91 protein-coding genes, 4 tRNA genes and 1 pseudogene (2 of these 96 only partly in view) are annotated in these 115,343 nt (G+C 39.2%); 34 read left to right on the forward strand and 62 right to left on the reverse strand.

Going from position 1 to position 115,343, the window contains the following annotated elements; genetic code table 11:
• Nucleotides 1-1,060, forward strand: partial view of an LPS export ABC transporter permease LptG gene (lptG, locus tag J9318_RS12065; protein WP_244731675.1) — the 3' portion only. 17 nt of this gene lie to the left of the window's left edge; the window shows 1,060 of its 1,077 coding nt (coding positions 18-1,077); its start codon lies beyond the left edge, outside the window; the stop codon is at nt 1,058-1,060.
• Between the two features lie 17 nt (nt 1,061-1,077).
• Here lptG and J9318_RS12070 read toward each other — a convergent pair whose 3' ends face one another.
• Nucleotides 1,078-1,626 (reverse strand): RDD family protein, encoded by a 549-nt coding sequence (locus tag J9318_RS12070; protein WP_210560146.1) that lies wholly within the window; start codon nt 1,624-1,626, stop codon nt 1,078-1,080.
• 177 nt (nt 1,627-1,803) lie between these two features.
• Between J9318_RS12070 and J9318_RS12075 the strand changes: the two genes are divergently transcribed.
• Together J9318_RS12075 and J9318_RS12080 are read left to right on the forward strand one after the other, a co-directional pair.
• A tRNA-Leu gene (locus tag J9318_RS12075) sits at nt 1,804-1,888 on the forward strand.
• A gap of 86 nt (nt 1,889-1,974) precedes the next feature.
• On the forward strand, nt 1,975-2,178 hold the full coding sequence (locus J9318_RS12080; RefSeq protein WP_210560147.1) for a hypothetical protein: 204 nt from the start codon (nt 1,975-1,977) through the stop codon (nt 2,176-2,178).
• A gap of 172 nt (nt 2,179-2,350) precedes the next feature.
• Here J9318_RS12080 and J9318_RS12085 read toward each other — a convergent pair whose 3' ends face one another.
• Together J9318_RS12085 and J9318_RS12090 are read right to left on the reverse strand one after the other, a co-directional pair.
• Nucleotides 2,351-3,226, reverse strand: coding sequence for a hypothetical protein (locus J9318_RS12085; RefSeq protein WP_210560148.1), 876 nt, complete (start codon nt 3,224-3,226; stop codon nt 2,351-2,353).
• A gap of 28 nt (nt 3,227-3,254) precedes the next feature.
• Nucleotides 3,255-3,604, reverse strand: a pseudogene (locus tag J9318_RS12090) (transposase); the annotation flags it as partial.
• A 253-nt stretch (nt 3,605-3,857) separates the two neighbouring features.
• Here J9318_RS12090 and J9318_RS12095 point away from each other — a divergent pair.
• The gene (locus J9318_RS12095) at nt 3,858-6,215 is read left to right on the forward strand and encodes a TonB-dependent receptor (RefSeq protein ID WP_210560149.1); all 2,358 of its coding nucleotides are present in this window, start codon (nt 3,858-3,860) and stop codon (nt 6,213-6,215) included.
• 13 nt (nt 6,216-6,228) lie between these two features.
• Here J9318_RS12095 and J9318_RS12100 read toward each other — a convergent pair whose 3' ends face one another.
• Entirely contained in the window at nt 6,229-7,143 is a 915-nt protein-coding gene (locus J9318_RS12100) for a LysR family transcriptional regulator (RefSeq protein WP_210560150.1), read from the reverse strand.
• Nucleotides 7,144-7,233: 90 nt separating this feature from the next.
• On the opposite strand from J9318_RS12100, the gene J9318_RS12105 reads away from it, so the two are divergent.
• From J9318_RS12105 to J9318_RS12115, 3 genes are all read left to right on the forward strand, one after another.
• Nucleotides 7,234-8,043, forward strand: a complete 810-nt coding sequence (locus J9318_RS12105; RefSeq protein ID WP_210560151.1) for a class II aldolase/adducin family protein — start codon at nt 7,234-7,236, stop codon at nt 8,041-8,043.
• 198 nt (nt 8,044-8,241) lie between these two features.
• Nucleotides 8,242-10,242 carry an AMP-binding protein gene (locus J9318_RS12110; RefSeq protein WP_244731679.1) on the forward strand — a complete coding sequence of 667 codons (2,001 nt, stop codon included), beginning with the start codon at nt 8,242-8,244 and terminating at the stop codon, nt 10,240-10,242.
• A 1-nt stretch (nt 10,243) separates the two neighbouring features.
• Nucleotides 10,244-11,128, forward strand: coding sequence for a bile acid:sodium symporter family protein (locus tag J9318_RS12115; protein WP_210560152.1), 885 nt, complete (start codon nt 10,244-10,246; stop codon nt 11,126-11,128).
• Here J9318_RS12115 and J9318_RS12120 read toward each other — a convergent pair.
• Nucleotides 11,125-12,036 (reverse strand): LysR family transcriptional regulator, encoded by a 912-nt coding sequence (locus J9318_RS12120; protein ID WP_210560153.1) that lies wholly within the window; start codon nt 12,034-12,036, stop codon nt 11,125-11,127. The genes J9318_RS12115 and J9318_RS12120 overlap by 4 nt on opposite strands.
• Nucleotides 12,037-12,157: 121 nt before the next feature.
• Here J9318_RS12120 and J9318_RS12125 point away from each other — a divergent pair, with 121 nt between their 5' ends.
• From J9318_RS12125 to J9318_RS12145, 5 genes are read left to right on the forward strand one after another with little or no spacing between them, the layout of a single operon-like run.
• Nucleotides 12,158-13,378 (forward strand): acyl-CoA dehydrogenase family protein, encoded by a 1,221-nt coding sequence (locus tag J9318_RS12125; protein WP_210560154.1) that lies wholly within the window; start codon nt 12,158-12,160, stop codon nt 13,376-13,378.
• Nucleotides 13,379-13,387: 9 nt separating this feature from the next.
• A complete protein-coding gene (locus J9318_RS12130; RefSeq protein ID WP_210560155.1) occupies nt 13,388-14,227 on the forward strand; it encodes an SDR family oxidoreductase in 840 nt (279 codons plus the stop codon).
• Between the two features lies 1 nt (nt 14,228).
• On the forward strand, nt 14,229-15,302 hold the full coding sequence (locus J9318_RS12135; protein ID WP_210560156.1) for a phosphotransferase family protein: 1,074 nt from the start codon (nt 14,229-14,231) through the stop codon (nt 15,300-15,302).
• Nucleotides 15,302-16,000: a histidine phosphatase family protein gene (locus tag J9318_RS12140; protein ID WP_210560157.1), complete on the forward strand. Its 699-nt coding sequence runs from the start codon at nt 15,302-15,304 to the stop codon at nt 15,998-16,000. The genes J9318_RS12135 and J9318_RS12140 overlap by 1 nt, the downstream gene beginning before the upstream one ends.
• Before the next feature lie 32 nt (nt 16,001-16,032).
• Entirely contained in the window at nt 16,033-16,782 is a 750-nt protein-coding gene (locus J9318_RS12145; protein ID WP_210560158.1) for an SDR family oxidoreductase, read from the forward strand.
• Nucleotides 16,783-17,198: 416 nt separating this feature from the next.
• On the opposite strand, the gene J9318_RS12150 is transcribed toward J9318_RS12145, so the two are convergent.
• A complete protein-coding gene (locus J9318_RS12150; RefSeq protein WP_210560159.1) occupies nt 17,199-17,576 on the reverse strand; it encodes a phage integrase SAM-like domain-containing protein in 378 nt (125 codons plus the stop codon).
• Nucleotides 17,577-17,971: 395 nt separating this feature from the next.
• Between J9318_RS12150 and J9318_RS12155 the strand changes: the two genes are divergently transcribed.
• Together J9318_RS12155 and J9318_RS12160 are read left to right on the forward strand one after the other, a co-directional pair.
• Entirely contained in the window at nt 17,972-18,898 is a 927-nt protein-coding gene (locus tag J9318_RS12155) for an endonuclease/exonuclease/phosphatase family protein (protein ID WP_210560160.1), read from the forward strand.
• Nucleotides 18,899-19,246: 348 nt separating this feature from the next.
• On the forward strand, nt 19,247-20,782 hold the full coding sequence (locus J9318_RS12160; protein WP_210560161.1) for a PAS domain-containing methyl-accepting chemotaxis protein: 1,536 nt from the start codon (nt 19,247-19,249) through the stop codon (nt 20,780-20,782).
• A gap of 88 nt (nt 20,783-20,870) precedes the next feature.
• Here the strand turns inward: J9318_RS12160 and J9318_RS12165 are convergent, their stop codons facing one another.
• Nucleotides 20,871-21,434, reverse strand: a complete 564-nt coding sequence (locus J9318_RS12165) for a CBS domain-containing protein (RefSeq protein WP_210560162.1) — start codon at nt 21,432-21,434, stop codon at nt 20,871-20,873.
• 57 nt (nt 21,435-21,491) lie between these two features.
• The gene (locus J9318_RS12170; RefSeq protein WP_210560163.1) at nt 21,492-21,800 is read right to left on the reverse strand and encodes a hypothetical protein; all 309 of its coding nucleotides are present in this window, start codon (nt 21,798-21,800) and stop codon (nt 21,492-21,494) included.
• 111 nt (nt 21,801-21,911) lie between these two features.
• Between J9318_RS12170 and J9318_RS12175 the strand changes: the two genes are divergently transcribed.
• Nucleotides 21,912-22,616 carry a ZIP family metal transporter gene (locus J9318_RS12175; RefSeq protein WP_210560164.1) on the forward strand — a complete coding sequence of 235 codons (705 nt, stop codon included), beginning with the start codon at nt 21,912-21,914 and terminating at the stop codon, nt 22,614-22,616.
• A gap of 64 nt (nt 22,617-22,680) precedes the next feature.
• Nucleotides 22,681-22,890 carry a DUF2986 domain-containing protein gene (locus J9318_RS14145; protein ID WP_210560165.1) on the forward strand — a complete coding sequence of 70 codons (210 nt, stop codon included), beginning with the start codon at nt 22,681-22,683 and terminating at the stop codon, nt 22,888-22,890.
• A 50-nt stretch (nt 22,891-22,940) separates the two neighbouring features.
• On the opposite strand, the gene J9318_RS12185 is transcribed toward J9318_RS14145, so the two are convergent.
• From J9318_RS12185 to J9318_RS12235, 11 genes are all read right to left on the reverse strand, one after another.
• Nucleotides 22,941-24,746: a fasciclin domain-containing protein gene (locus J9318_RS12185; RefSeq protein ID WP_244731682.1), complete on the reverse strand. Its 1,806-nt coding sequence runs from the start codon at nt 24,744-24,746 to the stop codon at nt 22,941-22,943.
• A gap of 129 nt (nt 24,747-24,875) precedes the next feature.
• Nucleotides 24,876-26,768 (reverse strand): sensor domain-containing protein, encoded by a 1,893-nt coding sequence (locus J9318_RS12190; RefSeq protein WP_210560166.1) that lies wholly within the window; start codon nt 26,766-26,768, stop codon nt 24,876-24,878.
• 2 nt (nt 26,769-26,770) lie between these two features.
• On the reverse strand, nt 26,771-27,904 hold the full coding sequence (locus J9318_RS12195; RefSeq protein WP_210560167.1) for an FIST signal transduction protein: 1,134 nt from the start codon (nt 27,902-27,904) through the stop codon (nt 26,771-26,773).
• Nucleotides 27,905-28,012: 108 nt separating this feature from the next.
• Nucleotides 28,013-28,846, reverse strand: coding sequence for an S-formylglutathione hydrolase (gene fghA / locus J9318_RS12200; protein WP_210560168.1), 834 nt, complete (start codon nt 28,844-28,846; stop codon nt 28,013-28,015).
• Between the two features lie 7 nt (nt 28,847-28,853).
• Nucleotides 28,854-29,984, reverse strand: a complete 1,131-nt coding sequence (locus tag J9318_RS12205) for an S-(hydroxymethyl)glutathione dehydrogenase/class III alcohol dehydrogenase (RefSeq protein ID WP_210560169.1) — start codon at nt 29,982-29,984, stop codon at nt 28,854-28,856.
• Between the two features lie 236 nt (nt 29,985-30,220).
• The gene (locus tag J9318_RS12210; protein ID WP_210560170.1) at nt 30,221-32,395 is read right to left on the reverse strand and encodes a bifunctional diguanylate cyclase/phosphodiesterase; all 2,175 of its coding nucleotides are present in this window, start codon (nt 32,393-32,395) and stop codon (nt 30,221-30,223) included.
• A gap of 118 nt (nt 32,396-32,513) precedes the next feature.
• Complete coding sequence (locus tag J9318_RS12215) at nt 32,514-32,903, reverse strand: hypothetical protein (RefSeq protein ID WP_210560171.1); 390 nt, start codon at nt 32,901-32,903, stop codon at nt 32,514-32,516.
• 302 nt (nt 32,904-33,205) lie between these two features.
• Entirely contained in the window at nt 33,206-33,859 is a 654-nt protein-coding gene (locus J9318_RS12220; RefSeq protein WP_210560172.1) for a response regulator, read from the reverse strand.
• The gene (locus tag J9318_RS12225; protein WP_210560173.1) at nt 33,856-35,877 is read right to left on the reverse strand and encodes a PAS domain-containing sensor histidine kinase; all 2,022 of its coding nucleotides are present in this window, start codon (nt 35,875-35,877) and stop codon (nt 33,856-33,858) included. The genes J9318_RS12220 and J9318_RS12225 overlap by 4 nt, the downstream gene beginning before the upstream one ends.
• An 18-nt stretch (nt 35,878-35,895) precedes the next feature.
• On the reverse strand, nt 35,896-36,822 hold the full coding sequence (locus J9318_RS12230) for a GGDEF domain-containing response regulator (protein WP_210560174.1): 927 nt from the start codon (nt 36,820-36,822) through the stop codon (nt 35,896-35,898).
• Complete coding sequence (locus tag J9318_RS12235; protein ID WP_210560175.1) at nt 36,823-40,734, reverse strand: response regulator; 3,912 nt, start codon at nt 40,732-40,734, stop codon at nt 36,823-36,825. It abuts the gene before it with no gap.
• Between the two features lie 254 nt (nt 40,735-40,988).
• Here J9318_RS12235 and J9318_RS12240 point away from each other — a divergent pair, with 254 nt between their 5' ends.
• Genes J9318_RS12240 through J9318_RS12250 form a run of 3 tightly spaced genes read left to right on the forward strand, consistent with a single transcriptional unit; the run spans nt 40,989 to nt 45,065 of the window.
• On the forward strand, nt 40,989-43,676 hold the full coding sequence (locus tag J9318_RS12240; RefSeq protein ID WP_210560176.1) for a PAS domain-containing sensor histidine kinase: 2,688 nt from the start codon (nt 40,989-40,991) through the stop codon (nt 43,674-43,676).
• A gap of 10 nt (nt 43,677-43,686) precedes the next feature.
• Nucleotides 43,687-44,109, forward strand: coding sequence for a response regulator (locus J9318_RS12245; RefSeq protein ID WP_210560177.1), 423 nt, complete (start codon nt 43,687-43,689; stop codon nt 44,107-44,109).
• Between the two features lie 2 nt (nt 44,110-44,111).
• A complete protein-coding gene (locus J9318_RS12250) occupies nt 44,112-45,065 on the forward strand; it encodes a GGDEF domain-containing protein (protein ID WP_210560178.1) in 954 nt (317 codons plus the stop codon).
• A gap of 28 nt (nt 45,066-45,093) precedes the next feature.
• Here the strand turns inward: J9318_RS12250 and J9318_RS12255 are convergent, their stop codons facing one another.
• The 9 genes from J9318_RS12255 to J9318_RS12295 form a co-directional block, all read right to left on the reverse strand.
• Complete coding sequence (locus J9318_RS12255; RefSeq protein WP_210560179.1) at nt 45,094-46,359, reverse strand: ammonium transporter; 1,266 nt, start codon at nt 46,357-46,359, stop codon at nt 45,094-45,096.
• A gap of 8 nt (nt 46,360-46,367) precedes the next feature.
• Nucleotides 46,368-46,706 (reverse strand): P-II family nitrogen regulator, encoded by a 339-nt coding sequence (glnK, locus tag J9318_RS12260; protein ID WP_210560180.1) that lies wholly within the window; start codon nt 46,704-46,706, stop codon nt 46,368-46,370.
• A 168-nt stretch (nt 46,707-46,874) separates the two neighbouring features.
• Nucleotides 46,875-47,921: an ABC transporter ATP-binding protein gene (locus J9318_RS12265; protein ID WP_210560181.1), complete on the reverse strand. Its 1,047-nt coding sequence runs from the start codon at nt 47,919-47,921 to the stop codon at nt 46,875-46,877.
• A gap of 9 nt (nt 47,922-47,930) precedes the next feature.
• The gene (locus tag J9318_RS12270) at nt 47,931-49,562 is read right to left on the reverse strand and encodes an ABC transporter permease (RefSeq protein WP_210560182.1); all 1,632 of its coding nucleotides are present in this window, start codon (nt 49,560-49,562) and stop codon (nt 47,931-47,933) included.
• 15 nt (nt 49,563-49,577) lie between these two features.
• Nucleotides 49,578-50,591: an extracellular solute-binding protein gene (locus J9318_RS12275; protein ID WP_210560183.1), complete on the reverse strand. Its 1,014-nt coding sequence runs from the start codon at nt 50,589-50,591 to the stop codon at nt 49,578-49,580.
• A 156-nt stretch (nt 50,592-50,747) separates the two neighbouring features.
• Nucleotides 50,748-51,023 carry an HU family DNA-binding protein gene (locus J9318_RS12280; protein ID WP_155696186.1) on the reverse strand — a complete coding sequence of 92 codons (276 nt, stop codon included), beginning with the start codon at nt 51,021-51,023 and terminating at the stop codon, nt 50,748-50,750.
• A 132-nt stretch (nt 51,024-51,155) separates the two neighbouring features.
• Entirely contained in the window at nt 51,156-52,502 is a 1,347-nt protein-coding gene (gdhA, locus tag J9318_RS12285) for an NADP-specific glutamate dehydrogenase (protein ID WP_210560184.1), read from the reverse strand.
• A gap of 12 nt (nt 52,503-52,514) precedes the next feature.
• The gene (gene nhaA / locus J9318_RS12290) at nt 52,515-53,873 is read right to left on the reverse strand and encodes a Na+/H+ antiporter NhaA (RefSeq protein ID WP_210560185.1); all 1,359 of its coding nucleotides are present in this window, start codon (nt 53,871-53,873) and stop codon (nt 52,515-52,517) included.
• Nucleotides 53,866-54,306 carry a hypothetical protein gene (locus J9318_RS12295; RefSeq protein ID WP_210560186.1) on the reverse strand — a complete coding sequence of 147 codons (441 nt, stop codon included), beginning with the start codon at nt 54,304-54,306 and terminating at the stop codon, nt 53,866-53,868. Before J9318_RS12295 ends, nhaA begins: the two co-directional genes overlap by 8 nt.
• A gap of 331 nt (nt 54,307-54,637) precedes the next feature.
• Between J9318_RS12295 and J9318_RS12300 the strand changes: the two genes are divergently transcribed.
• Both J9318_RS12300 and J9318_RS12305 read left to right on the forward strand, forming a co-directional pair.
• The gene (locus J9318_RS12300; RefSeq protein ID WP_210560187.1) at nt 54,638-56,302 is read left to right on the forward strand and encodes a diacylglycerol kinase family protein; all 1,665 of its coding nucleotides are present in this window, start codon (nt 54,638-54,640) and stop codon (nt 56,300-56,302) included.
• Nucleotides 56,299-57,051 (forward strand): PRC-barrel domain-containing protein, encoded by a 753-nt coding sequence (locus J9318_RS12305; RefSeq protein ID WP_210560188.1) that lies wholly within the window; start codon nt 56,299-56,301, stop codon nt 57,049-57,051. Before J9318_RS12300 ends, J9318_RS12305 begins: the two co-directional genes overlap by 4 nt.
• Nucleotides 57,052-57,095: 44 nt before the next feature.
• On the opposite strand, the gene J9318_RS12310 is transcribed toward J9318_RS12305, so the two are convergent.
• From J9318_RS12310 to J9318_RS12330, 5 genes are all read right to left on the reverse strand, one after another.
• A complete protein-coding gene (locus tag J9318_RS12310; protein WP_210560189.1) occupies nt 57,096-58,436 on the reverse strand; it encodes a sigma-54 interaction domain-containing protein in 1,341 nt (446 codons plus the stop codon).
• 19 nt (nt 58,437-58,455) lie between these two features.
• Nucleotides 58,456-60,747, reverse strand: coding sequence for an ABC transporter substrate-binding protein (locus J9318_RS12315; RefSeq protein WP_210560190.1), 2,292 nt, complete (start codon nt 60,745-60,747; stop codon nt 58,456-58,458).
• A gap of 80 nt (nt 60,748-60,827) precedes the next feature.
• Nucleotides 60,828-62,969: a GumC family protein gene (locus J9318_RS12320; protein WP_210560191.1), complete on the reverse strand. Its 2,142-nt coding sequence runs from the start codon at nt 62,967-62,969 to the stop codon at nt 60,828-60,830.
• 1 nt (nt 62,970) lies between these two features.
• The gene (locus tag J9318_RS12325) at nt 62,971-63,513 is read right to left on the reverse strand and encodes a polysaccharide biosynthesis/export family protein (protein WP_210560192.1); all 543 of its coding nucleotides are present in this window, start codon (nt 63,511-63,513) and stop codon (nt 62,971-62,973) included.
• Nucleotides 63,513-64,667, reverse strand: a complete 1,155-nt coding sequence (locus J9318_RS12330) for a hypothetical protein (protein WP_210560193.1) — start codon at nt 64,665-64,667, stop codon at nt 63,513-63,515. The genes J9318_RS12325 and J9318_RS12330 overlap by 1 nt, the downstream gene beginning before the upstream one ends.
• Nucleotides 64,668-64,846: 179 nt before the next feature.
• Here J9318_RS12330 and J9318_RS12335 point away from each other — a divergent pair, with 179 nt between their 5' ends.
• Nucleotides 64,847-65,812 (forward strand): serine/threonine-protein kinase, encoded by a 966-nt coding sequence (locus J9318_RS12335; protein WP_210560194.1) that lies wholly within the window; start codon nt 64,847-64,849, stop codon nt 65,810-65,812.
• A gap of 39 nt (nt 65,813-65,851) precedes the next feature.
• Here J9318_RS12335 and J9318_RS12340 read toward each other — a convergent pair whose 3' ends face one another.
• The 5 genes from J9318_RS12340 to J9318_RS12360 all read right to left on the reverse strand — a co-directional run bounded on the left by J9318_RS12340 (nt 65,852) and on the right by J9318_RS12360 (nt 69,135).
• On the reverse strand, nt 65,852-67,177 hold the full coding sequence (locus J9318_RS12340; protein WP_210560195.1) for a Na+/H+ antiporter family protein: 1,326 nt from the start codon (nt 67,175-67,177) through the stop codon (nt 65,852-65,854).
• 349 nt (nt 67,178-67,526) lie between these two features.
• Nucleotides 67,527-67,602: transfer RNA gene (locus J9318_RS12345), tRNA-Phe, on the reverse strand.
• Between the two features lie 26 nt (nt 67,603-67,628).
• A tRNA-Thr gene (locus tag J9318_RS12350) sits at nt 67,629-67,704 on the reverse strand.
• A 50-nt stretch (nt 67,705-67,754) separates the two neighbouring features.
• Nucleotides 67,755-67,830: transfer RNA gene (locus J9318_RS12355), tRNA-Phe, on the reverse strand.
• A 150-nt stretch (nt 67,831-67,980) separates the two neighbouring features.
• Entirely contained in the window at nt 67,981-69,135 is a 1,155-nt protein-coding gene (locus J9318_RS12360) for an EAL domain-containing response regulator (RefSeq protein WP_210560196.1), read from the reverse strand.
• Between the two features lie 141 nt (nt 69,136-69,276).
• Between J9318_RS12360 and J9318_RS12365 the strand changes: the two genes are divergently transcribed.
• On the forward strand, nt 69,277-72,081 hold the full coding sequence (locus J9318_RS12365; protein ID WP_210560197.1) for a hybrid sensor histidine kinase/response regulator: 2,805 nt from the start codon (nt 69,277-69,279) through the stop codon (nt 72,079-72,081).
• A 72-nt stretch (nt 72,082-72,153) separates the two neighbouring features.
• On the opposite strand, the gene J9318_RS12370 is transcribed toward J9318_RS12365, so the two are convergent.
• Together J9318_RS12370 and mutY are read right to left on the reverse strand one after the other, a co-directional pair.
• Nucleotides 72,154-72,423, reverse strand: coding sequence for an oxidative damage protection protein (locus J9318_RS12370; RefSeq protein WP_210560198.1), 270 nt, complete (start codon nt 72,421-72,423; stop codon nt 72,154-72,156).
• A gap of 76 nt (nt 72,424-72,499) precedes the next feature.
• Nucleotides 72,500-73,591: an A/G-specific adenine glycosylase gene (gene mutY, locus J9318_RS12375; RefSeq protein ID WP_244731685.1), complete on the reverse strand. Its 1,092-nt coding sequence runs from the start codon at nt 73,589-73,591 to the stop codon at nt 72,500-72,502.
• A 132-nt stretch (nt 73,592-73,723) separates the two neighbouring features.
• Between mutY and trmB the strand changes: the two genes are divergently transcribed.
• From trmB to J9318_RS12395, 4 genes are all read left to right on the forward strand, one after another.
• The gene (trmB, locus tag J9318_RS12380) at nt 73,724-74,473 is read left to right on the forward strand and encodes a tRNA (guanosine(46)-N7)-methyltransferase TrmB (RefSeq protein ID WP_210560199.1); all 750 of its coding nucleotides are present in this window, start codon (nt 73,724-73,726) and stop codon (nt 74,471-74,473) included.
• Between the two features lies 1 nt (nt 74,474).
• On the forward strand, nt 74,475-75,554 hold the full coding sequence (locus J9318_RS12385) for a methyltransferase (protein ID WP_210560200.1): 1,080 nt from the start codon (nt 74,475-74,477) through the stop codon (nt 75,552-75,554).
• A 219-nt stretch (nt 75,555-75,773) separates the two neighbouring features.
• Entirely contained in the window at nt 75,774-77,411 is a 1,638-nt protein-coding gene (locus J9318_RS12390) for a sensor histidine kinase (RefSeq protein ID WP_210560201.1), read from the forward strand.
• Nucleotides 77,404-77,928, forward strand: a complete 525-nt coding sequence (locus J9318_RS12395) for a YfiR/HmsC family protein (protein WP_210560202.1) — start codon at nt 77,404-77,406, stop codon at nt 77,926-77,928. The genes J9318_RS12390 and J9318_RS12395 overlap by 8 nt, the downstream gene beginning before the upstream one ends.
• Before the next feature lie 2 nt (nt 77,929-77,930).
• Here the strand turns inward: J9318_RS12395 and J9318_RS12400 are convergent, their stop codons facing one another.
• Nucleotides 77,931-79,670 (reverse strand): type 1 glutamine amidotransferase family protein, encoded by a 1,740-nt coding sequence (locus J9318_RS12400; RefSeq protein ID WP_210560203.1) that lies wholly within the window; start codon nt 79,668-79,670, stop codon nt 77,931-77,933.
• 225 nt (nt 79,671-79,895) lie between these two features.
• Here J9318_RS12400 and folE2 point away from each other — a divergent pair, with 225 nt between their 5' ends.
• The 3 genes from folE2 to J9318_RS12415 all read left to right on the forward strand — a co-directional run bounded on the left by folE2 (nt 79,896) and on the right by J9318_RS12415 (nt 87,079).
• On the forward strand, nt 79,896-80,822 hold the full coding sequence (folE2, locus tag J9318_RS12405; RefSeq protein WP_210560204.1) for a GTP cyclohydrolase FolE2: 927 nt from the start codon (nt 79,896-79,898) through the stop codon (nt 80,820-80,822).
• 362 nt (nt 80,823-81,184) lie between these two features.
• Entirely contained in the window at nt 81,185-85,663 is a 4,479-nt protein-coding gene (gltB, locus tag J9318_RS12410; protein WP_244731689.1) for a glutamate synthase large subunit, read from the forward strand.
• 9 nt (nt 85,664-85,672) lie between these two features.
• Complete coding sequence (locus J9318_RS12415; RefSeq protein WP_210560205.1) at nt 85,673-87,079, forward strand: FAD-dependent oxidoreductase; 1,407 nt, start codon at nt 85,673-85,675, stop codon at nt 87,077-87,079.
• A 73-nt stretch (nt 87,080-87,152) separates the two neighbouring features.
• Here the strand turns inward: J9318_RS12415 and J9318_RS12420 are convergent, their stop codons facing one another.
• The 6 genes from J9318_RS12420 to ndk all read right to left on the reverse strand — a co-directional run bounded on the left by J9318_RS12420 (nt 87,153) and on the right by ndk (nt 93,936).
• Nucleotides 87,153-87,842, reverse strand: coding sequence for a peroxiredoxin-like family protein (locus tag J9318_RS12420; protein WP_210560206.1), 690 nt, complete (start codon nt 87,840-87,842; stop codon nt 87,153-87,155).
• A gap of 100 nt (nt 87,843-87,942) precedes the next feature.
• Nucleotides 87,943-89,046 carry a flavodoxin-dependent (E)-4-hydroxy-3-methylbut-2-enyl-diphosphate synthase gene (gene ispG / locus J9318_RS12425; protein ID WP_210560207.1) on the reverse strand — a complete coding sequence of 368 codons (1,104 nt, stop codon included), beginning with the start codon at nt 89,044-89,046 and terminating at the stop codon, nt 87,943-87,945.
• Between the two features lie 17 nt (nt 89,047-89,063).
• Entirely contained in the window at nt 89,064-90,182 is a 1,119-nt protein-coding gene (locus J9318_RS12430) for a RodZ domain-containing protein (protein WP_210560208.1), read from the reverse strand.
• A complete protein-coding gene (gene pilW / locus J9318_RS12435) occupies nt 90,182-92,098 on the reverse strand; it encodes a type IV pilus biogenesis/stability protein PilW (RefSeq protein ID WP_210560209.1) in 1,917 nt (638 codons plus the stop codon). The genes J9318_RS12430 and pilW overlap by 1 nt, the downstream gene beginning before the upstream one ends.
• A 35-nt stretch (nt 92,099-92,133) precedes the next feature.
• Nucleotides 92,134-93,294: a dual-specificity RNA methyltransferase RlmN gene (gene rlmN / locus J9318_RS12440; protein ID WP_210560210.1), complete on the reverse strand. Its 1,161-nt coding sequence runs from the start codon at nt 93,292-93,294 to the stop codon at nt 92,134-92,136.
• A gap of 210 nt (nt 93,295-93,504) precedes the next feature.
• Entirely contained in the window at nt 93,505-93,936 is a 432-nt protein-coding gene (gene ndk, locus J9318_RS12445; protein ID WP_155696217.1) for a nucleoside-diphosphate kinase, read from the reverse strand.
• 205 nt (nt 93,937-94,141) lie between these two features.
• On the opposite strand from ndk, the gene J9318_RS12450 reads away from it, so the two are divergent.
• Nucleotides 94,142-95,566 carry a hypothetical protein gene (locus J9318_RS12450; protein ID WP_210560211.1) on the forward strand — a complete coding sequence of 475 codons (1,425 nt, stop codon included), beginning with the start codon at nt 94,142-94,144 and terminating at the stop codon, nt 95,564-95,566.
• Between the two features lie 46 nt (nt 95,567-95,612).
• Here the strand turns inward: J9318_RS12450 and arfB are convergent, their stop codons facing one another.
• The 11 genes from arfB to srmB all read right to left on the reverse strand — a co-directional run bounded on the left by arfB (nt 95,613) and on the right by srmB (nt 105,553).
• Nucleotides 95,613-96,026, reverse strand: a complete 414-nt coding sequence (gene arfB / locus J9318_RS12455) for an alternative ribosome rescue aminoacyl-tRNA hydrolase ArfB (RefSeq protein WP_210560212.1) — start codon at nt 96,024-96,026, stop codon at nt 95,613-95,615.
• 1 nt (nt 96,027) lies between these two features.
• Nucleotides 96,028-96,258, reverse strand: coding sequence for a DNA gyrase inhibitor YacG (gene yacG, locus J9318_RS12460; protein WP_210560213.1), 231 nt, complete (start codon nt 96,256-96,258; stop codon nt 96,028-96,030).
• Nucleotides 96,259-96,269: 11 nt separating this feature from the next.
• Nucleotides 96,270-97,019 carry a cell division protein ZapD gene (locus tag J9318_RS12465; protein ID WP_210560214.1) on the reverse strand — a complete coding sequence of 250 codons (750 nt, stop codon included), beginning with the start codon at nt 97,017-97,019 and terminating at the stop codon, nt 96,270-96,272.
• Between the two features lie 60 nt (nt 97,020-97,079).
• Nucleotides 97,080-97,736 (reverse strand): dephospho-CoA kinase, encoded by a 657-nt coding sequence (gene coaE / locus J9318_RS12470; RefSeq protein ID WP_210560215.1) that lies wholly within the window; start codon nt 97,734-97,736, stop codon nt 97,080-97,082.
• 16 nt (nt 97,737-97,752) lie between these two features.
• A complete protein-coding gene (locus J9318_RS12475) occupies nt 97,753-98,649 on the reverse strand; it encodes a prepilin peptidase (protein WP_210560216.1) in 897 nt (298 codons plus the stop codon).
• Between the two features lie 74 nt (nt 98,650-98,723).
• Nucleotides 98,724-99,959 carry a type II secretion system F family protein gene (locus J9318_RS12480; RefSeq protein WP_210560217.1) on the reverse strand — a complete coding sequence of 412 codons (1,236 nt, stop codon included), beginning with the start codon at nt 99,957-99,959 and terminating at the stop codon, nt 98,724-98,726.
• A gap of 22 nt (nt 99,960-99,981) precedes the next feature.
• The gene (gene pilB / locus J9318_RS12485) at nt 99,982-101,685 is read right to left on the reverse strand and encodes a type IV-A pilus assembly ATPase PilB (protein ID WP_210560218.1); all 1,704 of its coding nucleotides are present in this window, start codon (nt 101,683-101,685) and stop codon (nt 99,982-99,984) included.
• 306 nt (nt 101,686-101,991) lie between these two features.
• Nucleotides 101,992-102,480 carry a pilin gene (locus J9318_RS12490; RefSeq protein WP_210560219.1) on the reverse strand — a complete coding sequence of 163 codons (489 nt, stop codon included), beginning with the start codon at nt 102,478-102,480 and terminating at the stop codon, nt 101,992-101,994.
• Between the two features lie 272 nt (nt 102,481-102,752).
• Nucleotides 102,753-103,598, reverse strand: a complete 846-nt coding sequence (nadC, locus tag J9318_RS12495) for a carboxylating nicotinate-nucleotide diphosphorylase (RefSeq protein ID WP_210560220.1) — start codon at nt 103,596-103,598, stop codon at nt 102,753-102,755.
• A gap of 138 nt (nt 103,599-103,736) precedes the next feature.
• On the reverse strand, nt 103,737-104,255 hold the full coding sequence (locus J9318_RS12500; protein WP_210560221.1) for a retropepsin-like aspartic protease family protein: 519 nt from the start codon (nt 104,253-104,255) through the stop codon (nt 103,737-103,739).
• Between the two features lie 74 nt (nt 104,256-104,329).
• Nucleotides 104,330-105,553: an ATP-dependent RNA helicase SrmB gene (srmB, locus tag J9318_RS12505; RefSeq protein WP_210560222.1), complete on the reverse strand. Its 1,224-nt coding sequence runs from the start codon at nt 105,551-105,553 to the stop codon at nt 104,330-104,332.
• A 96-nt stretch (nt 105,554-105,649) separates the two neighbouring features.
• On the opposite strand from srmB, the gene J9318_RS12510 reads away from it, so the two are divergent.
• From J9318_RS12510 to J9318_RS12520, 3 genes are all read left to right on the forward strand, one after another.
• Entirely contained in the window at nt 105,650-106,501 is an 852-nt protein-coding gene (locus J9318_RS12510; protein WP_210560223.1) for a tRNA1(Val) (adenine(37)-N6)-methyltransferase, read from the forward strand.
• Nucleotides 106,502-107,198: 697 nt separating this feature from the next.
• Nucleotides 107,199-109,403, forward strand: a complete 2,205-nt coding sequence (locus tag J9318_RS12515; protein WP_210560224.1) for a S9 family peptidase — start codon at nt 107,199-107,201, stop codon at nt 109,401-109,403.
• Between the two features lie 198 nt (nt 109,404-109,601).
• Nucleotides 109,602-110,471 (forward strand): DNA ligase, encoded by an 870-nt coding sequence (locus J9318_RS12520; protein WP_210560225.1) that lies wholly within the window; start codon nt 109,602-109,604, stop codon nt 110,469-110,471.
• Nucleotides 110,472-110,588: 117 nt separating this feature from the next.
• Here the strand turns inward: J9318_RS12520 and J9318_RS12525 are convergent, their stop codons facing one another.
• The 4 genes from J9318_RS12525 to lpdA form a co-directional block, all read right to left on the reverse strand.
• The gene (locus J9318_RS12525) at nt 110,589-112,667 is read right to left on the reverse strand and encodes a M13 family metallopeptidase (RefSeq protein ID WP_210560226.1); all 2,079 of its coding nucleotides are present in this window, start codon (nt 112,665-112,667) and stop codon (nt 110,589-110,591) included.
• Between the two features lie 125 nt (nt 112,668-112,792).
• On the reverse strand, nt 112,793-113,296 hold the full coding sequence (locus J9318_RS12530; protein ID WP_210560227.1) for a DUF1543 domain-containing protein: 504 nt from the start codon (nt 113,294-113,296) through the stop codon (nt 112,793-112,795).
• Nucleotides 113,297-113,313: 17 nt separating this feature from the next.
• Nucleotides 113,314-113,985, reverse strand: a complete 672-nt coding sequence (locus J9318_RS12535; RefSeq protein ID WP_210560228.1) for a tRNA-uridine aminocarboxypropyltransferase — start codon at nt 113,983-113,985, stop codon at nt 113,314-113,316.
• Between the two features lie 181 nt (nt 113,986-114,166).
• Nucleotides 114,167-115,343, reverse strand: the 3' portion of a protein-coding gene (gene lpdA / locus J9318_RS12540) for a dihydrolipoyl dehydrogenase (protein ID WP_210560229.1). 245 nt of this gene lie beyond the right edge of the window; 1,177 of the gene's 1,422 nt are visible here — the last part of the coding sequence; the start codon falls outside the window, past its right edge; its stop codon occupies nt 114,167-114,169.

The following is a 115,343-nucleotide window of genomic DNA, read 5'->3' on the forward strand; positions in this document are numbered from 1 at the left end:
TATTGAAAAATATGTGGGCCGAACGGTGATGAGCTCAATCGTAGTGACCTTAGGAATTTTAGTTGGTATCAGCACCTTATTCAGATTCATCGAGCAGCTTAAGTACATTGGCCGAGCCGACTTTACTGCGGTTACCGCTGCCCTTTACGCGTTGTTCTTAATTCCTCAGGATCTCGAAGCCTTTTTCCCTATGGCTGCTATGATTGGCGGTTTAGTTGGTCTTGGGGCGCTTGCATCAAGCTCAGAACTTGTTGTTATGCAAGCTGTTGGTTTGTCTAAAGCGAACGTTGTAGGAGCCGTTTTAAAAACCAGTACCGTGCTTATTTTAGCAATGATGATTTTTTCAGAATGGGGAGTGCCAGCCTCAGTAAAAAAAGCGAACGAATTAAAAACGCAAGCAATTAGCGGTGGTGATATTTATGCTGCTGATGAGGGAATTTGGGCAAAAGAAGCTGACACTTTCGTTAATATAAAAGAAGTGACCGAAACAGGTGAGTTGTTGGGTGTGTCAGTCTTTAATTTCGATAATGAATTAAAGTTAACTCGACAGCTAAAAGCAGATGTTGGCACTTTCGAAAATGGTCAGTGGTTGCTTACCAACGTCATAATTAAAGAGTGGAAAGAACGTAATGTTGTTTCATCTCGCCAGGCTGAGTTCCCTTGGCCAACTGATTTAGCGCCAGATAAGCTTGGCATTGTGTCGGTTAAACCTGAGAGAATGGCATTATCTGAGTTAACCGATTACTTAAATTACCTAAATAAAAACGGACAGAACGCTAGTCGCTATGAGTTAGCTTTTTGGCGTAAAGTAATCCAGCCTTTTAACGTCGCCGTCATGTTATTACTTGCACTATCATTCATCTTTGGTCCCCTTCGATCTGTAACGATGGGCGCGAGAATTATTTTAGGCATACTTACCGGGTTTTCATTTTTCTTAGTGGATAGAGTCTTCGGCTCGTTAGCATTAGTGTATGAACTTCCTACTGCAATCGGTGCTTTTGCGCCAACCTTAGTATTCTTTTTAATCTCGATTCACTTATTAACGAAGAAGCAGAAGTAAGTGCCAATATATCAAGATTAAGGTTCGTTCGGATCTTCAATACCACGAAGATAAATCTGCTTATTTTGCTCTTTTGTTAACACTATCATTTCTGTTTGAGTAAGCTTATCTTGTAGGGATAACTTTTTCTTTGGGTTAAATATCAAAAAAACATTTCCAAGACCTAACAAAGAGAGAGCGGCTCTTTTAAACGCTCTCGATAACTCTACAGGTTTACCGTCAATGCGCTGTAATTTCAGACGCCAGGCTCTCATCCCAATAGTTTGCCCACCATCATGCCAAAACCATGCATAAAATAACCAAATCCAGAAAACCAGTTCTATTTGAAACCAAACTTGATCATTTAAATATGAAGAGGGATCGGAGTAATTAGTTAGATCGAACAATCCGAAGTCCGCGCCGTAAGAGACTGCAATTAAATTAACGATAGTTACTAGCATTGACAGTGCAATAACCGCTAACCAGTCATAAACCATGGCTGCGATCCTTTTAAAAAAACCGGCTCGGTTATTTGAAGTTGCTTTTTTTGAGTCAGTTTGAGAAGCGCTCGTTGAAGAGTCGGTCATAACACTTTCTTTTTCTTTATTAGTTTTAAATAGAGTTTAACAACAAAGCGCTTAACTCAAAATAGTTTTGTATTTATTGAGCAATATATCAACACTTGATGCATTTAGTTCATAAATAGCTTGCAGTTATAGTACTCACCGTTATAATTCTCATCGCTTTATAGCAAGCCAATCTGTGCCGGTGTGATGGAATTGGTAGACATGACGGATTCAAAATCCGTTGCCTTCGGGCGTGGCGGTTCAAGTCCGCCCACCGGTACCACTTCTCTTATTTAAAAAGAGAAAAATAAACCGACTACTCTGAAAAAGAGCGTCGGTTTTTTTATGCCTGAAATTTGGATAATAATCATGACGGACAGAATTACAGACAAACAAGTTCAAGAACTTACTAATCATATCGCTGACAAATGCGAAGCAATGGGCTTAGAGCCAGAACAGATAGTTGACGGTATTGCTAGAGCATTAATCGCGGCAGCTGACACCTTTGACTTTGCAGATCTAAACGTTGGTATTGATAACATTGGTACGTGTAAAGTCGAGCTGGTGGACTAATACCAGCTCGCTTTTGGACTGGAATGAATTATTTGAGTTTTGGCAGACTTATTTACTTTTTTGTGAAAAACTGGTCCACCGCGAATATTCATAGGGTTTACAAATTAGTAAAAATTTTGAATTATTCTGTCCAGTTATACACCACCGCTAATGTCTGTTTACTAGCAGCCCATTAACAGTAGTAACTTCTTAAACTATTAATCTTAGTCCAATAAGTTACCAAGATTAAATTTATGCTCACTATGGAACCTAGTGAACAAGTCCGCAGATATTTCTTGTTATTATTTATTAATTTATTTAATGCGTTTCCAATGAGCTTCTTGTCTTGGTCAGTAAAATCGTGCCTTTTTTCTCTTAATATAACTAACTTCAAAAACAAAGTATTTCTAGTTAATTTATCAGTACAGTTTAGCAGTGCCTTTATGTTGTTCGATAGGTCACTTCGATCTATTTCTAGTAACAAAAACCTTAATAGCATTTGCTCCGCGTCAGTTACGTCATCATCCAGTTTGTGAATTAAAAAACTCTTGAATCTGGGCTTCTTAGTCGCTAGGTCGTTGGACATCATTTCTTCAGCTACATTTGGTATTGAGGCCCTAATTACGGAAAACAAAACTCTAACGCTATTCAATATCTTTATTTTATCTCGCTCATCAATTCCTTCTTCTTTAAACTTTTTCTCAATAGTTGGAATTATATGAGGTAGCAAAATGTTTTCGTCTAATCTAGTAATATCAACTTTCATTGAAAACAAATATGACTTTAAGATCCGATCGAAAGTTGATACTACCCTCTCTCTATCCATCAATAGTTCTGTATTTCTAAATACCCGTGCAAAAAGGGATATTTCTTTTTTAAAGCGCGGATATTTGTTAGTAAAATCTTTATCCAAATTAGAAATGTTGGTAGGTTGAGATTTTTTTGTATTTAGAGGGTTACTAATATCTTGCTCACTATCATGCTCTTCTCTTGTAACCTTTCTATTTTCTATCTCCCTAGCAAGATCGTCACTAGTTGATGCTATATCCAGTAACGATATACTGGTCATGTCACTTAAGTCCGTTTCCTCAAGGTTTACACCATGTTTTAATCGGATATCTGGCTTTATGGCTCTGATTGAGTTTTTCGATTAATTCAAATTGTTCAGTGAGTCCGACATCAACAGAGCCGTAGCCTTTTCTAATTCAATGCGTTCTATTTTCTTTTCAAGCTCACGTATCTTAAGCTGCTCTGGTGTCATTGGTGTGGCTTTAGGCGCTTTGCCTTGCCGCTCTTCTTTTAATTGTTTAACCCATTTACCGATCGTTGAAAAACCAACGTTCATCGCCTTAGCTGCCTCTTCATGGGTGTAACCATGATCGACCACCAATTGTGCCGTCTCTAATCTAAATTCAGGACTGAAATTTTTACGTGACTTCTTAGGCATTATCTTCACCTAATACTGCTATGAACGAATCATAACATCCTCTAATTAGGTGGCCAAAATCACTATGCCACTACACTTGCATGAAGTGAATTTATTTAAGAGTTAAGAGAATTATTAATAATTTTTATAGTAGACAATTATAAGCATTCATTTTTATTTCCTTTGCCACCCCGACAAGATGATTGTTGCGCAGAAAATGCGCAATAAAAATACAAAAATAATAAAAGTACGTAATCATCTAGGGGAGAGGTACATGTATAAGAACTCAATTTTATTTAGAGCTATTCAGCTGGCTATTTTTACCACGTCGGCCACCGCTTTTGCCGAAGAAGAACAAACAAAGGGAAAAGAACAACAAACTGGGTTGGAGAGGATCACTGTTACTTCCAACAAAAAAGTACAGTCCATTCAGCAAATACCAACTTCCATCCAAGCTTATTCCGGAGAGCACTTGACTAAGAACAATATATCTAATTTATTAGATATGTCTGAAAGTTTGCCAAATGTACACATCACTGAATCTTCAAGTAGTAAACGAATTGTAGTTCGAGGTATAGGATCGGGCACTAACTCGGGTTTTGAGCAATCGGTTGCCATGTACAAAGACGGCATTTACTTGGGCCGGGGCCATCAAGCCAAATTTCCATTTTTGGATATGCAAAGGATAGAGTTAGTAAAAGGACCTCAAGCTATTATGTTTGGTAAAAATGCCACGGCTGGGGCTTTGAGTATGATCACAAACTCTCCTACAGATGAGTTTGAAGGGGAAGTGAGTGCAACTATTGGTTCAAACAAACAACGAGAGTTCAGTGCAGTATTGAATTTACCTGTGACTGATGATTTTGCTTTGAGGTTAGCTGCATTTAACAATTCGGAAGATGGATATATTTACAATCAAGCACGTGATCAAGACGAAGTAGATACGTCTTCTAGTGGTTTTAGGCTATCTGCATTGTGGCAACCAAGTGCTAGTTCAGAATTTAATTTTAATATTGAGCAAGGGCAGTTTGACTCAAACGGCTCTCGTTATCAGTACATCATTGATGAAGAAAGTAGAGGGCTACAAATTGCAGCCGATCCAACAAATCCGGCGAATGTGGGTTATCGAACGCTGTTATTAGCAGATGACTCAGGTTTAGATTATACCAGTTCGATTTCAGGTGCTTTCCACCCTGGTGGGTTAGACGAAGGCAGTGACACCGATTTGCTCAATTCAAGTCTTCAATATGTATATTCTGGTAATGACTATGAGTTTACCTCTGTCACCACTTATAGTGAGTACGATTGGGATTCTGTATTTGACGCCGACTACTCAGAAGTTTCTTTGATCAAACAAACCTACATAGAAAACTACGAGCAATTTACTCAGGAGTTCCGAGTAAGCGGAGCCTTGGCAGAAAACTTAGATTACGTAACAGGCGTTTACTTTCTCCACAGTGAGATAGAACACCCTAATGATGTGTTGTTAGGGGCTTCTGTGCTTATTCCAGATCTACCTGGAGTCTCCATTGGTACAACGGCTCAGTTTGAACAAGAGCAAACCAGCTATTCCGCATTTGCTGCGTTAAACTGGACTTTGTCTGATCAATGGAAATTAAATTTAGGCCTTAGGTACCAAAGTGAAGATAAAGAAGTCACCAGTGAGCAAGGTGTTTACACCTTATTTTCTGAGCAAACTCCAGCGCCAATACAAGCTTATGCAAACTCTATAGCGCCAGTATTAGCGACGAGTTTATCAGGAGCCGGGCAACACAAGTTTTCAGCTGAACGTTCGGAAAATCATTTATTGCCAAGTGTCAGCTTAGAATTTCACGGCTTTGAAGATACTTTAGTCTTTGTCAGTGCTGGTAAGGGGGCAAAAGCTGGTGGTTTCGATGGTTCAGGTTTGAATGCTTCAATGGGGTCTGCTCCAGATCCTGATTCTGGTTTTGAGTTTGAAGACGAAGAAGCGACGAACTTGGAGTTTGGCTTTAAGTCTGAGTTGATAGATCAAGTGTTAGAGTTAAACGCTACCGCCTTTTATACCAACTATGAAAACCTGCAAGTCTCTGAGTTCAACGGTAAGGCCTTTGTTGTAAACAATGCCGCAGAAGCAAAAGTTAAAGGGGTTGAGTTGGATGCGCGTTGGTACATCAACGACAACTTCGACTTAACCTCTAGTTTCGCTTTATTAGACTTTGAATATGACAAGTTTACAGGTGCATCACCTACGGTTTATCAAGCTGAACTATTAGGCATGGCAACTCAGGATCTCTCTGGCGAAACAGGGGCATTTGCACCTAAATATTCTGGCAACGTAAATTTGAACTATCACTTAGATATGGCTGGTGGTTACCTACTCGATACCACTTTATCAGTGCAGTTTACAGACGATTTTTATCTTGAGCAGGATTTAGACCCTATTGCTCATCAAGATGCTTATCAGAAATTGAATCTTCGAATTGAGTTAACAAGCCCAGAGGGTGACTTTTCGATAGCGTTACTGGGAAAAAACTTAACCGACAAAACGACATTTTCACAAGCAAATGATGTTCCTGTCTTGAGCTATGCTCATCGTTTTCTAGTTGAAGCACCTAGAAGTGTCCATTTACAAATGAACTATAGATTTTAGTTTTTAGTCGATGTTATTTGGGCAATTTGAGCTGTTCGCCAATGTCGAACAGCTTCTCTCTCATCCAAGTATTAACTGGGTCTTGTTCTGCTTGTTTGTGCCAGTACATATGGACAGGTAACACAGGTACTTCGAATGGAAGGGGGATAACTCGAACCGGCATTTCTTGCTGTAGAATATTGGCATAAGCATTAGGCATAGTCAGTAACATATCGCACTGGCTGATCACACGGGTGGCTGCAAAGTAGTGCTCACAGCGCAGTGCAAACTGTCTTTTTTTTCCCAGTTTAGCCAAGGTCATATCGACTAAATCTACTTTTGAATCTTTTAACGTGACGAGTACGTGTTGCGCTTTTACGTAATTTTCCATTGTTGGCTCAGCCAAAATGGGATGGTCATGACGACAAATCAACGAAAAACTCTCATTACAAACGAGTTGATGTTTAATGTTATCTGAGGTTGGTGTTAGTACGTCAATAACGATATCTAACTCTTGCTGTTCTAAGGCAGCTTCCATTTCTAAGCGTGTTGTTTGACGGCTATTTATCGTGATGTTTGGCGTGTTGGTCAGTAAATCTGTGACTAAGGTTGGAAAGAAAATCGATTCTAAAATATCTCGGAAACCAAACTTTATTTCCCTAGGGTATTGACGAATATCAAAGTCACTTTGCGGTATTAACGTTTCGTTGAGTATTGCTAAAGCTTTCTCTACTTTTGGTATGATCTTTTGGCAATAAGTTGACGGCACCATTTTTCGGCCATGGCGAATAAACAATGGATCGTTAAAACTATCTCGCAGTCTTGCCAGAGCATGACTCACAGCAGGTTGAGTAAGATGTAGCTTATTTGATGCGGCGGTTATTGAGCCTTCCTGATAGACGGTTTTCAACACTAAAAACAAATTTAAATCTATCTTACTATGCAGCATATTTATATTAGGCCATTAAATTACATCACTTTTATTAGTCTTGTTGATATTTAGACTGAAGTCAATCTTATTAAAATAGAGACAACGATCATGCAACAAGACTCAATCGAGCAACAAGTACTAAAAATGACGGTGGGGAGTGACAAGTTCAATGTGCCGATGCCGCCAAAGTTTACCGACTTAGAACAACAGCGTGAATATGAGAAACAGCGCTTAGCCGCAGGCTTTAGAGTTTTCGCTAATCACGGCTTTGACGAAGGCTTAGCTGGCCATATCACAGTGCGCGATTGCATTGAACCTGAAACATTTTGGGTTAATCCGGTTGGCGTACATTTTTCACAAATTAAGACGTCAGACTTAGTGCGTGTTACACACGATGGCAAGATCATCGAAGGCAATATGCCAATCAATAATGCAGCGTTTGCTATTCATTCACGAATTCATGCAGCAAGACCTGATGTGAATGCGGTAGCTCATGCGCACACCACTTATGGTCGTGCTTTTTCTGCATTAGGTCAGTTGCTGCAACCTATTTCTCAAGATGCATGTCTGTTCTACGAAAATCACGGTTTGTTTAATACCTTTACTGGTGTGGTTGCTGATTTAGAAGAAGGTGACTTAATTGCCGAATCATTGGCTGACCACACAGCTGTAATCTTACAAAACCATGGTTTGTTAACCGTAGGTAAGTCGCTTGATGCTGCGGTCGCAAATTTCTGTATGATGGAAAGTTGCTGCCAGAGTCAGTTATTAGCTCAATCGGCTGGCGACTTACAACTGATCGATCACGATACGGCGATCAAAACCAAGCGAGCCAATGGTTCAGAGCTAGTAACATGGGGCAACTTCCAACCTCTTTACCAAGTTGTATTGAGACAAGACGACAGCTTTTTGAAATAAAATAATAAAAACAAAACCTTAACATAAGTCTGCTTGAGGCTAGTCTGAATAAAAAACATAACAATGCACTCCGAGGTAGATAACGCATTTAGCTCGGAGTCAAACAGCCTAGTAATACCTCAGCACAGATAACGATTAAAACAACTTATGTAGAGCGGTAGATGAAAGAGAACAAAGTGATTTTACTGAGGAGAGGGTATGAATCAAATCGACATTACAGGTGTGCGCACATCAGATGACATTGGATTGTTAGACACGTCATCAATTACGGAGCAGAAACTGCCAAACTCTCTGTATCGAGCTATTAAAGAGTCGGCACAATATTGTCCCAATCAAATCGCAATAAAGTACATCCTCGATGGTGATGTTATCAGCCAAGACAAGATCCCATTTGCTAAAAAGGTCTTGCATAAAGCCATTAAATTATTAAAAGGGCAGGAATATGCTGCCCCTTATCGAGAGGTAACTTATTCGCAATTAGCCAACAAGGTGACTCAAACTGCAAATGCCTTGAGAAAATTAGGTATTAACCGAAAGGATGTAACTTCGATAATTATGCCTAACTTTCCAGAGACTTATTACACTCTTTGGGGGGCTTCGACAGCGGGTATAGCCAACCCGATAAACCCATTATTAGATGCCAGCATCATAAAGGAGATAATGTTGTCATCGAATACCAAGGTACTAATCGCATTAGGGCCTCTACCTGGCAGCGACATTTGGCAAAAAGTATTAGCCATTAAAGATGAGATCCCTAATTTAAAAGCAGTGATCAGTGTATTTGGCAAATCAATTCCTGCTGATAAGCAAAACAAGGTTCCAGTGCTGAGCTTCAGTGATTTATTAAAGCAAGAACAAGCCGAAGAGTTAGAATTTGAAGAGCCTAACCAAAGAGATATTTGCGCTTACTTCCACACTGGAGGTACAACAGGTCTACCTAAGTTGGCCCAGCACACGCACTTAAACCAGTTAACTAATGCCGGTCAGGTGAACTTGATCTCTCCTGTATCACCGGGTGATACCATTTTTGTTGGATTACCTATATTCCACGTTAATGCTGCGGTGGCGACGGGAATTGGTCCAATAATGAATACCTCGACTATTTTGTTAGCGGGACCTGCGGGGTATCGCGGCAAGAATGTCATGGCTAACCTGTTAACACTGATAAAGAATTACAAAGTTAGCCTAATAATGGCGGTACCTACTGTTTACGCAGGGATACTTACTGAGCTTGAAAAGCGCAATGAAGAGAATTTTAGCTTACCGGATCTTAAACTGGCAATTAGCGGCGCGGCTCCACTTTCTAGTGAGTTACAAAATAAGTTTATCCGTGAAACGGGTATTAATTTGATTGAGGGTTATGGCTCAACAGAAAGCTCTTCTGTTTGCAGTTTGATGCCGGTAAGAAGCATAAATGAAGAAGCTTCTGTTGGTCTGATTATTCCAGGTATGAAAGTAGCAACCGTTGAGATAGGTAGTGACGACCAATTAATTAAGCAATGTGGCGTTGGCGAGGTTGGAGAAATTGTTATTGCTGGCAATAACGTATTCCCCGGATACTTAGATGAAGCTCACAATAAAAACTTATGGGTCACACTGGAAGATAACATTAGCTACGTGCGAACTGGAGATTTGGGACGTTTTGATAAACACGGTTATCTGTCTTTAGCTGGACGTAAAAAAGAACTGATCATTCGAGGCGGCCATAATATTGACCCTAAGATGATTGAAGACACAGCGATGAAGCACCCAGAGGTTCAGTTGGCGGCGGCAGTACCTCGTCCTGATACATACTCTGGTGAATTGCCTGTTCTTTACGTCACAAAAACACCAAACAGCACAATAACCAGCGAAGAGTTAATGGTGTTTATGCAAAAGCAGACACCAGAACGTGCAGCTACTCCTAAATTGGTTAACATTATCGAAGAAATGCCTTTAACCGCGGTAGGAAAGATTTATAAACCTGAGTTGGTGTGTGCACAAATTACCAGTGTGGTAACCCAAGAGGTTGCAAAGATACTCGATAAAGAAGATTTTAAGGTTTTGGTCACTATAGACAAAAAACTTGGTATCAAAACGATTATTGAATTATCAGATGAAAAACAAGAGGAAACAGAGAGACAAGTTAAACAGCAATTGGTTGGGTATGCTTTCAAATACCAATTGCATTTTATGTCCACAACAACACAGGCGGTTTAGCATGAGTAATTCAGTCATTATGGATATATTTTTACCTATTGCTCTGGCCTTGATCATGTTTGGTATGGGGCTTGGACTAACGAAACAGGACTTCACTCGGTTGTGGCTTACGCCTAAGCCTGTATTAGTAGGTCTGTTTGGCCAGTTGATCCTGTTACCAATTATTGCTTTTGGTATTTGTGTTTGGTTTGAGTTACCGCCTGCTTTAGCAATTGGAATGATGATCTTAGCTGGAAGTCCAGGCGGCACTATGTCTAATGTGTTGAGTCAGTTGGCAAAAGCTAATCTAGCCTTATCGGTTACCTTAACTTCCATCTGTACTTTAGTTTGTGTTTTTACCACACCTTGGTTGATTCACTTTTCTATTCAACATTTTGCTGAGCAGAACGCGCCGGAATACTCTTTGTTAGGTACTTCTATTGGACTTATTGCGATTACCCTTATACCTGTTTTACTAGGCATACTTGTTAGGCAGTTGAAAGCAGAATCAGCAATTAAATACGAAGTGCACTTTCGACGCTTTTCCTTATTTTTTATGATCTTAATGATAGTTGCATTGATGATAAAAGAGCGTCACTTACTGGTTAGTTCATTCGAACAAGTGTTTGCAGCCAGTATGACTCTCAATCTGTTGTCTGTGGTTGTTGGAGCCTTGTTAGCAAAGTCATTTTTATTAACGGATAAAGACGCACTGACTTTAGGTATTGAAGTTGGGATCCAAAACGCAACTATGGCGATACTTATCGCGGTCAGCTTTTTACATGAACCTTCATATGCCATAACGGCAGGGGTTTACGGTTTGACCATGTATTTGGGGCCATTGCCGTTAATTTACTGGAAAAAGTTTAAACAAAAACGCCAAGCGCCTCAGGTTGTGGCTGACTAACCTGAGGCAAAAGCCGCTTTTATTCTTTCTCTAAACCAAGTTAGTGCTTCATCATTGGAACTGCTTTGATGCCAATATAAGTGAGTAATTACTTTCGGTAGTTCAATTGGCATTTCTAATACCGCTAGATCTGAGTCTTGGATCTGTTTGGCGATCATGCTGGGCAACGTCAGCAGATAGGGACTTTGTTTTAGCATGAGTTTCGCGGTCTGATAACTTTGACAGCGTATATCTATCTGCCGGTTTTCTCCCTGTTCTAACAAAGCATAATCCTCAAGCACTCTGCCTGTCGCTCGACTGGAAACGGCAATGTGCTTTTGGGCTAAATAATCTTTAGCTGAGAGTCTGTTGGCACAACTGTGTCGTTTGTCCATAACGACACAATATTCATCACTAGATAATATTAGGTGTTCAATAGGCAGTTTGATTGGTAAAGCAATGTTTATTGCCGCATCGATTTTTTTGGCGGCAAGCTGACGTGTAATATCTTCTCTAGGTGTTCTGACACTGGTGAGTTTTATTTTAGGCGCTTGTGCTAACAAGGTTTTCTGCAGTTTAGGGAGAACTATTGGCTCCATAGGTTCAGGTTGAGCCAATCTAAATGTCTGTTGTGATTCTGCTAAATCAAATTCGCCACAACTTTGTAACACCTGTCTAAGTTGGACAAGTGTTTCGATTAATTTAGGTGCGAGCCTCTCACACGCTGGAGTTGGAATCATCTGACTGCCTTGTCTAATGAATAATTCATCGCCAAGTGTCTGACGCAATCGCTTCATCGCGTGGCTAACGGCTGAAGGGCTGATAAACAAACTCTTAGCTACCGTAGTCATATTGCGTTCTCGATACAAAAACTCAAACACTTTTAACAAGTTTAAATCGAGTTGTTGGATTTTATTTGGGTCAATCATTTAGCTAAAACCAACTCTTTAATGTGATGAATTATATTCACAATAGACTATCAATATACTTCACTTCATTCACTTTGTTTTTTGCTTTAGTCTGGTTTTATTCACTTAAAGGAAATCGATTATGAACTTTGAACCAAGTGCGAAGAGCCAAGAGTACTTAGCTAGACTAAAAGCCTTTATGGCGGAACATGTATATCCAGCCGAACAGGAAATTTTAGCCACCAATCGAGCGCTAAATGAAACCGCTGATTGGACTAAATGGCAGTTACCACCTCAAATAAATGAGTTAAAACAAAAAGCAAAAGCCGCAGGTCTTTGGAATTTGTTTTTGCCTGATGCTGAACTCGCCGAAGGTTTAACTTGTTTAGAGTATGCCCCGTTAGCCGAAGAAACTGGCAGAGTCTTTTTTGCTCCGGAAATATTTAACTGCAACGCACCTGACACAGGAAATATGGAAGTCCTTTATCACTTTGGTAACGACCAACAGAAACAAGAATGGCTAACACCATTATTGGCTGGGGAAATACGATCGGTATTTGCTATGACAGAGCCAGATGTTGCCTCATCAGACGCGACAAATATGCAAGCAACCATCCAAGAAGATGGTGATGAGCTGATATTAAATGGTCAAAAGTGGTGGAGTACAGGTTTAGGTCACCCAAATGCAAAGGTTGCTATCTTCATGGGGTTGTCTAATCCAGAAAACGACAAGCATTCACAACACTCTATGGTACTGGTGCCGCTGGATTCCGAAGGTGTTGAAATCAAACGTATGCTGACAGCTTATGGCGACTATGATGCACCTTATGGCCACGGCGAAGTGTCGTTTACTAATGTAAGAGTGCCAAAAAAGAATTTGATCATGGGGTTAGGTAAGGGCTTTGCAATTGCTCAAGGCCGTTTAGGTCCAGGCCGAATTCATCATTGCATGCGAGCTATTGGTGCAGCGGAAAGAAGTTTAGAGTTGATGATAAAACGCGGCATGGAACGCGTGGCGTTTGGTAAACCTATTATCAAATTAGGTGGCAATCTAGAACGAGTAGCACAGGCTCGTATGGCAATAGATCAAGCGAGGTTATTAACCTTACACGCCGCTTGGAAAATCGATACATTAGGGGTTAAACAAGCAATGACTGAAATATCGAGTATTAAGGTTGTGGTGCCTAATATGTTACAACAAGTAAGTGACATGGCGGTGCAAATATTTGGCGGAGCTGGAGTTTGTTCAGACCATCCTGTAGCCAGCTTTAACCAGATGGGACGTATCCTTAGGTTAGCCGATGGTCCTGATGAGGTTCATATGGGCATGGTTTCTCGCTTAGAGTTAGCAAAGTACAAATAGGTAATCGTGATGAAAAAGACCCGTTACTTGATCACAGGTGGCGCTTCCGGGCTAGGTAAATCCTTAGCTTTAGCACTGGCCAAACAAAATCAAGCTGAATTGAAAATATGTATTGCCGATGTAAACGATGAGCGTGGTGAAGCGGCTGTTAAAGAGTTAACTAACCTTGGTGCAGAAGCTTTTTATCAACGTTGTGATATCACCGATATGCAAGATGTTTCTGAATTGTATAATGCTGTTAATACTAAGTGGCAAGGCGTTGATGTAGTTTATAACAATGCTGGAGTTGCGACAGGAGGTTCGCTGCAAAGCGAATCTATTGAGCAATGGCAGTGGATTTTGGATGTCAATTTACTTGGTATGGTGCGGGTTAGTCAGGTGTTCCTTGAGGGCTTTAAAGCCCAGGGACACGGACATTTCGTAAACATAGCGTCACAAGCAGGGTTAACTCCCATACCTCTAATGAGTAGTTACAACTCCGTAAAGTCGGCTGTAATTGCTTTGTCTGAAACAATGAAATTAGAGCTTGCTCAGTACAATGTCGATGTGAGTGTGGTTTGTCCGAGTTTCTTCAAAACCAACCTAGATGAGTCGTTGCGCACGTCTGAAGCATCGGTCGGTAATTTGATGAATAAACTGTTTGAGAGAGCGAAGCTTTCCTCAGATCAGGTTGCACAAACCATCGTGAACAAAGTTAACCAAGGTCAGTTTTTGATCTTAACTCACAAAGAAGGCATTAAAGCTTATCGATTGAAAAAGTTGATGCCTATCAATTGGTATCTATCCATGATGTTAAAACAAACTAAGGCTTTGTTAAAAAAGGGCCAGTCGTTAAGCAGGGAACAATAACATGAATCAAGCTATTTTAGACCAAGCCAAAGCCGTGCGTACAGGTGAAGAGCTTCCTACAGATAAAATAGACAACTGGTTGAAGCGAACTTTACCTCACTTATCAGGGGTGCCAGAGGTAACTCAATATTCCGGAGGCGCGTCAAATTGGACCTATTGTTTAGATTATGACGATACTTCCCTTATTTTACGCCGGGGTCCAGAAGGAACAAAAGCAAAAGGCGCACACGATATGGGACGAGAGTATCGTCTGCAAGAAGCGCTTCAGCCGGTTTATCAATACGTGCCAAATATGCTGGCCTTTTGTGATGATAACGATGTCGTTGGTGCCGATTTTTATGTAATGGAAAAGTTAACGGGCATTATTCCTCGAAAGAACTTACCTAGAGGGCTAACTACTACGCCTGAAAAAACCGAACAACTGTGTAAAAACGTTTTGGATTGCTTGGTTGAACTGCACAAGGTTGATTACAAAAAGGCTGGATTGGATCACTTAGGTAAAGGCGTAGGATATACCCAACGTCAAATAGAGGGCTGGTCAGAGCGTTATACTAAAGCGAAAACATGGAATGTGCCTTCCGGAAAGTTTGTTATTAATTGGCTAAAGAACAACATGCCTGAAAATGAAACCATTTGTTTAACCCATAATGATTTCCGTTTTGACAATGTCGTTTTAGACCCAAATGATTATACCAAGGTGTTGGGGGTACTTGATTGGGAGTTAGCTACGTTAGGTGATCCTTTGATGGACTTAGGTAATACGCTAGCGTATTGGGTTGAGTCGGATGATGACTTCTTGGCACAGGGAAGTCGACGCCAGCCAACTCATTTAAAAGGCATGTTAACTCGCAAGCAAGTCGTAGAGTATTACTGTGACAAGATGGGAATAGAGGTAAACGACTTCACCTTTTATGAGGTTTATGGTTTATTCAGATTAGCTGGAATCGTCCAGCAAATTTACTATCGTTATCACCATGGGCAAACGAATAACCCTGCATTTAAACACTTCTGGGTATTTGTTCATTATCTATTACACCGCTGCAAAAAAGCGATCAAGGCACAAGGGCGTAAATAATGGCTGCGATCTATTTAATAAGGCATGGCCAAGCTAATACCAAGTCGGCTGACTACGATATGTTGTCTGACTTAGGTAAAGAGCAAGCTAAACTAATAGCTCAACCCTTGGCTGATAAATGTATCTCCCCCGATTCTTTAACTATAGGTGGCATGAAGCGGCACCAACAAACCGCTGACTTAGCCTTGTCATCTTGCCAAGTTGATGCCGATAAAGCGTTGAAAGATATAGGTTGGAATGAGTACGACCATCAAGCCATTTTGGCGGGGTTAGACGAGAGATTGAGAACACCTGAAGGTATTCGGCAGTACTTCATTGAAAACAATCTGCAAAAACATCAATTTCGCACTGTGTTTATTGAGGCCATGCACAAGTGGATGAAATCTAACAATTGCGAAATTTATCCTGAGTCTTGGCAAGAGTTTTCCAATAGGGTTGAGAAAGCTTTCGACTCTGTTTTAGACAAGGTAGAGCAAAACCACTTTGTCTTCACCTCTGGTGGCCCAATTAGCTTAGTTGTTGCTAGATTATTAGGACTTGATAAAGAACAGTTTATGACGATTAACTGGAATTTGGTCAATGCTGGCATAACTAAAATATTAGTGAATAAACAGACAGGGCAATTGAGTTTGTCCTGTTTGAATGAACATACAATCTTTGACAAAGAAGAGCACAGAAACAAGCTCTCATACACTTAACTTCAGCTGTAAATACTAAAAAGAGAAATCACATGTTGAGAAAGAATATTTTAATAACGGGTGCAAGCTCAGGGCTAGGCAAAGGCATGGCAATTGAATTTGCCAAACAGGGAGCTAATTTGGCTTTGTGTGCCAGACGAGTCGAAAGGCTTGAAGATCTTAAAAAAGAGTTGGAGCAGGTTAACCCTAATATCAAGGTTTATATCGACAGTTTGGATGTAAACGATCACGAAGCCGTATTTACTGTCTTTGAAAAGTTTAAGCAGAAAATGGGGTCATTAGATAGAGTGATCGTAAATGCAGGTATGGGAAAAGGAGCTTCTATCGGTACAGGTTATTTCCATGCAAATAAACAAACCGCAGAAACTAATTTTGTCGCTGCCATTGCGCAAGCAGAAGCGGCAATGACTATTTTTAGAGAGCAAAATGCTGGCCATTTGGTGACGATTTCTTCCATTAGTGCGGTAAGGGGATTCCGCCGAGCAATGACTGTTTACGCAGCAACAAAAGCGGCCATTACGTCATTGTCTGAGGGAATAAGAATTGACGTGATGAATACGCCAATAAAAGTGAGTTGTGTTCATCCTGGATTTATCCGAAGTGAGATTAACGAAACGGTGGAAAAAGTCCCATTTATTGTAGATACAGAAACGGGGTGTAAAGCCTTGGTTAAAGCTATCAATAAAGAAAAAGCCAACAGTTATGTACCATCGTGGCCGTGGGCAATTTTGCAGTGGGTACTACGAATTGCACCACTTTTTGTGATCCGGAAAATGAGCTGATTTTAACGTTCTCATTTATATCCCATTCTAACCGTTCTTGCACTTAGCTTGAATAAATCCTATGGAGCTCTTTTGAATAATTCTCTGCTAGCTGAAGTTAACGGGCGTGATTCATAATTCTATTTTCAGGTTTGAACCCAATCAACCAAAAATCGGATGTTATTAAACGTTTTGCCAAACTCTATACTTCTAAGCTCTCCGTTTCATGTGAATGGTTTGCGAGGTGAAATTTTGACTTTATCAATTCGGTAACCTCTTAGTTTTGAAGAATACTTATCGGCCGATAATTCTTCTTCAAACATGGCTGGCACGACATGGCTGTAATGCTGTTCTATCATGGCGGTACTGGTATCACATTGTTTTGCCTTTACGCACTTTGATTTTAAAACGAACGTTATGGTCTTGCCGTGTCATTTCTATATCGCCCCAGTAAAAGCCGCCCTTCTCGTTCCAACCTCACCACCTTTAGATGTTAAAACTGGAACTTGTGCAACAATCATCCACTTGCGATCAATAGCTTCCTTGAACACCATTTGCAGTGCAACATTGTGAGTCATTAAGGTGGACTTTGATAATTGCCTGCCATTTTGCTCAAAGCGCCATTTGTCAAACAATCGTATTTTGTCTTGGTCGATCGAAGTAACAAATAGTTTGCCAAAATACGGGATGTGATATTTATCTAACGCCTGAATGTAATCTTTATAACTTACCTTGCCAGCTTTCAAGTCGAGTTGATTTTGAAGGTAGACGTAGAAGCCGTCTACTATGTCATGTCGTTGAATTTGTGTTGTCATAAATTCCAATATGACAGCGAGATGTTGATTTGCAAAGTGTTTAAAATTGCTCTGTAAGCGTTGATTTTATTGACATCAATTTAGACACTTTGTATTCAAAATCCGTTGCCTTCGGGCGTGGCGGTTCAAGTCCGCCCACCGGTACCACTTACTTATATTTTTACTATGAGTAAAAGCAACCGACTTAATCAGCAATGAAAGTCGGTTTTTTTGTATCTATTTTTTATATCCCACCCGCAATTCAGCCATAAAAATAGGCTATTCACGGTTTTTTCAGTCTTGTTTATATTTAGTTGTTATAGGATTACTTTCTCAATTTTTACAATACGAAATTTGTTTAGAAATAGTCTTTTATGATTTGCTAATTTTATTTTACTGCCTGGAAATTAATTAAAATGAAAAACTTTGGTCGTTGTATCTTTGCTACTTTGCTATTGTCGACAGTCTTATCCACTAGTGTTTTAGCTAACAAAGAAACTAATGTCGCTTCTCTAAAACAATTCGAAGTAGCGACATGGAATGTTGAACATTTAGCTTTTCCGATAAATCAAGGCTGTCGCCCAAGAGACGCGCGAGAGTTCAATGAACTAAAAGGCTATGCCAATTCATTAACAGCCGACATTATTGCATTTCAAGAAGTTAGCTCTTATGAAGCAGTCGAGAATTTATTCCCTAGCTCCGATTGGCAAATATTTGTATCACAGCGAGCTGATACCAAATCATACGACTGTAGAAAGTCTGGCTTTAAATCAACACAACAAAAAGTGGCTTTTGCGGTCCGAAAAGCACTCAATGTAAAACAAATCACCACTCTTGATGAATTTGGTATTGATAACCCAGGATTACGTCATGGGTTAGAACTAACGGTAGAATCATCACTTGGTGACATTACGATACTAAATGTACATATGAAAAGCGGTTGCTTTGTTGATGACTTTACAAAAAAAGACTCCCGAGCATGTAAAACGTTAGCAAAGCAAGTGCCTGTGCTCGATGGATGGATTGAGAAAAAAGAGAAACAAGGAACACCCTATATTGTTTTAGGTGATTTTAATCATCGCTTGTCAGCAAAAAATAATTACCTTGCGGATATATTGAAAAACAATTCAGACAACTCTGCTTCGACAATGCAATTAACAACTCAAGACTCAGTTGGTTGCCACCCTCGTTATCCGGCTCCTATCGACCATATCATCTTGGGTAATGTAGACCCATCTAGCGTCAATAAAAAAGTCGTTGTCTACCCATATAAAAATATGGATCCTAAAGCTATGTTGAGCGATCACTGTGCCGTTTCGTTGTCGATAACGCCTGTCAAATAAGCACCTCTCTTAAAATAACATGCAGATCGGCCAATGGCTGGTCTGTGTGTGTTTTGGCTTCACAATATATTTAGAGTCTTATAACCAACAGACAAGATGTATAAAGTGAGTTCGACCTATCGAACAGTGCCATTATTAACCACTTATCATTAAAGTTAGTCTTTTGAGGCATTCTTCTATTATTTTTATCAGAATAACAGACCATGCCAATTCTCAATTTTTGATATAAAACACGGTCGCTAAGGTATTTTCTTACGCGGTTTATTTTTAAGAATTTCAAGCAAGTTAAAAAATCTACGTCTACACTTTCATGGTCTAATTCAAATCAAACACACATTAAATAGGCTTATGAATAAACGAAACACCCAAATCATTAATGAAGAAGTCACTTTTTCTGACAGCGAAGAATTAGTCTCTACCACCGACTTACGCGGTGTTATAACCTACGCAAATGATGCGTTTTGTCGAGTTTCAGGCTTTAGTTACGATGAGTTGGTGGGTAAAAACCATAACCTAGTCAGACACCCAGATATGCCAAAAGAGGCCTTTGCTGACTTATGGAGCAATGTACAACAAGGTCGCTCATGGCGTGGCGCCGTAAAAAACCGTTGTAAAGATGGCCGCTATTATTGGGTTGATGCGTTTGTTACCCCTATTTACGAAGGTGGGAAAGTTATAGGTTTTCAATCGGTTAGAACCAACCTAAACAAAGATTTAAGAATATCTGCTGAATCTGCATATTCAAAAATGAAAGCTGGAAAATCTGTTACTAATCCACTTGATTTATTTAACACTCGACTTACGATTTATGCAGTGCTTGCTTTGGCGTTGATCTACGTAACAACCATAGTGCCTCTTGCGGCTATTGGTTTTCTAATTTTACCTTTTATCACTTTTAAGCATGAATTAATCGAGTTCCCACAGCTTAGCGAATCAATAAAAAAACAGTCGGATAGTATTTCTCGCCTTATTTACAGTGGTAATTCAACACTTAGTAGCTTTGACTTCCAACAAAAAATATTAAAAGGTAAGGTTAATACAATTTTAGGCAGAGTTTTAGACAATAGCTCAGAGCTAAATCAGCGAACTCATGAGCTTGAAAAAGCTTCGCACTTATCAAAACAAGGTGTTGAGCGCGAAACTGAAGAGTTGCATTTGGTATCTACTGCAGTAGAAGAAATGGTAGCGACTATTGATGAAGTCGCTAAAAATACCACTAGTACTAACGAAAAAGTTCGATTCGCCCATACAAACTGTGAAAAAGCGAGTTCAGTCATGGGCGAGACCATGGTTCAAGTTAATGCGCTTGCCGTAGAAGTTTCTAAATCAGCCAATTCCGCGACTGAATTAGCCAGTGAAGCAGAAAAGATTGGTGGGATTATGCAAGAAATTCAGGGCATTGCTGACCAAACAAACTTGCTAGCATTAAATGCTGCAATCGAGGCGGCTCGTGCTGGTGAACATGGACGTGGTTTTTCAGTAGTCGCTGATGAAGTAAGAGCGCTTTCAAGTCGGACCCATGGCGCAACAGAGCAAATCCAAAAATCAATTTCTGAAATTCAATCTGTTTTACTCTCATGGTCAGACATGATGGATAAAGGTAAGGACTCTGCTGAAGTCTGTGTTTTAAAAGCCGAGCAGTCTCAAACAATGGTACAAGAAGTATATCAGTCGATTGCTGATATCTCGGATCTTGCTATTCAAATATCTACAGCTGCAGAAGAACAAAGCTTAGTGTCACAGGAAATAAGTCAAAACATCATTAACATTAGTGACGCATCTCAAAATAATCTAACACAAGCCGAATCAGTCTTATCATCAAGTTCAGAGATAAGTATCCGAACGGAAAAATTAGCGTCTATGGCACTGACTTTTAAAGAGTGATCATAAAAAGCGAGAGCCTCCCTACAGTGACTCATAATCATGGTAGGTCTCGCTTTTGCGCATTAAACTAATTGATTTAAAACTAGTCTTATAAACTATTAATCACATCATAAAGTTGAACAAATGAAGTCCTTGCCGCTAAATTAATCGGTAGGTGTAACTTCCTCGCGATGTCACTTGACGATATTACACCTCTAATTTGATGAAGACTTCTATCAACAACCAAGCAATGCCTTAACCCATAGCTTTGCAGGGCTATAACAACATCGTTTACCTTCGCTGTTTGTAGCTCATCAAAATCAAACGCATGCAAGTTATATTTAGACTGCATCAAGTCTCTTACCAGTATCTCGTCTCGACGATTGCCATTGGCTACCTCAGAAACAATTCGCTGTTCATTTAGTTCGTTTGTGCTGATCAAGCCTAAAAAATCCTCTTGAGACGAAACCACAATTTTCATTTGTACATGCGCTTTTTTCATTAATGCAAGTGCATCAATAGCCTTTGTATCACCACTAATGACCAGAGGCTCATGTTCACTAAAGTCCGTAAAAATATCTGTTGCGGGTGATGCTAATGTGGTTTTCTCGTAGATGTCTGGGGTGACAATATTGTCAAAATGTTCAATATTATATAAATGTAAGTTTTTCATATGTACCTCTAAGGCACTCGATGAGTGCTTAAAATTAATTAACGTAAAAATAATTTATTAATTTAGAGGTGAAACTGGTGGTGCTCTTACCTTTTGGAGATGATAGTTGCGTTTATTCGACTTCGGAAAAATAGTCGGCAATAAAGTATGAGGTACGGTACTTTTGTTGAACGATGAATCATCACTTATAAATTCATCTGGCTCGCCGTCATTTAACTCTAACTCTTCACAAGCTTTTTCTAATGCGCTTAACTCTATTACATAACTAACATCATAAAGTGATGTGTTTTTAGCGCGCACTTCCGTATCAGCAACAACAAAGTTACTAAGAACGGTAAAAATAAACGCTAAAATATAGTTATTCACAATAATGCCCAGTGATTTACACATTAATTTATATTTGGGACAATTTTTAAACTTTCAATGTCTAAATATTAAATATAGATTAATAACACCATAGCCAAATAATAATTACGAATGCTTTATATAACATTACTTACGTTACTCGCTGGCTTAGCAATCCCATTAGGGGCCTATATCGCGAGCATTAGATTCTTCACCAAAGAAAGACGAGAAAACGAGTTTCGGCATAGCGTTATGGCTTTTGGTGGTGGCGCACTATTGTCTGCAGTTGCGCTCGTTCTGGTTCCGGATGGCATCCGACATTTGAGTATTATGATGAGCAGCTTCTGTTTTATCATTGGCGGCTTGTTTTTTATGTTTATTGACATTCAGCTAAGTAAAACTAAAACCTCAGCCAGTCAGTTAACTGCAATGTTGACCGACTTTATACCTGAGTCACTTGCGCTCGGCGCTACTTACTCTGTAAGTACCGGCAGCGCTATTTTACTAACCATATTAATAGCATTACAAAATATTCCAGAAGGCTTTAATGCGTATAGTGAGCTTAAAAGTACTAGCAAATATAGTCGCAACAAAATCATTAGCTTGTTTGTTGTCTTAGCATTGATTGGTCCCATATTAGGTATATTGGGTTTTATTTGGTTGGTCGACTTTCCAGATGTGGTTGCAGGTATTATGTTATTTGCCGCCGGAGGTATTCTATATTCGGTTTTTCAAGATATAGCACCACAAGTTCCATTGAAATATAGCCACGCGCCACCTATTGGTGCCGTTCTTGGTTTTTTGTTAGGTGTAATAGGCCATATGCTTACTCTTTAACCGCATATCCTTTGTAGTCTATAAGATTTATAATAGTCCTTCTTAACCGCGGATTGGCAATAACATGAACAGAAAAAAGAAAATTAATGAAACGCTTAAACGAAAAGCAAAAAAAATGAACGACAAGCGAAACCCAAAGAAAAAAGAAAGGTATATAAGTAAAGCTGAGCGAGCTAAGTTAGAAACAATAAAAAGTGAAGATACTAATCAAATAGATACCGACATGGGTGGTGTTTTTAATGAGAGTAATTCACAAGCTTTTGATAAAGAATAAAAAGCCCAACCTAAATATTTAAGCTGGGCTTTTACTAGTTAAAGAATTAACTAATCAAGTACTACGGTATCAATGACATGTATGATACCGTTTGTGGTGTAAATATCTGTAATGATGACATTAGCACCACCAAACTGCAGCATTCTGGAAGTTGGGTCAATCGAGACCGAAATCTCATTACCAGAGGCCGTAGGAACGGTTCTACCATTTGCTGCGTAAGCGGCCACCGAGTTAACCTCCCCACCGATAACGTGCTGTAACAAGACTTCTCTTAGTGCTTCAGTGTTTGCTAGTAGTGCTGATAACTCAGCGCTGTCAATCTTGTCAAACGCATCGTTAGTTGGTGCAAATACTGTAAATGTAGCCTCTTCATTCGCTAATGTATCCACCAAGTTTGCAGCGGTTAAAGCATCCACTAATGTTGTAAAGCGCTCATCAGCCACTGCAACATCAACTATACTCTCTGTTGGTTCACCAGCGTCTACAGGCGGCATTAGCACAGTATCAACTACATGAATAACACCATTATCCGCCATGACATCAGTTGCGGTTACTAACGAGTTATTTACGTATAAAGATGAGTCAACATAAGATAACGCCAGCGCGTCCGTATTTGCAGTTGCAACTTGGTTTCCTGAGGTTTGCGCAGCTGTAATAGCCGCATCAGACATAATGCGACCTGACAACACATGGTATAACAGAATGTCCGATAACTTTTCAGTATCAGCGAGTAGTGCGTCGACCGTTCCCTCTGGTAATTTAGCAAAAGCATCATCATTAGGCGCAAAAACGGTGTAGTTTGTATCAAAATCGCCTAATGTCACGTCCAGGCCGGTTGCTTGTAATGCTGCCACCAGCGTCGTGAAATTACCATTCTCAATTGCTACATCTACTAAACTCATTGGTGGCTCTGGTAATTCAACATCACCTATGACAACAGCATCAATTACATGAATCACACCATTAGATGCATACACGTCTTTTATAACGACGTTAGCGCCACCAAACGTAATAACATCAGATGATGAATTAATTCCAACAGGAATACCGACTTGCGCGGCAGTTGTCGCCTCAGTGCCGTTTAGTGTGTAGGCTGTGACCGAATCAACTTCAATACCGGCAACGACGTGTTGAAGTAAGATACTAGCTAATACATTGGGATTGTCTAATAAAAGCGCGATGTTTTCTTCGCCAACCATTTCAAATGCAGCATCAGTTGGGGCAAAAACAGTAAATACGGCATCTGGATCTGCAAGCACAGTGTCTAGCTGAGTCGCTTCTAGAGCAGCTACAAGGGTTGTAAAACGACCGTCCGCTACGGCTGTCTCGACAATATTACTTGTAGGGTTGCCTTTAGCTGTTGGTGGAATCAATACAGCATCAATAACATGGATGATGCCATTGTCTGTTTGAATATCTGTGGTAACGACTGTAGCGGTATTGACCAACAGGTCATCGCCATCTAATGATAATCCAACAAAATCACCATTCACCATTTCTACTTCTGTGCCAACCGCATTTAGCGCTGCACTCGCAGCGACTTGGCCGTTAATCACATGGTAAGTAAGTATGTTAGATAATGCATCTGCATCTGCTAATAAAGCGTTTATTGTATCTTCCCCTAAAAGCGCAAAGGCGTCATCTGTAGGTGCAAATACAGTAAAAGTAGCGTCAACGTCTGAAAGGGTTACATCAAGACCTGTGGTCTGTAGTGCAGTTACTAGCGTTGTAAAATTACCGTCTGCAACCGCTACATCAACGATGGTTGAGACTGGCTTGTCATCATCATCGTCACTGCATGCTGAAAGTAAAAACACACTGCAAAGTAAAATCAATAGAGCTTTTATTTTAATCACTTTTTTATTCCTTATGCGTATAGTTTGCCCAATTTTTACGCACTATTATTTTTCAACGATCACAAATTATTAGTATTTTAAAAATATAATTTATTCAGTGAACCCTGTTTATTTTTTGACCGTAAGAGTCTAGTTATGCCTTTCCAATAGTGCCTGAAATTCTAATCCTGGCATAGGCTTATATAAAAAGAATCCCTGGCCAATATCACAGCCGCGATGTTTTAAAAATGAGAGCGATGCTTGATTTTCTATACCCTCAGCAACCACTTTTAAATTTAAATTATGTGCTAGGTTAATGATACTATCTGCAATTGCCGCGTTATGAGGTTGATCGCTCAATTCCAAAATGAAAGATTTATCAATTTTTAAAATATCTATTGGTAACTGATGTAGATATTGCAAAGATGAATACCCAGTTCCAAAATCATCGACAGCAACGGTGATCCCAAAATCTCTGAGCGCTTGTAAGATATCTTTTGCAAAAGCGATATTATCTAAGAAAAGTGATTCTGTTATTTCTATTTCTATTGCACTAGGAGGAATTGCAAACTTGGAAATGATACTTTTAAACTGAGCGACTAACTTTTTATTTCGAAACTCTACAGGCGACACGTTTATAGCCACCGGTAATACCGTTAAACCTTTATCTATCCAGTTACGAATATCCCTGCACGCCTCTTCGAGTACCCAAAGGCCAATATCATTGATCAAACCGGTCTGCTCCGCTACCGGGATAAATATATCAGGACGACTATTAGCCCCCTCTCTTTTCCAACGTAACAATGCTTCAACTGCAATTACTTTGTTATTTTTTAAGTCGACTTTAGGCTGATAATACAATTGAAATTCTTGATTGCTTATGGCATCCCTTAAATGGTTCTCTACCTGCAATTGCTGAATAGAAGAGCGCTCTAATTCTGAGTCAAAATACTGATGATTATTTTTCCCCATCGCTTTAGCATGATACATAGCCATATCTGCTTTTCTCAGCAGTTCATCGGTGTCCATACCGTCTTTAGGATACATACTAATGCCAATGCTAGAAGAAATATAAAACTCGCTATCTTCGATTAAGAACGGTTTAACCAATGCATCAATTATTCTGTGACTAATCACAGTGGATATACTTGACTCTTGCAGGTTCTCTAAAAGTACAACAAATTCGTCTCCACCGAGTCGCGCTAACGTATCAACATCCCTGATACAGGTTTTAATTCGCTGAGTGACTTCTTTTAATACTGCATCGCCAGCTTGATGACCGGCATTGTCATTAACTTTTTTAAAGTCATCTAAATCAATAAAAAGCACAGACAACTGCGTGTCAAAACGATTACAATAAGTAATACCATGAGAGAGTCGATCATCTAAAAGAGCGCGATTTGGTAGCCCAGTTAACGCGTCATGGAACGCTTGATGCTGAACCATAGCTTCATTTCTTTTTAATTCGCTGATGTCTCTAAAGCACCATACTCTGCCAAGTACCTCGTTATTCTCAACCTGAGGAGACGTGTGATATTCAAAAAAACGACCATCTATTAACTTAATTTGCCCATAAAGCTCGGTCATTGGGTTGTTCTTTATTTGCCTAAACTTATGCGCGAGCCTTGTTCTATCTTCAAACTGTTGAATGACCTTTTTTAATTTAAGCAAAGAAATTTTAGGACTTGTTAATATATCAATATTAACGAGTTGCGCGGCCATCTGATTAAACTTGGTTACCGAACCTTTTTCACTAATTGCTAAAATCGCCTCACCGGTAGCATCAAATGTTGCATTTAATGCGGCAAGAGAGTGCTTTAGTTCATTTTGAACTACGAGCTGCTTGTCTACTTCTTTTCTTAGGGTTTCGTTTCGTGTTGATAATTCGGTTGATGTAAGCTCAAGAGATCGGTCGATCAATGACAACTCTCGTTCATTTTGCTCATAAGCTTCATTTACAGCGGCTAAGAATGGGCCGAGACTCTCATCTTCACCATGTTCAGCTAAATACTTTTTGATTTGCCTTTTTAATAATCGATGCATTACTACCGTCTTTCTCTAAACGTTGTCACTGTCATGGTTTGATTATGCAAAACACAATGCTTTCCTTTACCTATTGGTGATAATTCCCCATACGAATAAAAACCACCCAATACACAGTTATTGCCTAATACATCTTGCACACTTTCCAACTCATATTCTGACTCTTGCTGCAATACCAATCTTCTTCCAACACAGCTGATTAATAGCGCAAAATCTGGCGAGTCGGATCCGGCAACTTCAAGTGCTTGAGCGGCGGCAGATTCGGCGCCATCAACCAGTTTTCCAGTATTAGCTCTCATTAATTTGGCGTATTTACCTTCTGGCATGTCACCGGCGAATATGAGAGAGTTTGTTTCTTCATCAATGTTTAGAATTGTACGAACTGTATAATCGGTGGAGTCTTCATTTTTTATACATATTGGAAAACGTAACGCGGATGCTGGCAGTTCGTTAGCAAAATCGCCTAAATATTCTTTATACAAAGCTAAAGCTGATTGGTTGTCTAATTCAAACAATACATTCGCTTCTGATTTAGTTATAAGTCGCTCTGGCCCAAAAGGAACCCACCCACCTAAACTACCATGACCTATCTCGATATGGTCACCATAAAAGCCGCACACAACGATCCGCTTTGTACCAATATCGTTATTGTGCCAAACGATGGTTTCGGTAAATTTATCTGCGTCTCCAGCTAGCCCTCCTGTAATCGTCACGTCATTAGGAAGCTTTTGTATTAAGCTATTCGCAAGTTCAGTTCCGTTTACATTCTGACCATCTGATATCACCAAAACATGTTTCAAATTCTGCGTTGGCAAATGTGATACCAGTTCATCCACAGCTAGTCCTAAATTAGCAAACTGCTCTAGGTTAACGCTCGTCGTTTTTACCTCTGTTTTTTCGAAAATCAGTTCGTTAACAACCACTGAATCGTCAAAAATGTCGACGTCTTTTATTTCACCACTTGTTGTACACCCAATAATACTGGCATTTGGAAAAGCACTTTTTAGTGGTTCATGAAAACTCTGCTTTTGCATTAACTTTCTATTACCGAAAACTAATAACAACTGGGCTGTACTGACTTTAGGTAAATTGCTGTTCCATGTGTTGTCGACATAGTGATACTGATTTGCTTTCATAATGCAGAACCTTTCAAAATAAGTTTCCATTTGAGTTTAGCTCAAAACGAAAAAAGCCGGACTTATACCGACTTTTTATAATTTAACTAACTGTTTGTAAAGTTATACTTATTTTAAGTGTCTTGCATGAAACGCTATATGTTGGTCTATGAAACTCGCAATAAAGTAATAACTATGGTCATATCCATCATGAAGATTTACTGTCGCTGCGTAATGATTATTTCGCGCTGCCTCAATAAACTGTTCAGTACGAAGCTGTTCTGGATAGAAGTTATCCGCTAATCCTTGGTCAATTAGTGTCGGTAAATATGTGTTAGTTTCACTAATTAATTCAACCGCATCATATTGTTTCCAACTGTCTTTGTTGTCTCCAAGATAAGCATTAAATGCCTTTATTCCCCACGGGCATTCCATCGGATTGCAAATTGGGCTAAACGCAGACACTGATTCATAGCTGTTGGGGTTTTTTAGCGCAATTGTCAACGCACCATGCCCCCCCATTGAGTGCCCTGATATTGATTTTTTGTTAGAAACAGGAAACTCACTTTCTATTAAGTTAGGTAGCTCATTAACCACGTAGTCATACATTTTATAATGAGTATTCCATGGAGCCTGCTCTGCATTTAAGTAAAAACCAGCTCCTTGACCTAAATCATACCCGTCATCATTCGCGACGTCTTCGCCTCTAGGGCTAGTATCTGGCGCGACAATGACGATCCCCAGCTCCGCTGCAATTTTGTGAGCACCCGCTTTTTGCATAAAGTTTTCGTCAGTACAGGTTAACCCCGACAACCAATATAAAACGGGCATTTTATTAGTATCACTAATTCCTGGCGGCAGATAAACAGCAAATGTCATTTCACAATTGACACTATCAGAGTGATGCTTAAACTGCTTATGCCAACCACCAGCACTTTTTGTCGCTGAAATATTTTCTAACATTGACAACCTACTTATCAAAGTGGATGACGGTACGAATACTTTTACCTTCATGCATTAAATCAAATGCTTCATTAATACCGTCTAAGCCCATAGTATGAGTAATAAAGTCGCTAAGTTTAAACTCTCCGGCCAAATAGCGCTCAACATAATCAGGAAGCTCTGAACGCCCCTTTACACCGCCAAAAGCAGTGCCACGCCATACACGCCCAGTTACTAATTGGAAAGGTCGTGTGGATATCTCTTGACCCGCACCAGCGACTCCTATAATTACCGACTCGCCCCAGCCTTTGTGGCAACACTCTAGCGCTGAACGCATAACATCAACGTTACCTATGCACTCAAATGAATAGTCAACTCCGCCATCTGTCATATCAACAATTACTTCTTGAATCGGTTTGTCGAAATCTTTTGGATTAATGCAGTCTGTCGCACCCAGTTTTTTCGCTAAATCAAATTTAGACTCATTAATGTCAATTGCAATAATTCGGCTAGCTTTGGCCATTGCAGCACCAATAACAGCAGATAGACCAATTCCCCCTAGCCCAAAAATAGCAACCGTGTCACCCTCTTCTACTTTGGCCGTATTCATAACCGCTCCCATGCCTGTGGTTACACCACAGCCTAACAAACAGACTTCTTCTAATGGAGCCGCTTTGTTAACCTTGGCTAGCGAAATCTCTGGCATAACCGTGTATTCAGAAAACGTCGAGGTTCCCATATAGTGATAAATCGGTTCACCGTCTTTGTAGAAACGAGTTGTACCGTCAGGCATCAAGCCCTTTCCTTGTGTTTCTCTTATTTTTTGACACAAATTTGTTTTTCCGGACGTACAGAACTTACATTCGCCGCACTCTGGTGTATATAGCGGGATTACATGATCACCAACCGAAACGCTAGTGACACCTTCTCCGACTTGCTCAACAATACCACCGCCTTCATGGCCTAGTATGGCAGGAAAAATCCCTTCCGGATCTTCGCCTGATAGCGTAAAGGCATCCGTATGACAAACACCGCTGGCTACGATGCGAACTAAAACCTCACCAGCTTTTGGAAGCATTACATCGACTTCTTCAATTTTTAATGGTTGATTTGGACCCCAAGCCACAGCGGCTTTAGATTTGATGAATTGTGCTGTCATTTTATTTCCTGTTTTTAGTCAATAATTGCAATGAACTCATTAAAGACACGCAAGTATTGTTTAAAGTAGTAAAGTATATATTGTCTATATGCAGATTATTGCTATACGCTAAGTATATATAGGTAGGTCAAAATTTACATACAGGATTACACCAATTCTCTTTTACCTGTCTGCAATAATCGCTTCGATTAATAGTATTTGTTGTTTATCTTCGCTGGGGTGTCGCACGATAAGGCTTAGTTATCCCAAGGCTCTGGTTTATGAAAGTAGTAGCCTTGGCAATAATCCAGGCCCAACTCCACCAGCATGGTAGATTCTTCGAGTGTCTCAACAAATTCTGCAACTGTTTCCATATCCATGGATTTCGCCAACGTAACCATAGTACTAACAAATGCTTGATTTCGAGGATTCTCTGTAATGTTCTTAATAAAAACGCCATCTATTTTTAGCTTTTGAACCGGCAGTTTTTGTAAATAGCTAAATGAAGATAAACCACTACCAAAGTCATCTAACGCAAAGCGACAGCCAAGTTGAGTAATTTCATTAATGAAACCTATCGCAGACTCCAAGTGAGTAATAGCAAAAGTCTCTGTTATCTCAAAAGTAACAAGCTCGGGTGTAACACCATATTGATTAACTTTTTGTTTTACAAAGTCAATCATCCCAACATCAGCTAAGGTTTGACCAGAGAGGTTAATACAATAATGATCTTTTGATTGCGATGCGGCAATATTAATCAACGTTTTTTCTATTACCCACTTGTCGAGTTCATTCGCGATACTATTTTGCTCTGCGATAGGTATAAATATAGCTGGGCTAATAATATTGCCATCAGCGCCTTTTAACCTTATTAAAACTTCATACACCTTATTTGAAACGGCCCCCTTATTTCGTCGAATCTCTTGACGATAAAGCTCGAAACCTCGGCCTTTCAAAGCCTTTTGCACCTGCCGATAAATTTCCATTTCACTAGCATGTTGAACAAGTTCGGGATCATCACTTTGATATAGTAGTACTTGATTTCTGCCTTTGTGTTTTGCTGACTTTATTGTCAGTAGCAAGGAGCTCATAAGATGTTCGCCATCTGCTATATCATCATTTAATTGCACAACGGCAATGCAACTTGTCAAGCTGAAGTTTTTTGCAATATCAGAAATATCGAGGGTTTCGACCGAACTGCGTAAGACATTTGCATAATCTAGGGCATCTCTGTGGGCTAAAGTTGGATACAAAATGGCAAACTGATCATTACTAATGCGAGAGAACTTAGCCTCCTCCGGAATAATATCTTTAATAAAATCGGCTATCATTCTTAACGTCGAGTCACCCTTGGTGAAACCAACAGAATTGTTGAATAATTGAAACTTGTCTAAGTCTATAACAAACGCAACTCCTTGCTCAGACTCGATGGATGACTTTACTCGCTCAAAATAGTCGACAAACACCTGACGAGTCATTAGGCCTGTTAAATTATCATGCGACTTGCTGAATTCAAGCTGTCGAATTGCTTTAAGCTGGCCATAGCTTTTTTGCTTTTGTGAACAGTAACTAAACAATAATAACGCAGAAAATGTAATCCAGATTAGTAAAGACCATAAGTAGTTGTTCATCACTAAGTCTGATGCATAATTATCTGACAACCGTATAGCAACATTCCACCGTGTGTTAGGTATTTCTTTTAAGTACGAAAATTCTGTTAACTGGGTTTCAGATAATTGTTCATCACTAAAACGGCTACTGCCTTTTTCATTGAGTTCTATTTCAACTTTTCTGTCTTGCCTTAATAAAAACAGCTCTTGTTGAGGCAATCGATACTTTTCCAATATTTCTTTAAAAACAGTAGGTTCGAACGCGACGAATATATAAAGTAAGTCTTGAGCTCCCATCAAAGGCTGGAGCAAGTCATAGTGCACTGACGCACCACTGCGGTGCAAAAACAATTGTTCTTGCCCACCATTTTGAATGGTTGAGTATATTTCTTCTTTGCAGTGGGCTAAAAAATCACCGGTAATATTTTTAAATACACCTTGTCCTTGCTGGTCAATTATTGAAAATAATCTTACGTTATCTAATTCACTACGGAAGGTTTTTAATAATGATAAGTAGTCTTCTCGCTCGGTTAAGTCTCCTTGGCGATATAAATCCATTAGCTCTGCTTGATTTCGCCATTGAAATTTATCAATTTCTTGTCGAAGTTGTATAAGGTGGCTCTGATACTCATTAACAACCTGTTGTGTGACAGAGTCCATTAATGATGATTGGTAATCTTGATGTACTTTTATCGTATTGTGACTATTCCACAGCGACAGAATAAGTAATATCGCCACTGCGAAAAACAGTTGTGTTTTAGCGCTTTTCAACTCTTTTTTTACATAGCTAACACGAGAATTTAAATTATTGTCCGTAACCATCTACCGCCCAAATTGAGTTTTCCATCATGAATGTTAGTCAATCACATCAAATGTAATCATAGAATGCAAAATCATAAAACGCTAACTTTTATTTAAACAGTTCAAGCACTTGCTAGCTTTAAGTGTCATTGTAGTTATTAAGTAAACTTCTGCATATATAAAAGGCTGGTTCTCCTTCTACCAACTTTTCCATCATTGTTTGCAGCTTCTCTTCTATACAAGCGGTTATAGAATCCTCTGCTAATAGACTAACAATAGACGACTCTATTTCAGCTAAAACTTCGGCATGAGATTCGGTTCTTAACAGAGCAATCAAAATATCAATGTGTTCCGGATAGTATTTAAGGTTTTTGACAGCAAGAACTCTGATTTGATAACTGTTTGCAGTAGCCAATGAAATTAAATCGTGCTTAGTTTGACGATTTCTATTTTCTGCATCACTTTTTGTTATTTGAGTATTACCGTCTGAAAATGCTTCGGGTGAAGCCACGTCGTTAAAGTTTGCCATCATACACCTCAGGCTTAAATCGAGTTTTATATCAATTCACACAGATAACTAAGTAATTATGGCACCGACTAACTTTAGATAAATAAGGATTTACCTAAATAACATCAGCGGTTCCCTTATTTTTCGTAAAAAAAAAGCAGCCAATCAATAATATGAAAGGCTGCATTAGGTTGGAGAGTATCTGATTACCTTGAAAAAATTATAGAACGAACATAATCAGAAATATATGAGGGAATACCTAGCTTAATGCGCTCCTGATCCCTATAAGCTTGTTTTACTTGAAATGTTTAGCAAGTAGTCAACTATAGTGTTGTAATTCCACTTTTTATAGCGTAGCGCACTAACGACGCAAGGTCTCTTATTTGGAGTCGTTCCATAATCTGCGAACGATGAGACTCAATTGTTTTTACGCTAAGCCCCAAATCATAGGCTATTTCTTTGGTGCCTTTACCATCCGCTAACATTTTTAAAATCTCTGTTTGCCTTGGAGTTAATAGTTTTTCTGGTTGTAGATCAACTTGCTGCTTGGTGGGACTGATTGTTTCTAGTATTTGTTCCGACAGTTTAGGACTAATATAAACTTCGTTTCTTAGTACGGCTTCAAGCGCTAACTCTAGCTCTACTTCGGCAGAGTCTTTTAGTAAATAAGCATGTGCACCACGCTCAATGGCAGTTTGCAAGTAGTCACTTGTATTGTGCATAGTCAATAAAATAACCGGTAACTCTGGGTGTAAAGCTTTTACATCCGTTAAGGCATCTAATCCTGATTTATGTTTCATAGCGATATCTAGTACCACAACATCTGGACAAGTTTGCTCGATCAGCTCAATAACCTCGTTTCCATCAGCGCCTTCAGCAACCACTTCATAATCACCCAGGTCATCTAATAATGCTCGTAGACCCGCTCGCACTAAGTGATGATCATCAACTAAAACCACCTTTTTTCTATCTTTCATAATAGCTCTCCTTGATAGCCTTCTTTAGAGTCTAAACTTGTAAATGTATTTCGCAACGGTATTTGCACCTTAATATCAGTACCTAAAAAAGGTTTTGATAGTATTTTAAACTCACCACCAGCCAACTCTACTCGCTCTTTCATATTTACCAGACCAACACTGTCACTTTGCGCGTGAACGTCAAAACCTCGACCGTCATCACTGATTTGCAATACTAAAACCTCATCATCACTTCGTAGTTTAACTTTCACATTCTTTGCATCGGCATGCTTTACAATGTTAGTTAATGACTCTTGAACAATTCTGAACCCAACAATTTCGGCTTGCTTATCTATAAGCTCGTTAAAACCTGAGTCATCAATTTCGTAGTGCACGCCATCGATACTCAATAACTTATCCATTTGCCATTTTATAGCGGGAGAAAAACCTAATGAATCTAGCTGTGCGGGGCGTAATAAAAGAGACAAGTTTCTGACTGTATCTAAGCTTTGACTTGCAATCATGTGAATATCCGAAACCTTTTCCAGTAGAGCCTCATCGGTAATACGACGACTAACCCACTTGGTTGCTAATAATATTGCAGTCAAAGACTGGCCTACATCATCATGCAACTCTCCTGCAATTTGTTTCCTCTCAGTTTCAATTAACTGCAAGGTTTTCGACGATAGTGCGCTCAATCGATTATTGGCTTTTGCCAACGCATTTTTAACCCTCAAAACGTCTGTTAAATCTCGAATAACAAACTGGATAGACTCTATTCCATCATAAATAATTAAATTAACAGCAACTTCCGCTTCAAAATGTTCGCCAGTGTATTTTTTTAATTTGAAATTAGTGAATCCATAACTGCGCTTTTTACCAGCGAGCATGTACTTTATGCGATCTCGTAACAACGACTTGTCGTTATCTGAAACAAAATTTGAAATCATCATATCTTTTGTTTGTTCACCGTAAACAAAGTTAAATAGCTTTACCGCAGCCCGATTAAGAAAAACCACTTTCGATTTTTGCAATACCATAATGCCCTCTGGTATTGAGTCAATAAGTTGGTTCATTTGTTGTTCGCGTTGACGTAACTTAATTTCAGTCTTTTTAACCGAAGTCATGTCATATAAGGTGCCTAATATGACGTTTTCTTTTTCAAAATATTGTGATTGAACGACTACAAAAATCTGATTGCCACTACGATCTATAATCATTTTTTGTGCATTAAGAAAGCTATCCGCACTACCTTCCGTAAAAGATTTTTCAACAAATTTAAAAATGGCGCAGTCCGCTTTTTTATCCAAATCTTCAATTAAAATAGGTGATGAAAACGTGTGATCAAGCCCGAGTAAATCACCAACTGAATCACTGTAATATAATAGTCGAGACGCCAAATCTAGCTCCCAATAAGCAGCGCCTGCGGCCTGACGTGTAACATTGATATCGTTTTTAACGCCATTTGAGTAATTTTCGCTACCTAACACTTTAGATGTAATTGCAACTTTAATAATACCTAAATTAGTATCATTAATATCGTAGGGGAAAAACGTAAGCTTCGACAATTTAGGCACCAATTTACCGTGCCTGTCTTTAACGTTAACATGAAGCATAAAGCTGGAATATTTCGGACGGGTTTTCAACCCCTCTAACCAGCCCTTCAATTCACCATTACTTTCATCAGAGGTGACGTCAAAGAGACTAGTAATTATATGGTGTTCATTTAACGTTAAACGTTTTCTAGTCGATTGGTTGACTTCTAATATTTGCAAGTCATCTAAACTAATCAATAAACAGGGGTTACTTGCTTGATGTAGTATTTCGTTATGAAGGATTTCTTTGTGCACTTCCTGTTGTTTCTGATTGAGTTTAAACAATAACTCAGCGATTAAACCGAGAAAAAAATACAATCCAGCAGTAACAAAAAGTACATTTATCCAATCAACAAGGTGATATTGGGTTTTTATTACAAATGTTGATAACAAAAGAGTCAAGCATAGGCTAAGTAGTACTTTAGTTAACTCCAAATGACGCATAAAACTCCCTTTTAATTTTTAAGCATCGTGGCTTTTCTCATTGTTTTTAACAACTTCAGTATACTTGCAACACACAATACGATTTCGACCTTGCTTTTTTGCAATTTCCATTGCTTCATCGGCCCGATTTAACATTTCGATAACGGTGATATCATCCTTTACATTTTTAGTTAAACCAATACTGACTGTTACACCAACCATTTCGCTACCCAAACCATCTACTGATAACGTGGAAATATTATGCCTTATACGCTCTGCAATTGTATAACCTTGAGGGGCCTTAGTTTTTGGAAACATGGTAACAAAGCTGTCATCGGTATAACGGCCAACAACATCATATACCCTTATTACGTCTTGGATTAAACGACCACATTTAATTAAAACTTGGTCTCCAACTTCTTTTCCGAACTTATCGTTAATTCCTTTTAAATTATCAATATCGATTAAACAAACAACGCAATTATTCTCGTAACGGAGAGTTCGCTGCCACTCACTTTTCATTTGTTCCAACAGCGCTCTACGACTTTTCATGCCCGTTAATTCATCAGTTGTTGCCATCTGGTCAATCGTGTTTAAATGCTGAATTATCCTTTCACCGGCACGCAACCTCAACCACATTTCATTATGCCCAAAAGGCTTTGTCACAAAGTCGTCAACGCCATTAGCCAACGCTATATGTAGCTCCTCGTCACTTACCTTTTTAGTGACCATAATAATATAGATATGGCGTTTGGATTTTTCTCGAATATGAGCGCACAAATCTATTCCCGACATATTGGGCAACGACCAGTCTGTGATTAGGATATTAATATCTGTATCTGACTCTATGACCGCTAGCGCCTGCTCGGCACTATCAAAGTCTATTGGCTCGTGTCCCCATTGTTTTAAGTTGTTTACCAATAACAACCTAATGATAGGATCGTCATCTACTATTAAAACTTTCAATTAGTTACGTCCTGTATAATTACTCAATTCATTTATAAGGGATTCTAAGCTTTTTTCGGTCTTGCGCCATTGTAGTTCAAATTCCAACATTTGATTTTCTTTAGCAAAGGTCTCAAGAGCTATAAAGTCAGCATCAAAGCTACTACCAGTTAAATTACTCAACATTCCTTTGAGCCTATGGCACAATTTAGCCAGTGTGGTATGTTCTTTTTTATTAAATAATTCAGTCATATCATTAATTTCTTGAGGCAATATCTTAGCTGTCATTTCAACCATAGCGTCGATAGTATCTTGTTGCCCTCCGGTGACCCTTTTCAAACCTACCAAGTCTAACCATTTATACTGAACAACATTATGACGGCTATCATCGCTGCTTGCTGCTTGCATAGGAGTTTTTGAGGTTTCATAAGAATCTGAAATACGCAGAGGTTGAGCAGGATGTTCTTTAGAAAAGTAAGACTCTAAAGTCATTAATAAGCCTCGTGAATCGATTGGTTTAGTGAGGTAATTATTCATACCCGCGTCAATACAAATTTGACGGTCTCCAGATAAAGCATGTGCCGTTAAGCCAATAATAACAACTGGTTTTCTATTTTTGTGACGTTCCAAATCTCTAATCAACTTAGTAGCCTCTAACCCATCTAGCTCGGGCATCTGAACATCCATTAATATGACATCATATTCGCCACTCTTATACTGATCTAACGCTTGTTGGCCATTAAAGGCTAACGTAGTTTGGTGGCCTCTATAAGTTAAAATATCATGGACCAAACGGCTATTAATTGGATTATCTTCCGCTACGAGTATATTGAGCAGTTTTTTCGGTGCCGGCAATTCATCGTCGATGTTTGTCTGTAAATCTGGTCGGTCAATTTCCATTATTTTTACCAGCATATTAAACACTTCTGACTGTTTAACTGGCTTTAAAATATAATTTTCAATGCCTACTTCATCGATCTTTGATAAAGCGTCATTAACATCTGTAGAGGTCAACATCATTATTGTTTGAGGTATTTTTGAGTACTTTTTCGTTAAGCTATCTATAAACGAAAAGCCATCCTCACCTGGCATATCCTTATCAACAATTAATACATCAACCTTGCCTTGATTTGCAATTTCATTTTGGTAAAGAACGAGAGCCTGTTCGGAGCTGCCCGCTATTATGGCCTTACACCCCCATGACATAATCATGCTCTTTAACCACTTTCGGTTAACTGAATTATTGTCTACTACAAGACAGGTAATCCCTGTGAAATCGAAGTTGTTAATGATGTGAGCATGCCCTTCTTCATCACTGAGCTTGTTAGGGTCACCTTTTCGTACTGGTATTTTAATTTCAAATTCAGAACCAATCGATGGCTGACTGTTAACCGTTAAACTGCCTCCCATTAGACTCACCAATTGACGAACAATTGGAAGCCCTAGCCCAGTTCCTCCAAACCTTCGTGTCGTTGTATTATCAGCTTGACCGAATGGTTCAAAGATTGTGGTTAATTTGTCTTCATCGATTCCAATGCCAGTATCTTTTATGGTTATTGAGAGTGTGAAAGGGTCTTCAACATTCAGTTCTGCTGTATCTACAGCACTAGAAAGCTCAACAATTACCTCTCCACTTTCTGTAAATTTCACTGCATTGCCGACTAGATTAAAAATGATCTGTCCCATTCTCATCTCATCTGCATAAATACAACTTGGAACATGTAAATCAATATTATATTCCAGCTCTATCATCTTTTGATGAGCCGTAGGCGCAAACCCTTTGAGTATGTCACCAACTCTGTTGTCTAACGAAAAATTATCTTCTACTAGCTCTAACATACCGGCTTCGATTTTTGAGTGATCAAGTATGTCATTAAGGATCCGTAGTAAAGAAGCAGCAGAGTTTTTAATGAGCTCTAAGTATTCGTTTTGGATGGGCGTCAAGTTGGTTTTTTTCAACAAGTCAGTAATTCCTAACACTCCATTCATTGGTGTTCTAATTTCATGACTCATATTGGCTAAAAATTGGCTTTTGGCTAGGCTGTTTTTATCTGCTTGGTCTTTTAACGCGATTAAACGTTCTTGCGCTTCTCGTAGTTCAGTTACGTCTATGTTACCGCCAACCATTTTAATCGGTTTACCTAACGTATCAGTGACAAATGTGCCTGATGCGATAATATATTTAATCGAACTTTCATCTAGATTTAAACGGAACTCACAAGACCAATCTCGGCAGTCACGGACAGAGGCTAATAGACTATGCTCAGCATGACTGCGGTCGTCTTCATGAATGAGCGTCAGCCATGTGCCATAAAGATCAATTTCAGAGCATTTATCTTCATCTAGGTTATAAATAGAACACATGTTGCTGTCCCATTTCACCTCATCTGTCACTAAGTCCCAAGTCCACACCCCTAACCCTGAAACTTTACCGGCCATTTCATTAACAAGCTTCACCTCTTTAATCTCTTTCAGAGCTGCTTGTCTTGCCTCAGCTTCTCTTGCAATTGCAATAGAACGCTGCCGAGTATTAACCAAAAGCTTGGATATGGTTACTATTAATCCACAAAAGATAAGTCCAAAAATAAACACTAAATTTGCTAAACTGCCATCGCTTATTTTATCTTTACTGGTATATATTTTGACTTTCCATTCAACGCTGTCGAGCACTCTTGCCAATGATAATAAGCTCGTTGTATCTACACCTTTTGGTAACGAAATAACTTTCTCACCCAGCTCATTTTCAATCTCTATAAATAAACCCATTTCTTTGTATCGTTCGGTTAAATTGCCGATAAATACTTGAGTGTTTATTAATTGAAAAATATCTTTTGATGATGAGTTCAAACTTTTTTCATAAACTAAGAAATAGTTTGTTCCAATATCACTGGTAATTTTTGCTGAGGTAAAGACGTTAGATATTGCGCTATTGTCAGCGTGATTGGCTAATTTTGAAGTGATTTTTCGCATTAAATCATCATCAACCGACTTACCTTTTACGTACAAGATAGACAATTCATTATTTAAATTAGATTGTATAATGGCTGTTACGGCATTGAGACTAACAACATATGCTTCCAAGTCCTCGGGGTTAACTCGACCTAAATTAAGTAAATTATTGAGTTTGCTCATAGCTGATGAATAACGGTCAAACTCGTCATTTAAATCAGACTCAACGTGCTCTAAATAAAAAGATAAACGGCGCTCAAGTTGCAAACGCTCATGACCATTTAAGGTTTGCCACAGTGACAAGGTAATGGCGAGAATAAAAACAAATACAAGCGCAGGTATATCTATTTTAATGCGATTCGTAAATGCTTGTTGTAGATGAAATACAAAAGTTCCTAAAGAGACTAAGATGAATCCAATACAGGTATGCATCGCCATATGAGTAAGTTGTCCCCAACCATACGCAGTAGTAACATCGCTAAAGTAGCCAGCAAAAGCCACACTAGATACAGCAAATACGACGCAAGTCATTACTAATGAAATATTAATCGGTATGTATTTTTTAGGGTAAGTATTCAGTAGCGTTAGTGCGACTCCTAATAATAAAAAACAAATACCTGTATTAGGAGACATCCGGCCAGGAGAAGTTGTATTGTCAGTAAGAAAGTGGGAGACAAATATTTCATCTAAACCGAGATTAACCCCAATAATGTATTGCATTACAGATAAGCTACTCAATAGCGCAGTAATAATACCTAATAACGCAGACAGTTTAGATTGACCTTCGGTGAGCGACCATAAAGATAAACCTGATAGAAAAAACAACAGCGCAGTATTGAATTGCATTGGAGCAAAATCTTTATGTATTTGAACAATGGACTGGTTTTCAACAATCCACCCCATCATTACAAAACTGCCTAAGACCATAACAAAAATAGATAATAGTGCAGGGAACGACTTTAGAACTGGCTGTTTATTTAACAACTTACTACCCTTAAACTTAAAGTATTGAATAAAATTTAGTCTAATTCCGAGTATCTACCAACAATTTGACTTTCAATTGGTCGACATTTTTAAAATTTGTTATAGAAATTAGTTACATAAATTAACAAGTCGGTCTTTGAAAAATCATTCAGTACCGATTTTAAACACTTGATTTTATTTGACTTTATTTATACTCAAGCTATTTAATACAGTAGTCTATATATTTTGATTATTCAATCTAACGAGGAGAAGTGATGAATAGTAATACGTTAGAAAGCTTCTTTTACAATGAGTATATGCCCCATGGGCACTGTTACATGTGGCAACCTCACATACTTTGGACAAACGTAGTTGCTGATTTACTTATTGCTCTGGCTTACTTTTCTATTCCAATCGCTTTGTTAATCTTTGCGCACAAGCGTCCAGACATCGGATACAAAAAAGTTGTCTGGTTATTCTCTTCTTTTATTTTGTTTTGCGGTATCACCCACCTGTTCGGCATTATTACCATTTGGCAAGGTATATATGGCTGGCATGGTGTCATGAAGTCTTTTACCGCCGTAGTGTCTATTAGTACCGCTATCTACTTATATCGCATCCTTCCAGCGTTAGTAACAATATCGACTCCTGAACAAGTGGAAGATATAAAACAATCGTTAAGTAATGTTACAACCGAAAAGGAACAACTTTATCTACAAGTAGAGCAACAAAAGTTAGTTCAATTTATGATTGATACTATGCCGATTGGAGCGTGCTTATTAGGTAAGGAATACGAGATTCTATTATGTAACGATACTTTTTGTTCAGAAACCGGTTTTAATAAAGAGCAAGCATTAGCGATAAAATTAGAGGGTTTACTTGCTCCCGATGATCCAAGTAATTTAGATTTTTTAAGCAAGCTTAATAACAAAAACACCTTGTTTTCAGATAAAGACAAGCTGCAAACCATACTTCAATTTAAAAATAGATTTGGAAATGTATTCCCAGCTGAAGTCAGCTTAGTCAAAAAGCAATTTGATCAACAACATTACTATATTTTTACGCTTCAAAATTTAACGGAAATAGAGGAAGTAAAACGTCAACTTATCGAGTCTCATAAAAAGCTAGAACGAGCAATAAACGCGGCGGAAGATGGTATTTGGGAATATCATATCCCTTCAAAACAAATGACTTGGTCAGATAAGTTCGCGGAATTGATTGGGGCGAATGACCATCTAGAAGAGTCGTTGGAAAACTGGAAACAACACATTCATCCAGACCAACTAAAAATTGTAGAAACACAATTAAATAGCCTCTTTAATAAAAAAGAACGGTTTTCTATTGAGTATCTAGGTAAAAATTCCAGTGGCGAATATGGCTGGTTTAATTTTATCGGTAAGTCAATTTTCGATGATAATAACGTGCCTATTTCAATGTCAGGTTCACTGCGATACATACAAGACAGTAAAGCTCTTAAGCAACAAGTCGCTGAGAAAACAGAGCTTTTAAACGCCATATATGAAGGTGCGAATAATGCTATTTGGGTTGTGTCAGTTGAGGACACTGAACAGTTTCGTTTTTTAACCTTTAACCGTGCTGCTAGCGAGCGATTAAATGCACCATCGGAACAAGTCGCAGGAAAACTACTAACCGAATTATCGGGCACAGTGCTATCTGCAGACATCGTAGAAAAGTTAAATCATCATTTCCAATCTTGTGTTGATATCAAATCAGTATCCGAATACAGTGAAATGATCCCCTATAAAGGCAAAAACTGCTGGTACTTCACGTCGCTTTATCCAATTTTAAACGCTGACAATGATGTAGTGCGAATCGTTGGTTCATCTATCGATATCACCTCACAAAAAGAAGTTGAACAACAACTATCTGACAACAAAAACTTCTTAGAAAATATTATTGATGCAAGCATTTGTGGAATTAGTTTATTTGACTTAACACAACAAAATGTGGTCCGGGTAAATCAGCGATACACCGATATTCTGGGCTATACATTAGAAGACCTACGTAATGCCCAAGATAAACTCAGCATTTATCACCCAGATGACTTAGTGGATATTTCAAATCAAATAGAACTGGTTATTCAATCACCCGTGAATGCTTCTCTGTCAAACAAACATAGATATCGTCATAAAAACGGTGGGTGGCGTTGGTGTAGCACTAATACAACTATTATCAAACGGGATATTTACAACAACCCTTTAATAATGCTTACCACATTCATTGATATTACCGAGCAGTTAGAATTAATGGAAAAACTACAGGAGTCGAACGCCTACTTGGAGCGCTTTGCTATGGTGGCATCTCATGATTTGCAGGAACCACTACGTAAAATTTCAGCCTTTAGTGACATGCTTTCAGAACGACTTACGACTGATTATGAATTAGACGAAGACAGTGAATTTCAATTAAGCAGGATTCGTGATGCGGCAGGAAGAATGAGGGTTATGGTTTCTGATATTTTGGGGCTTTCACAAATAAATAGTATGGCAATACAAAAAACGGTTTTCTCGCTAAATGATGTTGTCAATGCAGCCACTGACCAATTACAAATGGCCATTGAAGACAGTGAAGCTAATATAATAATAGAAAATGGCGAAGAAACTATAAATGCGGATAAGTCATTATTAATTCAGTTGTTACAAAACTTAATAAGTAACTCTATTAAGTTTAAATCAGACCAGTCGCCTATTATTACTATTTCTATACAAAATTCCGCATATTTAACTATTATAAATATAAAAGATAACGGTATTGGAATGGAGTCTAAGTATTGTACTCAAATATTTGAACCATTTAGGCGTTTGCACGGTAAAGATAAGTATAAAGGAAGTGGAATAGGGTTGGCTATTTGTCAGCAGATATGCAAGGTCCACGGTGGCAAAATTGAATGTCAAAGTGAGTTGTCTCAAGGTACTAATTTTAAAGTGACATTAACAAAATAGGCGAATGACTATGAATCATATAATTTTAGTAGAAGATGATCCTGATGATGTCTATTTCTTTAAGAGCGGAATGAGAGATTGCGAGCGCGATTGTAATATTACTGTAATGGAGAATGGTGACAATCTGTTTAGATTTTTAGATAGGTCCGAAGTCTCTGACGAGATGGAAAGCTCTTTGATTTTTTTAGACCTAAATCTACCAAAAATGTCAGGGTTTGACATTTTAACTGCACTTAAAGAGCAAAAGTTACTAAATAAATTAGCTATAGTTATATATACAACGTCAAATTATCAAAAGGATATCGAAAAAGCATATGAATTAGGAGCAAAGTCTTATTTTATAAAGCCCTCTAAGAGAGGTGACTTAATAAGTCTGTTAAACACAACAACCGACTACTGGTTTAAATACAATGAGTTGCCAAGGATGAGTTAAGAATGAATGATCAATTATTATACTTGTTAGAAGACAGCAAAGATGATGTTTATTTGGTCAAATCGATGTTGATCGGAAACTTTAAATCAAGTTTTAGTTTGAAGAGTTTCGAGACCGTCGCTGATTTAGAAAATGGCATGAAAAACATGTCGCCCGATTTAATTATAATCGATTTAAATGTACCTGATAGTGTTGGTCTTGAAACGTTGGTTAGAGTTAAAAAGTTTGCAACTAACTTCCCTATTATTGTTTTAACTGGTTATGACGATGAAGTAACGGGAGAACGAGCAATTCAATTAGGCGCACAGGATTATATTCCAAAGTCTGATTTACATAAGTCACTTTTGTTAAGATCAATTCGATTTTCAAAAGAAAGATTCTCATTAGTAAAAAGCCTTGAAGAGAATGTTTTTAGAGATGCATTAACCTTGTTAAATAACAGGGAGTCTTTTAATGCAAAGTTAGACGAAATGGTTAACGAAGGTATTCGTTATGGAAAGAGTTTTGCTCTATTGTTCATTGATTTAGATAACTTCAAACAAATTAATGATGAATATGGACATTTAGTTGGAGACCAAATTTTAAAATCTGTGGGTTCTAGATTAAATGTATTCAACCGAGGCTCAGATTATGTTGCACGGTATGGTGGGGACGAATTTGTGTTACTTGCACCGAATATTTCTGATTTAACTAATTTGAGCCAGCTAGCCAAAATTAAGTTTGATGTTATTAGCGGTGCCTACGCCGTGGAAACCTCTCAACTGGCGGTAAAAAACATTATTGTTGAAGCTAGCGTTGGCGGTGCGATCTTTGATATGCATGGCAAAACAGCGAATGAATTAGTCAAGTCTGCAGATGAAGCCATGTACAAAGCTAAGACACAACAAACCGGTATTGCCTTAGCAGATACTCCTATATTGCAAAAATATCTAGAACAAGACAAAACTAGCGATTAATTCGCTAGTTTTGTCTAACTAAAATACTTTAGCCTTTGATAAACTCGGGATAAGCGTCAATACCGCATTCAGACCTATCAACACCTTCATATTCTTGCTGTTTAGTAACTCGCAGACCAACAGTCTTTTTCAGTAATAACCATACTAGCGAGCTGGTTACAAACACCCATAGAAAGATAGTCAGTGCTCCAACAATTTGTCCAAATAGACTCACTTCTGGGTTAGTAATTGGCACAATAAGTAAGCCAATCAAACCAACAACACCATGAACTGAAATGGCACCCACTGGATCATCAATTTTTAATTTATCTAGACTTAAAATTGACAGAACAACAATGATGCCGGCCAATAATCCAAATAAACTAGCCGTTAATGCCGTTGGTGTCGTCGGCTCTGCAGTAATAACAACTAAACCAGCTAAAGCGCCGTTTAACGCCATCGTTAAGTCCGCTTTTTTAAATAGCACCACACTTGTTACTAACGCACCAATTACACCACTTGCTGCGGCTGCATTTGTATTTAAAAACACCATAGCGACAGTGTTCGCACTGGACATATCTGACAGTTTTAACACTGAGCCACCGTTAAATCCGAACCATCCCATCCATAGAATAAAAGTACCAAGCGCAGCTAATGGCATATTAGATCCCGGTATAGCCACGGCTTTACCGGAGGCGCTATATTTTCCCGTTCTTGCTCCTAAAAAGATAACGCCTGATAATGCGGCGGAAGCACCGGCCATATGAACTATGCCAGAGCCAGCAAAGTCTGAAAAACCGAGCTCCTCTAACGAATACAAACCAAATACAGAAGCTCCGTTCCAGGTCCATGCACCTTCTACAGGATAAATTAAGCCTGTCATTACGACCGCAAACGCTAAGAACACCCATAGCTTCATTCGTTCGGCAACAGCACCCGAGACTATAGACATGGCGGTTGCAACAAACACCACTTGAAAAAAGAAGTCTGCAGCAGAAGAATAAACGGCATCACCTAACATAGGATCTTTTTTATCAGCAAAAGACTTTAGAACGTCAGCTTCATTAATCGCCTCTATTGCGATCAAGCCTAAACCACCGTCATACATGATTGCGTAACCACAAATTAGATACATTACGCACGAAATTGAATAAAGCGCGATATTTTTAGTTAGTATTTCAGTTGTATTTTTAGCTCTGACTAAACCAGCTTCTAACATAGCAAAGCCAGCCGCCATCCACATAACGAGAGCGCCACAGACTAAGAAGTAAAAGGTATCCATTGCATATTGTAAATGAGAAATTTGAACGTCCATATTAGCTCCTAAATTGCATTGTTGTCAGTTTCGCCAGTACGTATCCGTATGACTTGCTCTAATTCTGTGACAAAAATCTTTCCATCTCCAATTCGACCTGTACCTGCAGTTTCCAGAATCACCTCTATTAAACGTTCAACCTGTTCGTCTAACACAGCAATCTCTAACTTCATTTTAGGTAAGAAGTCCACTTGGTATTCAGCACCTCGATACAACTCTGTATGTCCTTTTTGGCGTCCAAACCCTTTAACCTCTGATACAGTCAAACCCTCTATGCCAATCTCACTGATGGCTTCTCTTACATCGTCAAGTTTAAATGGCTTGACGATTGCGGTTACCATTTTCATATAATTAGCGCTCCTTTAAGTTTTTATCTCACTATTAGCAATAGCTTTGAAAGAAGAGTGCCAAAACTTAAACTATTGATTTTTATATCTTAAAGCGATGGGAAAGATTTTAGGCATAAAAAAAGCACCATATCGGTGCTTAAATTGAGTTAAATTGGTGCAATAACTCTAAAAATACACTTGGGTGATTGCTTGTTTTATTCTTACCCTCACTTTTTGATTATAAAACGAGTCGTGGGTACGTACTTTAATTGATTGATGGTGCCAATTAAGAGTACTTTCAAAAAACTCACCAACAAAGCGCTCACTATCTATCATAAAGGTAGGGGTTGTTGACGTTGTACTATTATTATTTTGAAGACCTATTTGATGCGGCCTTAAGTAAACTTTAACGTGCTCGCCTATTTTACTAGATAAATCCGTTTTCCCTGCGTATGGCAAAAGCCCCCACTCACTGGATAACTGATTTGGATTTTCAATAACGGCAGGAAGCCAAACACCAGGTCCCAAAAACTCAGTAACAAATTCATTGGCGGGGTAATTGAATAACTCGCCGGGAGTGTCAATTTGAGCAATTTCTCCAGATTGCAAAACGGCTATTCTATCGCAAAACACAAAAGCTTCATTTTGATTGTGTGTCACGAATAAAGCGGCAATATTTGACGACTTAAGAATAACGCGGATTTCCTCGATTAACTCAAATCTAAATTGAGGATCTAAGTTAGAAAATGCTTCATCAAACAAAAGTAATTCCGGCTCAGTTGCTAACGCTCTGGCGATAGCGACACGTTGTTGCTGTCCACCAGATAGTTGATGAGGATAGCTATGTTTATATTCAGTCATTTTTATCAGGGATAACAACTCTGCTACTTTTGCTTCACGTTTTGCTAATTCCCACCTTTTTATCCCAAACTCAATGTTTTCCAGTACAGTTAAATGAGGAAACAGAGCGTAATCTTGAAATATTAATCCTATATTTCTCTGTTCGGTAGGCAAGTTAACATCATCTGCATTAAGGACTCGCCCTGACAGTAACACATCGCCATTAACTTGCTTAAGAAGGCCGGTAACTGCTTTTAATATTGTACTTTTACCACTACCAGATGGACCAAATAGTGCGACTATCTCACCATTTGCAATGGACAAGTCTAAGTCTTTTATTACAACTTGATCACCGTAACTTACTGATAAATTTTTTATAGTTAATAACGACACTTATATTTCCTAGCTCTGGCTATGTTCAATCGAGCGATTAATAAAAATAAGAGGGATGAGACCAACAATTACAATTAATATTGCACCTAGTGCAGCCTGCTCCAATTGCTCGTCACTCGCATATTGAAAAACATATGTCGGTAACGTGTCAAAGTTAAATGGCCTTAATAACAAGGCTGCTGGTAATTCCTTCATACTCTCAACAAAAATCAACAAACCCGCCACAAAAGCGCTTCTTTTTAATAACGGCCAATGTATCTGACGAAACAGACGACTTTGTTTACTTCCTAAGCTTTTGGCTGCCCAATCATAACTGACATTTAATTGCTGAAAGCTAGTTCTAATACTATTGTTAGCAATCGCTAAAAAACGAACAATATGGGTGAAAATAATAGCTACCACGGTACCACTTAATATAAGCCCAGGTGTTGTCCACCCAAAAGCACCAGCTATATCGTTAATTGTATGATCTAACCCACTTAGTGGTATAAGTACGGCAATTGCTAATACCGTCCCAGGTACCGCGTATCCAAGACTTGCAATATTCAGACTATTTTTAGATAAGTTCGTTTTATTACTTCGTAAATTGACATTCAGTACTAAGGCAATTATTACACTCAAAATTGACACTACTATCGCTATATAAGCACTATTCCAAGCGTACTGCAGTACCTCTAAGGACCAAACTTCTTTATAATAATCAATAGAATAGTTAAGTAACACGAATGCAGGAACTGCAAATCCTGCGATAAATACCAGGCTACAAAATAATACTGCTAATATGTTTTTTGATCCTTTTAATTGGTAAGTCAGTGGCTGGATCGACATTTTTGCACTGTTACTGTCTTTACCGCGTTTATTGGTTTTATGCTCTAGAACAATTAGCGCAAAAACACCCACTATCATTAATACAGAAAGCTTCGCTGCGCTGGCCAGGTCATAATAACCAAGCCAAGTGTCATAAACAGCTGTGGTAAGTGTATTTACTGCAAAATAATGAACCGTGGCAAAATCGGCCAAAGTTTCCATAAGAACCAATGAAACCGCTGCAACGATGGAATTTTTCGCTATTGGTAGAGAGACTGAGAAAAAGCTTCGAAGTGGCGAGTAACCCAAGGTTCTAGCAGCAAGCGTTAGTGATGCATTTTGGTTTAAAAAGTTTGCCTTGGCCATCAAGTACACATATGGGAATAGTACTAGAGCCAACATACAGGCTGCACCACCTAAAGAACGTATATCAAAAAACCAATAATCATCCGGTGAACTCCAATCAAACCACGTTCGAAGCGTCGTCTGAATAGGGCCAGCGTAATCAAATAGGTCAGTGTATGTATACGCAATTAAGTATCCGGGCATCGCTAAGGGCAATACCAGTGCCCAATTAAATAAATGTTTACCTGAAAACTCGCAACAAGCCACCAACCACGCAACTGGAACGCCGATTAAAGTCACAAGTAAACCTACGACGGTCATTAGAGTTAATGTATTTACAACATAGTCTGATAAAACCGTTTCACGAATATGTTGAAAGCTTTGACCCGCTTCTGTAAACGATGTCATGACTAACGCCAGAATTGGTAGCGCTATTATTAATGCGAGAAAGGCTGACACATAGGTCAGCCTAGAAGTTTTTAACTGCATTGGTTATCTGTGTAGTTATAAATCAAATTTAACTTTATCCACAAGTTTTAGCGCCTGCTCTCGATACTTGGCGATTTCTGTTAGAGGGAGCGAGTCTTCTTTAAACGAGCCCCAACTCAATACCATTTTTGATGCACTAACTGCAGGATTGACTGGATACTCCATGTTTAGCGATGCATATTGCTGTTGCGCTGATTCATCAACTAAGTAGGCTAATAATTTTTTCGCGTTATCTTTGTTTGGTGCATGTTTAGTGATCACCGCACCAGAAACGTTTATATGAGCACCACGGTCTTTTTGGTTTGGAAACACTAGGTTTACCGCATCAGCCCAAGGCTTCTGTTTTTCATCCGTTAACATTTTGCCAAAGTAGTAACTATTACCAAGTGAAATCTCACACAAGCCTTCTTTAATGGCTTTTACTTGGCCACGATCATTGCCCTGTGGCTTACGTGCTAAATTTGATTTTACACCTTTCAACCAAGATTCAGTATCCGCCTCACCGTGATGAGCAATCATTGAAGCAATTAACCCTAAATTGTACGGGTGTTTACCACTGCGAGTACAAACTTTTCCTGCAAACCTTTTATCGCTCAAGTCTTCATATTTAACAGTACTTGTATCAACACTAGAATTTTTGCTTACGTACAAACCGCGAGCTCGTTTAGTAAGAGCAATCCAATGATCACCTTCATCACGAAACTGTGATGGAACAATATCATTTACCAAATTAGAATCGATTTTCTGAGTCAAACCTTCTGTTTTTAACTGAAGTAACTTATTAAAATCCGAAGTTAACACTACGTCTGCTGGACTGTATTTACCTTCTCGTTTTAAACGTTCAATTAACCCTTTTTTAGAAAACACAACTTTTGTTTTGATACCTGTTTCAGCGGTAAATTTTTCTAAGATAGGCTCAATAAGAAATGGCTGACGAAAAGAGTAAATATTAACAGTGTCTGAACTTTGAGCCACGGTAGAAGTAAGAGAAGTGAAAAGCGTTATAGCAATTAAAAATAAACGTTTCATTGTGTACCCTTTGTTTATGTTATTCATTTTTCTAATTGAGAATGATTCTCATTTATTTTATATAACGTTTTAACAATGTACAGAAAAATTTATCATGAAAATAAAAAAAGCCTCCAATGAGGCTTTTTTTGTCAACTTATCGAGAGACTCGGTAAATTATGCGTTAACTGCATCTTTGATTGCTTTACCAGCTTTGAAAGCAGGAACTTTAGCAGCAGCAATTTGAATAGTTTCACCAGTTTGAGGGTTACGGCCAGTGCGAGCTGCACGGTCATTAACTTTGAAAGTACCGAAACCAACTAAAGAAACGTCGCCGCCTTTAGCAAGCTCTTCAGTTACTGTAGAAACTAGGCTGTTAAGTGCACGTTCTGCGTCAGCTTTAGTCATGTCAGCACTTTGTGCCATTTTTTCGATTAGTTCACTTTTGTTCATTATTTTATCCTTTAGTTGAGACAAGGCTTATCCTATGGAACCTATTTATAAAATTCAACAGTTGTTTTCGTATAATCCGTAAAAATAACCACTTTTTTGCAATTTTTAGGTAATGTGTAGCGTTTTCAGGCCCTACACGCCTTGTGCTAACATGGCTTTAGCTAAAATATGGAAGCCTGCAACACTTGCACCACGTTCATAATTTACGTCGCCAGTATCACTTTCACCGCATTTAACACACTGACCATGTATGTGTTTCATAATGTCTCGTAAACGACCGTCTAAATATTCAAAGGTCTGACTTTCAAAGCCCGCGTTCTGTGACATCTCTAACCCCGAAACGGCTACCCCACCAGCATTTGATGCTTTGCCGGGAATGTAGCAACAGTTTTTCGCATTATGAATAGCTTCAATTGCTTCGGAAGTACAAGGCATATTTGCACCACAAATGACCACTTTGCAGCCGTTTTTAATAAGTGTTGATGCTTCTTCACCGTTCATTTCGTTTTGAGTGGCGCAAGGCACAGCAACATCACACTTATATTGCCACGGTTTCTCTCCCGCTCGCCATTCACCATCTCGCTCTTCTGCAAAAGACAACAAAGTATTGTCTTTGATATTGTCATATTTAATCAGCCACTCAATATCATCGTTACTAAAGCCATTATCTTTAAAAAGTACACCTCTAGAATTTGATAAAGTAATAACTTTAGCACCTTGCTCTAGTGCTTTTTTCGCTGCAAATAGGGCTACGTTGCCAGCACCAGATATTGTTAGCGTTAAGCCCTCTAACTGCAGTTCTTTATGTTCAAGAACATGTTGTAGAAAATAAATAACACCAAAACCGGTGGCTTCTGTGCGAACTAAACTACCACCCATTTCTATTGCCTTGCCAGTTAGCACACCACTAAACTGATTCCGTATTTTACGGTACTGACCGTATAAAAAGCCTATTTCTCGTGCGCCCACATTAATATCTCCAGCGGGTACATCAACGTTTGCTCCTATGTGACGATAAAGCTGTGTCATAAATGCTTGGCAAAAACTCATAATCTCATGATCACTTCTACCTTTTGGATCAAAGTCAGATCCACCTTTACCTCCGCCCAAAGGCAAACCTGTTAACGCATTTTTGAAACATTGTTCAAACGCTAAAAATTTAATCACCGATTCACTTACCGTTGGATGAAATCTTAATCCACCTTTATAAGGCCCAATTAAATTCGATTGTTGAACGCGCCAACCTCTATTCAATTGAGCACAGCCTCTGTCGTCTAACCATTCAACTTTAAATGAAATAATTCTATCCGGTTCAGTTAAGCGCTCAAAAATACGATACCTTCGATACTCATCGTTATCCTCCAACTCTTCGGCGACATTATCTAGTATTTCAGTAACGGCTTGCATAAACTCAGTTTGGTTTGGATTTCTCTCTGTAATACGATTTTTCAATTCAGAGATATACTGACTATCCGGCATGGTGACTCCTTGTTATGAATTATTAGTTGGCGCAAACTTGAACAAAATATAACCTACCACACCGGCAAACAAAGAAGTAACAAGAATTGCTGTTTTTGCAATGGCTTGCGTTTCCAAACTGTTTTCAAAACCTAAACCTGTGATAAATATAGACATGGTAAAACCAATACCACCGAGCATCCCAAGTCCAACTATGTGTCTCATGGTTAGCCCTTTGGGTAATTGGCCTATACCTGTTTTTATCGATAACCAAACCATAAATGGAATACCTAGTCCTTTACCCACAATAAGTCCTAAAAAGATGCCCCAGGCCAAGGTGCTATTTAGCGTTTCCAATAAACTTGATGAGTCTAACTGTACACCGGCATTAGAGAAGGCAAATATTGGTAACACAAGTAACCCTACTGGTGTATGAAGTAACTGCTCCCATCTACGTAGTGGAGTGGTCGCTTGATTTGCCGTAACCTTTAATTGCTCTGCCAATTCGTGTTGTGTTTTGGAAGCAAGTACAGGCTTTCGACTACCTTTATTGATAACGATACGCTGAAAACGTTGAGTAATTTTTGATAGTTTTTCAACCATTACGGTCGGTTTATGTTTCGGCCTAGCTGGTATCGCGGCCGCTATTAAGATACCGGCAATAGTCGCGTGAACACCGGAGCTTAGAACTGACAACCACAATAAAATACCAACAAACATGTACATAAATGGGCGACGAATGCCGATAAAATTAAAGAAGAAGAGGACTCCGGTTAGAATTGCTGACAACAGCAAGTAAAAGCTATTTATAGAGTCTGTATAAAACAATGCGATTACCATAATCGCGCCAATATCATCGATAATTGCTAAACCTGTTAAAAAAGCAAAGGCAGCCAGAGGGGCTCGAGTCCCTAATAAAGCTAATATTCCTACTGCAAACGCCGTATCCGTCGCCATCGGAATACCCCAGCCTGCTATATATTCTGTATTGTAGTTGAGTACAGCAAATATAGTCGCGGGGAAAAACATACCACCAGCGGCGGCGGCTAAAACTGGTATCAAACTGCTTGGCGAACTTAAGTCACCGACAAGAACTTCTCGTTTAATTTCCATACCTAATAATAGAAAAAATAAAGCCATTAACCCGTCGTTAACCCAATGCAATATGGACATCTGATACAAATTATCATTAACTGCTAACCCGAATAGCGCATGTAATCCTCCGTAAACGGAATCAGCATAGCTTGAGTTTGCAATTATCAATGCCACTATAGTCGTCAGTAGTAAAACCTTACTACTCGTCGTTTGATCATCAATAAATCGCTGAAAAGGAATAAGTAACTGATCTACTTTTTTCTCAATAACAGGGGCTTTTACTCCAACCTTAGGCATTGTGTTCACTCCTTGCTTGATTAGATAACTTTTTTAGTATTTCGATAGCATCAAAGTAAGTCGCAATTAGGTCAGCCACCCTGCGCTTTTCAACATCTGATTTTGACAGCTGAAATGTACTTCTAAGTTCGCTAAGATGCTCACTCTCTACTTTTAAACGTTGTTCAAGTAACGAGAGCTCTGGTGTTGACGTATTGCCCACACGAGCTTGATAAAAATGGTTATTCCAATTCGACATTATCAAATGAATAACATCGGTGTCATGACTCGATGACATCCATTGTTTTACTTTGCCTGCTAGCTGTTGAAAAACCGTAGATACTTTTATAAGCCCATGCCGAACAGACAGGTCTTCTACTTGATTGGCTAAGTCTTCATAAAATTGGCTCGCCTCGATAAAGACGAGGGGACCTGAGTCATAATACTTTTTCATCTTGTACAACCTACTAAATTCAGAAAAACAAAGTAAAGTAGCTAGCTTTATGCCAAACCGACAAATACAACACTAACCACATGTTAATAAACAAATTTATAAGACTAGGACATAAGTTTTGCCGAGAATATTGAACTGAAATTTTATATTTTCTTGAAGAATTGACCTGATGCTTGTGTAATATTTACAGTAAAAGTGACGGAGATATTGTTCAAACCTAATCAATTAAAATAAAAATTAATAGTTTCAATGCGTTATAAATAAGGCATGGTTCTCGCTTTAGTTCTATAATTAACTAATAATCGTTGGATTCATTTCAACTGAGGTTTTCATGTACATAGAGTATTTATACGGATTTTTTGGCGCTCTACTGGCCTACACGGCAACTCAAATCGACTCTGTGATCCTGAGTGTTTTGCTTAACTGGATTGCCATTTCACTCTTAGTTGTATTTGTTGCTTATATGACAAATCAGCCAAGAATCTTTAGAAAACGTACCGACGGTTCTATCCCAGTCGCTATCCGCATTATCTTTCTACCGTTTATGGTTGGTGTACAGTTATACAATAAGATAGCAAAACGCAAAGACGTTAAAAGAAACCGCCACTACATACACCACATTCAAGATCATATTTACCTAGCCAGCCGTTTATCTGCCGAAGAAGCCATGGAGTTAGAAGATCATGACGTAAAAGCGGTATTAGATGTGACCGCTGAATTCGACGCTTTGGATTGGAGTAGTCGTTTTCTAGATATCGATTATTTAAATATTCCTATTCTAGATCACCGTAGTCCAACCCCTGAGCAATTGAGGCAGTCATTAAATTGGATTGACAATAAACGAAGACAGAACAAGCCGGTAATGGTGCATTGTGCGTTAGGAAGAGGTCGCTCTTTATTTTGTGTTGCTGCTTATTTACTAGCAAAACATCCGGAAAAAGATGTAAGAGATGTACTTAGTAGTATCACTGATATTCGCAATCAAGCCGGTTTAAACAAAAAACAATTGAAAAGGCTAATACAATATCGAGAAGCAGGTCTTTTAACCTTAATGCAACCGGCTTGGTTAATCGCAAATCCTGTTTCGGGTAAAGGCAAATGGCCAAAATACAAAAATAAAATTCAGGCCTATTTAGAACAAAGGTTTAATCTAATTGTTGTAGAAACAACCGAAACCAAAAGTGCACAGGACTGGGCTAAAGAAGCAATCGATAAGCGCACTTCACTTGTCATCGCGGCGGGTGGAGACGGCACGCTTGCTGAAGTTGCAACAGAGCTGACTAATACTGATATCAAGTTTGGCATAATCCCATTAGGTACAGCCAATGCTTTGGCACACACACTGTTTGGCGTATCCAGTAAAATTATCCCCGTAGAAACCGCCATAAAACATATTGTGAGTAACAACACGATTGCCATGGACACCGCAGTTTGTAACGAAAAAACCATGCTGCTTGTGTCAGCCGTTGGTATAGAAGAAGAAATGATATCGTCTGCCGATCGAGATGCTAAAAACAAACTTGGTCAATTTGCTTATTTACATGGATTTTGGCAAGCACTGAATACGTCTGAGCAATTGGATTTAATGGTCCAATTTGACTCAAATCAAGCAAAACATATAAAGACGCGTAGCTTAGTCGTTGCCAACGCAGCGCCTTTCTCTACGGTTTTAGCCCAAGGCGACGGCAAACCCGATTTCCACGATGGACTATTAAATGTTACTTGGTTTGATGAGAGCAATACATCTCTCGAAAACTTCACTGACGTAGCAAGCTTAATCGTCGCTGGCGTATCAGAAAACCCTGCACCTGAATCGATTCATACCGCTAAGGTGGAAACAATTAAGATTCGAAGTAAAAACGCCATTGGGTATGTCATCGACGGTGAGACTTTTGAATCAACAGAAATAAACATCGCAATAAAACCGGCATCGCTTAATGTACTGTTATCGAAAGAAGCTATTGAGCAAACTGATGAAAACGGAGACGCGAAATGAACATAAACATTAACACCCTAATTGGCTTTAAAATTAAGACAATTGATGGCACGTATGGCGTCGTTTCAGATTTCTTATTTACTGATGAAGATCATGTTATTCGGTATTTAGTTGTTGATCCACAAAAGTGGAATCCACTGAGCCAAAAGCTCTTAGTATCACCAGTTTCAGTCTATTATGTGAACCTAGACGCAAAAGAGGTTTGCCTTAGTATTGATACCGAAAAGTTACTGCAGAGTCCAGATGTAGAGGAGCAGGAAACGGTATCTCGTCATTTTGAAACAGAGTTGTATCGTTATTATGGTTATGGCTACTATTGGATGGGCACCGATCTTTGGGGAATGAGTTCAGATCCAAGCTTACTCCAAGCAACTATTGCGAAAGAAGAGGCTGAGGACAATAGAACAGAGCAAGAAATACACTTAAGATCCACTAACGAAGTGTTTAGTTATCTTGCCCAAAGTAGCGACGAGCAAAGCCTGCAGCTTTCTGATTTTGTGTTTAATACTAAATCTTGGTTAATATCATTTGCTGTAATTGACTGTCATACAGGTATGCTATCAAAAGAGCGTAGCCTAATTAAAATAGCCGCTATCAAACAATATAATTGGCACCAGCAGTCTGTTTCACTGAGTTTGCATTGGGAGCAGATCAAGGGAAACCCCCACTTTGAACCTAAGTTACTTAACAGCGAGAAGTTTTTGGCGATGATGGATGTTTCTCCTACCACCCCGGATTTTGGCGGCTAGTGTAGGCTCTCCGAACAGCTTGATTGTTTAAACTGCACAGTGAGTTAGTCCTCACTGTACCTTTCTAGTTTGTTGTATAGCGTCTTTACGCTAATCCCTAGTTTTTCTGCTGTTTCAGACTTATTTCCCTTATTTTTTTCTAAGTTTTTCTCAATTGCTATTTTTTCAATATCTTCTAATGGGACATCAAGGGGAATCCCCAGTTCAGCATCGCTTGTTTCACTAGATGCAAGCTCATCAAAAAGTATGTGCTCGGGCCCAATTACATCTTCGGCTAAAATAAAGCTGCGCTCGACCACATGCTTCAATTCTCGTACATTACCAAGCCAATGGTGTGCTTCTAACATATCTACCGCCTCTGATGACATTGACTTGGCCGAACCGTTTTCCATATTCCGGTAAGCTAAAAAGTGCTGAGCCAAACCAACAATATCATCGCCTCGATTTCTAAGCGGCGGCATTTGAATTGGAAATTGAGCTAGCCTGTAATATAGGTCCTCTCTAATAAACTCATTAAAGTTTTCACCCATTACTCTATTTGAAGCTGCTACTACCCTTACATCGCAATGCAAAGTCTTGTCGCTGCCAACAGGCCTATAGTCCCCTGTTTCTAACACTCTTAGTAATTTAACTTGGTGCTCTAGTGGCATTTCGGTAATTTCATCTAAAAATAATGTGCCATTATTTGCTTGCTCAAACACACCTTTGTGATCACGATTGGCGCCGGTAAATGCGCCTTTAACATGACCGAACAATTCACTTTCCACTAACTCTGGACTCAATGCACCGCAGTTGACAGCGATAAAGGGGCCGTTCGCTCGACTACTGACTAAGTGTATTGTATTGGCGACAAGCTCTTTACCAGTTCCGCTCTCACCGTTTACGAAAACATTAGCCTGCGTAGCGCTTACTTTGCGTAAAGTGCGATACAGCTTTCGCATCGGTTTTGATGATCCCAAAAGTAGCCCAAATTGATCTAATACACTTTTTTTCGCTGACTTTGAAACATGCTTTTGTTCCCCTAAGTCTTCCACAAGCTCATCAAGGGTAACGGTAATATTCTTTATATCGAAGGGTGCTCTAAAGTGATAAGTAATACCATTAAACATTGCCTCATCTAAATAGGCATTTGGCTTTCCATCACTAAAGATAATTATCTCAGTTTCGGTAGACTCATTTAATTCTTTTACCAAGGCTAAGTCTGATGCAGAAAACCGATTGCTTTGTATAAGAGCAATGTCTGCTGGCTCTGATTTAAGCTTTGTTAAACCCTCACCTTGCTCAGTGCAATAAAACGATTGTCTACCTGGTCCTGATATACCGGGCTGTATAGATTTGATTAATGATGTTTCTACTAAATCGATTAAAAAGCTAATGTTAGCCATGTGTGTTAACGTCCATAGTTCAAGTTAGATGGTCCATTAAAACCAAATAAAATTTGCTTATATCAATAGGCTTGGCAACATAATCGTCAAAGCCTGCTATTTGGTATTCAGTTATATCTTCAGCCATAACATTGGCAGTTACAGCAATTAGTGGACTGGCGATTGGCTTACTTTTCAATACTTTACAAGCCGACAAACCATCTAAAATGGGCATCTGGATATCCAGCAATATTAAGTCAAAATCTCGTTCATGAGCTAAATCAACGGCCAGCTGACCATTTTCAACTATTTCGAACTCACAACCCGTTTTCAACAATATGGCGCGAAATATCATTTGGTTCACTTTGTTATCTTCCGCAACTAAAATTCGCTTCGATGCGAAATCAGGAATATCAAGTTCTTCCTCTTTTTGTATGTTGCTAGGCGAAGGAAATGAATAATCGGGTTTTAGTGGTATTGAAATCGTAAAGCAACTGCCTTTACCAAGGTCACTCTCTACTTGAATGTTTCCACCCATTAGTTCAACCAACATATAGGTAATTGGCATTCCAAGCCCTGTACCACCAAACTTTCTTGTAATCGATGTGTCGGCTTGCTCAAAGCGATAAAATAGCTTACTGACAGATTCATCATCCATTCCGATACCTGTATCTTTTACAATAAACAAAATCTGAGTATCGTCACCTTTATTTTCTCTCGCGCTTATCTTGATAGTCACTCCGCCTGTATTGGTAAATTTTACGGCGTTGGAAATAATGTTGGTAAATATTTGCTGTATCCGCGTCGGATCTCCAATCCAACCATCATGAAAATCGTTATCAAGGACTGTTTCTAATGTAATGTTTTTGCTTTGAGCCAACGCTATTTGTGGTGCCAATACAGTATCTAAAATACTCCTGAATGAAAAAGGAACCGTTTCTAATGATAACTTTCCTGCTTCTATTTTAGAGAAGTCCAATATATCGTTAATAATAGTCAATAAAGATGAACTGGATGTTAACGCTTGATCTACAAGGTGTTTAACATTGGCAGGTAAGTTCTCTAGTTTTATAAGTTGCAGAGAACCAAAAATGCCATTCATTGGTGTTCGAACTTCGTGGCTCATGTTTGCTAAAAATGCTGATTTGGATCGCGTTGCTACTTCCGCCTTTTCTGTTGATTGTGCTAGCTCTTCATTTTTTTCTTCTAATAGCGCGACACTATGACTTAAATAGTCGTTTGCTCTCTCCAACGCTAGCGTTTTATCTTTGACCAACGCTTGTAATCGACGATTAAATATCATTTGGTAAGCCAAGTAGCTAAATAGGATTATTGATCCTGCTGCTAAAACATAAATTGTATTTGTAGATAATTGAAATGGTTGAGCTTGGTGGTCAGAGAGTAGTAACCCGTCTATTGAAGACCCTGCACTTGCCATACCTAAATCTATATAAGCCTGTGCGATACGATCAAATCTTTCTGGATATACAGTTCCGATTGGTACAAAACGCTCTTTAATAAGCTGCTGCGTCGATTTTGCCTCAAGCTGTAACTTCTCTCTATCGGCATCGGGGCTATATTTATTTAATATTAGGTCGATTGCTTGCTCAGGATTATTCACCGCGTCTTGCCATCCCCTTCTCGCGGCTTCTACAAAACGTTTAACCCCTTCCATATCTGAATTGACGCGCGACTCAGTAGTAAAAATAAGATCTCCATAAAAGTCGATTCCATAGCTACTCGGGTCAAGTACATTTACCTCATAGCCTGCCTTTCTATACAAATGAGGCTGATTCGATAAGTAAGCCGAAAGTACGTCCGCTTGTTCATCTACTAATGCCCAATTATTAAAATTATGTGGGACATAGGTAAACTGCTCGCTACTAATGTTGAACAACTGCAACATAGCTTGAATAGAGGCATCATCAACAGACCGTTGATACATAATACGCTTGCCAATTAAGTCATAAGGGCTAGTTATATTCGCTGATTTTAAACTCATTAAAACCAAAGGACTCGATTGGAAAATAGTCGAAGCGATAACGACTTTTTTATCCAATAAACGGTGCAGAACAATACTCGAATCTGCAATGCCAAAATCAGCGCGCCCTTCGAGAACATCATTAAGAGGCGAGGTTTTCGGATTACGCTCATTAATAGTAACGTCAAAACCAGCTTCTTTAAAATAACCTTTCTCTAAAGCGACATAATAACCAGCAAACTGAAACTGATGCATCCACTTTAATTGCAACGATACTTGCTCAGCAGCTCCGGCTGATGGCGATCCTAAAAATAAGGAGAGGAATACAAAGAGGACTTTATTACAGCGCACACATTACTCCTTTGAATTGGTTAAGGATAATAATAGCTGATGACGACAAAGACTGGTTTAAAAGTTGATGATTATTTAAGTCAGGCGGTTCTTGCTTTTGATAAATCTGCTTTTAAATATTTTGAATATACTCCGGTATAGTACTTCTCGGTTTTCTTAACCTTATTCAATATGATGCCGCCAACAATAATATTAGCTTGTGCGAGTTCTTCTAAACAGTTACTTAATTCATTTTGACTGGTTTTTTCAACATCAACAATCAGGTAAATACTGTCAACATGCTTTGAAATGACAAATGCATCACTAACTGACATTACTGGCGGGCATTCTAACACAACCCGCTCATAGTTTGATTTTAGCGCATCGACTATCTTCTTTAGTCTTGGTTGAGACAAAAATAACAACGGATTTTTTGACTGGAAACCCGCTGTTAACACATGGTATTTGTATTCGGTATCGCGATGAATACTTTCACTAAGCTTTTGCTTTTTCGCGATTAGATTAGTAAGACCCGGACTATTAACATTAATGCCTAGTGCGTCACCAATTGATGGAAAACGTAAGTCCGCGTCAACAAGTATGGTCTTTTCAAGCTCAGAAAAACTATTGGCTAGTTGGATTGATAGACTTGATTTACCGTCGTTTGGGGTAATAGATGTAACTGCAATGACTTTTTGTCGCGACAACTTCCCATCAAGCAAAATGTTCGTTCGAGTTGAACGAAGCGCCTCCATGAAATTCATGTGTTTTGACGGATCGAGCTGGACCAGCGGCTTTTTACGTACACCTCGCACCTTTATTTTCGGCACCACACCAATTATTTTAGTGTTGTAGGATCTTGCAACCTTTCTAAACTGCAGTACTTTGCTGGCTAACATGGCTTCAATAAGGACTATCATAGCGGCTAACAACGCACTGGCGAGTGCTGCTAGTGTATATATGAGTAACGACTTTTTATTATTTGGGCTAGAGCTTACTTCCGCTTTTTCAACAACAAGGAGGTTTGAGGCATTAGCTAGATCTCTCATCATTTCTGATTCTTTTAATCGACGCATCAAATTTTCATATAGCTCTAGGTTCGCATCAAACTCTCGGCGTAATTTTTCGTATTCAAATTCAATCATGCCAAGATCTCTGAGTCTTGACGTTGCTTTTGTTAATGCGGCTTCTACCGACGTTACATTAGATAACTCAAGCTGTAATGTTTTGTTGATGGTTTTAATATGGCTATCAAGCTCTAGTGACACTTCAGAACGAGCGTCCTCGAACAACAACTTCGCTTTGATATATGCTGGATGTTTTGGGCCGTAACGAAGCTTAACTTGGCCGAATGCTTCTTGAGTATTTTGCAATTTAAGCTTGCTTTGACTTAACGTTTTTGAATTAGCGACCGCGGGTATACTAAAAAGCTCTTCTGGCGAGTATTTATGCTGAAGTATTTGCTGCTTCAATATTTGTAAGCGCTCAACTTCACGGGTGGTGTCATATTTTTCTTTGGTTAATTTTTCGAGCTTTGATTTCTCAACCGCTATCGCACTATTTATATCGATAAAACCATGCTCGTTTTGGTGCTCCGCTATTTTTCGTTCGGCTTCCAACAAGTTTTCTTTTACTCCTGAAAGTTTCGATTCCAGCCAGTAAGCATTATCTTTGTTCTTCCCTTCCATAATTTCTTCTTTAAAATTAATGAAGGTTTTGGCAATTTCGTTAGCAACAATGGCTGAATGACTAGGTGAGTGTGACTCGTATGAAACTTCGACCAAGTTGGTACCAGCCTTGGGTAAAACATCTATGTTGTCGCTTAGTATATCGATAGCATAAGAGCGATTTTTAACGAGCAACTGTTCTGAATGAACAAAAGGTTCGTAACCAGACTGCATTTGATAATGCACATTATGAATTAGGTTCAAGTTATCAACAATTTGGCCTGCAAAACGGCGGCTTCTTAATAACTCCAGCTCTGTTTCTGTATTATCCGCAACAGTGAGTCCGCTTGTCATTATATTTTGGATAGCATCAGCTTTGGAGGACGTTTCTTTGAACATAATTAAGGTTGAAGAGGTAAACCTATCAGGAACCTTCAGCAAGTAGTTATAAGTCAAAACAAAGGATAACAAAACACACAAGACCACAAACCACTTTCTCGACCAAACGATCGAAAATAGTTCTCCTAGGTCTATAACATCATCTAACTGATGTATTTGTTTGTTTTTTTCATCCATATTAGAAGAAGCTCTTCTCTATTTTGATAACATCACCAGGCATAATTATCGTCGATTTTTTTGCCTTAAACGTAACTTCCGGATAACCGCGCCGAACAATCCACTCTGAACTAGATGCGCGATCTTTAAGTCCACCGGATAATGCAATTGCCTGCTCTATCGTCAATTCAGCCTGATATTTATAGCTACCAGGGCTTTTCACTTCGCCATGAATAAAAAACGGACGATATTGTCGAACTGTTAACGTAACATAAGGATTAACTAAGTATCCATCTTTAAACAAGTTTTCTACTTTTGATTTAGCTTCTTCGCCCGTTAAGCCCTCTAAATTGACTTGCCCGATTAAAGGTAAATTAATAAACCCCGCTTGGCTTATTTTGGCTTTTACGTTCAGCTCAGGTTCTTGGAAAACAAAGATTTCAATTTCATCACCTGGGCCTAGTTGGTACTCACTGGCAAAAGCAGGCATAGAACCTATCAATAATACAAAGAATAAAACTATTGTTGTTACATTGAACAGTTGCTTAAGGCTTTCCCGTGACATTATAGAATCTCCCAGCTCATGCTCAATGACCAATTAAAGCCGTCGTGTACAAGCGCTTGTCGAGAACCGTCTAAATTTTCATAACGCAGACTTGATGAAATAGATAAATAATCAGATAAATTCCACTTTATACTCTGCTCTATACCCAAACTATCCGCTGAAATATCGTTGCCAAATTGGTAGTCTTTGTATGTCAGATAGGAGTTTAGCGACCAACTCTGATTTACGTTCCAAACTAAGTTAGCAATGTAACCTGTTTGTTCTACGCTACCAAAATTGGCATCGGGCGAGCTGTCAAACTGTCTTGTCGTCTCTAAATTAAATATAAAATCGTCACTTAACTTAATTCTATTCGCAATTTGCCATGAAAAAAGATCTGACTCTAGGGCATTATCATTTTGATATTGATGACTATTACCAATCAATATATCAAGTTGGCTGTTGCCAAGATATGCAGTTCTAAGACCTATGTATGCGTTTGTGATATCAAGTTTTTGTTTGTTTGTATTGGAAAAATCGGTTTTTGCTTGACGTTGACCCACTCGCACTAAAAAGTGTGAGTCTTCTGATATTCGATCTGAATAAACAACTGATGCTGCTAATGTGTTGCTTTTTTTCAAAAGCAAATTAGTGTCGCTAAAGTTTTCTATTTCAAGGTTTCGATCTAGCGCAATAGTTAGAGAGCGATTTTGACTAGCACGACCTATCGTCCATAATACACCTTGAGAACTAACCTCACGTGAAACAATACTTGAAAAATCTGACTGAAATCTAGCTTGCTCTAGGTCTACTGATTCTAACTTTTCACTTTGTTTAATGTAAACATCCACATCCATTACTGAGCTTAGAAAAATCCGACTTTCTAAGCTGACGGCGTAATCTAGCTCTCCGCTAATATCATTCATAGAACTAGAATCAGAAAATTTCGATGTTGCCATATCTGCTGAAAACTTTGCGCCAACGCCATTAAATAGCTTAGTTATTGATAAGCTGGCATTTATACTACTTTGAGTAACATTTTCTTGATATATTTCTGTGGATTTTTGAACGGCAGAGACTGTGACAGCTAGATTCTGCTGACTCCAATTTTGATCGGCATAGCTGTTAAAGCTACCAATTATGTAAAAAAGACTTAAAATACTTAGGGTGCGCACAACTTTTTTAATTATTATTTTATTTATCGCTGACTGATCGTTATTAATCAGCCAGTGTTAAATTTAACTAAATTCAGCCTCAATGGATACTTTTTATTTAGATTAATTAGTTTTTTTAGTCACTTTTCATGAATTAATTTATCCAAGTAAGAATATCAACGGAGTATTAGCTAAGCAATATGAAAAACATCGATCAGATTAAGACAGATTTAACGAAGGATGAACAAAAAATCTGCCACAATTTTGCAGGCCTGCCTGTTGTTTGTGAAGGTCAAATACTGCTTGACCGATATAAGATTGAAAGCCTACAAGGTAAAGGTCGCTACGGCCTTGTTTATCAAGCGTTAGATATGAATTCAAACACTTTGATCGCATTAAAAGTTTTAGATAACTCATTGACTGAAGATGAGAGTACCATTACTAACTTTCGCAATGAGCTTGTTGCTGTAAAAAAGTTGATCCACCCAAATATTATTAAGTTCCATGAATACCACCAGGTAGCAGATTTACACTTTATTACTATGGACTGGATTGAAGGCGACAGTTTAGAAAATATTATTGCCAGTGAGTCTCTTTCAGCCGGACAAACATTAGACATAATTCAACAGCTTATGGAAGGCCTAAATTATGCGCAACAAGCAGGTGTAAAACACTTAGATATAAAGCCAGAAAATATCATGCTAGACAACAAGGGCAATCTTTTTATTGCTGACTTCGGTTTGTCCGTTTTAAGTAAAGATATGACGTCAACTCGATTAAATGGAGGTCCTTATTACGCTCCTCCAGAATATTTATTGCACTCAGAGAGCAACCACACAACCGACTTGTACGCCGCTGGCGTCGTTTTTTATCAGCTGTGTTGTGACAAGTTACCGTTTATACAACAAACAGCAGACTTAAGTGCCGATGAAAAATTAAAAAGAAAGCCTAGTTTTGCGCCAACCAAAAAGCAGTTTAAACCGTTAAAAACTTGGATTGCTTCGCTAATTGAGTCAGATAAAGATAAACGCCCAACGACAATTGCTATCGCCATTGAGCGCTACTTTGACGCAATAGAAAAGAAACAAGACAATTTTTTTGGTATAAAAATTGGGCTAGTTACACTCGTTGCCATTGTCGCTTTTTATTTCGCGTCACTGCTCTAAATGTGCTGAGAGGCGCAGTTAAATATTGCGGGTTAATACTTACAAAGTCATGGCTGCTAATATTCCAAACAACACTAGCGGAATATTAAAATGAATAAATGTTGGTACTACTGTATCCCAGATATGATCATGCTGACCGTCTACGTTGAGACCCGATGTCGGTCCTAACGTTGAGTCTGACGCCGGAGAACCGGCATCGCCTAACGCTGCTGACGCGCCAACCAATGCAGCCGTTGCTAACGGTGAGAAACCAAATGACAAAGCAAGCGGCACATATATCGATGCGATAATTGGAATCGTCGAAAACGATGAACCAATACCCATGGTAATTAATAAGCCGGTAACGAGCATTAAAGTCGCAGCTAACAACTTACTATCCCCTACCATACTGACTGTTGCGGATACCAACGAATCAATTGCTTGGGTGGCTTTTAATACTTCAGCAAAACCTGCCGCTGAAATCATAATAAACCCAAATACGCCCATAATCATAACGCCTTTAGAAAACACGTCTTGTGTTTCATCTACTTTTAAAACGCCACCAGCGATAAAAACAACGAGTCCAACTAATGAGCCAATAATGACTGAGTCCGTATACAATTGAGATGCTAACGCCCCGACAATTGCGACAAAGGCGGTTATCAAATGGGAAGCTTTAACTGACACCTTTTCAGGCTCTGCGGCTAATATTTTTTCAATTGAGTATTGTCGTTTTCCTCGATAGCTTATCAACAAAGCGATACAAAGGCCTAAAAACATGCCAAATACAGGAATGGCCATAACTTGAGGTAATTGCTCTACATTTATCGTTACGCCATTATCAACTAGGTTTTGAAATAAGATGGTGTTTAAGAATATTTTACCAAACCCAACTGGTAGCAACATATATGTAGCAGTAAGACCAAAAGTTAATAAACATGCTACTGCCCTTCTGTCTAACTTAAGTTGCGCCATTACATGTAATAAGGGAGGAATTAAAATAGGAATAAATGCGATATGAACGGGTACGGCATTTTGAGAGGCAATGGCGGCCAACAATATACTACTTAGCAGCCCAGCTTTAACCCAAACAGTGCTAACCGCTTTATCAGTCTGCGCATTTATTTTCCCAATAATTTTTGTCGCTAATACATCAGTAATACCTGACTTTGAAATAGTGACAGCAAAAGCACCTAACATGGCGTAGTTTAAAGCAATAGCGGCGCCACCACCTAATCCGCCAGTAAAAACGTTAACCGTTTCTAAAAGACCTAAACCTCCAACTAATCCGCCAACTAAAGCGCTTACTATCAATGCCAAAACGATGTTGACCCTAACTAAGCTTAATCCAACCATTAATAAAACGGCGACAACAACAGCATTCATTTGAGATTCTCTAGTTTGAAAATAAAGATGAGATTATTACTGAAATAGATAGTCACTGGCTAGTAAAAACTAAATTTACCATGAGATATAAGGCGTTTAGTAAATAAAGGATGCTTTTGAATAAAGGAGGTATTTTATAATCTAAGTTCGATGCGGTGTCGGGTGCAATGGAGTGTCGGGTGCAATTGAGTGTAGCGAAATAGTGCCTCGACCCGGACAAAATTGACAGGATCAATTTTGAACAGCTTTAGCTGGCCCGAAGGGTAAAATACAAGGAAGTATTTTATAATCTAAGTTCGATGCGGTGTCGGGTGCTATGCGGTGTCGGGTGCTATGGAGTGTAACGAAATGGTGCCTCGACCCGGAATCGAACCAGGGACACGAGGATTTTCAATCCTCTGCTCTACCAACTGAGCTATCGAGGCACATATATGTGCGAAAAGAGAGAAAATGGTGCCGACTGCCGGAATCGAACTGGCGACCTACTGATTACAAGTCAGTTGCTCTACCAACTGAGCTAAGTCGGCGACACCAACCCATTGCTGGGATTTTCTCTTGCACTCACTCTTTTAAAGAATGGTGCCTCGACCCGGAATCGAACCAGGGACACGAGGATTTTCAATCCTCTGCTCTACCAACTGAGCTATCGAGGCACAAAGTGCTTGCAGCAAATATTCATGTTTTAAACAGTCCTACTTGGTGCGGCGTGTATTAAACGGATTTTAGGTTTTCAAGTCAACTAGTTTTTTAAATAGTTTCACTGAATGGGTATAAATTAAACTATCTGGGTGTTTTTTTTGCAACTAAGCCCAAACATAGGGCTTAGAGTAGAAATATCCCTGCACTATTTCAATACCAGCTTCTCTGACGAAATTTAACTCTTCTTTGGTTTCTACACCTTCAGCAACGGTTCTCATGCCAAGCGCTTTTGCCATTTCTACCGTTGAGCGAATAATAATTTTATTCTCTTCATGACTATGACAGTTACTAATGTATTGGCGATCTATCTTTAATTCCTTAAACGGAAATTCAGTCAACTGCTTCATTGTTGAATACCCAGTTCCATAATCGTCAATGGCTAACGAACAACCTAGCAGCCTTAAACGTGTCGCTATTTCTTGGGCTGTTAATAGGTTTTCAACCAAACACGTCTCAGTAATTTCAATGGTCAATCTAGCCGGTTGCACACCAAACTCTGAAAGTAACGAATCTATTTCATCAACAATACGATGAGAGTTTAAATCGCGCATTGATAAATTCATTGAGAAATTGATATTTTCGTATTTTGCCATTCGGGCCAATGACGTTCTAAACAAAACTTTATTGAACTCTGAAATACGTCCGTTCTCTTCAAAATCACTAATGAACTGATTCGGATAAATAATAGAGCCATCTTGGGCTTTTAATCGAGACAGTATTTCGTAGCCAATAATATTTTCATTTTCAATATTGATCTGCGGCTGTATGACCGGGCACAAGGTCACATCATTTATCTCAAAACTATCTGGGTCATAATTCCCAACAGTTGCCGCCATTTCTGGGTTTTCTGCTGAAATAATACGAGATAAAGCACGATCAACAAGTCCGTTTAACTGGGCAGCAGAAAAGGGTTTTGTTAATTGGCCAAGAATTGCCAAGTGACGCTGCTTCGCAATTGATTCAGCCATTTGTAAAACTTTAGACTCAAAGCCACTGATAACAATTACCTGGCCTTTATAGCCTGCATCGCCTAACAATTTTAAAAAAGCGATGCCGTCAATTTCTGGCATTTGCAAATCGACTAATACGAGGTCATTAAACTCAGAGTTAACGATTAAGCTTTCCAAACCCAAGTTCGGGTCACTGAAAAGGTTAACGTTTTTAAGACCAATCTCTTGGAATTTATCTTCTATAAAATGTAAAAAGAACGGATCATCATCTACTGCGGTAATCCTATTTAATAAATTAATATATTCCATATTACGAGCACAAAAACCTTGATTAAACTGAGTTATAGGAGGTATTGTTTACTTAACGGACATTTGTATGCATAAAGTGAACAACTAGTTGTATTAATAAGCTAGTTCAAAATAATAATCAATAAATAAAGTCACTCATTAATGGATAAAAAAATTAAAAAGCTCAAATTTGTTAGGATAACACACATATTTATCATAGGTTTAGTGTTATTCGGATGCCTAGCGACAATGGCAGGTGTTGGCGGTTTATACACCTTCTCAAAGTGGTTACAACCAGACCAACTCACCACCGACTTACAAAAACACGTAAATTCTATTGCTAAAGGCATGTCTGATGAAATAATGTCCATCGATAAACAAATTGAAGCTCAGCATTATATTAGTGCAGTTCACGGCGAATCACAAAATAAAGCATTTTTTCTTTATCGCATGGAAAACGGTCAGCTCATAAAACAAGCTAGTACCAATCAGCTAAAAGGCTACATTCCAAGCCCTATTCTCGCTAATCACGTATCCGATTTAAATAGTTGGGTAGAAATTAGAAAGATCATTACCATCAATGGCGAAGAGGCTGGTTTATTAATTGGTACCATGCTGAAACAAAAAGCTGATATCGGCTTTATTTTCACTTTATTTATTATCTCTACTATTGGTGCGATAGTTTTAACTCGCTTGTTAGTCTCTATGTTCAACTCGAGCGTGAACCGGGACAGCCTGCCACTCATATCAGAAACGAACTTAATCCTTAATAAAGAAAAATTTGATAAACGTTTAGCTCCGAAACGATTTGGGCCATTTGCTATTCTAGCCGCAACCATTAATAGCCTATTCAAAAAAGTCGACAGTTTGCGAAAAGACAATATCGAGTTAGATATTGCTAATGACAAGCTAGCACAAGAGATGGAAAGTAAAATCAATGAGCGTACCAACGCTTTGCGAATGGCAATGGAAGAAGCGGAACAGGCTAATGAGTCTAAATCGACATTCTTAGCGACCATGAGCCATGAAATAAGAACACCGATGAATGGTATTATTGGCTCTATCGATTTATTGCGCCGAAGTACCCTGAATCAGAATCAATTCAGGTTATCCGATACAATTCGTGAGTCGGCCTTTTCCCTATTACGAATTATTGATGACATTTTAGACTTTTCAAAAATAGAAGCAGGTAAACTTGAAGTAGAAAGCATACCTATGTCCATTAACTCAATTGTAGAAGCGGTAGGACGCACTCTCCTGTCTGTTGCAGAACAAAAAAATATAGAACTTAGATTATATTGTGACCCTGCTATCAGCGAGAGCTTAATGGGCGACCCAATTCGAATTCGACAAATCTTATTTAACCTTGCTGGGAATGCCATTAAATTTACCAATACCTCTACAACAAAAAAAGGTGTTGTACAAATTAGAGCAGAGATCAGCGAGAAAAACTTGGAATTTACTAACGTTGTACTGCGCGTTATAGACAATGGTAAAGGCATGACGGACCGACAAGTCAATTATGTGTTCCAGCCATTTAGCCAAGCTGAAGGTTCGGTCACTCGCCAGTTTGGTGGTACAGGCTTGGGATTAACTATATGCCAGCGTTTAACTGACCTTATGTATGGACATATAGATGTAAAATCTGAACTTGGTGAAGGTTCAGAATTTACCGTTTCACTACCGCTTCGCTCCAGTGTCGACAAAGTTACTACGCCAAACTACGACTTCTCTGAATTAGACTTAGTTTGCTTTTCAAGTGATTACCACAATATCGCTGCAATGGAGTCTTACGTAAAACATTACCAAGCGAATGTTGAGGTTTGCCATACGTCAGATTCCTTAAAGCAAATCATTGAACATTACCGCTTTGAACCGTCTCACCAATCTATTTGGGTCATAGACGCAACAATTCAGCACGATGAGACTTTAAACTTAGTGTATGACTTACTTGAAAATCCAAGTCTACTAAAAACTAAGTTTTTAGTGTTGAGTAATGCCATTGAAAATCAAGTTCAAGAACATGACAGAATATGGTACATGCATGCGACTCCGCTTTGTCGAAGTAACTTACTTGAGCTTATTCAAGACGTTTCTGACAATAAAAAGCACGACCCTGAAGCACCAAAAGACGAAGGCATAAAAACGATCCAAGCTATGTCTATTGAAGATGCGAGAAAAGCAAATCAATTGGTATTGCTTGCTGAAGACAACACCATGAACCAACAAGTTATTACCGAACAGTTAAATATGTTGGGCTATGCCGTTGAAGTCGCAAATGACGGACAAGAAGCGATAGAAATGTGGCGAAAAAACCATTATCCGTTAGTACTTACCGACCTGCATATGCCTTATAAAAGTGGCTATGATGTTGTAAAAGCAATTAGAGAAGAAGGCCCTGAGAGTTCCAGTGACAACTTTACTCGTGTCGTGGCAATTACGGCCAATGCATTAAAAGGCGAAGAACAAAAATGTATTAGTTTAGGTATGGACGGTTATTTAACAAAACCGTTAGAGCTTAATGATCTCGAAGTTGTTATGAAAAAATGGCTCAATATCGAAGAAAGTGAATCTACTCAACTTTTAAAAGAAACAACCCGAACAAAGCGCGCAATATCCCTAGAGGAAAATGGTGAGCCAATACAACAATCCGTATTAGTTAGTTATCTTGGTAATGACAAAGAACGTCATCGTAAATATTTAGACATGTTCAAGGCTAGGGGAAATGAGCTGATTGATAAGATCAACCTTGCTGCGGAAAACTCAGAGCGTGACAATATTAAAAACCTTGCCCACCAATTTAAATCGATGTCAAAAAGTGTCGGTGCAATGCCTTTGTTTAATTCTTCACAAACACTAGAGAGCGATGTTCAGTCGCTTGAAAGAGCGGATTTGAATGATTTGTTAACTACTATTCAAAAACAATTTAACGAAGTTATCAACTACGTGAATGAAGAGTATAAATAAATAAAAGCCTGATAAAACGTTCGAGCTTTATCAGGCTAATTTAGATCAAAAGTAGTTGCTAAGGTTTATGCCCTATTTTTTAGGTACATAACCTTCAATTTCAACATCTTTACCTTCAAATAAAAAGCCGACCATGGTTGTTTCTAATAACTCACGATGCTCTGGGTTAATCATTGACAGCTTATGTTCATTGATCAGCATTACTTGTTTCTTTTGCCACTCTGCCCACGCTTCTTTTGAAATATTATTAAAAATTCGAGTGCCGATTTCACCTGGATATAACTGGAAGTCCAATCCCGCTGATTCTTTTTTTAAGTATTCACAATAAACTTGACGTGCCATTTGAGTTTCACTTTTTATTTAATTTCAGTTACACACATTGTAATAAGGTTAATCCGCTTATGCTAGCGAGTTTTAACTATAAGTCTTGTAACAACTTCTTAGCCACTGCCGACAAGCCAACTTTGGTATCCGTTATGTTAGTAGCGTCAAACCAAATTTCAGTTTGCTCAGAGACTCCCAGTGGTATATCCGCCATGTCTGGTACTGGCAATAAGATAGGTTGAATATCAAGGTGATAATGACTAAATGTATGTCGAAACAGCTTATTCTCTTGAAAGTCGATATCCACGTCCGTTAATCCAATACTATCTAGATACGTTTGCATTGCGACTAAGTCTTCAAACTCAGGGAAACTATAAAGTCCTCCCCAAATTCCACTACTTGGTCGTTGATACATATACACACTATTATGGTGATTCAACATAAGCATATAAACAAACCTAATTGGTTTATCTTTTTTAGGTTTTGAAAATGGAAATTCACTTTGGCGTTGCTCTAATTTAGCAACACACTGCTCTGATAGCGGGCACACACTGCATTTAGGCTTACTTCGTGTACATACGGTAGCGCCAATATCCATCATCACTTGGTTAAAATTACCAGGACGTGAACGAGGCGTTAACTGATCCGCATAGGACCATAATTCATTTTCTACCGCTTTTTTACCCGGCCACCCTTCAACAGCAAAATAGCGAGTAAGCACACGCTTTACATTTCCGTCTAAAATTGCATGATGCTGTTGTAATGATAACGACAAGATAGCGCCAGCGGTGGAGCGTCCAACACCGGGTAAGTCGATCACTTTTTCAAAGGTTTCGGGGAACTTTCCTTTGTATTCATCACGAATTTTTTTCGCAGCTTTATGAAGATTTCGCGCCCTTGCGTAATAACCTAAGCCAGTCCACAAGTGTAAAACTTCGTCTTCATTGGCGTTTGCTAGATCGTTAATGCTTGGAAAGCGCTGAATAAAGGTTTCAAAATAAGGGATAACGGTTGTGACCTGAGTTTGCTGTAACATTACCTCTGATAGCCATACTTTGTATGGAGTTACGTCCTGCTGCCATGGCAGGTGTTTACGCCCATGCTTATCGTACCAATCAAGCACTTGCCTAGAAAACCATTGTGATTGAGACGTTGTTAATTCAGTCATAACTGTTATTTTTGCCATTATTCGCTATTTTTAAATAGCGCACACTATAACAAATAATCTTATTAATTGGCGTAAACCGCTTGAGACCCATGCGTTGCTGTAAGATAATGCGCGCCAAATTTAACCAAACACAACGAAACATAAGAAATCATGACTGACAATACTCGTAAAACTGCCGAACAAGCAAAAGCCGAAGGCAAGTACATTCGTACCATTAAAAGCTTTGTAAAACGTGAAGGTAGATTGACCAAAGGTCAGCAAAAAGCACTTGATCAGTTTTGGCCGACAATGGGTTTAGAACACACAAACGGCTTGATAGATTTTGTTGATGTGTTTGGCAACGACAATCCAGTTGTTCTTGAAATTGGCTTTGGTATGGGCGCCTCTTTAGTTCAGATGGCTAAAAACGCCCCTGATAAAAATTTTATCGGCATCGAGGTTCACTTACCCGGTGTTGGTGCTTGCTTGTCGTCTGCAGATGAAGCTGGCGTAACAAACTTAAGACTTTACAATCACGACGCCATTGAAATTTTGCGCGACTGCATTGCCGATGAATCGCTGCAAACCGTACAGTTATTTTTTCCGGATCCTTGGCACAAAACTCGCCACCATAAACGTCGTATTGTTCAACCAGCATTTGTCGAGAGCCTACGTACAAAATTAAAAATAGGCGGCGTATTTCATATGGCTACGGACTGGGAAAACTACTCTGAGCATATGATCGAGGTAATGGACGCCGCAGATTCGTTTGAGAATATTGCTGGTAAAATTAATAGTGATGAAAATGCCACTAGTGTATTTGTCGAACGTCCTGATAGTCGCCCATTAACTAAGTTTGAGCAGCGCGGACACCGACTAGGTCATGGTGTTTGGGATATTATGTTTGAACGAGTGAAATAAAATGGCATCAACCAGTAACACGATGCAACCTGAAAACCAAGTTATAGTCAGAAATATTGAACACCTTCCTTCTGGCAAGGTGTTGCTTATTGATGCACTTCCTGATCAGGCTATCAAAGAATTTTCGGCACTTAGACCTGATATAATCTGGACCGTTTATACGCCTTATATTGATACTGCAGAACAACTCTCAAATATTAATATTGCGTCGCAAGATTCCTTACCCGTACATAAATCAGCATGGCTGACGAGCGAGCAAGTAGGCTTATTTGATGCTGTTTTAATTTACTACCCTAAAGCCAAACAAAGATTTGATTACTACTTGTCTATGACCAGTCAATTGTTAAAGCAAGACGGTCAGCTATTTATTGTTGGCGAAAAGAAAGGTGGCGTTAAAAGTTGTGACAAAGCGTTAAAGCCCTTTTCTGACGGGATAAAGAAACTCGACTCGGCGCGTCACTGTATGCTTTTTACAGCTACTTTTAACAATAAAGCGTGTACCAAATCCATGGACTCTTGGTTTAAAGAAGTAAACTTAGACATTGATTTTGCTGGGACTACCATAAACTTAACCTTAGCCTCGTTGCCTGGTGTTTTTAGTGCTAAGCGTTTGGATAATGGCACTGAATTACTGTTAAAGAGTATGACTGCAGTTAACGGTAAAGGAATCGACTTTGGTTGCGGTTGTGGGGTAATTTCCGCAGCACTGAGCTTAAATAATGACAATGAGATAGTCGCGATTGATGTTGACGCATTAGCGGTAGAGAGCAGTAATAGAACCTTTAAAATTAACGGTAGTAACGCCACGGCCATTCATTCTAACGGCCTATCGAATCTTATGAATCAGAGCAACCAGTTTGACTTTATTGTCTCAAACCCGCCGTTTCATACAGGTTTACAGACAGACTACTCAATTGTTGATTTATTTTTGAAGAACAGCGCAAAGCTCATTAAGTCTAAATACGAAATGTGGATAGTTGCAAACTCGTTCTTACCTTACCCGCCTCTATTTAAAAAATATTTGAAGGCTGCAAACACCGTGGAAAACAACAAACGATTCTCGGTTTACCACATCAGATAGTCCTTGTTGTTATGCGTAGGAAGTTGTTTGTTTTCTACGCATAACAACCAACCTTTTTCGCAAAAAAAATAATTAAAGCAAAAGGTTAAATACACTTTATTTATTCATATTTAAGACTATTCTTAACAATAGCCACTATTTATAATAATCGCGAGTGACTCTTTTTTGTACGTATCAAATTACAACTTACACTTAGTTAACTGCGTATCAGCCTAAGTTATGAAACAATACAAACGTAGCATCTCTCTGAAGTCTGCAATAAACCGTGCAATTCTGCTCGTTAGCATTGCAACTCTTTTTATTTCAGTCTCTATCTCCACTTATGTTTACAAACAACGGTTAGAGGGCGAGTCAGCGTACTTAGCAAAAACTATCAGCGAAATAGTTGCTTATAATTCAGTTGTGCCTATCAGTTTTGATCTTAGAAAAGGTTTGAACGAATTTCTATCTACCCTGAACAATATCTCCGAAATCGCTAACGTACATATCTATAAAATAGACGCTAGTAAAGAGGCTTTAAAGTTTTTTGCGAGTTACAACAAAATCGGCGTGTTACCTGTATCTACGCAAATCGAGCGCCTAACATACCTAAACAAAGCTAGGATAAATAATGGCTACTTAGAATACGCGATGGCAATAAAAGATCCTAAAATCGGTGACGTAATTGGCCATGTATATATACGTACTCGACTTACCGCTTATTACGATAACCTCTACGATTTACTCAAAATTAATCTGCTAGTGATTGCTTTTGTCGCCTTACTGGCCTTTCTAATTGCGCAATCACTACGAAATAGAGTACTAAAACCCATTAATAATTTTGTTCAAGAGCTTGAGAGTGCTAGCCAAGATCAAGAATTTAAAAAGAAAGTATCGCCTATTCCCTTTGATGAGATTAGTGTCATCGCAGACGCTGTAAATGAGCTTTTGATAAAAATAGCTCAGCAAATAAGACGATTTTCATTGGCTGAACAAGAAATCACTCAACTAAATCAAAACTTGGAAGAAAAGGTGATATTTCGAACCAAAGCATTACGTGAGTCTAACGAAGAATTACTCAATGCTTTAGAGCAAGTACACCAATATCAATCTCAGGTTATTCAATCAGAAAAAATGGCAAGTTTAGGCCAAATGGTTGCGGGGGTTGCCCATGAAGTAAATACCCCAATTGGGTTAGGTGTTACAGCTTCAACAATGCTGTCAGATAGAATTGACGATATAAAAAGTAAATTGGATGATAAAACACTCAGCGCTGCCCAACTTGCGAGCTTTTTAAGTGACAGTCGGGAAAACACACAAATCATTTATCGAAATTTAACCCGAGCAGCGGACTTAATCAGTTCATTCAAACAAGTGGCGGTTGATCAAACTGCTGGTGTTATTAGAGAAATAAAACTGCATGAGTACTTGGACGAAATTATAAATTCTATGCAGCCGACTTTAAAAAAATACCGGCACATAGTAACGATTAATTGTGATGAAAGTTTAACGATTAAAACTAAGCCAGGGCCATTAAATCAAATCATCATCAACCTAATAATGAACTCCATCACTCATGGGTTTAAAGCGATGGAGCAAGGGCAAATAACAATTAATGCTACGCTTAATAAAGATAAGTGTATCGTTAACTTTATAGATAACGGCTGTGGAATTGAGGAAAAGATAAAACAAAAAGTATTTGATCCGTTTGTAACTACATCTCGCGGAGAGGGCGGTTCAGGTCTTGGCTTGCACTTAGTATATAACTTAGTGACTCAAGCCTTAAAAGGCAATATTTCGGTTGTTAGTGAGCTAACTAGTGGTGCCCAGTTTACTATAGAGTTTCCTGCTTATTTGCAGGAGAATAGCCATGACTAAATTAAGTTTACTACTATTAGTCTTGCTGTTGCCCTATAAGAGCTATTCAGATCAGACGGTAAATGTCGACGCGATAAACGTCTCTAAAACAGCAGCCTTAATCTACAAATTATATTTTTTTGTCGACTTTCCTAGCTCTTCGGACATTCCTAAGTATTGCTTTGTTGGAAAGAACAGTTTTGGTGTCGCCAAAGTGCTTTTAGATCAACAGAAGAACAATCAATTAAAGACAAAGATAAAAGTAAGTAAATGGCAAAGCCCGTCTGAAATAGACCCCAAGATGTGTAACGTAATATATTCGGCACCATCTTCAGCGGACGATAAAGATTTGTTCCAAGAGTTATCTAAGCTAGTCCTAACGGTTAGTAATTCTGTTGAGTTAAGGGAAACTGGGCATATCTCGAGCATCACCTATCAAGATGAAGAAGCGGTTTTAAGTTTCAGTAGAAAAAATTTGAAGCGTTCTGCTATCTTAGTTAATAGCCAATTAATAAGAAACTCAGACTTGAGGCCATAGCGCTAATTCGGCTCAATCGAAATATTGTAACCTCGATAAGAACAGTATCCGTAATTTTCTCCATTTACATTTCTACTTCCTGAAACAGACGCTGAATGCGGTAACTTCTCCACTGTCATTATGTGCCCTTTACCTAACTCTATATGTTTTAATACGGCCTTTTTGGCGCCGGTAGTGCACAGCATATACATCGTTTTAGAAAACCCCTCTGGTCGAAACACGCTACCTGATTGAACGACCGGCTGAGAGAAGCGGTTTGAGCTATATTTCCAGTTTGCGAAATCAAAAATAAGTTTATTCTCTTTTAATTCAGCAACATCGTCCTGAGTTAAGTAATTCATCTGTAAATGGTCAAATTTTGCAGGTGCCAAAGCGATAGCTTTACCCGCGGTATTGTCCAAAAACGTAACACCGGCCTCACCGCTTACGGAAAACGTCAACGTATCTTTCTTGTTAGCAATTGATAACACGGTGCGCTCGTCAATACCAATCCCGTAAGGCACTCTAATCATCGCTAATAATGACAACAAGCGACCTTGATTACTCAGGTCACCGAAACTATTGTCAAAGCTAATACCTGAAAACAAGTCTAATCCCGCTAAACTGAGTATTGGAGAATTTTGAATATGTACCGAGCCAATATTAGTAACATCACTTAAAATTTGGTAACCCGACATCAACACATCTTCACTGCGCCCTTTTACAACAAATGCATTACGTCCTTCTTTTCCAGATATCGCCCTAATTGAACCACCATTAAATGCTAACGTTAGTTTATTTTGTTGGTGCCTTTTCATGATGGTCAACCAAGCTGGATTAGCCTCAATATCGCTGAACATAAAGCTATTTAATAACACCTCTGGATCTCCATCATGGAAGTAAATACCATTGGCGTCGTCGATTAATTCCACTAAGTCTTCTGGAGAGTTACAAACATCAAGTAACTGTTCGCTCAGGTCACCATAGATTTTATCTCTAAAATAGCGCTTGGACACTTTATGTCTTACTGAATTTAGGTTGCTACAAGCCTGCTTTAATGTTTCATCGTCATTTAGTCCGCTCTCTTTCCAAACCGCATTTAACGCGGCATCAAGCGGCAACCATTTAGCATCTACATCAAACTGCTCAAAAGTTTTTATTAACCAATAAACGTCTTCAAACGCGTCTCGATTAGCGGCAGTTACGATAAGAATATTGTCGCCATCTACGCTATCTATAAACTGACGAAACGCTTTAGCAACAAAAACATTTTTGCTATTAAAAACGTCAACCTTGGCATTCTTGTATTGGTCTTTTTGTAAAAAACGACGATTAATAACGGTATCTTGAAGTACATCCAAAATCATTTGCCATTGAATATCTTTTAGATCAGTAGACTCGCCGACTCCTGTATTTCTAAAAACACGAGCAAGTTCTTTTTCTGGATAAGCCATTGTTTTTTGCAGTGGATATTTATTGAGGTTGCTAATAAAAATATCCATTTCTAAATTATGTAATGCAGCATCTGCCTTGTATAACGCAGTTAGGGTTTTAATATTTTCAGCACTTAATATATAGCTATGCTGAGTATGATGCGTTTCGTTAGTAGACAGCGGAGTAAGGCAGTTTTCAGGTTGAACACTTGAACAGACGTTTAGGCCACCACCAATAAGGATTGTTTGAAATTCTTTGGCATTACCTACCTTGGAAAAAGCTAAAAAAACCAATAATAAATATGAGGTTAATTTTAAGTCCCAAAACATTTTAATCACTACCCTATGAAATGAAATATGTGCTCCAATTGCAACACTACCACACTTATAATTTTTTTTTGAACCTTATAGTAAAAAGTTGAGTAAAACACTAGGTTATTTGGTTAATTAAACCGTGCAAGTGTGGTATAAATAGACACTATAAGCGAATTACCTTTATATACAGCCCTCTCTATGACACATGAGGGCTTTTGTTGTTTAAAATTTGGAGATTACATGCCAACTAAAATGCCAGATATTGCAAATCAAGCGAAAGCCCAAACTGAAGGTGTGCTTGATTGGGTAGGGATGAGCAACATTGAAATGCCATTAATGGTTGAGATGCAAGGTGAGACTCGTCCGACTTCAGCGCTGGTTGAAGCGTTTGTTAACCTTAAAGAGCCAAAAGCTAAAGGCATTCACATGTCTCGTTTGTATTTAATGCTAGATGAGCTTTCAGTTGAGAGTGCGTTAAATATTAAAAACCTACAAACGCTGCTTACTAACTTTATTGAAAGTCATCACGACCTTTCAAATGCTGCGCACCTTAAATTTGAATTTGATTATCACATGCGCCGTAAGTCACTGATTAGTGGCAAACTAGGTTGGAAAGCCTACCCAGTCGTAATTACTGGTAACTTAACAGACGGTCTATTAGATATTGAACTTGCTGTAAAAGTACCTTACTCATCAACTTGCCCTTGTTCTGCAGCACTAGCTCGTCAGCTTATTCAAAACAAATTCAACGAGACATTTGATGGACAAGCTAAAGTTGATGCTGAAACCGTTCATGCTTGGTTAGGCTCTACTGAAGGCATCGTCGCAACTCCGCATAGCCAACGTTCAATTGCAGAAGTCAAAGTTAAACTTTCAGAAGCCGTTACTGACTTTCCAATTGTTGATTTAGTTGACGCTATTGAGTTTGCTCTTAAAACGCCGGTTCAAGCAGCGGTTAAACGTGAAGATGAGCAAGAATTTGCCCGCTTAAATGGTCAAAACTTAATGTTTTGTGAAGATGCAGGTCGTCGTATTAAAGCGGCATTAAACAACATTGAAGGCTACAAGGACTTTTGGTTACGAGTTAATCATTATGAATCTTTGCATGCACATGATGCTGTATCAGTGGCCAGTAAAGGTATTGAAGGCGGATATTCATCTAAATAAATTATTTAGACAATGATGAAAGCAGCTACCCATCACTAGCTGCTTTTTTTATGACCAAATTTTGTTTTTAAAGTACAAATTAAAATAAAACCTCGCAACAAACCAAGTAAAATCAAGTAAAACCGTATATGTTACGGATTAAATTCGTAGTTAAATTACAAAAATTTAGAGTTTTAATACTAATATCCTCTTGATTTAACCATCGCCACAAGATAGATTATTTAAAATTAATGAATTTATATTCACAACATCCTATCTAATTTAGCATCGCTAGCTGTATTTTCATCTCGGGGTCACTTCTACTTTTATAGCTATACTGAGTTAGATAAATAAACGTGTTGCGATATATGTGAGGTTCTCATTTGAATAATATCAAACATACTGCACTGCATGACGAACGTTGGGTAAAAGACAATTGTGGTTTTGGCTTAATTGCGCATTTAGAAGGTGAGCCAAGTCACAAAATTATTCGAACCGCTATTACCAGTCTCGCTCGCATGCAACACAGAGGTGGCGTATCGGCCGACGGTAAAACCGGTGATGGATGCGGTTTGTTGATGCAAAAACCCGATCAGTTCTTTACGGCCGTGGCAGAGCAAAATGGTTGGAGGCTTGGTAAAAAATATGCCGTTGGTAATATTTTTCTTAGCCAAGACCCTCTCCTTAATCAGCAAGCAAAAAAGATCATCGTCAAAGAACTAGAAAAAGAAACACTACAAATAGTTGGTTGGCGTGAAGTCCCAACGAATAAAAATATACTTGGTGAAATTGCCACAGAAAGTTTGCCGGACATCCAGCAGGTGTTTGTTAACGCTCCGCCAGGCTGGCGTAAAAAAGACTTTGAGCGTCGACTTTACATGGCACGACGACGAATTGAACAACAGATGCTTCATGACACCGATTTCTATATTTCTAGCTTAAGCTGTTTAGTTACTATTTATAAAGGGTTAGTCATGCCGAAGGACTTGGCAGACTTTTACTTAGATCTTTCTGACATTAGAATGTCTACCGCAATTTGTGTATTCCACCAGCGGTTTTCTACGAATACCACGCCTCAATGGAAACTGGCGCAACCGTTTAGATTTCTCGCACACAACGGCGAAATAAATACGATAAAAGGAAATCGTCAATGGGCTCAAGCACGGCAATATAAGTTTCACTCGCCATTAATTGCTGATTTAAAAGAAGCCGCACCGTTTGTAAATTATGAAGGTAGCGATAGTGCATCCCTAGATAACATGCTGGAGTTATTTCTCGCCGGTGGGATGGACTTATTCAGAGCAATGCGATTATTGGTGCCACCTGCCTATCAAAAGCATCCTCAAATGGATGAAAAATTGAAAGCCTTTTACGAGTTTAACTCCATGCATATGGAACCTTGGGACGGCCCTGCAGGCATAGTCATTACTAATGGTCGCCATGTAGCCTGTAACTTAGATAGAAACGGCTTGCGCCCTGCTCGGTATATTATTACAAAAGACAAGTTGTTAACGCTCGCTTCAGAGTCGGGTATTTGGGACTACACTCCTGACGAGGTGGTTGAGCAAGGTCGAGTTGGGCCAGGTGAAATGTTAGCGGTGGACACTTATAACGGTAAAGTTTGGTATTCGGATGAAATTGATTATGACTTAAAAGATCGCCACCCATACAATGAATGGCTAGAGCAGCACATTCGTCACTTAGTACCGTTTGAAGATTATGCTGCTGATAAAATTGGCACCCGGCTGTACGATGACAAGCAACAACGGATCTTACATAAGCTTTTTAATTATACTTATGAAGAAATCGAACAAGTAGTAAAAGTACTCGCTTGTGATGGCCAAGAAGCCACTGGCTCTATGGGTGATGATACGCCAATGGCCGTGATGTCACATAAAGTTCGCGATCTATACGACTATTTTCGTCAACAATTCGCCCAGGTTACAAATCCACCGATAGATCCCTTGCGCGAAAGCCATGTCATGTCATTAGCAACCTGTATAGGTCGTGAACAAAATGTATTTGCCGAAACGTCAGGTTATGCCGACAGAGTTCTATTTGATTCGCCGGTATTAATGTACACAGACCTAAAGCAACTAAAAGAGTTTGATCAAGAACATTATCGAACCGAGACGTTTGCCTTGTGCTACAACGCTAGTCAATTTTCGTTACAACAGGCAATAGAGAGTTTATGCAAAAAAGTTGCGCATTCTGTAAAAGAACATCAAACCGTCATTGTCATATTATCCGATAAAAACCCGACGCAAGAGCAATTGGTTATTCCCGCACCGCTAGCGTTAGGTGCTGTGCAAGAAGTGCTCGTAAGTAGTCAGCTTCGCTGCGATACTAATATTATTGTTGAGTCTGGCGGCGTTCGTAACTCCCATCAACTCGCGGTATTAATCGGTCTTGGTGCAACGGCTGTGTACCCTTACCTTGCATATGAAACCGTCGAGCAATATGTAGCAAACGGTGATATTCAATTAAGTGCCAAACAAGCAATTAGTAACTACCGAAAAGGTCTAAATAAAGGCTTGTTGAAAATCATGTCGAAAATGGGCATTGCGACGGTTGCTAGTTATCGCTGCTCAAACCTATTTGAGTTAATCGGCATAGGCAACAAAGTAATGCAGTTATGCTTTCCGCATATTGTCAGTCGAGTGGGTGGCGCCGATTTTAAAGATATTGAGTCAGACCTCATTCGCTTAAACAAGTATGCATGGCTCGCCCGCAAAGAACTGGAGCATGGTGGATACTTAAAGTATGTGCATGGTGGGGAGTATCACGCTTACAATCCTGATGTTGTTCAGTTATTGCAAAAAGCAGTACAGAGTGGCAATAGCAACGACTATCAGTTATATGCTGATGCTGTAAATAATCGCCCTGCCAGCCACTTTAGAGATTTGTTTAAGCTTACCTCTTGTAAAAGTATTCCGTTAGATGAAGTTGAGCCTGTTAGTGCTCTGTTTCCGAAGTTTGACTCTGCTGCTATGTCCATAGGCGCATTAAGTCCTGAAGCGCACGAAGCCTTGGCTATCGCTATGAATAAACTTGGTGGTTATTCAAATTCAGGTGAAGGCGGTGAGGATCCAAAACGCTTCGGGACGTTGAAAAACTCTCGGATAAAGCAAGTTGCTTCAGGTCGATTTGGTGTAACTCCACATTACTTAAGAAATGCCGATGTGATTCAAATTAAAGTCGCACAAGGAGCAAAACCAGGAGAAGGTGGTCAATTACCAGGAGAAAAAGTCAGTCCTGAAATCGCTAAGCTTAGGTTTTCGATTCCGGGCGTTACCTTAATTTCACCGCCACCGCATCATGACATTTATTCAATTGAAGACTTGGCACAACTTATCTTCGATTTAAAACAAGTTAATCCAAACGCGTTAATATCGGTAAAATTAGTTTCTGAGCCTGGTGTCGGTACTATCGCAACTGGCGTCGCCAAAGCCAATGCTGATCTAATTACCATTTCTGGTTTTGATGGCGGTACAGGTGCCAGCCCTTTAACTTCAGTAAAACACGCAGGTAGTCCTTGGGAGCTGGGTTTAGCTGAAACACACCAAGCGCTGGTTGAAAACGGTTTACGCCATAAAGTTAGGTTACAAGTAGATGGTGGTCTCAAAACCGGTTTAGATATAGTTAAGGCCGCTATATTAGGTGCAGAGACCTTTGGTTTTGGTACCGGCCCTATGGTGGCTTTAGGCTGTAAATACTTACGTATATGTCATTTAAATAACTGCGCAACCGGTGTCGCAACCCAAGATCAACAACTTAGACAACGCTATTTCATTGGCTTGCCCGAGATGGTTGAAAATTACTTTAAGTTTATAGGCGAAGAAACTCGCCAGTGGATGGCCAGCTTAGGTGTCGCCAATCTAGTCGACTTAATCGGTCGCACTGACTTGTTAGAAATAGTTGAGGGTCAAACAGACAAGCAGCAAGAATTAGCGCTAGAAAATATATTAAATTCCGTGTCGCTAACAAGCGCGAACAGTCTTTACAAATCGGAGCTAAACCCTCCTGCGGATCCGGCTAGCTTAAATCATAAAATTGTAGCGGATGCACAATCGGCGTTATCAAATCGTTCTGGCGGTAGCTTTTGTTACAACATCAAAAATACCGACCGTTCTGTTCCGGCTAAACTGTCTGGTGAGGTGGCTGCCAAATACGGAAACCAAGGTATGGCCGGCGATCCGATAAACTTAAGTTTTATTGGCACCGCAGGTCAAAGCTTTGGGGTCTGGAACGCGGGTGGTATTAACTTACACCTAATTGGTGATGCAAATGATTATGTCGGTAAAGGGATGACTGGCGGCACCATTGTTATCCATCCGCCTCAGGGTGTCGCGTATCAAACGCATGAATCGGCCATGGCCGGCAACACCTGTTTATACGGCGCAACTGGTGGCAAGCTAATAATCGCAGGCTGTGTTGGCGAGCGATTTGCTGTTCGTAACTCGGGTGCTAATGCGGTGATCGAAGGTGCCGGCGAAAATGCCTGTGAATATATGACTGGCGGTACCGTTGTTGTCTTGGGCAAAGTTGGAATTAATTTTGGTGCAGGTATGACAGGCGGATTTGCATATCTATTAGATGAAGATGAATCCCTTAATGAAAAAATAAATCCACAACATGTAGAAGCTTTAAGTCTGCCAAATCAGTTGCATATCGAGTTTTTACGCGGCTTGATAAATGATCATTTTGAAGCAACGCAAAGTGCACGATCATTAGAGATTTTAAGCGAATTTTCCCATTGGCAAACTAAGTTTAAGTTAGTGAAACCTAAATCTGTCGATGTTTCTTTGTTGTTAGGTCATAGGCAAAGATCGTCAAATGAATTACGCATTGAAGCGATGTAGGGCAAGATCATGAGCAAAAACATTTATCAATTTGTCGATGTACAGCGCATTGATCCAAAAAAACAGCCACTTAAAATTCGCCAGTCTGATTTTATCGAGATATATAAACCGCTCGATTCTGATCAAGCTGCAGGTCAAGCTGACCGTTGCTTAGATTGTGGCAATCCATACTGTGAGTGGAAATGCCCGGTTCACAATTACATACCGCAATGGCTCGAGTTAGCTAATCAAGGCAAAATTATTGAAGCGGCTGAGTTATCTCACAAAACGAACAGTTTACCTGAAGTTTGTGGCCGAGTTTGTCCACAAGACAGACTTTGTGAAGGAGCTTGTACTCTTAATGATGACTTTGGTGCCGTTACTATCGGCAGTATCGAAAAATACATCACTGACAAAGCCTTTGAAATGGGCTGGCGCCCCGATATTTCTGATGTCGTTAAAACCAATAAACGGGTCGCTGTGATTGGAGCAGGACCGGCTGGCTTAGCTTGTGCAGATGTTCTAGTGAGAAATGGAGTATCAGCCACTGTATACGATAAATATGATGAAATCGGTGGCCTACTTACCTATGGCATACCCGCGTTTAAACTTGAAAAAGAAGTCATGATTAATCGCCGTCGCGTATTTGAAGAAATGGGCGTCGAATTTATTCTTAATAGTGAAGTCGGTAAAAACATTCAGATGAGTGAATTGATTGAACAGTATGATGCTATCTTTTTAGCGGTCGGTACCTATAAAAACTTACAAGGTGGCTTTGCCAACGAGTCCGCAACCGGTGTTTTTAACGCCCTGCCATACCTTATTAGCAATACCCGCAATGTGATGGGTAAAGGTCCGCTAGAAATAGACTTTAAAGGTCAAGATGTTGTTGTACTTGGTGGTGGCGATACCGCGATGGACTGTGTTAGAACCGCGATTCGTCAAGGTGCCAGTTCAGTAAAATGTGTTTATCGTCGGGATGAGAAAAGCATGCCTGGATCACGCAGAGAAGTAAAAAATGCAAAAGAAGAAGGCGTGCAGTTTATTTGGAACTCCCAACCACTTGAAATTATGATCGATGACGCCGGCAGCGCCTGTGGCGTAGAGTTTGTCAAAACTCAGCTTGGTAAGCCAGATGCTAATGGCAGACAAAGGCCGGAAATAATTAATGACAGTAATTTTACTCTCAAGGCTGACGCCGTTGTTATTGCCTTTGGTTTCCAGCCTTTAAATTTGGAATGGCTGTCTGAGTTTAACGTTGATTTAACCGACTGGAATACCATTAAAGCCAGCGCGAATAGTCAATTTGCCTACCAAACGTCAAATCCAAAAATATTTGCGGGGGGCGATATTGTTCGCGGCGCAGATCTAGTTGTAACGGCGATTGCCGAGGGTAGAGACGCTGCGAGCGGCATTATGGATATGCTAGAAGTATAGGACACCACTAAATATACCTTGTTGTGTTTATTTTTATGCACAACAAGGCATGATTAGTTAATGATGTGTACTATCACTTTTTATTTAAGGTCTTTTGCTTAGTTTCATTTATCACTTTCATCGTTTCCGAAGCCGCTTTATATAATAAATCTTCGCTTAATCGGACATCGATATTTGGGTTAACATATTGAAAGTGAACCATACCTTGTTGATCAATAATATAAACAGCAGGGACAGGCAACGCGACGCGGGCGTCTCCATCTATATCAATAAATGGTACACCTAGTTTATCTCTGTACTTTTCCTCAGTTTTCTTATCTAAGAAAAATGCTAAGCCCATATTTTTTGCTAGCGCCAACTCAGGATCCGCTAATAAATTGTATGCCAGTCTTTCTCGTGTTTGTTGCTCTGCAATATTTTTATTACTGTCTGGGGAAATAGCAACAATTTGAAAACCAAGAAAGTCTAGAGCTGATTCAATCTTTTTCATTCGATTTAATTGGGCATTACAGTATGGACACCAACCTCCGCGGTATACCACCAGCACAGTTGGCTTTTGAGAAAAGAGTGCATCCGTACATACCGAGTTTGATTGGCTATCTTCAACACAGGTATTTGGTACCAGCATACCTGGTAAAATTGGCCTAACTTCAAATGCACTGTTTGCAATCCCTTCCGCATTTGCGCCCGGCGCAGCAAAACTATTCAATGACAACAAACAGGTGGATAATAATAATAGAGATTTAATAACTAACTTTTTCATAATGTTCCCTTTTAAAAGTAAAATGCACTTCTATTGAAGTGCATTCGGTTACATTACTAGACCTAATCTATGGCCAATATATTTCATTAACTCATAAAAGTTATTCTATATTTTCTGCGGGGATACGATTAGCAATAAAAGTTCGTATTTCTGATTCTAATTGCTCAACAATATTATTGTTATCGATACGTTTTTTCTGACGTTGGCCATTTATATAAAAACCGCTTCGCTTATTTGCACCTGCTAAGCCTAAATCAGATACTAGGGCTTCACCTGGACCATTCACAACACAACCTATAACAGAAACAGTAACAGGTTCAACAACGTCTTCTAGGCGCTCTTCTAATGCATTCATGGTGCTTACAACATCAAACTCTTGTCGTGAACAGCTTGGACATGCAATAAAGTTAATACCACGCGCGCGAATGCCTAATGATTTTAATATATCAAAACCAACTTTAATTTCTTCAACCGGATCAGCAGCAAGAGAAATTCGAATAGTATCGCCTATGCCTTCGGCCAACAACATGCCTAAACCAACAGCTGACTTCACCGCTCCAGAACGAAAACCGCCCGCTTCAGTAATACCTAAATGCAGTGGTTGTTCTATTTTTTGCGCTAATAAACGGTAAGCACCCACAGCTAAATGTACATCTGACGCTTTTACACTGACTTTAAAGTTGTGAAAGTCATGACGCTGCAATATTTCAACATGACGCATCGCAGATTCTACTAATGCTTCAGGGGTTGGCTCATGATACTTTTCTTGAATATCTTTTTCTAACGAACCGCCATTAACACCAATTCTGATAGGAATATTTTTTTCTTTCGCGACATCTATTACAGCTTTGATGCGCTCTTCATTGCCAATATTGCCAGGGTTAATTCTAAGGCAGTCGACACCGTACTCTGCAACTTTTAGCGCTATACGGTAATCAAAATGAATATCAGCAACAAGAGGAATAGTCACTTGCTGTTTAATTTCTTTAAACGCTTCGGCGGCTTCCATTGTTGGTACAGATACACGCACAATGTCGGCACCTGCCGCTTGAATACGGTTAATTTGAGCTACGGTTGCTTCAACATCATTTGTGTTGGTGTTAGTCATTGATTGAACGGCTATGGGCGCATCTCCACCGACCGGCACATTGCCGACCATAATTTGTGTGGATTTACGTCTCTTAATCGGGTTTTCACCAAACATGTTTATACTTTCTCTTTTTACTGTTGTGCTTCTATTTCAAATCGGGCGACACGATTAGTTGGCTTGTCTGATATGTCGTATTCTTTGTCATTTACCCAAATCGTAACGCCATAGGTGCTTCCTAATAATACTCTAAAAGGGCCTTGAGCGTTTAATGTCATTAGGTATCCGGCCGGTTTATTGCCTACCGCAATGCGCTCATCAAATGCATCGTAAACTTCAACCCATACTTCTTGTTCAAATTTAAACTGAACTTTAATATAGTCATCTTCGTCGGACTCACCATTCTCAGCCAATAAACGCTTTTCTTCATCACTTAAAACAACCGGTAACTGTGCTGGTTGTGAAGATTGGTTTTGCTGAGTTTCGGTTACTGATTGGTTACCTTCAACCTGCTCAACTTTGGCAACACTTTCAGCTGTCGCTTGTACACCTTGAGTGGCATTATTTTGTAACTGCTCAGCTGGCTCTTCTTTCGGCTGCTGCACTCTTAATGCACTAGCTGGAAAACTATCAGCCGTATCAGCAGCTGTATTATTAACTGCTGGTTGTATAGCTTCACCCGTTTCAGTCTCTTCAACATCATTAGCAGGCAAGTCAATATCGGCGTTCACGTCATTGCTTTGAATGGCCGCTTTTGGGACATTCTCATTTGCGCTTACTTCGTCCACCGTGTTCGCAGGGGCTAACATCTCAATACCCTTAGTTTGATACCACCAGAATACTAACGCGACCGCTAAAATAATGACTATTAACCAAGTTATAATAGTCAAACGACGTTCTATTTTTTTGCGTTTGCTTCTTTTTGAAAATGACTGCATTTTCATCGCATTTGGAGAACTTGGCGCGGTAGTTTCTACCTGAGGAAGTACCGAGCCTTCATCAATATCTACTTTTTTTGCATAGCTTCGAATATAACCACGTATAAAGGTTTCCGGTAAATTATCTGGTATATCGTCCGCTTCAATCGCCACTAAAACTTTAACGGGTACTCTAATTTGTTCGGCCAACTCTTCTAAACTTAAACCTTGCGCGTTTCGTGCATTTGCTAATATTTCTCCAGCCGATAGTTTTACTGATTCAGACTTTGAACTAGTTGTGTCGTTTACTGAGTCGATTTGAGTTTCGTCTTTCATTATTGATACTGCTCCGGATTAACTTTCAATAACCTGGTCCCTGCTGACAAGACACCATCTTGGTTAATATTGTTCCATTTTTTTAGCTGGGCAAGTTTAATCCCCATGCGTTCTGCGGTTAGCTTTAAAGTCTGATTACTTGGCACCCGGTAATATACATCTGGGTTAGCTACATACAGCTTTTGTCCGACTTTTAATTTAGCTTTTGAAGTTAAATTGTTCCACTTGATTAGCGTATCAAGTTTTATATTGTAGTTCTTCGATATTTTATATAAGAATTCACCGGCTTTTACCTGATGAGTGGGGATATTTATGTTCGGCACTGATACTTTTAATAAGTCACTGGCCTTTTGGCGATTAGCTTGCTCTTGTAATGATGTGTAGTAAGAAGGATCAGCAACCAGTAACTTTTGTCCTTCTTTGAGCCAGGCGTCTTCATTTAGTTGATTCCAACGTAATAACGCTTCTAACTCTACGCCTTCCCGCTTGGCAACATCAGACACCTGTAATTCTTTTTCTAATGTAACAAACGGCTCTGGTTCCGCCACAAAAAGAGTTTGACCAAGACTTACCTCTTGGTTACTTAACGCATTCCATTCCATCAATTTTGCAACTTTTACGTTAAAATTTACGGAAATTCGATACAAGTTATCGCCGGCTTGAACTTGATAGGTTGGTACAATCAAATTAACCGGTTCAGGTGTTACGTAAACGCGAGTATTTACCGTACTTGCACGGTCATTAACCACTTTTGATGCTGCGACTTTTGTTACCAATACCTGCTCTTGTGGTAAAGGCGCTTCTTTTTTCAAAATGACCGATGACTGAACTTCTTCAGGTAATTTCACCGATTCAGTATCTGTTAAGGGCTTAGAAAACATTTCTACTTTTTTTTGTAATTCCTCGGCAAACTCGGACTTAGACGAAACTTGCTGAACTGCGGAAGCGATTACTGTTGGTAACGCTAGTGGTGCTCTGTTTGTCGTCACCCTAGAATTTGTTGTTGATGAGTTAGGCTGCGCTGTAGTTCTGCTTGAATTGTTTATTGTTGAATTACTAGGGGATTTGCGAATAATCTTAATTTTAGGACTCGCATTGTGTTTAGCCTGATATTTAAGTCTTAATTGCTCAAACTCACTATTTATTATTGAGTTTGTAGTGACATAAAGTGCTTCTGTACTATCGGGAAATTCTGCGACAATTTGGTCGGCATACTGGTTAGCTTGATTTAAACGACCTCGTTTACTTTCTAAAACATGGCCTAATAAAAGGCTACGAGGCGTGGGCTGACCAATTCGATTAAAACGCGCGTAAAACTCAAGAGCAGCAACTAAATCACCAGTGGCGTATTTAATTCCGGCAAGAGATAATAAGTTATAAGCTCGACCAGGGTTGTGCTTATAAGACATCTCAAAATACTCTTGAGCTTGTAAAATTTGATCGTTAGTTAACGCACAAATCGCTAAGTTCTCATAACTGTCTGCAGCTCGAGTATATTTAGATATATTGATGGCTTTTTTGAAATAAACAGCCGCTTTATCTAACTGCCCTACGTTACATAAAAAGGTACCGTAGTTATTTAACGTGTCTGGATTTTCTGGCTCAAGATCGATAGCTTCAAGATAATACTTTTCAGCTATCTCCATCTCGCCAACCATTTGATAATAATAGCCAAGGCTATAATTAACATCAGCACGTTTCGGGTTGAACTCTAATGCTTTTTCTAAATTAAACTTAGCCTGCTCAAATCGATTTGTTTCCAAATAACTCAACGCTAAAATCAAGCGAGTTCGAGCCGCCTCGTCGCGATCAAATTCAAAACTACGTACCTGTTTTTTTGAATCGATGAATGTCTTTTCCGTAACACACGCTGATAACAAAGTTACGCAGCAAAGCAAATATAGAATTCGTCCCATAACCCACTTCTTTTGTTAGTTATTTTTATTATTAACTAAACCAGTTTGACTGATATTGAATCACCTTTCATCTGTTTTTTTAATAAACGTTTGGTTCTATCCACAACATCACCAACTAGTTGGCCACACGCAGCATCAATATCGTCACCACGAGTACGTCTTACAATACAGGTATAACCTTCTTCTTGCATTACTTTTGCAAATCGATCCACTCGACTGTTTGATGATTTCTCATAAGGCGCACCAGGGAACGGGTTCCATGGAATTAAATTAATTTTAGAAGGCGTACCGCGTAGGGTTTGTGCTAATTCACGAGCCTGTTCCATAGAGTCATTAATACCGTTTAACATGACATATTCAATGGTAATTTCTTTGTTAGCTGTAGAGCCATCTATATAACGACGACAAGCTGCTAAAAATTCTTGAATATTGTACTTCTTATTAATAGGCACAAGTATGTCTCTAAGTTCGTCGTTTGGCGCATGCAATGAAATAGCAAGTGCCACATCAATTTTCGTTTTTAACAAGTCTAGCGCAGGAACAACACCTGAGGTACTTATAGTCACACGGCGTTTAGACAAACCAAATGCAAAATCATCCATCATAAGTTCCATGGCTGGAACGACATTTTTAACGTTTAATAGCGGTTCACCCATGCCCATCATTACTACGTTTGTCACCGCGCGATTAGTAGACATTCCATCCCAACCGATATCTTGCGCAACTCGCCAAACTTGACCAATAATCTCGCCTACCGTTAGGTTACGGTTAAAGCCTTGTTGCGCTGTTGAGCAGAAAGTACACTCTAATGCACAGCCGACTTGTGATGAAACACATAAGGTTTTGCGATCACCATCTGGAATCCAAACCGCTTCTACTTCTTGACCGCCCTCAAGCAACATGGCGTATTTAATAGTGCCATCTGAAGATTCTTGGCGAACTGAAATTTCCGGCGCTCGTACTTCACATTTTTCCGCGAGTTTGGCGCGCAATACTTTAGAGAAATTGGTCATTTCTGAAAAGTCTGTTTGCCCCATCTGATAAATCCACTTTATTGCTTGGTCAGCTCTGAACGGTTTCTCATTTAGCTCATCTTTGAAAAATTGACGAAGTGCCATGCGATCGTAATCTAATAAATTAAATTTTTTCTTAGCTTTTGCTTCAACAGCAGTTGGATTAACAGTTTCTACAGACATATTGACCTCGATGTAGCTTGTATCGTTATTAAGATGCGTTGTTACACGCGTACATAGTTTTTGCTATAACCCCTGCCTAAATTACTTTTATTACTACTTATGTGAGTCGCGGTTCACGTAGCATAAAAAAATTAAAAGAGTTATAGCAAAAAATACAAAAAGGACCTTAGCAAGCTAAAGTCCTTTTTATTTAATTCTTATCTGCAAAAATTAACGAGTGCGGTTGCAAAGTTCGTCAGCAGAGAAGAAGTATGCGATTTCACGTGCAGCTGACTCAGGAGCGTCAGAACCGTGTACCGCATTTTCGTCGATAGATGCAGCATAGTCAGCACGTAAAGTACCAGCAAGTGCTTCAGCAGGGTTAGTCGCACCCATGATTTCACGGTTTTTAAGAACAGCGTTTTCGCCTTCTAAAACTTGAACCATAACAGGACCAGAAGTCATGAAAGATACTAGAGCGCCAAAGAAAGGACGTTCGCTGTGCTCAGCATAGAAACCTTCAGCTTGCTCTTGTGAAAGGTGTACCATTTTTGATGCTACGATACGTAGACCAGCAGATTCGAAACGGTTGTAGATAGCACCGATTACGTTTTTAGCTACTGCGTCTGGTTTGATAATTGAAAAAGTACGTTCTAACGCCATGGTTAAACTCCATATATAAATTAAAATTAAAGATTCTAAATTCTGGGCGCGAATTATACGCGAAGTTTTGTAAAAAAAATATGTTTGCTTATATTTATCATTCAATAACATAATGTAGTAATCAAACTCTATGCTTTAGATTTAGCACCGTGCTAACTTATGCATTACAACTATATAAATAATATAGCTTTTTTAAGGATTTTTAATGGCATCATCTTTGTTCATCACCGACGTGTTAAAGCAGGTCAAAAATAAGTACCTGGCTCTGATCGGTGACGCTGAACAATTTTATCTCGAGTTTGATGACACTATTGGCCGATACCAAAAAGAACAAAATCGTTTAAATGAAGCTAAACATCAACTCGAAACTATTATTGCTTTTGAAAAAAGTAATGGTTATTACCCGGCAATTAAAGATCAATCTGATACCGAAGCCTATCTTAACGAATTACAACAAATTATAGATAAAAGTCGTGCTGCAATAAAAACGCTAGAGCCTCGTATCTTAGGTGGATATCGCCGTCGCACTGCAATGGTTAATGAGCTTGCTGATATTATTATAGGAAATACCCTTAATGAAAAAGACGCGAATAAGTTTATAACTACTCTGGTGCTACGTTCACCTTTACCCTCTGCGCATTCGCGTTGCCCTAGCAATGAAAAAAACAAGCCAATTTACATTGCGGCTTGGACAGCGTGCCTTTTTCACAGGCTAGTCGAACAAAGCTTAATCGACGATAAAAGCATTTTAGAAAAAGTACCTACTATGGTTCCAAGTGCAGATAATGAAGATGTTCTAGAGCCAAATCCAGACATGTTAAATCATTATATATGCGAAGTACTTAGGCCAATTGTAATAGCATCATTGATTCATCAAATTGGTAGTTACAGTGTTGATGCCAGCCAGTTTTATAAAGGCAATCGTTACCGACTACTAAATGACAAAGAGCGAGAAGGCTTGATTAAAGCCATTTTTGAAAATACAAATCGATATTTAGAATATGGTTTAGGCAAGCCAGATCAAGAAGCCTTTAGTTTTCAAGAAGCGGAAGACTATAAAAAAGCCGTTAATCGTTACGATTTGACAGACTCCATTTTAAAAGGTTACGTGAAACCCAATAATGCGATGGGAAACCTACTTCGTATCCCTATGATTTATTCGTCTTTTCTGATGTCTACCAAGCCTAAGCACGACTATTCTATTATTTACAAAGCCTACGATATTATTAAAAGCGGAATAGACAAAGAGCTAATTCATGCGGGGTTTGGGACGCAGTTTTTAAAAATGGTCGGACAGTTTCCACTAGGCTCTGGAATTTATTTTATTTCTACAGAATCTGGGCAACCAGAAAGAGCGATTGTTATTGGCATGAATCCCCCAGAATATAACAGTGCCATAGTAAAGCAGATGACTCGTAGACAAATAAAGTACGATGACTTTTCGCAAACCTTAGTAAGTTATGAGTCCAATCTATTGAACGAGCAAGCCCGAAAAAACTCGGATTTTGGTAGCGCTTATTATGAAAAACAATTTCCGAGGGGATTCACATGGAACCCGGCAGAATTTTGGGAAATTGAAATCAATCAAGACACATTCTGGCGACGTGATAACACACTTAAAACCAATTAGTCGATCAAATACCCGAACCCAAGTGCTTGAGCCATAAGTGACCGCCTTAGAAATCTACTTTGCCACGTGCTTTTTTTATTTGTGCGTGTTTTGTTTTGCTATCAAGCCTTTTTCTCTGCGATGAACGCGTCGGCTTTGTTGCTTTTCTAGGTGGTAGCGTCTTTATCGCCGAGCGGATAATTTCAACCAGACGTTCAATTGCCGTATCTCGGTTTTGTTGTTGTGTTCGGCTTTGTTGAGACTTAATGATCAGCTCACCATCTTTTGTCACTCTCGAATCTTTCATTGCCAAAAGTCGCTCTTTGTAAAACAAAGGTAGACTCGAGGCTTTTATATCAAATCTTAGATGGATAGCCGAGGAGACTTTATTTACGTTTTGTCCACCCGCGCCCTGCGCACGGATAGCATGAATTTCGATTTCATTATCGGCCAAGCTAACATTGTCGTTGATTACAATCATATTAACTATTCAAATAGCCTGAAGCGCGCTCTTCTAACAGTCGCTCAATTTGATCTAATTCAGATTCTGACATCGACGAGACTAACGGCGATTCTGCAATACGATTAGACTCACTGGCCCATTCGCCTAAGTCAATAAGCTGGCAGCGCTTGCTACAAAATGGTCTAAATTCTGAGGCTGGTTCCCACGTTACTTTTGCATCACAAGTAGGACAGTTCACTTTTGTTGTCATGTTTTACCCAATCAACAGTTTGCTAATTCAAACTCGATTGTATCACTGACAGAAGTTTTTACAGAGCTTTTATCTGGCTTCATAAAGCTAATTGCAAAACGTCGATTGCTACCACTTACCGTAGGGAAATATCCAAGCTCAGGATCGTACTTAACACGAAGTAAAGATACACTATCGGCACAGCTGTCTTGATAAAAGCCTTTATTGGCATGTTGCGTCGAAAACTCTGCAGACTCTCGAATAAATAAGAGAGAGAAGTTTAAGGCTTGTTCTAACGGTGCTAATACATTTAACCACGTCTTTATATTTTCTTGACGCTGTTCTACAGGCATAAGTCGCCAGTAATGAAACTGAGGTAAATCAAAGTCACAGGTGCCGCCTGCAATACCAAATCGCTGACGCAGGCTCGCTAAAAATTTATCTTCTTTTAAAACCTGACACGCTTTACTCATTTTGGATATTTGAGATTGAAGGTTGATCGTTTCTTTGAGGTTTTTTTGGAGAGATTCATTATGAATTTCAGGATGAGCAGACCAACGTAACATGCTTTTTTCAAGCAAATCGAGGTAATACGTTAATGTGCCACGAATATCATTACGCTCTAATACTTCTATCGTACTAAATAATGCACTAAAAAAAGGCTGGATATGAATTTGTTCACTAACATCTTGATGGGCTGACAATTGCGTGAAAAGCAATTCCAATCGCATTAGTAGTCTTACTTTTTCGTTAAGTGGGTGTTCGTAAACAACAGAATTCATGGTTAACCGTACTTTTTTATTGTTATTAGTCCAACTGGCAACAAGTTATTCCAATATGAGTTAACCAACTCCAAGTGTCAAATATTTATTATGTAATTTAACCACTTGCTCTTTAAGAAACACCAAATCTTGATTATTATCAATCACATCATCCGCCTTCGCCAATCTGCTATCTCGATCAATTTGGCTGGCAATAATAGCGGTTATTTGTTCGGCAGAGACTCGATCCCTAGACGATGCGCGGGTTACCTGAGTTTTATGGGAAACGTCGACAACTAACACGCGATGACAAACTTGCTCTAAACCATTTTCAAGTAATAACGGTGCCGACAAAATAACATACGCAGAAGTCGCCTCGCTAAGTTGTTTTAATAAGGCGTGCCTAATTGCCGGTTGCATTATATTGTTTAACGCTACTTTGTCTTTTTCATTGGTAAAAATACGATCACGTAATTTAGCTCGATTAAGACGGCCATCTTCCAACAAAACTTCTTTACCAAACGTTTTTTCGATTTGTGCCAAAACTGGCGAGCCTGGCTCAACAACTTCTCGGGCCACCACATCAGCATCAACCACCGTGATGCCAAATTCGGCGAACATATCACTTGCAGCCGTTTTCCCCGAGCCAATGCCACCAGTTAATCCTATAACAATAGGCGCTTTGGTTCCCTTAAGGTTACTATTGGACTTGATATTAGGATTCGCCTTTAAACTCATGTAACAACCCCACAGGCTATAACAAAGAAAGATAACCGTTAAGCATCTCATCGCCCCAAAGCATAGTTAACCAACCTGCAATGGCTAAATAAGGGCCAAATGGAATTTGTGAGTTTTTGGTTTTATCTCCAAAGGCCATCATACTTAGACCAATAACCGCACCTACAGCTGAAGATAGTAGAATCACCATAGGTAACTTTACGATACCAACGGTAGCACCTATGACCGCAAGCAATTTAAAGTCGCCAAAACCCATGCCTTCTTTACCGGTTAGGAGCTTAAAACCCCAATAAACAAACCATAAACTTAAATAACCAGCTGCGGCCCCAATGATAGCCCACTTAGGCTCTAAAAATACGTTCCAAACCGAAGCCATTAACATTAGCCATAGCAAGGGTAACGTAAGCTGATCTGGCAATAACATTTTGTCGATATCGATAAATATCAAGCAAACAAATACCCAAGTTAATAACACTAAAAAGACAGTCTCTAACGAATAACCAAACTTGACTGCGACAATCGCAGAAGCGACGGCGGTCAGTAACTCAATCGCTGGATAACGCATTGAAATAGGGTTGGCACATGAGCCACATTTACCTTTTAATAATAAATAACTCAGTACTGGAATATTTTGCCAAGCTTTTACCGGTGCGTTGCATGATGGACAATGTGAGTCGGGTTTAACTAAGTTGAATTGTAAGTCTTGCTCAGATTGCTTTTGAGATTTTTTTGGGTTTTTCAGCTCGTCTTCCAGCAGTTCTCGGCATTCACAAGCCCACTGCTTTTCCATCATTACCGGCAATCGATAAATTACAACGTTTAAAAAGCTACCAACTAATAACGATAAAATCGTAACAAACGAGATAAAAAAAACACTGGAGTGTTCCAATAAATAAAAAAACTGATCAAACATGGAAGGTTCTTCTGCTCACTAATTTATAGAAAGGCGCCGACTTATCGATAAAACATAAAGCCGGCTATTAATCTTTATACGGCGTTACCCATTTGGAAAATAGGTAGGTACATAACAACAATAAGACCACCGATAATGGTGCCTAAAAATACCATAATAAACGGCTCGATTAGTGCTGTTATACCATCTACAGCGTCGTCTACTTCTTGCTCGTATACGTTTGCAACTCGCTCAAGCATTGTATCTAACGCACCAGATTCTTCACCAATAGATACCATTTGAGTCACCATATCAGGGAACAGGTTCGTTGCTCGCATCGCCACATGCATCATGTTACCTGCCGACACATCCGCTTTAATTTCTTGAATTGCACGCTTGTATACCGCATTACCTGAAGCTCCAGCTGCAGAGCTTAGCGCTTCGTGCAATGGTACACCCGCGGCAAAAGTAGTGGAAAGCGTTCGTGCATATCGAGCAATTGCACCTTTGTTAACAATATTACCGACAATGGGCGCTTTTAATAACAAGGCGTCCATGGAATCGGCAAAGCGTTTGTTGGTTCTTAACGCTCGCTTAAACAAATAAATCCCAACCGCTATACCGGCAACAACATAAATCCAATAATCTTGCGCCACTTTAGAGGCCGCAATCGCCATTTGAGTCGGCGCCGGTAATTCAGCTCCAAAACTTGCGAATATGTCTTCAAAGCTAGGGATTACATAGACCAATAAAATACCCACAACGATAAATGAAATCGCTAATATCGCGATTGGGTATGTCATGGCTTTTTTGATTTTAGACTTAAGGGCTTCAGACTTTTCTTTATAAATGGCGATTCGATCGAAAATGCTGTCTAGCGCGCCTGACTTTTCTCCAGACTCAACAAGGTCGCAATACAGATCATCAAAGTATTTAGGCTGTGTTCTTAAAGCATCTGCTACTGGCGAGCCTGACTGAACGTGCATTAAAACATCGGTAACGAGTTTTTGAAGGTTAGGTTTTTCGGCTCCTTTGGCGATCATTTCAAGTGATTGCACTAGTGGCACGCCGGCGGTTAGCATAGTTGCTATTTGTCGAGTTAATACCGCGATGTCTTTGCTATCGACTGGTTTATTGCCAGCACCAAATAAAGGTGTTGGTTTTTTACGAACCTTAGTGGGCGTTATGCCTTGCTTTTTTAATAGTCCTTTCGCTTCGGTTGGCGACATAGCGAAGATTTCGCCTTTAATTTTACCACCACGGCGATTTAATCCTTCATAAACGTAGGCAATCTGCTTTTTAACGGCTTTTTTCTTGTTGTTATCTGCCATAATTTTCGCTTATTTTCCTTGGTTAAGAGTTTGTTACGCGGTTAACTTCAGTAAGGCTTGTCATCCCGGAGGCGGCCTTAATCAAACCTGACTTACGAAGATTATTAACACCTTCTGCGTCCGCTTGTTTGGCAATATCTAATGAGTTACCGCCTTCCATGATAATAGTACGCATGCGTTCGCTTAGTTTTAAAACTTCATAAATACCAACTCGGCCTTTGTAGCCATTAGTGCAATCATTACAACCAACCGGCTTAAATAACGTCATGGTATTAATTTGTTCTTGGCTAAAGCCTTCGCGAATAAGTTCTTGCTCTGGTAAGTCCGTTTCTGGCTCTTTACATTTTGAGCATAAACGACGCGCGAGTCGCTGCGCAATAATCAGTGATACGGAACTAGCGATGTTATATGCTGGCACACCCATGTTAGCTAAACGCGTTAGTGTTTCTGGTGCTGAGTTTGTGTGAAGTGTTGATAAAACTAAGTGACCAGTTTGCGCGGCTTTAATAGATATTTCGGCTGTTTCCAAGTCTCGGATCTCACCAACCATGATGATGTCTGGATCTTGTCGTAAAAAGGCTTTTAGCGCAGAAGCAAAGTCTAAACCGGCCTTCACATTCATTTGAACTTGGTTTATGCCTGATAAGTTAATTTCTACCGGATCTTCCGCCGTTGAGATGTTTCGCTCTGGCGTATTAAGAATATTTAAACCGGTATAAAGTGATACTGTTTTACCTGAACCCGTTGGCCCAGTAACCAAAATCATGCCTTGTGGTTGCTCAAGTGCTTCCATGTACAAACGCTTCTGCTCTTCTTCGTAGCCGAGTACATCAATGCCTAACATGGCGCTTGATGAGTCAAGGATACGCATTACCACTTTTTCGCCCCAAATGGTTGGTAACGTACTGACACGAAAATCGATGGATTTTTTAGCGGAAATTTTTAACTTAATCCGCCCATCTTGTGGCTTACGCTTTTCGGCAATATCAAGATTTGAGATAACTTTTATACGCGCTGACAGTCGCCCTGCTAATGCCGTTGGTGGTTTTGCTACTTCTGTTAATATGCCATCAACACGAAAGCGAATTCGGTATTCTTTTTCATATGGTTCAAAATGCAAATCCGACGCGCCTTTTCGAATGGCGTCCATTAATATTTTGTTAATGTAAACAACGATTGGAGCATCGTCTGAGCCACTTTCATCATTGACATTTTCGTTGGTATCTATTGACTCAGTTTCTAAGTCGGCCAACTCAAACATGTCGCTTTCATCTACGCCTAAACCATCTTCGAGTGAAGAAAAGGCATGATGGATCATAGCGGCAAGCGGACCCGGCTCACACACTACAAACTCCGTTTGCATGCCGGTATTAAATTCAAAATCTTCTTGTGCCGATACGTCGGTAGGATCGCTTGTTGCTAAGAATAAAGTTCGACCTTTTTTAGCAACAGGTAAAACTTGATGTTTTAACGCCAGTTTTTCATTTTTTACCTCTTCAGGAATAGTGGCGATATCAAACTGGCTAATATCAAAACGCGGCACGCCAAAACGTTGACTAACAAACAAAACAAGGTTTTCCGCCGAGACGATATTCTCAGCAACCAAGGTTTCTGGCATTGAATGGTATTGGCTACGATTTGCTTTGGCTTTTTCAACGTCTTCATCCGAAATCAGTTGATGGCTTAGTAGCTGCCTAAGCAGTGCACCTTTGTACGTATTTGGCATATCTTAAATAAACTAATCCTGATTATTATTAAATAAGATTATGGAGTGCTTGGCGCTCGGTAGCAACCGTTTCTTAAAAGGAATTAGGGATTTACTGGAATTTTGTGCAAATTATAGGTCTAGATTTTCTTCGAATCGTAGCGTAATAGTTTTAGGTACAAACTGTGGGACACTTTAAAGGGAATTTAAGCGCTTTGAAATTCGAAATCTTGGGCTTGAGACTGCTTTGGCTTCAATGTTCCGCGCTGGTAACCAGTTGGATCAAAAAAGGCCACCGAAGTGACCTTTTGGAGCTTCTATCTCAATTTAACCGATACGAGGTAGGTATTGAGCACTTAAAGTTCCACCTGTTACTGCATACGTAACTACACCATTTGCAAGTGTAGCAGTAATTAGCACTGTTTTGCCTGCTAATTCAGTTGGTACATCAGCATTTTGCGCAACAGTATCAAAAGTCACTGTCATTACGCCAGTAGCACCATTCCAACCAATAGTATTAACGTCACCGCCAGCGGCCATTGCTGTGATGTCTGCCCAAGCTGCATTTGTTGCTGGGTCATAATAACCTACGTTTGCAAAGTGTGCAGCAGTTGTAGGAAGCGCGTTATTTAACGCTGCATACTCAGAAATCGCGTTCTGAAGTGGACGAATTTGCGCAGATACAGTTGTTGTCGACTCTGTACGAAGCGTATAAGTTTGGTACTGAGGAACCGCTACCGATGCCAAGATACCGATGATCGCGATTACGATCATTAATTCAATTAGGGTAAAACCTTTTTGTTGACGGTTTTTCATATTCATACTCCTGATATGTATTTTCATGAAATTATTATTGTTTAAAATTGTTTCCATTGTGACTAAGTTAAATGAAATTACAAGAATGAATTTCAATTCAACGTGTTAAACCTTGTATCCAAGGACACTTTTATTCGTCACTAATAATTTATCGACAGTTTTACTAAATTTGCATCCAACTTACATCAATTGCGAACACGAAAACCAGTCATGGCAATTTTTACACTAGTTCGCTACCCAATTGCAAGGCAAAATTGGTACAAAAGTGCTGATCAGTTATTAAATCGCATAGAAAGATCAATTGCATCGATATGTTTTGTTAAACCACCAATAGAAATATAATCTACATTTAGGCTGGCATACGACTTAAATTTTTCACCATCCATATTGCCAGAGGCTTCCAATTTCACTTGGCCTTTAGCCAGTGATACGGCTTGTTCCGTCTCTTCAACACTAAAGTTATCTAACATCACAATATCAGCCCCAGCTTCAATAGCTTCCTGCAACTCATCTAACGACTCCACTTCAACTTCAATTGGCTTGCCTGGATTCAATTGCTTAGCTTGACCAACCGCCGCATGAATGCCCCCAGCGGCTTGCAAATGATTCTCTTTAATCAAATAAGCATCAAACAAGCCAATGCGATGGTTTTTTCCGCCACCGCAAGTAACTGCATATTTTTGTGCGAGCCTAAGTCCCGGAATTGTTTTCCTAGTGTCTAAAATTTCAGTTTTACTACCAAGTTCTTTTACAAAATTTACGTAGCTAGCTGTTGATGTTGCCGTTGCCGATAAGGTTTGCAAAAAATTTAATGCTGTGCGTTCTGCCGTTAAAATTGTGCGAGCTGGTCCTTCAAATGTAAATAAGGTTTGATTCGCCTTTACCTTGTCACCATCTTGCACTAACCAAGTTATTAAAATGTTTTTATCTACCTGTTGGCAGGTTTCGTTAACCCATTCAACACCACATATAACCGCATCTTGGCGAGTAATCACTTTACCTGATGCCTTGGCATCGGCTGGAATAAGTTGCGCGGTAATATCAGCAGAGGCATCTTGGTTATTTAAGTCCTCAAGTAATGCTTGTGATACTTGTTGAGGAATTAACGACTTATACATTTTACGTTCCTAAAATTAACTAAAAAGGTAAGCAATACCAGGGACTGCTTAACGGTTTATTTTTTCATTATCTACTTTGCAAAGTGCTATGTGTGCTATTTATAAACTATGATCACTTTATTGATACGGATACCATCTCTAATAACCTTGGCTCAACTGTATGGTGAGCTCATCGCCAACTTGAGAAAAAGACACTTGTTTAAGTGCGCTCATACCAAGCAATATCTGATTTGACTTCATGCCCGGCAAGACAGAAGCGCGAAGATTATTTAATCTAAGCTCCCCTATGCGTAATTGATCAATTTCAGTGCGATAAGCGACGGCTGTGCCATTTGCGGTACCAACTCGTACCGGCTGACCTTTTTGCAAACCAATTTGATTAGCGATAGCTTCAGGCACCGCCACATCGGTTGCTCCGGTATCTAATAAAAACGTTACGGGCTGGTTATTTATATAACCCGATGTAACATAGTGCCCTTGTCGATTGCGTTTCAAGACTAATGTACTTGTTGAGCCATCTACAAAACTAACTGGCCGTTGATTTGGATTCTGTTGCGATGCGAGTTGATCAGAGAAAAACCAATAACCTATGACTAAAAATAGTATCCAAAAAATAAACGAGAACTGTTTACCGATTTTAATATTGTCATTGCTCATGGTTTTCCCTTTTAATGTAAGTTAATTAAAACCTATTGCCGTATGTAAAAATCTTTTTAGTTATACGGCCTAACTTACTTCTTCGATTTTTTTGCCTTTGCCTTTGCTAATTTTTTCTTATGCGGCTTTTTCTTTTTCGCCGGCACTTTAGCTTCTTTATTTTTAGGCTCTAAACCTGCGATTTTGCGGTGTTTAAAGACTTGATCTGTGTATCGTTCAATTTTTTTCAATACTGGCATTTCGTGCGCTTCGATAAAGCTAATAGCAAAACCTTTCGCGCCTGCACGAGCTGTGCGGCCAATTCGGTGTACATAAACGTCTGCAGTTCTAGGCATATCAAAGTTAATAACATGCGTTATATCGTTGATATCTAAACCACGAGCGGCTACGTCTGTAGCAACGAGCACCTTTGCCCGTCCGTTTTTCATTTTATCTATGGCTTTCATGCGCTTATCTTGAGGCATTTCACCTTGCAAATAAGTCGCATAAATCCCTTCACTTTGTAACGTTTGCACTAAAGCTTCTAATCGCTCACGCGTTTTTACAAAGATAATTGATTTTTGAACATCTTCTTGTTGAAGGTAATTCATCAACATCGCCACTTTGTGATCATGACTGTCCGCTAAATGCGTCCACTCAACTATTTTGCCTCGTTCACGTCGAGGGGCATCACAATCAATTCGAGCAGCTTCATTTAAAACTTGTTTTGAAAACTCAATAATACCGCGACCTTCTAATGTCGCACTAAACAACATCGCCTGCTTACGGTTTCGAGATTCTTCTGCAATTCGAGTCATAAAGTTTCTGAAACCCATGTCTAACATGCGATCAGCTTCGTCTAAAACTAAGATTTCGACGTTTTCACAGTGAAAGGTTTCAGCATCCATATATTCCATTAAACGCCCTGGTGTTGAGATCAGGATGTCATTATTTTTCTCAAGAATATCTTTATGGCTACCGTAATTAATACCGCCCGTGATCACGCCAATCTTTAAATCGGTGCTACTGCATAAACCTTCAGCAACTTCATGAATTTGATAAGCCAATTCTCGCGTTGGCGCTAACACCATGACACGGGCAAAACCGGGAGCATTACGTGGGAAGTCTAATAAATATTGTATCGCTGGAATTAAGAATGCAGCTGTTTTACCGGTTCCTGTCGGCGCACTGGCCAATATATCAAGACCTTCTAGCGCTTCGGGAATTGCCGCTTGTTGTACTTTGGTTGGTTTTACGTAGCCTAAAGAGTTAATACCTTTTTCCAAACGGCTGTCTAAATCAAATTCACTAAATGTCATGCAATTTCCGAGTTGTTTACGCTTATGTCTTGGGAACAGACAGAGATTTGCTATTATAGCGGAAATTCTCGCATAACGGATAGCCTAAAATTGACCATGGCAGCAAAACCTAACTTTCGCTTTAAACAATTTAGTATTTGGCACGACAAGTGTGCAATGAAAGTTAGCACCGATGGTATTCTTTTAGGTGCTTGGGCACATATAACCAATGATACAAAGCATGTATTAGATATCGGCACAGGTACTGGATTATTATCGTTAATGGTCGCGCAACGACTGCACAACCTTGCAGATAAAAAAGAGTCTTCTGTTTTATCAATTGAACCAATACAAATTGATGCGATTGAAATTAATGCCGACGCGGCAGCACAAGCACAATTTAATTTTTCAAAAAGTCCATGGGCTAGCTCGTTTAGAGTGTTCAATACTGACGTTTTAGACTGGAGCCATGAGTCGGATCAAAATCGTGACGCTGTAGAGCAAAACTATGACTTAATTATCTGTAATCCACCTTATTTTAGTGACTCGTTAATTGGCGATGATGTTGCACGAAATACCGCAAGACACAATTCGGGTTTACCTTTTTCTGACTTGCTCGTCATTGCCAAACAAAAACTCAGTCCGACCGGCAGATTTGATTTGATTTTACCGACAACGGAAGCGGCTGTTTTTCTTAATCTTGCAGAACAGGCTGGGTTTTACAAGCGGGCGCTTACTTACTCCAAGCCTACCAATAAAATTAAAGCTAACCGAGTTTTAATAAGCCTAACATTAAGCTACCCAACCATAAAAAACACGGTCAACAACGGTATTTCAAAGAGTAATAGTTCTGACAAGGAGGCGTTAACGAATGATGTCTCAGAAATAATAACAAGAGACGAAACCGGAGAATATCATCCAAGCTTCGTTTCTTTGTGCCAGGCATTCTATTTAAAAATGCCTGACTAATTTTTTTGTAATGCGCTTTTACAGAAACTGGGTTAATTTGAACTAATTTATACCTAGTTAGCTATTACATATGTCATAAAGAGGCCAATACTAGAGCCATCAACTTCAAGTTGATCCTTATATTGATAACCATATCCGTAAGATGTAATCGGATCTGTTTCGTAATCAATACTTGTATAACGGCCTGAAACATATAATTGCTCCGACACCTTAAAAGAAACTTGTGCGAAGAAACCGAGTGCGCTGTTAAACTTATCAGAGCTATTGTTACGATCAAATTCAGTGGATAACTCAACACCGGTATGCTGGGTAATACCAAGGCCAAAACGCGTTGTGTCGTTTATTTGATAGTTAGGCTACCAACATCCTCGCCACCAAAACTATATCCAATAAATGCAATAGGGTTAATTTTTAGTGTTTGTTGCGGTTGGTGTTTGTTTGCTCATTTGCCAATGTTTGAGCAGAGGTAAAAAGTACAATCGCGGCGAAAAGCCTTGTAAGCTTGCTTGACGATTTCATGTTCCTAATTATTATTGTTGTTATCCTGATTTTGCGGCGGGCAATTTACACGCTCATCCTCTTAAACTCAATATCAAACTCTTATCTATTTAATCGCTAGTAAACTTCTGGCATTATTGGCTCACCCCAGAGCGCAGTTAGCTCTATTTTGTTAATCTGTTAACGATAAGAAAATAATATGAAAAAACTCATTAACACCCTGTGTGCATTTGCTGTTGTTTTATGCTCAACGGCACACGCTGAAAAATTAACACTGGAACGCATTTATGACGATCCTTCCCTATCAGGCACGGCGCCCAAAAAATTAAAACTATCTCCTGATGGTCAGCGCGCAACATACATTCAAGCGCGAGAAGACGACTACAATCGTTTTGATTTGTGGCAATACAATGTTGAAACTGGCAAACGTTCAATGCTGGTTGACTCTGAGTCATTGGTCTCTGGTCCAGAAAACTTATCAGACGAGGAAAAGGCACGTCGTGAGCGCCAAAGAATTTTTGGCAAAGGTATTTTAGAATATACCTTCTCTGCCGATGGCTCTGCACTACTATTCCCATTAAATGGTGACATCTTTTACTTCAAACTTGGTTCAAGCAAAGCCAAAAAATTAACTAATGGTGAAGGTTTTGCAACGGATGTTAAGTTCTCGCCCAAAGGCACGTTTGTTTCATTTGTTCGCGATCAGAACTTATATGTAATCGACATTCAAACGGGCAAAACAAGAGCATTAACCACATCGGGTGGTGAAACAACAAAATTTGCAATGGCCGAATTTGTTGCTCAAGAAGAAATGAAGCGAATGACAGGTTATTGGTGGTCTCCTGATGAGTCAACCATTGCACTTACAAAAGTAGACACAACTCCGGTACAAGTGGCAACCCGTAACGAAATATACGCCGATAGCATTAAGCTATTTAATCAACGTTATCCGTTCGCCGGTACTAACAACGTAAATATCGAACTTGGTTTACTTGATGTAACTAAGTCGGAAGACGCGATTCGTTGGATAGACTTAGGCAAAGATAAAGACATTTATTTAACACGCGGTAAGTGGTTACCTAATAGCAACACATTTAGTTATCAGTGGCAAAACCGAGCTCAGCACAAATTAGAGCTTCGTTTTGTTGACCGCCAATCATTGTCTCAAAAAGTCATTATTACCGAACAGTCAGATACGTGGATTAATTTACATGAAGCACTCGTTTATTTAGACGATAGTTTTTTATGGGCGTCTGAGCGTGATGGATTCCAACATATTTATCACTTCGACTATAACGGCAAAGTATTATCGCAGTTAACGAAAGGTGATTGGATCGTTGACTCTTTAGAAGGCTTCGATAAGTCTACCGGTAACGTCTATTTCACGGGTCGAAAAGACACACCTACTGAGCGTCATCTTTATAGCGTTAATTTAGATCAACCTCAAAAGATCACTAAGGTTTCTAAGCGTAGCGGTTTCCATAGTATTACTTTTTCGAAAGACTCTAGTATTTATTTAGATTCATATTCCAACACAGCGCAGCCTACACAAGTGAGTTTGCATAAAGCTTCAGGTGAAATGCTAACTTGGATGGAGCAAAATCAAGTAAACAAAGATCATGCGCTTTATCCGTATCTTTCTGACTGGGTTAAACCTCGCTTTGGCACATTAACTGCTGAAGATGGCCAAATATTGCATTACCGTATTTTTGAACCTCAAGGGTTCAAAGGTAAACGCCCTGTTATCAACTATGTTTATGGCGGACCTCACGCTCAACTTGTGACAAATAGTTGGAGTAGTCGTAACTTTATACTTCAACACTTAGTCCAAAAAGGCTATGTGGTTTTCCAACTTGATAATCGTGGTTCTTACAATCGTGGTAAAAAGTTTGAAGATCCTATTTATAAGCACCTAGGCGAAGTTGAATTACAAGACCAGTTAGTTGGGATGGACTATGTAAAAACATTAGACTTTGTTGACCCTGATCGAATTGGTGTTTATGGCCACAGCTACGGTGGTTACATGACAATTATGAGCATGTTTAAAGCTCCTGATGTATTTAAAGTAGGTGTATCTGGAGCGCCAGTAACAGACTGGACACTATACGATACACATTACACTGAACGTTACGCGGGTCACCCAGGCGTTGATGGCAAAGACTATGATAAGAGCAACGTATTTATGTACGCTGATGGTCTACAAGGTGATTTGTTAATTTACCATGGTATGGCGGACGACAACGTATTATTTACTCACGCAACCAAGCTATTTAAGCACTTACAAGACTTAGGTAAAGAGTTTGATGTTATGACTTACCCTGGCAGTAAGCACAGTATCCGAGGCAAGAAAACAGGCTTACATTTAGCAAAAACAATTGTTCGATACTTTGATAAAAACTTATAACGGTTCCTACAGCTAAGCTAATAAACGAGACGTTGTTACGTAAGTAGCGTAAACCCGCGTGATTAGCGAAGCACTCCTCTTAAAGCCACTAATTTTAGTGGCTTTTTTATTTACTGTCCGTACAGATTATCTAAGTACAGCGGAATTTACTTTCGCCCTCTTCTAGCCTTTAAATATATTCAATAAAAAGGAAAGAAGATGCCTGTTTTAATTACCCTACTCATTTGTTTAATTATCACAATACCGCCAATTGTTTTTGCATCCAATGCTATTCCACACGTCATGTTAGCCAGCACAAAAATGCTTTCATCTTTGCCGAACAATACTTCGGGCTTTTATGTCAGTGAAAAATACGATGGCGTGCGAGCGTATTGGACAGGTAGCCACTTTTTAACTCGGCAAGGTAATCTAATCAATGCGCCAACCTGGTTTACTGAAGCCTTTCCGACTCACGCACTTGACGGTGAGCTATGGATAGCGAGAAATAGATTTGACGATGTATCTGCGGCTATTCGACGTAAGGTCGCAGATGATAGTGAATGGCGTAACATCAAATACATGGTATTTGACTTACCTATCAATAACCTTGCTTTTTATCAGCGTAAAGAACGACTTCAGTCGATATTTGATTCACAACAGCCCTTCCCTAGTTGGCTTAAACTTGTCACTCATACAGTCTTTGATAATAAAGCTGAATTGTCTAAATACTTTAACCATATCGTCGCTGAATTAGGCGAAGGAGTTATGTTAAACGTTGGTAATGCCACATATGAACGGGGACGAAGCAAAGGTATTTTCAAAGTAAAACCGCTCTACGATGCGGAAGCCATTGTCACCGCTTATCAGCCAGGGAAGGGCAAATACAAAGGTATGTTAGGGGCGTTGTGGGTTAGAAATAATAAAGGACAAATTTTTAAAATTGGCTCTGGCTTTACGGACAAAGAACGCGAAAACCCACCTAAAGTGGGCGATATAATTTCATATGAATATTCTGGATTTAGTAAAAGTGGATTGCCTAGATTTGCTCGATTTTCGAAGGTACGAACGGATTTAATATCTGAGCAATAATAACGTTGAGCCACATTAAATAACAAAAAGCCCAGCTATTGGATGTTAACCAAAGTGGCTGGGCTTTTAACAAAGAATAAGCTTAAGCCTATTTCATGTCCGATAAAATTTAGATTATTACCAAATTTTTACGCGTTTTTCTTCTGGTAAATAATGTGCGTTTCCTGGCTTAACATCAAACGCCTCATAAAACTCAGGCATATTCTGCACAATACCATTTACACGATAGCGACTTGGTGAGTGTGGATCAGTTACCAGACGAGTGCGAAGCTCTTCGTCACGGTATAGGCGACGCCATACTTGTCCCCAACCTAAGAATACACGTTGTTCACCCGTAAAGCCGTCAAGCACTGGAGATGGCTTGCCGTTTAGTGACATTTTGTAAGCTTTAAATGCGATTGTTAAACCACCTAAATCACCAATATTTTCACCCAGCGTTAAGTCGCCATTTACGAATTCGCCTTCTAAAGCCTGAAAACTACTGAATTGCTCAGAGAACTTTTTACCACGCTCTTGGAAGTTTTCCTCGTCAGCTTTAGTCCACCAGTTTCTAAGATTTCCATCACCATCGTACTTCGCGCCTTGGTCATCAAAACCATGACCAATTTCATGCCCAATAACAGCACCAATACCACCATAATTTACTGCATCTTCAGCATCTAAATTAAAGAAAGGAGGCTGCAAAATTGCGGCTGGAAAAACAATTTCATTTTTAACTGGGCTGTAATAAGCGTTAACTGTTTGTGGCGTCATTCCCCACTCAGTATCGTCAATTGGTCCACCTAGCTTGTCTAAGTTTTTCTGAATTTCGAATTCACTGGCACGAATATAGTTTCCAACCAAGTCATCTGGCTTAATTTCAAGTGCCGTATAGTCGGTCCATTTATCTGGGTAACCAATTTTTGGCGTAAACTTAGACAGCTTTTCTAGCGCTGCGATCTTCGTTTCTTCAGTCATCCACTCCAGTTCTTTAATACCGACTTCAAAACCCTTTATTACGTTTTGAACGAGTTGCTCCATTCGCTCTTTCGCTTCTGGTTTAAAATGCTTTTCAACGTATAACTTGCCTAACATTTCTCCAAGAATAGCGTTTGCTCCTGATACCGCTTGTTTCCAACGAGGTTGTTGCTCTTCTATTCCGCGCAGAGTTGTGCCATAAAAAGCAAAATTACGGTCAGCGAAGTTGGTAGATAGTTTCGATGCAAATTCAGATAAAGTACGAAGCTTCATGTATTCTTTCCATGTCGCAATATCAATATCTTTAAACATCTCACCTAATGCGTTCAAGTACGTATTTTGACTAGCCACAAGCTCGGTAGTTGATAGTCCCATAGCCGATGCGTATTTTTCCCAAGAAAAACCGCCCATATATTCAACAAACTCTTCAGTAGAGTATTTATTGTAACGTTTATTAGCATCTCTGCTCTCTACTCGTGTCCACATTTTGTCGGCAAGCTTTGTTTCTAAATCCATAACACGCTTTGCTGCGGCCTCTGAGTCTGGAACACCTGCCATATCAAACATGTCCGCCATATAGGCTACATATGCTTCACGATTTGCTTTGCTTTTATCATCTTCTTTAAAATAATAATCTCGGTCCGGTAGACCTAAACCAGATTGTCCAACATAAAAAATGTATTGGTCTGATTGTTTGGCGTCGTTGTAAACATAACCACCTAACGGGCCACTCACACCTTTACGATATAAGGCACCAAACATTTCAGCAACGTCGTCGTGAGTTTTTATATTGTCGATTGAATCAAACATCGGCTTAAGTGGCGCAACACCTTTTGCATTAACGGACGCTTCATCCATAAAGGAATTATAGAAGTCTCCAAGTTTTTGTTGTTCACTACCAACCGCCGCGCTCTGGTCTGCAGAGGCTTGTTCAATGATTAATTTTAAGTTTTTTTGTGCATCGTCATATAGTTTTGTAAATGACCCGTAATTTGACTTATCTGCAGGAATTACCTGATTTTTTAACCACGTTCCATTCGTGTAAACATAAAAGTCTTCCTGTGGCGCGGCGTTAGTATCCATATTTTCTAATGAGATACCGGAAGTAAGTTGCTTTTCTGCTTGTTCTTCAACTTTTACTTCTTGTGTAGTTTGCTCTGTTTTTGGTGAGCAAGCGGTTAATGACAGCGCCCCCAAGGCTAACGCGACGCCAACGGCAACCGTAGTTAGTTTTTTCATTTGATTCATCCCCAATCCATATTACTTTTTTATAATTAACACTAGAGTAATGAAAGGAGATTTAAAGTCAACGTGTGTAATCAGTGCACACAAGGTGAGTGCTTTCAGTCAATTAGATTACTAATTTAGGCAATTACGCGATAACCAAACCAGTCCGGTTTTAAAGCTTGACCACCCGGCTTTTCAGTTAAATGTATATAAAAGCGATCATCTAACAAATTGATTGGGAAACAGTCATCAACATTCATTAAATTATCTTTGTGAGGGATGCTACCGTTCGTCATCAATGACGCTTTTGCTTGCTGTTTTGCATCATCACTCGATGTCGCAACGAACAAGCCAAATTCATGTAATTCGGTAAACTTATCAGGTTGATAACCGCCAAGGTTCACAAAATATAAGCCTAGAGGTGATGAACTTGGGACTGTCTTAATTTCGACTTGATAACCATCAATATGTTTAACTTCCATGTAGCAGTCGATATGTAACCCTTTTCTATCTCCATACCACTGTTCAATAAGTTCAGGGATTGTGTCATCAATAGTACTACCAAGCACAAAACGGATATCATGTACTTCGATATTTGATTTTCCAGCTGAGCCACCTAGGTAGACCATAAATAATTTCATTTTTTCACCCTGTTTTTTCAACGCTTATGCACTTGATAGGCAGTACGGAAGTTATCGAATAATCGTTCTAATGTGTCACCTAATTCTAACTCACCATTTTGCTTAAATAATTCGAAAGCGACCTCAACGGTACTTAAGTGATGCTCATGGTATGACTCTCGTAACTGATAAGCACCTTTGTTAAACCCAGATAATTGCAAAACGGGAAAGCTATCCAAATAAGGTGATTTAATGAACATCTTCTTGGCTTGTCGCCATGTACCATCTAGAAAGATAAGCAGTGGGCGTTTACCATCAATTTCGCTTTTAGCTGGTATGTTGTGAATTTGCCGTGCAGGCTCGGTGGCATCATGAACAAATACAATTATAGGAAACCAAGTCTCCGAGTTTAATAACGATAACAACTCGTCCTGAACTTCTGTGCGCTGCCAGCGATATGCAAAGTTATCTGGAACCACCTCACAGATTAACTGTCCGGTGTTAGACGGTTTGTAGTACTCAGCGTGATACATAAGCATACAAACTCCTAGTTCAGTATCAACCGGACTGACTGACCCACAAATACATTCCCGCTGTTCCAGCATACACTCGGTGCATCGCTTTAACGCAGCACCACGCGCTTTAAATTCTTTTTTTGAGAACTGTAATTCGTGCTCTCTTAACCTACGAACTGAATTGATATGTGCCATGATGCCTGTTAAATGCCTAATAATAGAGGTGAAATCACTTGAATATTAAAACGATTATGCTGATATGTATGCCAATAGCACTTTCGGATATCGCTATTTTAGCACGACTAAAATGCAAAAAGAGCGACCAATGGCCGCTCTTTTAAGGTTTAATAATAGTTTTTTAACTATTTAATAACCGCTATTTCTTTTTGGCTTTTGGATTAGGAAGATCTGTAATAGAACCTTCGTAAATCTCTGCAGCAAGACCGATAGACTCGTTTAGCGTAGGGTGAGCATGAACAGTTAATGCGATATCTTCTGCGTCTGCGCCCATTTCAATTGCTAAGCCGATTTCACCAAGCATTTCACCAGCGTTGATACCAACAATCGCGCCACCTAAAATACGGTGCGTGTCTTTATCAAAAATTAGCTTCGTGAAACCTTCAGTACGAGCAGATGCAATCGCACGACCTGATGCTGCCCACGGGAATTTAGCCGTTTCAACATTTAAGCCCTGCTCTTTTGCTTCTTTTTCAGTGATACCAACCCAAGCCATTTCTGGATCTGTATAAGCGACTGAAGGAATACCTTGAGGTTCAAAGAAATGTTTTTTGCCCGAGATAACTTCGGCTGCAACGTGACCTTCATGCACAGCTTTGTGAGCAAGCATTGGTTGACCAATTACGTCACCAATTGCAAAGATGTTATTAACATTTGTACGTAGTTGCTTATCTACATTAATGAAACCGCGCTCATCTACATTTACGCCAGCTTTATCAGCATCACAAAGGTTACCATTTGGCTTACGGCCTACCGCAACTAAAATTTTGTCATAACGAACAGGCTCAGCTGGTGCTTTTTTACCTTCAAACGTTACATACAAACCATCGTCTTTTGCTTCAACTGCAACTACTTTTGTAGAAAGCATGATGTTAAAGCGATCTTTGTTGTATTTAGTGTAGGCTTGAACGATATCTTTGTCCGCTGCTGGAACTAGTTGGTCCAAGAATTCTACAACCGATACGTTAGAACCTAACGCACTGTATACAGTACCCATTTCTAAACCGATGATGCCACCACCAAGTACTAGCATCTCACCAGGAATATCTTTCATTTCTAGTGCGCCAGTTGAATCGATAACACGATCGTCTTCTGGAATAAATGGTAGGTTAACTGGCTCTGAGCCCGCTGCAATGATTGCATTGTCGAAATTGATGTTTGTTACACCGTCTTTACCTTCAACCGCAATAGTGTTGCTACCTGTGAATTTTCCGTAACCGTTTACCACTTTAACTTTACGCATTTTAGACATACCGTCTAAGCCTTTAGTTAATTGTGATACTACGCTGTCTTTCCAGTCACGAATTTTGTCTAAA

The sequence above is a fragment of the Psychrosphaera aestuarii genome, assembly GCF_017948405.1.
GTDB classification, from domain to species: Bacteria; Pseudomonadota; Gammaproteobacteria; order Enterobacterales; family Alteromonadaceae; genus Psychrosphaera; species Psychrosphaera aestuarii.

Bases quoted from the DNA above. Each gene is read 5' to 3' on its own strand.
- J9318_RS12070 (WP_210560146.1), bottom strand. From the start codon at position 1,626: ATGACCGACTCTTCAACGAGCGCTTCTCAAACTGACTCAAAAAAAGCA.
- J9318_RS12080 (WP_210560147.1), top strand. From the start codon at position 1,975: ATGACGGACAGAATTACAGACAAACAAGTTCAAGAACTTACTAATCAT.
- J9318_RS12085 (WP_210560148.1), bottom strand. From the start codon at position 3,226: ATGACCAGTATATCGTTACTGGATATAGCATCAACTAGTGACGATCTT.
- J9318_RS12095 (WP_210560149.1), top strand. From the start codon at position 3,858: ATGTATAAGAACTCAATTTTATTTAGAGCTATTCAGCTGGCTATTTTT.
- J9318_RS12100 (WP_210560150.1), bottom strand. From the start codon at position 7,143: ATGCTGCATAGTAAGATAGATTTAAATTTGTTTTTAGTGTTGAAAACC.
- J9318_RS12105 (WP_210560151.1), top strand. From the start codon at position 7,234: ATGCAACAAGACTCAATCGAGCAACAAGTACTAAAAATGACGGTGGGG.
- J9318_RS12110 (WP_244731679.1), top strand. From the start codon at position 8,242: ATGAATCAAATCGACATTACAGGTGTGCGCACATCAGATGACATTGGA.
- J9318_RS12115 (WP_210560152.1), top strand. From the start codon at position 10,244: ATGAGTAATTCAGTCATTATGGATATATTTTTACCTATTGCTCTGGCC.
- J9318_RS12120 (WP_210560153.1), bottom strand. From the start codon at position 12,036: ATGATTGACCCAAATAAAATCCAACAACTCGATTTAAACTTGTTAAAA.
- J9318_RS12125 (WP_210560154.1), top strand. From the start codon at position 12,158: ATGAACTTTGAACCAAGTGCGAAGAGCCAAGAGTACTTAGCTAGACTA.
- J9318_RS12130 (WP_210560155.1), top strand. From the start codon at position 13,388: ATGAAAAAGACCCGTTACTTGATCACAGGTGGCGCTTCCGGGCTAGGT.
- J9318_RS12135 (WP_210560156.1), top strand. From the start codon at position 14,229: ATGAATCAAGCTATTTTAGACCAAGCCAAAGCCGTGCGTACAGGTGAA.
- J9318_RS12140 (WP_210560157.1), top strand. From the start codon at position 15,302: ATGGCTGCGATCTATTTAATAAGGCATGGCCAAGCTAATACCAAGTCG.
- J9318_RS12145 (WP_210560158.1), top strand. From the start codon at position 16,033: ATGTTGAGAAAGAATATTTTAATAACGGGTGCAAGCTCAGGGCTAGGC.
- J9318_RS12150 (WP_210560159.1), bottom strand. From the start codon at position 17,576: ATGACAACACAAATTCAACGACATGACATAGTAGACGGCTTCTACGTC.
- J9318_RS12155 (WP_210560160.1), top strand. From the start codon at position 17,972: ATGAAAAACTTTGGTCGTTGTATCTTTGCTACTTTGCTATTGTCGACA.
- J9318_RS12160 (WP_210560161.1), top strand. From the start codon at position 19,247: ATGAATAAACGAAACACCCAAATCATTAATGAAGAAGTCACTTTTTCT.
- J9318_RS12165 (WP_210560162.1), bottom strand. From the start codon at position 21,434: ATGAAAAACTTACATTTATATAATATTGAACATTTTGACAATATTGTC.
- J9318_RS12175 (WP_210560164.1), top strand. From the start codon at position 21,912: ATGCTTTATATAACATTACTTACGTTACTCGCTGGCTTAGCAATCCCA.
- J9318_RS14145 (WP_210560165.1), top strand. From the start codon at position 22,681: ATGAACAGAAAAAAGAAAATTAATGAAACGCTTAAACGAAAAGCAAAA.
- J9318_RS12190 (WP_210560166.1), bottom strand. From the start codon at position 26,768: ATGCATCGATTATTAAAAAGGCAAATCAAAAAGTATTTAGCTGAACAT.
- J9318_RS12195 (WP_210560167.1), bottom strand. From the start codon at position 27,904: ATGAAAGCAAATCAGTATCACTATGTCGACAACACATGGAACAGCAAT.
- fghA (WP_210560168.1), bottom strand. From the start codon at position 28,846: ATGTTAGAAAATATTTCAGCGACAAAAAGTGCTGGTGGTTGGCATAAG.
- J9318_RS12205 (WP_210560169.1), bottom strand. From the start codon at position 29,984: ATGACAGCACAATTCATCAAATCTAAAGCCGCTGTGGCTTGGGGTCCA.
- J9318_RS12210 (WP_210560170.1), bottom strand. From the start codon at position 32,395: ATGGTTACGGACAATAATTTAAATTCTCGTGTTAGCTATGTAAAAAAA.
- J9318_RS12215 (WP_210560171.1), bottom strand. From the start codon at position 32,903: ATGGCAAACTTTAACGACGTGGCTTCACCCGAAGCATTTTCAGACGGT.
- J9318_RS12220 (WP_210560172.1), bottom strand. From the start codon at position 33,859: ATGAAAGATAGAAAAAAGGTGGTTTTAGTTGATGATCATCACTTAGTG.
- J9318_RS12225 (WP_210560173.1), bottom strand. From the start codon at position 35,877: ATGCGTCATTTGGAGTTAACTAAAGTACTACTTAGCCTATGCTTGACT.
- J9318_RS12240 (WP_210560176.1), top strand. From the start codon at position 40,989: ATGAATAGTAATACGTTAGAAAGCTTCTTTTACAATGAGTATATGCCC.
- J9318_RS12245 (WP_210560177.1), top strand. From the start codon at position 43,687: ATGAATCATATAATTTTAGTAGAAGATGATCCTGATGATGTCTATTTC.
- J9318_RS12250 (WP_210560178.1), top strand. From the start codon at position 44,112: ATGAATGATCAATTATTATACTTGTTAGAAGACAGCAAAGATGATGTT.
- J9318_RS12255 (WP_210560179.1), bottom strand. From the start codon at position 46,359: ATGGACGTTCAAATTTCTCATTTACAATATGCAATGGATACCTTTTAC.
- glnK (WP_210560180.1), bottom strand. From the start codon at position 46,706: ATGAAAATGGTAACCGCAATCGTCAAGCCATTTAAACTTGACGATGTA.
- J9318_RS12270 (WP_210560182.1), bottom strand. From the start codon at position 49,562: ATGCAGTTAAAAACTTCTAGGCTGACCTATGTGTCAGCCTTTCTCGCA.
- J9318_RS12275 (WP_210560183.1), bottom strand. From the start codon at position 50,591: ATGAAACGTTTATTTTTAATTGCTATAACGCTTTTCACTTCTCTTACT.
- J9318_RS12280 (WP_155696186.1), bottom strand. From the start codon at position 51,023: ATGAACAAAAGTGAACTAATCGAAAAAATGGCACAAAGTGCTGACATG.
- gdhA (WP_210560184.1), bottom strand. From the start codon at position 52,502: ATGCCGGATAGTCAGTATATCTCTGAATTGAAAAATCGTATTACAGAG.
- nhaA (WP_210560185.1), bottom strand. From the start codon at position 53,873: ATGCCTAAGGTTGGAGTAAAAGCCCCTGTTATTGAGAAAAAAGTAGAT.
- J9318_RS12295 (WP_210560186.1), bottom strand. From the start codon at position 54,306: ATGAAAAAGTATTATGACTCAGGTCCCCTCGTCTTTATCGAGGCGAGC.
- J9318_RS12300 (WP_210560187.1), top strand. From the start codon at position 54,638: ATGTACATAGAGTATTTATACGGATTTTTTGGCGCTCTACTGGCCTAC.
- J9318_RS12305 (WP_210560188.1), top strand. From the start codon at position 56,299: ATGAACATAAACATTAACACCCTAATTGGCTTTAAAATTAAGACAATT.
- J9318_RS12310 (WP_210560189.1), bottom strand. From the start codon at position 58,436: ATGGCTAACATTAGCTTTTTAATCGATTTAGTAGAAACATCATTAATC.
- J9318_RS12320 (WP_210560191.1), bottom strand. From the start codon at position 62,969: ATGGATGAAAAAAACAAACAAATACATCAGTTAGATGATGTTATAGAC.
- J9318_RS12325 (WP_210560192.1), bottom strand. From the start codon at position 63,513: ATGTCACGGGAAAGCCTTAAGCAACTGTTCAATGTAACAACAATAGTT.
- J9318_RS12335 (WP_210560194.1), top strand. From the start codon at position 64,847: ATGAAAAACATCGATCAGATTAAGACAGATTTAACGAAGGATGAACAA.
- J9318_RS12340 (WP_210560195.1), bottom strand. From the start codon at position 67,177: ATGAATGCTGTTGTTGTCGCCGTTTTATTAATGGTTGGATTAAGCTTA.
- J9318_RS12360 (WP_210560196.1), bottom strand. From the start codon at position 69,135: ATGGAATATATTAATTTATTAAATAGGATTACCGCAGTAGATGATGAT.
- J9318_RS12365 (WP_210560197.1), top strand. From the start codon at position 69,277: ATGGATAAAAAAATTAAAAAGCTCAAATTTGTTAGGATAACACACATA.
- J9318_RS12370 (WP_210560198.1), bottom strand. From the start codon at position 72,423: ATGGCACGTCAAGTTTATTGTGAATACTTAAAAAAAGAATCAGCGGGA.
- mutY (WP_244731685.1), bottom strand. From the start codon at position 73,591: ATGGCAAAAATAACAGTTATGACTGAATTAACAACGTCTCAATCACAA.
- trmB (WP_210560199.1), top strand. From the start codon at position 73,724: ATGACTGACAATACTCGTAAAACTGCCGAACAAGCAAAAGCCGAAGGC.
- J9318_RS12385 (WP_210560200.1), top strand. From the start codon at position 74,475: ATGGCATCAACCAGTAACACGATGCAACCTGAAAACCAAGTTATAGTC.
- J9318_RS12390 (WP_210560201.1), top strand. From the start codon at position 75,774: ATGAAACAATACAAACGTAGCATCTCTCTGAAGTCTGCAATAAACCGT.
- J9318_RS12395 (WP_210560202.1), top strand. From the start codon at position 77,404: ATGACTAAATTAAGTTTACTACTATTAGTCTTGCTGTTGCCCTATAAG.
- J9318_RS12400 (WP_210560203.1), bottom strand. From the start codon at position 79,670: ATGTTTTGGGACTTAAAATTAACCTCATATTTATTATTGGTTTTTTTA.
- folE2 (WP_210560204.1), top strand. From the start codon at position 79,896: ATGCCAACTAAAATGCCAGATATTGCAAATCAAGCGAAAGCCCAAACT.
- J9318_RS12415 (WP_210560205.1), top strand. From the start codon at position 85,673: ATGAGCAAAAACATTTATCAATTTGTCGATGTACAGCGCATTGATCCA.
- J9318_RS12420 (WP_210560206.1), bottom strand. From the start codon at position 87,842: ATGAAAAAGTTAGTTATTAAATCTCTATTATTATTATCCACCTGTTTG.
- ispG (WP_210560207.1), bottom strand. From the start codon at position 89,046: ATGTTTGGTGAAAACCCGATTAAGAGACGTAAATCCACACAAATTATG.
- J9318_RS12430 (WP_210560208.1), bottom strand. From the start codon at position 90,182: ATGAAAGACGAAACTCAAATCGACTCAGTAAACGACACAACTAGTTCA.
- pilW (WP_210560209.1), bottom strand. From the start codon at position 92,098: ATGGGACGAATTCTATATTTGCTTTGCTGCGTAACTTTGTTATCAGCG.
- rlmN (WP_210560210.1), bottom strand. From the start codon at position 93,294: ATGTCTGTAGAAACTGTTAATCCAACTGCTGTTGAAGCAAAAGCTAAG.
- ndk (WP_155696217.1), bottom strand. From the start codon at position 93,936: ATGGCGTTAGAACGTACTTTTTCAATTATCAAACCAGACGCAGTAGCT.
- J9318_RS12450 (WP_210560211.1), top strand. From the start codon at position 94,142: ATGGCATCATCTTTGTTCATCACCGACGTGTTAAAGCAGGTCAAAAAT.
- arfB (WP_210560212.1), bottom strand. From the start codon at position 96,026: ATGATTGTAATCAACGACAATGTTAGCTTGGCCGATAATGAAATCGAA.
- yacG (WP_210560213.1), bottom strand. From the start codon at position 96,258: ATGACAACAAAAGTGAACTGTCCTACTTGTGATGCAAAAGTAACGTGG.
- J9318_RS12465 (WP_210560214.1), bottom strand. From the start codon at position 97,019: ATGAATTCTGTTGTTTACGAACACCCACTTAACGAAAAAGTAAGACTA.
- coaE (WP_210560215.1), bottom strand. From the start codon at position 97,736: ATGAGTTTAAAGGCGAATCCTAATATCAAGTCCAATAGTAACCTTAAG.
- J9318_RS12475 (WP_210560216.1), bottom strand. From the start codon at position 98,649: ATGTTTGATCAGTTTTTTTATTTATTGGAACACTCCAGTGTTTTTTTT.
- J9318_RS12480 (WP_210560217.1), bottom strand. From the start codon at position 99,959: ATGGCAGATAACAACAAGAAAAAAGCCGTTAAAAAGCAGATTGCCTAC.
- pilB (WP_210560218.1), bottom strand. From the start codon at position 101,685: ATGCCAAATACGTACAAAGGTGCACTGCTTAGGCAGCTACTAAGCCAT.
- J9318_RS12490 (WP_210560219.1), bottom strand. From the start codon at position 102,480: ATGAAAAACCGTCAACAAAAAGGTTTTACCCTAATTGAATTAATGATC.
- nadC (WP_210560220.1), bottom strand. From the start codon at position 103,598: ATGTATAAGTCGTTAATTCCTCAACAAGTATCACAAGCATTACTTGAG.
- J9318_RS12500 (WP_210560221.1), bottom strand. From the start codon at position 104,255: ATGAGCAATGACAATATTAAAATCGGTAAACAGTTCTCGTTTATTTTT.
- srmB (WP_210560222.1), bottom strand. From the start codon at position 105,553: ATGACATTTAGTGAATTTGATTTAGACAGCCGTTTGGAAAAAGGTATT.
- J9318_RS12510 (WP_210560223.1), top strand. From the start codon at position 105,650: ATGGCAGCAAAACCTAACTTTCGCTTTAAACAATTTAGTATTTGGCAC.
- J9318_RS12515 (WP_210560224.1), top strand. From the start codon at position 107,199: ATGAAAAAACTCATTAACACCCTGTGTGCATTTGCTGTTGTTTTATGC.
- J9318_RS12520 (WP_210560225.1), top strand. From the start codon at position 109,602: ATGCCTGTTTTAATTACCCTACTCATTTGTTTAATTATCACAATACCG.
- J9318_RS12525 (WP_210560226.1), bottom strand. From the start codon at position 112,667: ATGAAAAAACTAACTACGGTTGCCGTTGGCGTCGCGTTAGCCTTGGGG.
- J9318_RS12530 (WP_210560227.1), bottom strand. From the start codon at position 113,296: ATGAAATTATTTATGGTCTACCTAGGTGGCTCAGCTGGAAAATCAAAT.
- J9318_RS12535 (WP_210560228.1), bottom strand. From the start codon at position 113,985: ATGGCACATATCAATTCAGTTCGTAGGTTAAGAGAGCACGAATTACAG.